Below are 115,343 nucleotides of genomic sequence, written 5' to 3' on the forward strand. Positions count from 1 at the left end.
TTTGCCTGGCGGCTTTAGCGCGGTGGTCCCACCTGACCCCATGCCGAACTCAGAAGTGAAACGCCGTAGCGCCGATGGTAGTGTGGGGTCTCCCCATGTGAGAGTAGGGAACTGCCAGGCATCAAATAAGAAGAACCCCGTACCGGAAGGTGCGGGGTTTTTTGCTTTGCGTGTTTTAAAATGCCCGGCGGCGGTTGCACCTGACCCAGGCTACAGAATACCCCCACAAACTAATCACCCCAACTTCCTGCTTATACGGTAAACTAACTGCGTTTTTGCATCAGGATAGCGTCTATGAACCACTCCCTTAAGCCCTGGAATACCTTTGGTATTCAACGGAATGCTAATCAAATTGTACGTGCCGATACTGCTCAGCAACTGCTGAATGCATGGCAAAGCGCAACAGAAAACGACGAACCCGTACTGATTCTGGGCGAAGGAAGTAATGTCCTGTTTCTTGATGATTTTGCGGGGACGGTGATCGTTAACCGCATCATGGGAATTGATGTTGAAGAGAGTGCCGATAGCTGGCATCTGCGCGTGGGTGCCGGAGAAAACTGGCACAATCTGGTGCAATATACCCTCGAAAAAGGAATGCCGGGCCTGGAAAACCTTGCCCTCATTCCGGGCTGCGCTGGATCATCACCTATTCAAAATATCGGTGCTTATGGCATCGAACTAAAACACGTCTGTGAATATGTCGACTGTATTGAGCTGGCGACCGGAACAGCTCTGCGCTTAACGGCAGAACAGTGTCGTTTCGGCTACCGTGACAGTATTTTCAAACATGAGTATCAGGATCGCTACGTGATTGTGGCCGTGGGTTTATGTCTGTCAAAAAGCTGGAAACCTGTTCTGACCTACGGCGATTTAACGCGCTTTGATCCGACAACAGTTACTGCCCGTGAGGTTTTTGACTCGGTTTGCCATATGCGAATGACTAAACTTCCTGATCCGAAAGTGAACGGAAATGCAGGAAGTTTCTTCAAAAACCCGGTGATCAGCAGCGAAAATGCGGAAAAACTTCTCGCAGGTTGGCCAACAGCACCTCATTACCCTCAGGCCGATGGCAGCGTGAAGCTGGCCGCAGGCTGGCTTATCGATCAATGCCAGTTAAAAGGTACCTCAGTAGGTGGTGCAGCCGTTCATCGTCAGCAGGCACTGGTGCTGATTAACCAAAGCAATGCAACCAGCGATGATGTGGTACAGCTGGCACATCACGTGCGTCAGCGCGTGGGCGAAAAATTTAACGTATGGCTGGAGCCAGAAGTCCGCTTTATTGGCCGTACGGGTGAAGTTAATGCCGTGGAGACCATCGCGTGAAGGACAATACCATCCCCTTAACCCTGATCGGTATCCTGGCTGATGGTGAGTTTCACTCTGGTGAACAGCTGGGTGAGCAACTGGGCATGAGCCGTGCCGCCATCAATAAGCATATTCATACTCTCCGCGACTGGGGGGTTGATGTATTCACGGTTCCCGGAAAAGGCTACAGCCTGCCGGAGCCGATTCAGTTACTGAACGAAGAGGTGATCCGCCGTCAGGTAGGAGGAAACGTTGCCGTACTGCCAGTGATTGACTCGACGAACCAGTATCTTCTGGATCGACTGAGTGATCTGGTGTCGGGCGATGCCTGCGTTGCCGAGTATCAACAGGCCGGGCGTGGTCGTCGTGGCCGCAAGTGGTTCTCGCCGTTTGGTGCCAACCTCTATCTTTCCATGTTCTGGCGTCTTGAGCAGGGGCCAGCTGCCGCCATTGGCCTGAGCCTGGTGATCGGCATTGTGATGGCGGAAGTCCTGCATGACCTGGGGGCTGATAACGTACGCGTGAAATGGCCAAACGATCTGTATCTGAACGACCGTAAGCTTGCCGGTATTCTCGTCGAACTGACAGGAAAAACAGGCGATGCTGCGCAGATCGTAATTGGTGCTGGCCTTAATATGGTTATGCGTAATGTACAGAACGACGTCGTGAATCAGGCCTGGACTAACCTGCAGGAAGCGGGGATCACCATCGATCGTAATACCCTTGCCGTGCGTATGATTAAAGAACTACGCAGCTCTCTGTCTCTCTTTGAACAGGAAGGGCTGGCACCGTTCCTGTCGCGTTGGGAAAGGCTGGACAACTTTATCAACCGGCCGGTGAAATTACTGATTGGTGATAAAGAAATCTACGGTACCTCCCGTGGCATTGATGCACAGGGCGCATTGCTCCTGGAGCAGGATGGCGTGATCAAACCGTGGGTAGGTGGTGAAATTTCACTGCGAAGTGCTGAATAACCGGATTGAGTTAATTATGCGAAAACCCATATGTGCCACGCTGGCTGTGATGATGAGTTTGCTGTTCTCTCCTCTCTCTCAGGCGGGTCAGGCCTGGGAAAGTTATAAAACACGCTTTTTCAAACCGGAAGGCCGGATTGTCGATACCGGCAATGGTGACGTTTCGCATACGGAAGGTCAGGGGTTCGCCATGCTGATGGCGGTGGCAAACAACGATAAAGCCACGTTCGATAAGCTCTGGCAGTGGACTGATAGCACGCTGAAGAACAAAGAGAACGGTCTGTTTTACTGGCGTTATAACCCCGGAGAGTCGAACCCGGTTGCCGACAAAAACAACGCTTCTGACGGCGATGTGTTGATTGCATGGGCGCTGTTAAAAGCGGATACACGCTGGCATGACAAGCGCTACAGTACTGCATCGGATGCCATCACGAAATCGTTGATTGCTCACAATATGATCCGCTATGCGGGTTACCGTGTGATGCTACCCGGTGTGCAGGGATTTAACCTGGACAGCGAAGTGGTGCTTAACCCTTCCTATTTCGTGTTCCCGGCCTGGCAGGCATTTGCAGACCGTAGCCATCAGAAGGTCTGGCGCGAATTGATTCTGGATGGGCAACGGCTGCTGGGGAAAATGGGTTCGGGTAAAGCTAACCTGCCGACTGACTGGGTCTCTCTGGAAGCGGGTGGCAAGCTGGAACCCGCCAAAACCTGGCCACCGCGCATGAGCTACGATGCCATTAGAATCCCGCTGTATGTCGCCTGGTCGGATAAACACAGTCAGCTGTTAACCCCATGGCGTACCTGGTTTAATCAATTTTCCCGGGAGCAAACCCCGGCATGGGTCAATGTCACAACGAATGAGTATGCCCCTTACATGATGGAAGGGGGGCTGCTGGCAGTACGTGATTTAACGATGGGGCAGTCATCCGGAGAACCCGAAATCACCGCCAAAGATGACTATTACTCCGCGAGTCTTAAGATGCTTGTCTGGCTCGCAGAGCAATAATACTGGCACCCGTTATACCCTCTCCCCTATGGGAGAGGGTAAGTGAGTTACTGCGGATACGGTACCCAGTCTCCACCATTCAGACGAACATACGGTTTGTTCTGGTACTGAATCACCACCGCGTTGGCGTTCTCTGAAACCTCTGCGGTTTCCGGCAGGCCACTGGTGAGCTGATTCCAGTTCACGTTATCTTCCACAAACAACTTACCGTCTACCGCTCGGGCAACCAGCTCTGAAATCGCCAGGTAGCTACCTGGTTTAGTGATCTCAATTGGCGCGCCCTGATGCGGAGCCTTCATGCCAAAGAATTTAACCCCGGCAGGTACGTTGGTGATGGACGGGCTTGGAATGTCACGCAGGCCAGAAACCTGCATTCTGTCACCTTTCAGCGCGCCACCGTGTTCCGGCACCACAATCACCATCACTTTACGGCCTGATTTTTCCAGCTCAGTGAAGAATGCATCCAGCTCATCAAAGAACTTCTGCGCACGAATCTTGTAATCGGCCGTTTTGCTCACGCCAGGATAATGGTTACCGTCGTGAAGTAGCAGAGTGTTATAGAACGTCGCGCTGCGCGGATTGCTGTCTTTTTCAATGGTCTGCAACCAGCGTTGCAGCACGGCGGTATCGTCATAAACTGGCGAACCGTCGAAGCCCAGCAGCGCCACCGGCAGACCGGTTTGATCCATCAGCGGTGCTTGCATTCCACCTTCTGCACGTACTTCTTTCAGGAAGTCACCGAACTGGCCGTTATGACCCAGCATCAGGTGCTGCGTGAAGCCCAGTCTGGACAGGTTATCAAAGAGATAACACTGGTTGCCGGCTGGCTGATACAGGTTCTTATGCGATGGCTGGCCGCAGCTGGCGCGCATCAGACGGATCGCCGCCGGGCCGCTGTACGACGTGGCGGAGTTGAAATCTTTAAACTGAATATCGAAGCGTGACCACAGTGGGTGCGACATTAAACCGGCGGCATCCACGTCTGCCCATGAGAGAGAACAGATGTTGATCACCAGCAGTTCAAACGGCTGGGCATCTGCAGGCAGCGCATCCGGGAACTTGGTCTGGCGCTTATCTTCTGCGGTATAGAAGCTGGAGAGCCAGGCGTTCAGGTTGGCAGAGGTGGGTGGGGCGGTCTGCGTTGGGATATCTCCCACCACAGGTGTATCACCTGCTGTCGCAATGGTTGCTGCCGCAGCGCCACCCGTGGCGGCGACCGTCGTGGTCGGCTGGCCAACGGGCCACAGGGAGAAGCTCGACCCTGCCAGCGTCAGCACGTTAAGCCAGACCATAATGGCGACGACAAACACTGTGACGCGAAGCCACTGCGCCAGGAACAGCCAGGCAACCAGCAGCACAAACACCGCGCCAATCATCTGCCAGTTAATGAAACGCTCGGTCAGGTCGACGATATAGCCGGAACTAAAGCTCGCAACCTGTGAGCCCTGGCTCATGATGCTGTCCGGCCCCGGTAGCCAGGTGTCATGCCAGAACAACGCAAAGCCCACCGGGATGGCAACCCAGTGGCGCAGGCGATGCAGCCTGATATTTGGCAGAGGCATCAGCAGGAAGGCCATAAACACTAGGTTGAGCAGCGGATGGAAGTTCAGGTACCCTGCCCACAGCAGGCCAAACTTCACCAGAAAGTAGAAGTTCCAGCCGGAAAGGCCGCGCCAGTATTGCCAGAGCGGCGAAGGTGCCGAAGCGGTATAGGTAGAATTAGTCATGTTTTCGATTTGCCCTGGAGTGTGAATTCCGTGTCAGTGTACCGGCTGGTTTAACGTAGCGTGGTCTTACAAACAGCACTCTGGCCGTATTACAAATACGGTGCAGTGAATGGCGCGCATAGTAACCAAGCGGGAAAAAGATCAGCGCACAAAATACGACCAGTTGAATGATATCGCTGATATTCATGATGATGCGTTCTCCCCGTTCTCTGGTAATAAGCGAAGTGGTTCTGGCACCCGACGCCAGACATGTCCGTCATGCTTAGCATTGAGAACCGGTTTGAAATTGCTGGTCATAGGGAGCGGTTTAACCCAGTGCTCAGGTTCGAGGGTGCGCATCTGCACAAGCTCTGCAGCGATCAGGTTATCTTCGAACCAGGTCATACGGTTCGAGAATATATCTCCGGTTGGCAGAGGGAAGATATGATTCAGCGCGGTGTCGAGATCGTTGATTCGACAGAATGACAAAAACAGAACCAGACGGTTGCCGCCAATCGTCATGATATCCCCGGTGCGGTTCGGGCGGCACAAGGTCAGTGCCTGCTCAACGCGGATACCCGGTACCGGACGAAGAGCCACCATTACCCCTTTCCCGTCTGCCGGAAGCAACGTGTTGTTCATCATGTTGCCGACGGCATCGCAGAAGGTATCCCACTTCTGGTATCCGCGCAGTTTCATCGGTTGGGTCATAGAGAGCAACGTGGAGATGTCTTCCGGCACATGGCGGTTAAACTGCTGACCCTGAATACTTTCGAGAAGCGTCAGGCAGCGTGACAGCGGGGCATTCCACGGTATGACCATATTCGCACCGCAGCCCAGCAGCAGGCGCTCGTCTGTGGCACGCAGGCTGGTATTATTTTCGCGCACCACAATTTTTAGCGCACTGCCGCGCTGGCGGCGTAAGGTGTGAATTTGTCTTGCCAGTGTTTCTATCTGGTTATTCTGCGTTAATGAGAAAACAATGGTTGCTGCCTGGGTGGTACGGGCTTCATGAAACAGGGCTTCGTTGGTTTCAAACAGTGACCAGTTTTCAGAAAGCGCGGGTGCGCCTTCTAATACTGCAAGATGGCTCAGAATGCGTTTTTCATCGCTGCGCGGTTGAACCACGGTTTCTTCAAGGCGTGCGAGATGCCACTCGCCCTCAATAAGTTTGAGCGTCAGTTGCTGTCTGGCACTCACCCCTTTTTCATTACACCAGAATGCAACGTCGTAGAGATAACTGTCCGCCTGGTCATGGATACTTGCCAGCCCGGAGAGGGAGCGATATTGACTCATTAAAAGCGAGACGAGCTTGTCGTTATTACTGCCAGGGTTGATGACCAATAGTGTGCAATTTTGAAATTTTGCCCATTTATTGATTTTTTCCAGCCAGTGCAGCAGTTTTTCAACAGGGATATTTTGCAGAGCGTTATTAGAACATTTGAGGATAAGTAGATAGTGATCAGGGTCAATAGAGCACTGGACGTCGCGAGTCATAAAGTATAGACCATCGGTTTTCGCGGGCATGGTAAATAATTTTACGGTCTGCGGTCCACGATCGCTTTCAAGCTCGATGATGTTTTTAGGCTCTTCGCCCATGCTAATGACTGCCACGCGAGCATCCTTGTCCTGTGCAGCAATTGTCTGGTTTACCAGACGGATAGCATCTTCATTGCGATCCGTATTCACCCACCAGACTCCTCCGACTGGCATGTGGCGCAATTCGTCCCATAATGACTGGATGCCAATAGAAAATATGGAGTTCACGGTGTCCCTCTTTTCGTTTAATTTATCTGTATCTCAGTTTACTAGCGAAAGCGTAGAAATAAACCTAACATTGAAATTAAAGAACATCAGATTTAGCATGTAAACGAAAATTCATAGGGCAGGAAGCCTCGTGACATCTGATCTTGCGGCTTTACTCAAAGGGATGAAAAAAAATGCATAATAACGAACCTGGAACACCCGTTGACTCAAGTCTGGGTTACACATTCCAAAATGATTTTCTGGCGCTGACGCAGGCTTTTTCATTGCCTGAAATAGATTACACCGATATTTCCCAGCGGGAACAGTTGGCCGCGGCTATTAAACGCTGGCCGTTATTAGCTGAATTAGCCCAACAACAATAAGGGAGCCATTGATGGCCATACTCGGATTACAGGGCGTCCGTGGGGGAGTGGGTACAACATCCATTACCGCGGCGCTGGCGTGGTCATTACAGCTGTTAGGCGAGTCGGTGCTGGTTATTGATGCCTGCCCGAATAATTTGCTGCGTATGTCTTTCAACGTTGACTTCGCTCATCAGGGAGGCTGGGCACGTGCGTTGCTGGATGGTAAAGACTGGCGAGATGCCGGGTTGCGCTATACCTCTCAGCTCGACCTGCTGCCTTTCGGGCAACTGACCATCGATGAGCGTGAGAATTACTACGCAAACCAGCCCACACTGGAGGCATTTATCCACGCCCTGCAGCGCCTTAAAGAAAAAGGCCATTACCAGTGGATTTTACTGGATCTGCCGCATGGCTACGCTCCGCTCACGCGTCAGCTTATCGCGCAATGTGACCATATCCTGTCCATTGTGAACGTTGATGCAAATTGCCATATCCGTTTGCACCAGCAAGTGCTGCCCAAAAACCCCCATCTGCTGATTAACGATTTACGCGTTGGCAGCCAGGTGCAGGACGACCTGTACCAGGTTTGGCTGCAAAGCCAGCGCCACCTGCTGCCGATGGTGATTCACCGTGATGAGGGGATGGCCGAATGCCTCGCTTCCAAACAGCCACTCGGCGAATACCGTAGCGATTCACTGGCGGCAGAAGAAGTTCTGACGCTGGCGAACTGGTGTCTGCTGCACTTCGCCACCGGGGCGGAGCCAGCCGGGAGTTCCGTATGAGCCGTCTGTCCACCTGGTTACTCATCCCGCCGGTCAGTTCGCGTTTAAGCGAACGCTACCGGCATTACCGTCGGCATGGTGCTTCATGGTTTAGCGCCACGCTCGGCTGTTTCTGGATGATCCTGGCCTGGATGTTCATTCCGCTCGAACACCCTCGCTGGCAGCGTATTCGTGCGCGGCACAGTGAGCTTTATCCGCATATTAACCCTGACAGACCGCGGCCATTAGATCCGGCGCGTTATCTTATTCAGGCTATCTGGCTGGTGGCGACCACGCCCCAGTCGGACAACAAGTCCACACGCTGGCGCAGCTTCGAACGTGCCCATCAATTACGTGAACGCTACCACCAGTGGCTGGATAAATTGCCCGACCGTGTCGGCGATCGCACCAGTCACCTGGATAACCACAAAGAACTCGGACACCTGCATCCGGGATTGCGGCGTTTTATCCTCGGCGTGATCGTGGTGTTCTCGCTCATTCTGGCTCTGGTCTGTATTACTCAGCCCTTTAACCCTCTGGCGCAGTTCACCTTCCTGATCCTGCTGTGGGGTGTGGCGCTGCTGGTGCGACGTATCCCGGGGCGCTTCTCCGCTCTGATGCTGATCGTGCTGTCGCTGACCGTCTCCTGTCGCTACATCTGGTGGCGTTATACCTCGACGCTGAACTGGGATGATCCGGTAAGCCTGGTGTGTGGTTTGGTGCTGTTGTTTGCAGAAACCTACGCCTGGATTGTACTGGTGCTGGGCTATTTCCAGGTGGTCTGGCCGCTCAATCGCCAGCCTGTGCCGTTGCCAAAAGATACGTCGCTGTGGCCGACTGTCGATCTCTTTGTGCCGACCTACAACGAAGACTTGACCGTCGTGAAGAACACGATTTACGCGGCGTTGGGCATCGACTGGCCGAAGGATAAACTCAAAATCTGGGTGCTTGATGACGGTGGCCGTGAAGAGTTCCGCCAGTTTGCGAAAGAGGTGGGCGTGGAGTATGTCGCCCGAACCACCCACGAACACGCGAAAGCCGGGAACATCAACAACGCGCTGAAATATGCCACAGGGGAGTTTGTCGCCATCTTTGACTGCGACCACGTGCCGACGCGCTCGTTCCTGCAAATGACGATGGGCTGGTTCCTCAAAGAGAAACCGCTGGCGATGATGCAGACACCACACCATTTCTTCTCGCCGGATCCGTTTGAACGTAACCTTGGCCGTTTCCGTAAAACACCAAACGAAGGCACGCTGTTCTACGGTCTGGTACAGGACGGGAACGACATGTGGGATGCGACCTTCTTCTGTGGTTCGTGTGCCGTCATTCGCCGCAAACCGCTGGATGAAATTGGTGGCATTGCCGTCGAAACCGTCACCGAAGATGCCCACACTTCACTGCGTCTGCACCGTCGCGGTTATACCTCTGCCTACATGCGGATCCCGCAGGCAGCAGGTCTGGCAACGGAGTCACTTTCGGCGCATATCGGCCAGCGTATTCGCTGGGCTCGCGGGATGGTACAGATTTTCCGTCTCGATAACCCGCTGCTTGGGAAAGGGTTAAAGCTGGCGCAGCGGCTGTGCTACGTCAACGCCATGTTCCACTTCTTATCCGGTATTCCGCGGCTGATCTTCCTGACCGCGCCGCTGGCGTTCCTGCTTCTTCATGCTTACATCATCTACGCGCCTGCGCTGATGATTGCGCTGTTTGTCTTGCCGCACATGATCCACGCGAGCCTGACGAACTCGAAGATTCAGGGCAAATATCGCCACTCGTTCTGGAGTGAAATCTACGAAACAGTGCTGGCCTGGTATATCGCACCGCCAACGATGGTGGCGCTGATTAATCCACATAAAGGCAAATTCAACGTCACCGCGAAAGGTGGCCTGGTGAAAGAAGAGTATGTCGACTGGGTGATCTCCCGTCCGTACATCTTCCTCGTACTGCTCAATATCGTTGGCGTCATTGCCGGCGTCTGGCGTTACTTCTACGGCCCTGAAAACGAGATCCTGACGGTATTCGTGAGTATGGCATGGGTGTTCTACAACCTGATTATCCTCGGCGGCGCGGTGGCGGTGTCGGTGGAAAGCAAACAGGTACGTCGCGCGCATCGTGTTGAAATCAGCATGCCTGCGGCGATAGCCCGTGAAGATGGCCATCTCTTCTCCTGTACCGTGCATGACTTCTCGGACGGTGGTCTGGGTATCAAAATCAACGGTCAGGCGAAGGTGCTGGAGGGGCAGAAAGTTAACCTGCTGCTCAAGCGTGGTCAGCAAGAGTATGTCTTCCCGACGCAGGTTGTGCGTGTGTTAGGCAATGAAGTCGGTCTGCAGCTGATGCCGCTGACCAAGAAGCAACATATTGATTTTGTGCAGTGTACGTTTGCCCGCGCGGACACGTGGGCTCTCTGGCAGGACAGCTTCCCGGAAGATAAACCTCTGGAAAGCCTGCTGGATATTCTGAAGCTGGGGTTCCGTGGCTATCGTCACCTTGCAGAATTTGCCCCGTCATCGGTGAAATTAATTTTCCGGACACTTACTTCGCTGGTTTCCTGGGTCGTGTCGTTCATTCCTCGTCGTCCTGAGCGGGATGAGGCGAAGCAGGCGGACCCGGTTATGGCTCAACAATGATGATAACGCGATGAAAACAAAACTTTCCTGGTTATGTGCAGTGGCAATGGGGATGAGTGCGCTCCCCGCAACAATGGCTAACGCAGCGCCTGAAAACGCAGCAGCCACGGCTGCCTCAACGGTTCCTGTGGTTGCGGTCACAGCAGCATCCGGTCAAACGGAGAACGTTGCTGCGAACTTGTCTGCGGAGGGGAACACGCTGTCGGCAGACCAGAGCGTCGTCGGGCAGGTTATGCCGGGAGTCCGTGGTGCTAACGCGCCCGTTGTCGCGGAAAATGCCCCGTCGCGGGACGTGAAGCTGACCTTTGCCCAGATTGCCCCACCTCCGGGCAGCATGGTGCTGCGTGGCATCAACCCTGATGGTGGCATTGAGTTTGGCATGCGCAGCGATGAAGTCGTATCGAAGGCGATGCTGAATCTCGAGTACACGCCATCTCCGGCGCTTCTGCCAGTACAATCGCAGCTCAAGGTTTACCTGAATGACGAGCTGATGGACGTACTGCCTGTCACGAAAGAACAGCTGGGTAAAAAAACGCTGGCACAGGTGCCAATCAACCCGCTGTTTATCACCGACTTTAACCGCGTCCGGCTGGAGTTCGTGGGTCACTACCGTGACGTGTGTGAAAACCCGGCCAGCAGCACGCTGTGGGTGGACGTGGGTCGTAACTCATCGTTGCAGATGACCTACCAGTCGCTGTCGCTGAAAAACGATCTCTCGTCGTTCCCGATCCCGTTCTTTGATCCTCGCGATAACCGTCAGTTAACGCTGCCGGTGGTGTTCGCGGCATCCCCGGACGTGACCCAACAGCTGGCGGCCACCATTGTGGCATCCTGGTTTGGCTCCCGTTCCGCCTGGCGCGGACAGAACTTCCCGGTGATGTTCGATCAACTGCCGGATCGTAATGCCGTGGTCTTTGCGACCAATGACAAACGTCCATCTTTCCTGCGTGATCATCCGGACGTGAAAGCCCCTACGGTTGAAATCATGAGCCACCCTGACAACCCGTACGTAAAACTGCTGGTGGTGTTTGGTCGTGATGATAAAGATCTGGTGCAGGCAGCAAAAGGGATTGCGCAGGGTAATGTCCTGTTCCGTGGTACCAGCGTGGTTGTCGATGATGTGAAGCCACTGCTGGCGCGTAAACCTTACGATGCGCCAAATTGGGTGCGTACCGATCGTGCCATTACCTTTGGTGAGCTGAAAACCTATGAAGAACAACTTCAGTCGACGGGGCTTGAGCCTGCACCTGTCAACCTGTCACTGAATCTACCGCCCGATCTGTATCTGCTGCACACGAACGGGATCGATATCAATCTGAAGTACCGCTATACCGCGCCAGCCACCAAAGATAGCTCGCGTATGGATATCAGCCTGAACAACCAGTTCCTGCAATCCTTCAGTCTGATCAGTACTCAGGACAACAACCAGCTGATGCTGCGTCTGCCGGTGCTGCAGGGGCTGCTGGATGGTAAAACCGATGTCTCTATTCCGGCGCTGAAACTGGGTGCGGTGAACCAGCTGCGCTTTGACTTCCAGTACATGAACCCGATGCCTGGCGGTTCGGCGGACAACTGCATCACCTTCCAGCCGGTGCAGAACCACGTCGTGATTGGTGACGAGTCGACCATCGACTTCTCGAAGTTCTATCACTTCCTTGCGATGCCGGATCTGCGTGCGTTTGCTAATGCCAGCTTCCCGTTCAGCCGCATGGCTGACCTGTCTGAATCCATTGTTGTGATGCCAAAAGCGCCAAACGAAGCTCAGGTTACCACCCTGCTGGACACAATGGCGTCGATGGGGGCGCAAACGGGCTTACCGGCGATTAACGTCACGTTGACCGACGATGGTAGCCAGATCCAGAACAAAGATGCCGACATCATGCTGATCGGGAGCATCCCGGATAAGCTGAAGGATGAAAAACGCGTCGACTTGCTGGTGAAGGCGACCCAGTCCTGGGTTAACACACCGCTGCGTCAGACTGAATTCCCGAGCATCATGCCGGATTCCAACGATCGTCAGGCCAGCGTACAAACGACGGTAACCTCTCAGGGGGCGATGGCTGCGGTTGTTGGCTTCCAGTCACCTTACAACGACCAGCGTAGCGTGGTAGCACTGCTGGCGGATAGCCCACGCGGTTATACGTTGCTTAACAATGCAATGAATGACAGTGGTAAGCGTGCGTCTATGTTTGGTTCGGTCGCGATCATTCGTGAATCGGGGGTCAACAGCCTGCGCGTAGGCGATGTCTACTATGTGGGTCATCTGCCGTGGTTCGAGCGTCTGTGGTATGCCCTGGCTAACCATCCGGTGCTGCTGGCTATTCTGGCTGCAGTGAGCGTGGTGTTGCTGGCATGGGTGCTGTGGCGTCTGCTGCGAATCATCAGTCGTCGTCGCCTGAACCCGGATCGTGAGTAAGATGTGATGAAAGCCTTTCACTGGTGTGTGTTAGCCGCGTTGATGCTGGCGACGACGAGTCTTCGCGCCGCCTGCACCTGGCCTGCCTGGGAGCAGTTTAAACAGGACTACATCAGTGAAAGCGGGCGTGTCATTGATCCCAGTGACACGCGCAAAATTAGTACATCTGAAGGGCAAAGCTATGCGCTGTTCTTTGCGCTGGCAGCGAATGACCGTAAGACGTTTGACCTGCTGTTGACATGGACGCGCGACAATCTTGCCCAGGGGAATTTACACGACCATCTGCCGGCCTGGTTATGGGGGCAGAAAGACAAAGGAAACTGGGCGATTATTGATACAAACTCCGCGTCGGATGCTGATATCTGGATTGCCTGGTCACTGCTCGAAGCGGGTCGGTTATGGAAACATCCGGACTACACCCGCACAGGCAAGGCATTACTTAAACGCATTGTCAGCGAGGAAGTGGTGAAAGTGCCAGGGCTTGGCTCGATGCTGCTGCCGGGTAAAGTCGGCTTTGCCGAGGCACATGTCTGGCGCTTTAACCCCAGCTATCTTCCCCCTCAGCTGGCGAGCTATTTCACGCGTTTTGGTGCCCCGTGGACCACGCTTCGTGAAACGAACCTGCGCTTACTGCTGGAGACTGCGCCGAAAGGTTTTTCCCCGGACTGGGTGCAATATCAGAAAAACAGAGGCTGGCAGTTAAAGCAGAATAAATCGCTGGTGGGTAGCTACGACGCCATCCGTGTCTACCTCTGGGTGGGCATGATGAGCGATCAGGACCCACAGAAGGCCAGGTTGCTGGCGCGTTTACAGCCGATGGCCGCAATGACAACGAAACAAGGTGTGCCGCCGGAGAAAGTGGATGTGGCAAGCGGGAAACATACGGGCAAAGGCCCGGTTGGTTTTTCCGCCTCACTGCTGCCTTTTTTACAAAAGCGTGACGCGCAGGCGGCACAACGCCAGCGTGTTGCAGACCATTTTCCCGATAAAAATGCCTATTACAGCTACGTGCTGACCCTCTTTGGACAAGGATGGGATCAGCATCGTTTTCGCTTCACCGCAAAAGGTGAATTAATACCGGATTGGGGCCAGGAATGCGCAAGTTCACATTAAATCTACTCAGTTTATCGCTTGGCCTGGCTTTGATGCCGTTGGCTCAGGCCGCGAATTCCCCGCAACAGCAACAGCTGCTGGAACAGGTACGTCTGGGAGAATCGACGCAGCGCGAGGATTTGGTTCGTCAGTCGCTCTATCGTCTTGAACTGATTGACCCGAACAACCCTGACGTCATTGCCGCACGCTTCCGTTACCTGCTGCGTCAGGGGGATACTGCCGGTGCGCAAAAAGAGCTGGATCGTCTGAAAGGGATTGCGCCGAGCTCCGGTGCCTACCAGTCGTCGCGCAATACGATGCTGCTTTCCACCCCTGATGGTCGTCAGGCGCTACAGCAGGCGCGTTTACTGGCCACGACAGGTCACACCCAGGAAGCGATTGCCGCGTATGACAAGCTCTTTGCCGGAAACCCGCCTGGCGGCGATCTGGCGACAGAATACTGGAACGTGGTGGCGAAAGACCCGGCTCGCCGCAGTTCGGCCATTAACCAGCTGAAGAAAATCAATGCCAGTAGCCCCGGCAATACGCAGCTGCAGGCGACGCTGGCGCAACTACTGTTCCAGAGCGGACGCAGTGATGAAGGCTTTGCTGTGCTGCGGGAGATGGCTAAATCCAACGGTGGCCGTAGCCAGGCGTCTGATATGTGGTATCAGCAGATCAAAGACCAGCCAGCCAGCAGCGCCAGCGTTAGCGCGTTGCAAAAATACCTGAGCGTGTTTAGTGACGGTGATAGCGTGGCGGCGGCGCGTTCACAGCTTGAAGCGCAGCAAAAACAGCTCGCCGATCCAGCGTTCCGTGCAAAAGCGGAAGGATTAGCAGCCGTCGATGCCGGGCAGGGCGGTAAGGCGGTGGCAGAGCTGCAAAAAGCGGTCAGCGCGAATCATGCCGACAGTGAAGCCGTTGGCGCGCTGGGCCAGGCGTATTCGCAGAAAGGCGATCGTGCCCGCGCGGTCGCTCAGTTCGAAAAGGCGATCGCCCTCGATCCGCAGAGTGATAACCGGGGTAAATGGGATAGTCTGCTGAAGGTTAACCGCTACTGGCTGCTTATCCAGCAGGGTGACGCCGCGCTCAAGGCGAATAACCCTGCACAGGCGGAGCGTGACTATCAGCAGGCGCGTAACATCGACAATACCGACAGCTACGCGGTGCTGGGGTTGGGCGATGTCGCGGTGGCGCGCAAAGATAATGCGGCTGCCGAGCGCTATTATCGTCAGGCGTTGCGTATGGACAGCGGTAACAGCAATGCGGTACGCGGCCTTGCCAATATCTATCGCGCGCAGTCCCCGGAGAAAGCCTCACAGTTTATTCAGTCGCTGTCTGCCAGCCAGCGTCGCAGTATTGATGATATTGAACGTAGTCTGACCAACGAGCAGCTCTCTTCCCAGGCAGAACAGCTGGAAAACCAGGGAAAATACGCTCAGGCCGCAGAAATTCAGCGCCGTCGTCTGGCGCTCTCTCCCGGAGATGTGTGGATAACCTACCGTCTGTCGCGCGATCTCTATAGCGCAGGCCAGCGCAGCCAGGCGGATAACCTGATGCGTCAGCTTGCCAGCCAAAAACCGTCCGACCCGGATCAGGTCTATGCAAACGGGCTTTACCTGTCGGGTAACGATCAGGACAGAGCCGCGCTCGCACATCTGGACAAGCTGCCGCGTAGCCAGTGGAACAGCAATATTCAGGAGTTGGCCGATCGCCTGCAAAGTAATCAGGTGCTGGAAACGGCGAACCGTCTGCGGGATAGCGGTAAGGAGCAGGAGGCGGAGAATATGCTCCGTCAGCAACCGGCTTCCACCCGTATTGATTTAACGCTTGCGGACTGGGCACAGCAGCGTGGCGATCGCGAGGCCGCGAAAACCGCCTACGGCACCGTTTTACAGCGTGAGCCGCAAAACGAAGATGCGATCCTCGGTCTGACCGAAGTGTATATTGCTGAAGGCAATAAAGACGCTGCGCGTGCAGAGCTGGCGAAACTGCCTGCCGCACAGCATGGCCAGCCGTTGTCACTCAACATGCAGCGCCGGGTGGCGATGGCGCAGGCGGGTCTTGGCGATTCTGCCGCCGCAGAACAAACGTTCAGCAAAATCATCCCTCAGGCCAAATCGCAGCCCGCTTCTATGGAAAATGCGCTGGTGTTACGTGATGCGGCGCGTTTCCAGGCGCAAAACGGCCAGCCTCAACAGGCGCTGGAAACGTATAAAGATGCGATGGTGTCGTCCGGTATCACAACCACGCGTCCGGTTGACAATGACAGCTTTACCCGCCTGACACGAAATGATGAGAAAGATGACTGGCTGAAGCGCGGCGTACGCAGCGATGCCGGTGATCTGTACCGTCAGCAGGATGTTAACGTCACGCTGCAACACGATTACTGGGGTTCAAGCGGCACGGGCGGATATTCCGACCTCAAAGCGCATACCACTATGCTGCAGGCAGATGCACCGCTGGCGGATGGGCGTATGTTCTTCCGCAGTGACCTGGTCAATATGGATGCCGGTTCGTTTGCCACCAAAAACGGGGAATACGATCCTAAATGGGGTACCTGTGCGGAAACGCCTTGTCATGGCAATACTAATCAGTCGGCAAATGGCGCGAGCATCGCCGTAGGCTGGAAGAACAAAACCTGGGCGATGGACATCGGTACGACGCCGATGGGCTTTGATGTGGTGGATGTTGTTGGCAGCCTGAGCTATAGCAATGACCTGGGCCCAATTGGCTATACCGTTAATGCCCATCGTCGCCCAATTTCCAGCTCCGTGCTGGCTTTTGCCGGTCAGCATGACTCCAATACGGACACCACATGGGGCGGCGTACGTGCAACCGGTGGTGGCGTGAGCATAAGCTATGACAAAGGTGAGGCGAATGGTATCTGGTCAAGCCTGAGCGCGGACAGCCTGACGGGTAAAAATGTGGAAGATAACTGGCGCGTCCGCTGGATGACCGGTTACTACTACAAGATCATTAATCAAAATAATGAGCGCCTGACAGCCGGCCTGACTAACATGCTCTGGCATTATGACAAAGATCTGAGCGGCTATACCCTGGGACAGGGCGGCTATTATAGCCCGCAGGAGTATGTCTCCTTTGCATTACCGGTGACCTGGCGGAAACGCACTGAGAACTGGTCGTGGGAACTGGGTGGCTCCGTGTCGTGGTCGCATTCAAAAACTGACGATGTGCTGCGCTATCCGCTTCAGGGGCTAATCCCAACCGATGAGCCTGGTCGTTACACCGACAGGGGTGTGATGGAAACGGGCAGCAGTTCTTCAGGAACCGGTTATACCGCAAGAGCCATCATTGAACGCCGTGTGACCTCCAACTGGTTTGTCGGTCTCGGTGTTGATATTCAGGAAGCGAAAGATTACACCCCGAGCCATGCGCTGCTCTATGTGCGTTACTCCGCAGCGGGCTGGCAGGGCGATATGGACTTACCGCCGCAACCGCTCATACCGTACGCAGACTGGTAATCAGATTTAGCTTAATCCATGTGTAAGGCTCTCTAAAAAGTGTAGCAATCGGGTATACTCAGGCGCACCAGGTTTACCCCCTGGTGCGCCTTGCGCTTCGAGTTTTGTGGAGAGTCATTTTGCGTGTCAGCCGTTCTTTAACGATCAAACAGATGGCGATGGTTTCTGCCGTCACGATGCTGTTTGTATTCCTCTTCTGCGTTATTTTGCTGTTTCATTCCGTACAGCAGAATCGCTATAACACGGCTTCGCAATTAGAAAGTATTGCGCGCTCGGTGCGCGGCCCACTCTCAGCTTCTATCCTGAAAGGGGATATCCCCGAAGCGGAAAGTATTTTAAAACGCATTCAGCCTGCCGGTATTGTCAGCCGGGCGGATGTGGTGTTACCTAACCAGTTCCAGGCACTGCGGATGAGTTTTATCCCTGAACGGCCCGTCCCAATGATGGTTATGCGCCTGTTTGAGCTGCCGGTACAAATCTCGCTACCCGTTTATTCGCTCGAACGACCAGCCAACCCCCAGCCGTTAGCTTATCTGGTGCTGCAGGCGGACTCATACCGCATGTATAAGTTCGTGATGAACTGGGTGGCTACGTTAGTAACTACTTACTTACTTTTGACGCTCATTCTGAGCGTGGCGCTCACCTGGTGTATTAACCGGTTGATTGTTCACCCCTTGCGTCACATCGCCAGGGAGCTGAATAACCTTTCGCCACAGAATCAGGTGGGACACCAGCTTGAGCTGCCACGCCTTCATCATGACGATGAGATAGGCATGCTGGTGCGCAGCTACAATATCAACCAACAGCGCATCCTGCGTCAGCAGGACGAGTTAAACAGCAGCGCCACGCGATTTCCGGTGTCGGAGTTACCCAACAAAGCGTTTCTGATGGCGCTGCTGGAGCAGACTGTTGCCCGCCAGCAGACAACGGCGCTGATGGTGGTTGCCTGTGAAACTCTGCAGGATACGGCGGGTGTGCTTAAAGAGAGCCAGCGCGAAGTGTTGTTGCTGACGCTGGTGGAAAAAGTGAAATCCGTCCTGGCACCGCGCATGGTACTGACCCAGGTGAGTGGTTATGACCTGGTGATTATTGCTCATGGTGTGAAAGAGCCGTGGCATGCCGTCACATTAGGTCAGCAAGTGCTCACTGTCATTAATGAGCGGCTGCCGGTTCAGGGTATCCAGCTTCGTCCGAGCGCCAGCATCGGGATTGCGATGTTTTACGGCGACCTGACGGCAGAACAGCTTTACCGTCGCGCGTTCTCGGCGGCCCAGACTGCCCGCCGCAAAGGGAAAAACCAGATCCAGTTCTTCGACCCGGAGCAAATGGAAAATGCGCAGCAGCGCCTGACCGAAGAGAGCGATATTCTCACCGCGCTGGATAACCACCAGTTTGCCATCTGGATGCAGCCGCAGGTGAATTTGCTGACGGGCGAGGTTAAAAGTGCCGAAGCGTTGCTGCGTATGCAGCAGCCGGATGGCTCGTGGGAGCTACCTGAAGGGTTTATCGAGCGTATCGAGTCCTGCGGCCTGATGGTTACCGTAGGCTACTGGGTGCTTGAGGAGTCGTGCCGCCAGCTTGCCGCCTGGCAGGCGCGTGGCGTGACCCTGCCGCTGTCGGTGAATCTGTCAGCCCTGCAGCTTATGCACCCGACGATGGTTTCTGAGATGCTGGAGTTGATTCATCGTTACCGGATCCAGCCCGATACGCTGATTCTGGAAGTGACGGAAAGCCGTCGCATTGACGATCCGAATGAGGCGGTCGCGATCCTGAAACCGCTGCGAAATGCCGGTATTCGTATTGCGCTGGACGATTTTGGCATGGGCTACGCCGGGTTGCGTCAGCTCCAGCACATGAAAACACTGCCGGTGGATGTCCTGAAAATTGACAAAGCCTTTGTTGACGGGCTGCCGGATGACAGCAGCCTGGTGCAGGCCATTATCCATATGGCACGCAGTCTCAACCTGCATGTGATTGCAGAGGGCATCGAGACGGAAGCTCAGCGCGACTGGCTGGCTGAAGCGGGTGTGGAAAGTGGACAAGGCTTTTTGTTTGCTCGCGCCGTCCCGTCGGATGTCTTTGAGCAACGGTATATTTCCAGCGCTGGCAATAACGCAAAAGTGTAATTTTGTTGCTGGCTTGTGCGAGTCAGCTCAAAGTTTTTAACATTTGTGTTTCAAAGTTGATGTTGGTTTATTTCTGTCATGTTTTACGGGTGTTATTTTAAAGCCGCAGGCTAACCATAACTTTATAAAGCCTGTGGTTTTTCTTCCCAAGGACACCCTATGAAAACCTCTCTCTTCAAAAGCCTTTACTTTCAGGTCCTGACAGCCATCGCAATCGGTATTCTGCTTGGCCACTACTACCCTGAACTGGGCGCACAAATGAAACCGCTTGGCGACGCGTTCGTTAAGCTCATCAAAATGGTTATCGCTCCGGTGATCTTCTGTACGGTGGTGACCGGCATCGCTGGCATGGAAAGCATGAAAGCGGTGGGTCGTACCGGTGCAGTTGCGCTTCTTTATTTCGAAGTGGTCAGTACCATTGCCCTGATTATTGGTCTGATTATCGTTAACGTGGTGCAGCCAGGTGCGGGCATGAACGTTGACCCGTCGACGCTGGACGCCAAAGCGGTCGCGGTTTATGCCGACCAGGCGAAGGATCAGGGCGTTGTGGCCTTCCTGCTGGACATTATTCCGGGTAGCGTCATCGGCGCATTCGCCAGCGGAAACATCCTGCAGGTGCTGATGTTTGCCGTGCTGTTTGGCTTTGCTCTGCACCGTCTGGGCAGCAAAGGCCAGCTCATCTTTAACGTGATTGAAAGCTTCTCGCAGGTCATCTTCGGCATCATCAATATGATCATGCGTCTGGCTCCGATTGGTGCCTTCGGTGCAATGGCGTTCACCATCGGTAAATACGGTGTGGGTACGCTGGTGCAGCTGGGTCAGCTGATTATCTGCTTCTATATCACCTGTATTCTGTTCGTGGTGGTGGTGCTGGGGTCAATCGCCCGCGCGGCGGGTTTCAGCATTTTCAAATTTATCCGCTACATCCGCGAAGAGTTGCTGATTGTTCTGGGCACGTCGTCCTCTGAATCTGCACTGCCGCGTATGCTCGATAAGATGGAAAAACTGGGCTGTCGTAAGTCGGTGGTGGGGCTGGTTATTCCAACGGGCTACTCATTTAACCTGGATGGCACGTCGATCTACCTCACGATGGCCGCGGTGTTTATCGCTCAGGCAACAAACAGCCATATGGATATTTTCCATCAGGTTACCCTGCTGGTGGTGCTCCTGCTCTCATCTAAAGGGGCGGCAGGTGTAACAGGCAGTGGCTTTATCGTGCTGGCGGCGACCATTTCGGCGGTGGGGCACCTGCCGGTGGCCGGCCTGGCGTTAATTCTCGGTATTGACCGCTTTATGTCTGAAGCCCGTGCGTTAACCAACCTGGTCGGTAACGGTGTGGCAACGGTGGTGGTGGCGAAATGGGTGAAAGAGCTGGATCACAAAAAGCTCAATGACACGTTAAATAATCGTCCGGCTGACGGCAAAACCACAGGTTTATCCTCTTAATCTCCTGATAAATGCCCGTATTCCCTTGTCGGGATGCGGGCTCCTGCGCATAATAACTGCTCATACCTGTCATAATTCGACAAGATTTTTTTTGGGTATATTTCACTTCTGACCGTGACGTTTTGTCGAACACGCGGTCTAATCGACGTGTTTTCATCGTCATCTTTTAGAGTGAAGCGCGTCGCGAGACACTCTTTTTAACCAGGAATGTTGATCAGGGGTTCACATGCAGGGCACAAAAATTCGACTCTTAACCGGCGGTTTGCTGATGATGGTAGCAGCCAGTTATGTGCAGGCAGATGCGCTCCAGCCAGACCCGGCCTGGCAACAAGGGACTCTGGCAAATGGTTTTCAGTGGCAGGTGTTAGCCACTCCCCAGCGTCCCAGTGACCGTATTGAAATCCGTCTGTCTGTGAATACGGGCTCCCTCACCGAAAGCTCTCTGCAGACCGGTTTTAGCCATTTTATTCCTCGGCTGGCGCTCACCCAAAGCGGCAGTTTGCAGGCAGTTCAGGTGCGTTCATTATGGCAACAGGCCATAGACCCAAAGCGCCCGCTGCCACCGGCGGTGGTCTCGTATGACTACACCATGTTTAACCTGAGCCTGCCGAATAACCGTAACGATCTGCTAAAAGAAGCACTGACGTATCTCTCTGATGCAACTGGCAATCTGGCGATTACGCCGGAAAGTATCAGCTATGCGCTGAGCAACAGCGACATGGTTGCAACCTGGCCTGTGGACACAAAAGAAGGCTGGTGGCGCTACCGCCTGAAAGGCTCAACGCTGCTCGGTCATGACCCGGCAGAACCGCTGAAACAGCCGGTCGATAGTGAACAGGTAAAAGCCTTCCACCAGAAATGGTACACCCCGGACGCGATGACCCTGATTGTGGTCGGAAATGTTGATAGTCGTGCGGTGGTTGAGCAGATCAACAAAGCGTTTGGCGATCTGAAAGGGAAACGTGAAACGCCTGCCCCTGTGCCGACGCTCTCTCCGCTGCGTGCAGAGCCTGTCAGCATCATGACAGATACCGTGCGCCAGGATCGTCTCTCCGTGATGTGGGACTCGGCCTGGCAACCTATCCGCGAGTCAGCCGCACTGTTGCGCTACTGGCGTGCCGACCTGGCACGTGAAGCGTTGTTCTGGCATGTTCAACAGACACTCAGTAAGAACAACGTGAAGAACATCGGTCTGGGCTTTGACTGTCGCGTGCTGTTCCAGCGTGCGCAGTGCGCCATTAACGTCGAATCGCCAGGCGATAAGCTGAATGCAAATCTGGGCGTGGTGGCCAAAGAGCTGGCAAAAGTGCATAAAGAGGGTCTGTCTGAAGACGAGTTCAACGCGCTGGTGGCGCAGAAAAAACTGGAGCTGCAGAAGCTGTTTGCAACCTATGCCCGTGCTGATACCGACATTCTGATCAGCCAGCGCATTCGCTCATTGCAAAATCAGGTTGTGGACATTGCGCCAGAGCAGTATCAGAAGCTGCGTCAGGACTTCCTGAACGGTTTGACCGTCGATATGTTGAATCAGGATTTACGCCAGCAGTTGTCGCAGGATATGGCGTTGATTCTGCTGCAGCCGAAAGGCGAGCCGGAATATGACATGAAGGAATTGCAGTCAACCTGGGATGGGATTATGACGCCGCTATCGAAGGCAACACAGCCTGCCGCGGTGGATGATTTACACCCGGATGCGACGGATATTCCGCAGGGGCAGTAACGTCCTTCTAACCCTCTCCCTGTGGGAGAGGGAAAGAGTGCGGGCATCAGCCCGCACCTTCGTTAAGCAGGCATCGCCTCACGCGGAATAATCGCCCCGCGATACTGAATCACCGTACTGGCCGTCAGGTGTCCACGCTGTGCCGCCGCCTCGGGCGTGCCACCCGTCAGGCGTACCGCCAGGTAACCCGCGCTGAATGAATCCCCCGCTGCGGTGGTATCAACCACTTTTTCTTTGGCCAGTTTCACCGCCGGAACCTCAATCACAGCATCACCCGCAATGGCGACCAGGCACGAATTCGCGCCGCGCTTAATCACCACTTCACTGACGCCCGCTGCCTGAGTCCGTGCGATAACCTCATCAACCGGTTTCTCGCCCCACAGGGCATCTTCATCATCGAGCGTTAAGAACGCGATATCAGTGCACTGCAGCATCTGCTGATAAACCTGCTGTGTCTCTTCGCGACTCGCCCACAGGCGCGGACGGTAGTTATTATCGAAAATCACCTTGCCACCATTGGCGCGGCATTGACGCAGTAACGACAACAGCTTTTCGCGGCTGGCCGGGCTGAGGATGGCCAGGCTAATCCCGCTCAGATAGAGATAGTCAAAGGTCGCCAGCTCTTCGCAGATGGCGGCTGCGGCGTCGCTCTCCAGCCAGTATTTGGCCGCTGCTTCGTTACGCCAGTAGTAGAACGTGCGCTCACCGGTGCTGTCGGTTTCAATGTAGTACAGACCCGGCAGACGGTTTTCCATGCGCTGAATCAGCGAGGTCTGAACATTTTCACTCTGCCATGACCCCAGCATCTGCTGGCTGAAACTGTCCGTTCCCAGCGCGGTAACGTAGTTCACGCTCAGTGCATCGGGGTTAACCTGGCGGGCAATATAAACGGAGGTGTTTAAGGTATCGCCACCAAAACCGCGGCTGACTTCCGTGCCCTTTTGGGACAGCTCAATCATACATTCGCCAATCACGGCAATTTTTTTAGACATAATCGTGAACCTGAACAGAGTAATTCGCAGTAGTCTGCGCTGAGTGAATTATGTGGTCAACTATATTAAAACAACGTTCCATTATTTTTTTTGAGCCAGCGCGTGTTCCAGGTCATTTCTGTCATCTTAATTTCGTTTTCCCGGTGAATTGAACATAAAGTTCTCAATTATCGCGCCGATAACCCAGTGACGAGTCCAGAAAGGCTATCCCAACAACAGGACATCTGAAATGAAGTCAGAGCAGGTTATCCAGCGGCTGAGCACTACGCCTGAGGCAAGTATTGAGAACTTGCAGGAGCATCGCTACTGGCTGCAATGTGAGCGAACGTACACCTATCAGCCGATCTACCGCACAGACGGTCGACTGATGGCGATTGAAATTCTGACGGTCGTTACGCACCCTTCGAACCCTTCGCAGCGTATCGCGCCAGATCGCTATTTTGCCGAAGTTGCCGTTCGCCAGCGTCTGGATGTGCTGGAAGAGCAGTTACGCATGCTGCTGACGAAACAAGCCTTTTTCGAGCGACACGATATCCTTGCCTCGGTGAACGTGGATGGCCCGACCCTGATGGCATTACGCCAGAATGCGAAATTACAGGAACTGATCGCCACCCTGCCGTGGATGCGTTTTGAGCTGGTGGAGCATGTCCGCCTGCCGCAGGATTCGTCGTTTGCCTCGATGTGTGAATTTGGCCCGCTGTGGCTGGATGATTTTGGCACCGGCATGGCGAACTTCTCTGCCCTCAGCGAAGTGCGTTACGACTACATCAAGGTGGCCCGCGATCTGTTTATCATGCTGCGCCAGACCCCGGAAGGACGAAATCTGTTCATGCTGTTATTACAGTTGATGAACCGCTATTGTCAGGGCGTCATTGTAGAAGGTGTTGAAACGCTGGAAGAGTGGCGTGATGTGCAAAACTCGCCCGCAGCCGCTGCGCAAGGCTATTTCCTCTCGCGTCCGGTTCCAATGGATACCCTGGATAGCGTGACCGTCATGTTGTAAAACAAGCTGTTTCCCATAATAGTTCGTGGTTTCTACGCGCTATTACCGGACACAGCGCCTCGTTTACCTGAATCACGGGTAATCCGGGAAGAAAAAAACGGCAACTCAGAAGTTGCCGTTTTGCGTTTATAACGACTGATGCCGTGTTTCATGTGTCAGAAGCAGAGCAATCAACGTCAGCGCGGCCATTGCTGCCAGATACACACCCACGTAGAACAGACCGTAGTTCGCCTGTAACCAGGTCGCGATGTAGGGCGCAACGGATGCACCCAGAATAGAAGAGACGTTATACGAGAAAGAGGCACCGGTATAACGTACTTCAGTCGGGAACAGCTCCGGCAGCAGCGCGCCCATTGGGCCAAAAGTCAGGCCCATCAGGCTCAGACCAATCAGCAGATATGCCATCACCAGCGCAGGGCTACCTGAGCCCAGCAGCGGCGGGAAGACGAACAGGGCGAACAGAATGATGAGCGTGGTGATCACAATCATGCTTGAGCGACGGCCAAATTTATCCGCCAGCAGGCCGGCAATCGGCACCATCACACCAAAACCGACAACCGCCATCATCAACATCCACAGTACTTCGTTACGCGGCAGACCCAGCCCAACTGGCGCAGCGGCGGTACTGAACGTCATTGAGTAGACGGTCATGATGTAGAACAGTGTATAGGTTGCCAGCATGATAAACGTGCCCAGCACGGTCACGCGGACGTGTTGGGTCAGCAGAGTACCCAGCGGCACTTTTACCTGTTTCTTCGCCGCAGCCACTTTGGCGAAAACCGGCGTTTCGTGCAGAGAAACACGCACATACAGACCAATCAGTACCAGAACGGCAGAGAAAATAAACGGAATACGCCAGCCCCAGTTCAAGAACTGTTCATCCGTCAGCAGCCAGGAGAGCAGCAGGAAAGTCCCGTTCGCAAAGAAGAAGCCAATCGGCGCACCCAACTGCGGGAATGAACCGTAAAGCGCACGTTTGCGCGCTGGGGCGTTCTCGGTTGCCAGCAGCGCTGCACCACCCCATTCACCGCCCAGTCCCAGCCCCTGACCAAAACGCGCCAGCGCCAGCAGTACGGGAGCCAGAATGCCGATGGCTTCGTAGGTTGGCAGCAGGCCGATCGCTACGGTGGAGATCCCCATCGTCAGCAGCGACGCCACCAGAGTGACTTTACGCCCAATGCGATCGCCAAAGTGACCAAACAGCGCAGAGCCAATGGGACGTGCAACAAAAGCGATAGCAAAGGTTGCCAGAGACTGTAGCGTGGCCGCCGTCGGATCGCCCTGCGGGAAGAAGATATGCGGGAAGACGATAACCGCTGCGGTGGCATAAATGTAAAAGTCGAAGAACTCAATGGCGGTGCCAATCAGCGATGCGACGACGACTTTATTGCGCGAGTTTACCGGAACGTGTTCCGCTCCGGCGTCGAGTGTAGTGGCTGTTGCTTGCATAATATTTTCTTATTTTTTGACGAACGAAAGCCATATTACGCACAGCAAAAGCGACATTTCAATCTGTAACAAAGTCGTGAATTGACGATAAAAGCAACAAAAAGCGGATAATGTTCAGGTCAGCAAAAACACTTCCATGAAATGCTTCACGATTTTTAAATATTAGATAATAAAACTGGTTTTTGGTTAAATAAAAGTTACGAGCTGGATTTATATGCTGAAATAGCGAATTGGGCTGAAGTTTTCAGCCCAGTGGCCCCATTACCGGTGCGTTTTTCCCGGCATACGAGGGTCATTTTTGTACTGTGCTGTCGCAATCCATGCTGCACAGAACAGCGTCAGGCGGGCGAAGAAGTAGAAGAATGCCATTAGCCCAAGCACCGAGCCAAAGGCTGCACCGGAAGGGGATTTAATCAGCAATGGCAGGGTATAGGTCATCACGATTTTAATGACTTCAAAACCGATTGCTGCAATTAACGTTCCGCGGATCAGGGCCTTCCTGTGCGGGCGATGGTGGGGCAAACGCCAGAAGATCCAGAAGAACAGAAGGTAGTTAGCGAAGATGGAAATCGCCAGTCCAATACCGTGCCAGGCAGGCTTCAGCCATTTGATGTCATCGAGCCAGAGCGCGGAGATAATCAACTGTTGTGCAGCGCCGGCGACAGAGGTAATCGAAAGCGTCACGATCAACGCGATGAGCAGACCAATCAGCGAAACAAAGTCGCGAAAATACTTAACCCAAATTTTCTCCTGATCCTGCGGCGTACGCTCCCACACATCGCGCGACTGGGCGCGAATGGCCTCGCGCAGGTTGCCCATCCAGTTAATACCGGAATAGAGCGCAATCAGCAGCCCCACCAGGCCAACGGTGGTGCGTTGTTGAATGGCGGTATTGATGGTGCTTTTGAGCGTGCCGGCGAGCGTTGGATCGCTGACGCTCATCAGGATTTTATCGAAGATGTCCTGAAGCAGCGTCGGGTGCCAGGCGAGAATAAAACCGGCGGCTGCAAATGACACCATCAGGATGGGGATCATGGAGAGAAATGAAAAGTAGGTGATAGCGGCTCCAAACTGATTACCCATGCGGTCGTTAAAACGTTCCGTCGCGCGTATCAGATGCGCAATCATGGGACGACGCTGAATTTTCTGCGCCGTACGGGTGACCGTTTTAAGCGCTTTTCCGGCTTTACCTGGGGCCATTTCCTGAGGGGGACGTTGCTGGTTGTTTTCCGACGTCACACGCGTTTCCTTATTCATCTGGTGAGGACTTTTTGAAATTATAACCTGCACCTAATCAACATAGGCTTTCATTAACACCGTTAGCCACTCCATAAACAGATGCACGCGGCGGGAGAGGTTACGACGATGGGGATAAATTAGCGAGACGGGCATCGGCTCTGCGCGATATTGCGGCAAGATCTCCTGTAGTTTTTTTGCCCGCAGGGAATCACGCACGCCAACGCGCGGTACCTGGATAATGCCCAGCCCGGCGATGCAGGCTGCGTGGTACGTTTCCGTGCTGTTGACCGTCAATACCCCGCCGGTTTTAATCCACTGCGTTGAGCTGCCATTATAATATTCAAAGCCTTGCGGGCGGGTACCCAGCGTGGCGGCGTAATGGATGACAGCGTGTGAACCGAGATCGCCCAGCGTTTCAGGATAACCAAAACGCGTCAGATAATCCGGGCTGGCGCAGTTAATCACCGACAGTTTACCCAGCGGGCGGGCGATAAGCCCCGAATCCTTCAGCGTACCCACGCGCACCACGCAGTCAAAACCTTCGCGAATGACATCCACCAGACGATCGCTGCTGCTGAGTTCCAGCTCAATCCCGGGATACTGCTGTAAAAACGCAGGCAGTTTTGGGATGACTAAATTTCGCGCAACGCCGACGGGCATATCAACGCGTAACCGTCCGCTGATGCTGGAGGGATCATGCTGGAACATACCGTCCAGTTCGTCGAGGTTTGCCAGAAGATCTTTTGCCCGTTCGTAATAGACCATACCATCCTGCGTCAGGCTGACACGGCGCGTGGTGCGGTGCAATAGCTGGGTGCCCAGCCGGTTTTCCAGCGCCTGAACCTGACGTGACACACTCCCTTTTGGCAGGCTCAGCGTCTCCGCCGCACGGGAAAAACTCTCCAGTTCCGCGACCCGAACAAACAACTGCATTGCGTGAATTTTATCCATAGGAAAAGCTCATTGTTGTTCAAGATGAAACAGTGAAGCGTTTATGGCTATCTTTATTGATTTTCTATCACCTAATAAGCTCTTTCTCAATCTCCATAACAGCCAAATTGAGGTTTCTTATGACTGAACGTATTGCATTAGTGACAGGTGGTAGCCGTGGTCTGGGTAAAAATGCGGCCTTAAAGCTGGCGGCGGACGGCACGGGAATTATCCTGACGTATAACAATAGTCAGCAGGAAGCGCTGGATGTTGTGCATGAAATTCAGGGAAAAGGTGTTAAAGCTGCGGCATTGCAACTTAACGTCGGTGATATTTCATGTTTCGATGTTTTCGCCCAACAGGTACAGGACACCCTGAAGGCCCTGTGGCAGCGTGATACGTTTGATTATTTATTGAACAATGCAGGAACGGGTTTATACGCGCCATATACCGGAACAACGGAAGCCCAGTTTGATGACGCGCTGAACATCCATTTCAAAGGACCATTTTTCCTGACGCAGTGTCTGTTGCCGCTGTTGCGCGACGGTGGACGGATCCTGAACGTTTCCAGCGGTCTGACCCGCTTTACTCAGCCAGGCTCTGGTACCTATGCGGCGATGAAAGGGGCGATGGAAGTGCTGACCCGCTATCAGGCAAAAGAGCTGGGTGCGCGCGGGATCGCCGTCAATATTATTGCCCCTGGGGCGATTGAAACCGATTTTGGCGGTGGACGCGTGCGTGACAATGCGGATCTCAACCAGCTTCTGGCCTCACAAACGGCTCTGGGCCGTGTGGGGTTGCCGGACGATATTGGTGATGCCATTGCCGCGCTGCTCAGCGATAAACTGGGCTGGATGAATGCACAACGTATTGAAGTGTCAGGCGGCATGTTCCTGTGATATCGGGTCTGAAGGGGAGGGAGCCTCTTCAGAATATACTCAAATCAGGTATGTCGAAATCCTTCCAGATTTAAATAACACCCGGTTAATTGTAACGTACCCATTCTTTGAGTTTTTTCTTAAATAGTACCTCTGTAGAATTTTCTCGCTATTCTCAGAGGAAAGAACCATGCGAGTAATCATGTTTGACAGGCAGTCAATATTTATTCATGGAACGATCGGTAGCCTTCAAAAATGTATTCCGGAAATAAATATTACGGGCACAAGTCAGACTGAAGAATTGTGGGAGCAGCTATCCGCATCGCCTTCCGCTATTGTCATGATTGACGGACGCTTTATTCAGGATGACGGCATGGCTCTGCTGGAAGCGCTCCTGTATCGCTTTCCGGCCACGCGCGTGGTGATGATGCTGGTGAAAAAAGAGGTCAGATGGGTAGAGCAGCTCATGCAGCGTAACGTGAGGGCAATCGTCCACCGCAACGCGGTTCCGGAGATGTTCTCCGCCGTGTTGGGCTCTGTATCAAAGGGGATGGTCTGTTTCCCCTGCGAATGGTTAAGTGTGTCTCAGCCATATCAGCATGAACTCTCCTTGTTGAGCGATCGCCAGCGTGAGGTACTGAAGTTGCTGGCGGCTGGGGAGTCGAATAAAGAGATCGGGCGCATTCTGAACATCAGTGCCGCAACGGTAAAAGCGCACCTGGAAGCCCTTTTCCGCCGCCTGGATGTTAAGAACAGAACGCAGGCCGCGATGTACTATACCCGGGCGATGGCCTGAAGAAGCTCTGGTGGCAGACGGGAGATGCCGCCAAAGCTGAATATCGTCGATACCAGTGAGTCATATTGCTGTTGGGTGAGGGGTTGCGGAAAATTTTCACCGATCAGCGCCTCACATAATTGAATATCGTCGTGCAACAAGTGTTCAGCCTGGGCAGGTGTGATAAGCCCACGAAAAATTTCCCCTTCGCGGATGACATGGCCGTATCCGATTACCCATACCCCCCGTTCATCACGATATTTTTCCTGGGAGAGTCCTTGTTGTTTTTTAATTAATGCAATGGCAGCAGAAGATATCTTCAGCATATGACCAGTCATATTCATTTCCTCTTAATAACGTTACTGTAGAGGAAACGAAGTCTGAGAAATATCCGCCAAATGGCCGTTGATCAGCGAATATTTATCCGGTATTCGTGCTTCAACAAACCAAACAGCCAGTCATTATGCCAGCGCCCGGCAAGGTAATAGTTTTCCCGCAGCTCGCCTTCAGGTTGAAAACCCGCTTTTTCCAGCAACCGTCTGGAGGCGATATTGCCTGCCGTTACGGTGGCGGTCAGCCGTCGGATGTTGCCTTGAGTGAATGCGAAATCACATAGTGCCTGGAGCGATTCAAAACCATAACCTTTCCCCTGTGCTACCGGGGCGAAGAGGAAACCGACTTCAGCGCAGTCCTGTTCCCGGTGAATATAGCCGGTTACACCTAGCGGCGTCTGGCTCGCCGTATCACGTACCACCAGGCAGAGCCAGTGCGCGCAGCCTGGTGTCCACGGCATCAGACGAGAATCGAACGCTTCACGGATTTCGGCCAGGGGGCGGTCTTGTGCGACAAAGCGCATAACGTCCGGGTCTTGCTGTAAGGCCAGAAAAAAGGGCCAGTCTTGTTCCTGCAGCGGTGAGCAGGTGAGGCGTGTGGTCGTGAAGGCAGGCATTCAGATTCTCCTGAGACATTTTCAATGATTATAGAGCTGTCACTTTATTTCAACAGAAAGTCAGGTATGTTTAACTGCGTATAAATAAAAGAAAAACGGCTGCTGCGTGCCGGGCCCGGATGTCTTCGTTGTCTCTGAAGGAAAATAATGACTCTCAGCGCATCACATCATATTCGCGAACAGTTCGAACACTGTCTGGCCGTCATTCGCCAGGCGTCTGTAGAGATACTGCTTCTTCTGAATGTACATGCTTCTGAAGGAAAAGATCCACGCTGGTTTCTGGAACAGCTGGACAGTGCCCGTCTGGGGCCGGGCGGATGGACTGCCGTTGCGAAGCAACTTAACCTGAATGATGCTGAGATGTCGGAGTTTACCCTGCAGTTACGCCTGTTGCAGCAGCGGGTTCCTCAGTATGAAAGCGGGCAGGATGTCAGTGAAAATCAGCTCATTGCGGCGATGCGCTTTGTGAACGCACTGGAACACCTGCGTTTGCAGCAACCCCTCCTGACCTACAGCACCGAACTGGCTCCCGGTAATGAGATCCAACAACAGCAGGCACATAAGCAGGTGCGTGCGATTGAACTGATGATCAAAGGGCTTATCCAGCAGGCATGGCCCGATCAGGTGCGGCTGAATAACCATCTCAAGACTTTGTTTAACGCTGACCGCGTACGTCGCTGGCTTAAGCTTGGCGAAATCAACGATGTCCTGAGCGGCATGATGTTCAGTGAGCTGGCGCAGATGCTGGTGGATAAAAAGGAGTTTAGCCGGTATTACGCCTCACTGTTTAGCGACCCGTCAATGCTGACATTACTGGTTGAACCGCGTAAGACATTGCAAACGTTCCTTGATGATATCCGGCAAATCCGCAACAGTATTACCGTACAGCAGGCGTTAAGTTCGGCGCAGATCCTGCTGCTGGATAACTACTATGCGCAGATCACCCGCCCCGTGCAGCGTGCTTTTGAAGAGGGGAGGACGCGCATTAACCCGGCGGGATTAATGGCGGTGGATGCCAGCGAGCTGCATGCTTTCTGGGAAAAGGCGCAGAAGATGGACCGGGTTACCGGCGGCGATCTGTTTGAAGTCCGCGACACGATTGAAAAGCCAACCCAGCGCGCGCCCCGAACGCCTGAACAACGTGAGCAGCTTATTTCCGGCATGTTATGGGGAGCAGTTGGGGTGATGATCATCGCGATTGCCGTGGGGGGATTCTGGCTGGTGACCGGCAGCAGTAAACCTCAGCCAGCGCTCGTGAATGCGGCAGAAACCTCTCAGCCTCAGGAGATGCGCGAAACACCTTCCTCGCGTGAGACGCTGACGCGCATGGGGGTGACCTGGGACGAGAATAATTTCCGTTCAGCCATCAACCGCAACGATACCCGCATAACGCAGCTATTTTTACAGGGCGGGATGGACTGGAAGCTGTCCTGGACAGAAGAGGCGATGTCGGCAGAGCATGACGACGTGCTTGAACTGATGCTGCACTATCGGCAAAACATGGTGGAGGAAAAGCCGTGCCGTCGCTTTATCAATACGCTTGGCCACGCCATGTCTGATGGTGAATCTCTGACTGCAATACGTAAAGAGTATCTGAAAGCGTTTTGTACCGTGCCTGCCGTGGTGAAGCGCCAGCAGCATGATGCCGATATGGCAACGCGCCGTGCGCAGTCACAACCGGATGCCACCACGAAAAAATGGCAGTCCATTCAGACTGCCATTTATGAGGTGATTCGCTAATATACCCCTCTCCCCGGTTCTGACCCTCTGGGAGAGGGTCAGGGTCGAGGCTCCCCGTACAACCCAATCAACCGTCGAACCACACCATTGGTCCAGCCGAAACCATCCTGTAGCGGATACTCACCCCCACCGCCTTCACGTGGTGTACTGCTGGCGATGTGGTACTTCTCAATCAGCTTGTGGTGCGTTTTATAGAAGAGGTTCACCGTCTGGAGCCAGCTCCAGGCGATCTCATCACCCAGTGTGTCGTTGCCATACTGTTTGAACCCCTGAATCGCCATCCACTGCAGCGGTGCCCAGCCATTGGGTTTATCCCACTGTTCGCCGGTTTCGTACTCGGTTGCCATAATACCGCCTGGTGTCAGCAGACGCGCTTTAACGGCATCAGATAGCCGTTCTGCCTGCTCATGCGTGGCCATACCGACATACAGTGTCACAATGCTGGCCGCAGAGAATAACGCCATCTCTTCGCGTCGCCAGTCGTAATCACGGTAGCAGCCATGCTCCTCATCCCACAGATAGCGGTTCACCGCCGCACGTCGATCGGCTGCTTTCTGGCGGAACTGTTCAGCGGTCTCTTTATCCCCTTTTGACGCCGAAATATTGGCGATCGCGCTTTCCAGCTTGAACAGGAATGCATTCAAATCAATGGGGATAAACTGCGTCGTGCGGATGCTGGCAAGCCGACCGGGATCGCGCAGCCAGCGGGAAGAGTAATCCCAGCCGGAAGCCGCGCCAGCTCGCAGATCGCGGTAGACTTCATTCGGTGGACGACCGGAATGGCGGGCCGTCTCTACGTCCTCAATCCAGGATTCATCGCGCGGTGTGTCACGATCATCCCAGTAGCGGTTGAGCATTGAGCCGTCTGGCATACGTACCACATGGCGATAGGCCTGGTTCAGCAGCAGCGACTCCGCGCCATCCATCCAGAAGGCGTACTCCATTTTCAGGTGTTCCAGATAGCGTTTCGCGCCACGCACGCCGTCCTCCTCGAACAGCTCGACCATCAGGGCAAAGACCGGGGGCTGAGAACGGCTGAGATAATAGGTTCGGTTACCGTTGGGGATGTGTCCGTAGCGCTCAATCATCCACGCGAAGTTATCCGCCATACACTTCAGCAGATCGTCCCGACCACTTTCCGCCAGCCCCAGCATGGTGAAGTAGGAGTCCCAGTAGTAGGTTTCGCTGAAGCGCCCGCCGGGGACGATATAGGACTGTGGCAGCGGTAACAGGGATGACCAGGGAATATGGTCCTGCGGCTCACGCGTCAGTACCGGCCACAGGCTATCAATATGCTCCCTGAGCGACAGCCCTGGGTCAGAGACGTATTCGGTCGAGAGTGATTCCGGCATCCAGAAGTGGTTCTCCACGAACTGGCGCAGGTCAAAATCCCGGTGGCGTTTCACCTTGCGGTAGCGGATCAGGATATCCAGAGGATCCTTCTTCGGTGCACAGTCGGGGAAGGTTTTGCTATCCGTAAAAAGCCGCGAGGACTGCACATGTTCGAACAACTCAAGATAGCGATCGGCAGGGGTCAGGGCATCCGAGGCGGGCAACCCCTCAATCATTTCGGGTTCCGGCTCCGCCTCAATCATTTCATCCAGTTTCAACTCGCAGGGATCGGTTTCGTAACGCAGCTCTTCTGCAACCCCGAATTCGATGTTTTCGGCAGCGTGGAGTTTCTGGCTGAACATAGTGATAAAGACCTCCGGTTGTGTGTTCGTATAGACAGGTTGTTCCGGGTGTCTGTTAAGCGTAGACATTCGCTTCGGTGTCTGGGGAGTGAAACGTGCGCTTGATCACATTTCGCTGTGGCGGCGTGGTGAACGTTATTTTTTATAGTTCATTGATATGCAAAAACAAATGGGAATTGAGGCTCACTATCCGGGAGAAAAAATTCAGACCATTCGTTTTGCAACGAGTGATGTATGTTCACGATGCCTTCCGGTACAGCGGCATCGTGAACATCGCGTCTAAAGGCTTTGTTTTAGACGCCTGCTGATAGGTTCAAACTCCTCAGTGGAGTGGCGTTCAAGCGTATCAGGGGTGTTATCGTCGATGGCTTTCCAGTAGGACCACGGAACCGGTTTTTTGCCTAGCTCATAGTCCATCGCATCCCAGGCATCTTCCCTGAAGGAATAAAAAGCCCAGTGCGCATTATGCTTGTCGAGAACGGTCAGGACATCGCTCAGCCACTGCTTACAGCCCTGCAACGTGCGTACGCAGCCAAACTCACCGGCGACAACCCGGTTTGCCGGAACGCCGTGTTGTTTAGCCCAGACGAAGGGGGCGCTCATCCAGCGATCTATTGCTGCTGCATCCCATTTCACCTGTTTGCCACCAAATGTGACCATGCCGGGGTACTCATACGGCACTTTGCGGCGCGCATTCGGGGCGCTGGTAAATTCATACGGCTCATACATGTGGAAGCTGTACAGAACCCGTTTGTCATTAAGCGCTGCAGGCCAGCCAGAAAAGCCGCGCGCGGAGCCGTACCAGCCTCCGTCGACCATGATCGGCGTGGTCGCGTCGACCTGACGGATGGCGGCAATAATCTGATTGTAGAGTTCAGGAAGGTTGCGTGCCGTGTTTGCCTGCTGTTGATACCAGGTTTTCAGCGCCTCCGCGGAGGCTTGCTCGCTAATTTTGCCTTGCTTTTCCGGTGCGGGTTCATTGACCAGGTTCCAGGCGACAATGCCGGGTTCGTCCTTCAGCGCCAGCGCTAAATCGCGCCAGAACAGTGCCGCCTCCTGCCAGTATTTTTTGTCCTGCCAGATGCGGTCATCGAACTGGTTATGATTATTTTGCGACCAGCGCATACCGGGTAAGGAAAGCGGGGCAATGACGACCTTGAGCCCGGCGGCATGCGCCCGCCTGATGGACGCTTTCAGGGTGGCGAGATCGGCGGCTTGCAGCGTGCGGTAGCCGTCTGCATTGCCCATGAGAAAATCACGATCGGCTGGCTTCCATTTGTCGTAGGACAGACGAACCCATGTCGCGCCGTAGCCGCGCAGCGCCTCATAATACGCCTGTGTCGGTGGCAGGCGGTTAAAACTGTTTCCACCGTGCTGGGGGGTATCCCAGAAGGTGATGTCATTGGATGATGAGGCTGAAAAAGTGAAAAGAAGCAGGGTGATACCGATAAGCGCTTTCATCTCAATCCCTTTTAAGCGTGGCGATAATTTTATATTCATCAGAATGATGAAGTGTTGTATTTAAATTATCGAGTCCTATAAAAAAACTGGCCTGTTACGGCCAGTTTTTTTTGAGTGAAGCGCCAGACAACGAAAAGCGGTTAACGCATGGTCACAAACTCTTCCGCCGCAGTCGGGTGGATCGCCACGGTGTTGTCGAAATCTTTCTTGGTTGCGCCCATCTTCAGTGCTACGGCAAAGCCCTGCAGGATCTCGTCCATGCCGAAGCCAATACCGTGGATGCCGACAATCTTCTCTTCTGGCCCAACGCACACCAGCTTCATGCGGCATGGCTGACGGTGAGAGGTGACGGCGGTATACATCGCGGTGAACGCTGATTTGTACACTTTCACCTGGTCGTCGCCATACTGTTCGCGCGCCTGCGGTTCGGTTAAGCCGACAGTGCCGATGGGCGGATGACTGAAGACCACGGTCGGGATATTGCTGTAGTCCAGATGCTCGTTTGGCTTGTTGTTAAACAGGCGTTCAGAAAGACGACGGCCCGCTGCCACGGCAACCGGGGTCAGTTCAACGGCACCGGTGTTATCACCTACCGCGTAAATGCCCGGTACGCTGGTGTTCTGGAACTTATCGACAACGATATAGCCTTTGTCATTGGTTTTCACGCCCGTGACGGCCAGGTTGAAGTTGTCGTTGGCAGGCTCGCGACCAATCGCCCAGATCAGGCAATCGACGGTCTGACTACGGCCATCTTCCAGCTCCAGGGTCAGGCTACCGTCTGCATTTTTCACGACCGCTTTTGGCACGGCGTGAGTGTGCAGGGTTGGGCCTTCGGCATTCATCACTTCGACCAGCGTGTCGACGATCAGCGGGTCGAAACTGCGTAGTGGGGCGTGTTTACGTACGAACAGGTGCGCTTCTGCACCCAGACCGTTAATCACACCGGCCAGCTCCACGGCAATGTAACCCGCGCCAACCACAGCAACGCGTTTTGGTAGGGCAGGCAGCTCGAAGAAACCATCGGAGTCGATACCGTATTCCACGCCCGGAATATTCGGGTGGCTCGGACGGCCACCGGTAGCGATCAGGATGTGATCGGCGGTGATCGTCTCACCGTTCACTTCGACAGTCTTCGCGTCAACGAAACGGGCAAAGCCACGGATCACATCCACGTTATTTTTGCCCAGCACGTTGTCGTACGAGGTGTGAATACGGTCGATATAGGCGGTACGGCTGGCGATCAGCTTGTCCCAGTCGAAGTTATTGATGGTGGTGTCAAAGCCATAATCCGGGCCATACATATGAATAGCTTCACGGATTTGCGCGGCATGCCACATCACTTTTTTCGGTACACAACCCACGTTCACGCAGGTGCCGCCCAGCTCTTTGGCTTCAATCAGCGCACATTTCTGGCCATACATGGCCGCACGGTTGATGGAGGCGATGCCGCCGCTGCCGCCGCCGATTGCGATGTAGTCATAATGCTTAGTCATAGCTTTTATCCTTAATCGTGAATTGCCGCGATTGTATACCTGAAATCAATAGTTTCCACCGATGGCTGTGATTACTCTGGCACGATCCAACTGACGGTGGCATGACCGATACCCGTTGGTACCAGCTTTTTGTGCAGCCACGGCAGCACGCTGTTCATCTGCGCTTCAAGCTTCCACGGTGGGTTGATGACAATCATGCCGGAGGCGGTCATGCCGCGCTGGTCGCTGTCCGGACGTACGGCCAGTTCAATTTGCAGAATTTTGCGGATGCCGGTTGCTTCCAGGTCTTTGATCATGCGTTTGATTTGCGCGCGCAGCACGACCGGATACCACAGAGCATAGGTCCCGGTGGCAAAGCGTTTATAGCCTTCGTTGATGCCAGTCACGACGGCCTGATAGTCAGTTTTGATTTCGTACGGCGGGTCGATCAGCACCAGACCGCGACGGGAAACCGGCGGCAGCTTGGCTTTCAGCTGCTGGTAACCGTCGGCTTTGTCCACCCGGGCACGGCTGTCTTTCTGGAACTCAGAACGCAACAGTGGGAAATCACTCGGGTGCAGTTCGGTCAGTTGCAGGCTGTCCTGCTCGCGCAGCAGCTGGCGCGCAATCAGTGGGGAACCTGGGTAGTAGCGCAACTGGCCGCTGCGGTTGAAGTGTTCCACTACGCCGATATACGGTTCCAGCTCGGCTGGCAGGTCATCCTGTTGCCAGATACGGGCGATCCCTTCGAGATACTCACCGGTACGCTCGGCATGCTCGCCGCTCAGCTGATAACGACCCGCGCCCGCGTGGGTGTCCAGATAGAGAAACGGTTTATCTTTCTCTTTGAGCGCTTCAATGATCAGGCTCTGAACGGTGTGTTTGAGGACGTCGGCGTGGTTGCCTGCGTGAAAGCTGTGGCGATAACTGAGCATGGGTAATGATATTCCGCTGAAATGACGATTTGCCACAGTTTACAGCAGAACGGCACAGATTACCCGTAGGCCCGGTAAGCGCAGCGCCACCGGGCGCATTTCCGCCACGCTTAGCATTGAAATTCACTACACTTAACCCCATTCTAGAATCAATATGCCCAGCGCCGGATGCGCGCTTCATTCATCTTATTCAACAGGACTGCGTTTATGACCAATCCATTACTGACGCCTTTTTCGTTGCCGCCGTTTTCTAAAATCCTTCCTGAACATGTTGTCCCGGCCGTGACGCAATCGCTGGCCAGCTGTCGTGCGGCGGTAGAAAGCGTGGTGGAGCAGGGGGCTCCGTACACCTGGGAAAATCTGTGTCAGCCGCTGGCAGAAGTGGATGATGTGCTGGGGCGTATTTTCTCCCCGGTGAGCCACCTGAATTCGGTGAAAAATAGCCCGGAACTGCGCGAAGCCTACGAACAAACTCTGCCGCTGCTCTCTGAGTACAGCACCTGGGTCGGTCAACACGAAGGGTTATACAAAGCTTACCGCGACCTGCGCGATGGCGATCACTATGCATCGCTGAATACTGCGCAGAAAAAATCAGTTGATAATGCCCTGCGTGATTTTGAGCTGTCCGGGATTGGCCTGCCAAAAGAGAAGCAGGTCCGCTACGGTGAAATCGCGGCGCGCCTGTCTGAGCTGGGCAACCAGTACAGCAACAACGTGCTGGATGCCACGATGGGCTGGACGAAACTGATTACCAACGAAGCTGAGCTGGCCGGTATGCCGGAAAGTGCGCTGGCGGCGGCGAAAGCCCAGGCCGAGGCCAAAGAGCAGGAAGGTTTCCTGCTGACCCTGGATATCCCAAGCTATCTGCCGGTGATGACCTACTGCGACAACCAGGCGCTTCGCGAAGAGATGTACCGCGCCTACAGCACGCGTGCGTCAGATCAGGGGCCGAATGCGGGCAAATGGGACAACAGCCCGGTGATGGCAGAAATCCTCGCGCTGCGTCACGAGCTGGCACAACTGCTGGGCTTTGAAAGCTATGCCTTCAAATCCCTCGCCACCAAAATGGCCGAGAACCCACAACAGGTGCTCGATTTCTTAACCGACCTTGCCAAACGTGCCCGTCCGCAGGGTGAAAAAGAGCTGGCCCAGCTGCGTGCCTTCGCGAAAGCGGAGTGCGGTGTGGATGAGCTGCAGCCGTGGGATATCGCGTACTACAGCGAAAAACAGAAACAACACCTTTACAGCATCAGCGACGAGCAGCTGCGCCCGTACTTCCCGGAAAACAAAGCCGTTAACGGCCTGTTTGAAGTCGTGAAACGTATCTACGGCATCACGGCTAAAGAGCGTACTGATATCGACGTCTGGCATCCGGATGTGCGTTTCTTCGAGTTATATGACGAGAAAAACGAGCTGCGCGGCAGCTTCTATCTGGATCTTTATGCGCGTGAGAACAAGCGCGGCGGAGCGTGGATGGATGACTGTGTCGGCCAGATGCGTAAAGCCGACGGTTCATTGCAAAAGCCGGTTGCTTACCTGACCTGTAACTTCAACCGCCCGGTGAATGGCAAACCTGCACTGTTCACCCACGATGAAGTGATCACCCTGTTCCACGAGTTCGGTCACGGTCTGCACCATATGCTGACCCGTATCGAAACCGCAGGCGTGGCGGGTATCAGCGGTGTACCGTGGGATGCGGTCGAGCTGCCAAGCCAGTTTATGGAAAACTGGTGCTGGGAGCCGGACGCGCTGGCGTTTATCTCCGGTCACTTTGAAACGGGCGAACCGCTGCCGAAAGAACTGCTGGAGAAAATGCTGGAGGCGAAAAACTACCAGGCGGCGATGTTCATCCTGCGTCAACTGGAGTTCGGCCTGTTCGACTTCCGTCTGCATGCCGAGTTTAGCCCGGAGCAGGGGGCGAAAATCCTCGAAACCCTGGCTGAGATTAAAAAGCAGGTTGCCGTTATTCCAGGACCAACCTGGGGCCGTTTCCCGCACGCGTTCAGCCATATCTTCGCAGGTGGCTACGCGGCAGGTTATTACAGCTACCTGTGGGCCGACGTACTGGCGGCGGATGCCTTCTCTCGCTTCGAAGAAGAGGGGATTTTCAACCGCGAAACCGGTCAGTCGTTCCTCGACAACATCCTGACTCGCGGTGGTTCCGAAGAGCCTATGGTGCTGTTCAAACGCTTCCGCGGCCGTGAGCCACAGCTGGACGCGATGCTGGAGCATTACGGAATTAAAGGCTAATTGCTACGTGAAGATCTGCTTAGTCGATGAAACAGGCACCGGAGACGGTGCCTTATCTGTTCTGGCCACCCGCTGGGGACTGGAACATGATGAAGAAAACCTGATGGCGCTGGTGATGACACCGGGGCATCTGGAATTACGTAAACGCGATGAACCGAAGCTTGGCGGGATTTTTGTCGATTTTGTTGGCGGGGCAATGGCGCACCGGCGCAAATTCGGCGGTGGCCGCGGCGAAGCGGTCGCTAAAGCGGTTGGTATCAAGGGGAGCTATCTGCCGGACGTGGTCGATGCGACGGCGGGACTGGGGCGTGATGCGTTTGTGCTGGCGTCGGTGGGCTGCCGCGTGCGGATGCTGGAGCGCAATCCGGTGGTCGCGGCGCTGCTCGACGATGGGCTGACGCGTGGCTACGCTGACCCGGAAATCGGCTCCTGGCTACAGGAGCGTTTACAGTTGATCCACGCCTCCAGCCTGACGGCGCTGACGGATATCACCCCGCGCCCGCAGGTGGTCTACCTTGACCCGATGTTCCCGCATAAGCAGAAAAGCGCGCTGGTGAAGAAAGAGATGCGTGTGTTTCAGTCGCTGGTGGGGCCGGATTTGGACGCGGATGGTTTGCTGGAGCCTGCCTGCCGGTTAGCAACAAAACGGGTCGTCGTGAAACGCCCTGACTATGCGCCACCGCTGGCTGACGTCGCCACGACGAATGCGGTGGTGACCAAAGGACACCGGTTTGATATTTATTCCGGTACGCCGGAATAAAAAAAGCCGGGTGGCGGCTTCGCCTTACCCGGCCTACGTCTTCAAACGTGCCCTCTCCCTGGGGAGAGGGCACGTTTGACTTACTCGTCTTCTTCGTCACGCAGTGGAACAATCAGCATATCTACGTGAACGGTGTTGATCAGCTGACGCGCTGAGGACATCAGTTTGCTCCAGAAGTCCTGATGATGACCGCAAACCACCAGATCCATATCGTACTTCTTAATCGCATCAACCAGTACCTGGCCCAGGTCACCGCTGCCGCTTAAGGTTTCGGTGATGGGGTAGCCTGCGTTGGTGGACAACTCGCTCAGTGCGTGGTGTGTCTCTTCGGAGATGCGTTTTTGCATATCGCCAAGATTGACATCGATCAGACCGGTATAGAGGTCGGAGTAATTCACATCAACGTGAATAAGAGAAACTTTCGCGTTGTATGGGCGTGCCATGGATACTGCTTTATCAACCAGCACTTTGCTCTCCGGGGAGAGGTCTACCGCGATGAGAATGTGTTTGTAAGCCATAGTGTTACTCCTTCCTTAAGTTATCGATGACTAAAAGGGAAAGCCGTCGTCTGATGCTTAATTACGGCTCAGTTAAACAAAATTTTCAAGCTTTGGTGTTGATAACGATTAACCTTGTGGCAAAAAAATTAACGGATCTCCTACACTATTTAATGAGCCGTTCGGATATTAAAACGCGAACCGGATCGACTTTTGAGTCATTCTTTCACTGAACTGTCTGTCAGGGCATTGGGTGCGGTAGCTCAGAAGCCTTGCTTCGTGGGCGGACGCCGGGGAGGATGTATGATTAGCACCGTCGCATTGTTTTGGGCACTGTGCGTGGTTTGCATAGTGAATATGGCGCGCTACTTCTCATCGTTACGTGCGCTGTTAGTGGTACTTCGTGGTTGCGATCCGTTGCTTTATCAGTATGTGGACGGTGGAGGTTTCTTCACCTCGCATGGACAGCCCAGCAAACAGATGCGTCTGGTGGGGTATATCTATTACCAGCGCTACCGCGACCATCACGATGAAGAGTTTATCCGTCGTTGTGAGCGCTTGCGTCGTCAGTTCATTCTGACCAGTGCGCTGTGTGGCCTGGTCGTGGTCAGTATGATTGCATTGATGATTTGGCACTGAGCACAAAAAAAAAGCGGGTCAGTTTCCTGACCCGCTTTTTTGTCGCCTTCAGCCGATTAAATCAGCTTCAGTGCAATCCAGTACAACCCGCCAGACAGCAGGATGGAGGCCGGAAGGGTAAACACCCAGGCCATCAGGATATTGGTCACGGTTTTGCGCTGCAGACCGCCGCCGTCGACAATCATCGTACCCGCTACCGAAGAGGAGAGTACGTGGGTCGTGGAAACAGGCATACCGGTGTAGCTCGCCAGACCGATAGAGACCGCCGCCGTCATCTGCGCGGACATACCCTGCGCATAGGTCATGCCTTTCTTACCAATCTTCTCGCCGATGGTGGTCGCCACACGACGCCAGCCAATCATCGTACCGATACCCAGTGCCAGTGCGACAGCCATGATGATCCAGATTGGCGCGTACTCAATGGTATTGAGCATATCGCTTTTCAGTTTCTTCAGCAGTCGCTGGTCGTCTGCATTGACTTCCGGCAGCTTCGCGACTTTATCCGTTACATCAGAGATGCAAAGCATAATACGACGCAGCTGACCGCGCTGTTCAACGGAAAGTTTGTCATAACTTTCGATATCACCCAGTATGCCTTTCGCACGTTCCAGCGCGTTAATTGCATTCGCCGGGTGGCAGTGGAACTCCGTCGGTGTGGTCGTTGTGCCCGCGTCAGGAGACGGGATCAACTGGTCAACGCCGGTCGCTTTCTTCAGCAGTTCAGGGTGCTGCTGGAAGTAAATTTCGACGTTGTTCACCGCATCACGCGTACGGGTGATTTCGTAACCGGAGGCATTCATGTTGACCACGAAACCCGCCGGAGCGACACCAATCAGCACCAGCATGACCAGACCAATGCCTTTCTGACCGTCGTTCGCGCCGTGTGAGAACGACACGCCGATAGCGGAAAGGATCAGAGCAATCCGTGTCCAGAAAGGTGGCTTTTTCTTGCCATCTTTCTTTTCACGCTCAGCCGGCGTCAGGTGAATACGGGAGCGTTTTTTAGTATTGCTCCAGTAACGACGCAGAATGAAAATCAATCCACCTGCAACCACCAGACCCACGATAGGGGAAACGATGAGTGAGGCAAAGATCCCCAACACTTTCGGGATGTTTAACGCATCAACAACCGATGTACCGGTCATCAGGGCATTGGTTAACCCGATACCGATAATCGCGCCGATGAGGGTGTGAGAACTGGATGCAGGCAGGCCGAAATACCAGGTACCGAGGTTCCAGATAATTGCAGCAAGCAGCATTGAGAACACCATAGCAAGGCCATGGCCAGAACTAACGTTAAGTAGCAGATCCGTTGGCAGCATATGCACGATGGCATAAGCAACGCTCAGTCCGCCCAGGAGGACACCAAAAAAGTTAAATACCGCCGCCATAACGACCGCGACTTGCGATCGCATTGCGCGAGTGTAAATAACTGTTGCAACTGCGTTTGCAGTGTCGTGGAAGCCGTTGATCGCTTCGTAAAACAATACAAAAATCAGAGCAAGCAAGAGTAAAAGCCCGGTATGTAAATCCAGGCCAGCAAACAAATGTAGCATAGGACGTTACGCCATTTTGAGGACATGAACGCGGCGCATTATCCAGGACAAACGGGTAACGGGCAAAGTGAAATCTAGCTTTTTTTTGATATTCCTTCGGCTTTGTCAGGGGAAGGTAAAGAAATATATTTTATTTTTCAATAAAATGACTGAAATCCGGGTTATTTACGCTGGTGCGACCACAGAGGAAACTTTACAATCCGCGGCAACTAACAAAGAGGGTTTTGACGTGGAAAGGTTTGATGCCGTTGTAATAGGTGCCGGTGCGGCGGGTATGTTTTGTGCGGCGATGGCCGGGCAAGCGGGCCGTCGTGTGCTGTTGCTGGATAATGGTAAAAAACCGGGCCGCAAGATCCTGATGTCGGGCGGCGGGCGTTGCAACTTCACTAACCTTTATGTCGAACCCGCGGCCTATTTGAGCCAAAACCGTCATTTTTGCAAATCTGCGCTGGCGCGTTATACCCAGTGGGATTTTATCGACCTGGTGGGTAAGCACGGCATCGCATGGCATGAAAAGACGCTGGGTCAGCTGTTTTGTGACGACTCCGCGCAGCAGATTGTCGACATGCTGGTGGCCGAGTGTGAAAAGGGCGGTGTGGTAATGCGTCTGCGTACGGAAGTGCTGGACGTGACCCGCGACGATCAGGGTTACACGCTGCACCTGAACGGTGAAAGCGTCAGCGCCGATAACCTGGTGATTGCCAGTGGCGGTCTTTCCATGCCTGGGCTGGGTGCCTCGCCATTTGGTTACAAAATTGCTGAGCAGTTTGGTCTGAAGGTACTGCCAACACGCGCGGGTCTGGTGCCGTTCACGCTGCATAAACCGCTTCTGGAACAGCTCCAGACGCTTTCTGGCGTCTCGGTTCCGTCGGTGATTACCGCGGAAGACGGTACGGTGTTCCGTGAAAATCTTCTCTTCACTCATCGTGGCCTCTCTGGCCCTGCGGTGCTGCAAATCTCAAGCTACTGGCAGCCGGGTGAGTTTGTTGCGGTTAACCTGTTACCCGATTGCGATCTGGATGCATTCCTCAACGAACAACGTACCGTACACCCGAATCAAAGCCTGAAAAACACCCTGGCGATGCAGTTACCGAAACGGCTGGTGGAGTGTTTGCAGGTTTTGGGGCAGATCCCGGATGTCTCGCTCAAACAGCTCAATAGCCGTGAACAGCAGAGCCTGGTCGAAACGCTGACCCACTGGCGCGTCCAGCCAAACGGTACTGAAGGCTATCGCACAGCAGAAGTGACGCTCGGCGGGGTCGACACGCATGAGCTTTCTTCGCGCACGATGGAGGCCCGCAACGTGCCAGGTCTCTATTTCATTGGTGAAGTGATGGACGTCACCGGCTGGCTCGGTGGGTATAACTTCCAGTGGGCATGGGCAAGTGCCTGGGCGTGTGCGCAGGCGCTGGCAGAAAAATAATAACCTTGAGCAATTATTGCACCAACTTTATCCCCCGGTTCCACTAAGCTTCGACTCAGCGAAACAATTTCAGATGCCCCGATGCGTTCGCGGGGCAATCCTCTTTTCCGGTCAGAGCACTCCCCATGATATTACTCAGCATCACTATTTTGCTTACCCTTACCGTGGTTATCCATTCGCTGTGGATGTTTTGTGTTTTAAAATTCATCAACCTGGAGGTGGGTTCTGCCATACGCGTTGTATTACGCAATGTCGGCATTGTCATTTCAATGATCTTCGCCCATCTTCTTGAAGCCGGGCTTTTCGCCGCGTTTTACTTTGTGGTTGAGGCATTTAACGACTGGAACACCAGCTTCTATTTTTCTCTGGTGAGCTACGCGACGGTAGGATATGGCGATGTCACCTTACCCTTGCACTGGCGGGTTATTGGTGGCCTGGAAGGGCTGGTGGGAGCGTTGATGGTGGGATGGTCTGTGGCGGTGCTGGTCGGGGTCCTTCAGCGTTTACGTGGGATGAGTACCTAAACGACAGATGCGCTACCCCCGGGTAGTAAGGTAAAGTACATCTCCTTGCGCAGCCGATATGGCTGCGGATTTGAGGGTGAAGAGGCTGATAAACAGCCCGCCCTTTTCAATTACTGGCGTATGCCAGTCTGCATGGTGTTGTGTTTTGTCTTCCAAAAGGGTTGTGTATGTCAGCTGCTCATCTCGGTTTCCCGACTGAAACCGTTGTTGTCTTTGTTGTGATGGCCGTTGGGGCGATGTTTATCGACCTCTTCATGCATCGTCATGACAAACCTGTCTCACTGAAAAGCGCCGCGATGTGGTCCATTTTTTGGTTCACGATGGCAATGGCGTTTGCCGGGTTCCTGTATGTTCACCACGGTGCAGAGATGGCAAGCCTGTTCCTCACCGGTTACGCGCTGGAGGAAGTGCTCTCCGTCGATAACCTGTTTGTGATGATGGCGATTTTTGCCTGGTTTGGTGTGCCGGATAAATACCGTCACCGCGTCCTCTACTGGGGCGTTCTGGGGGCGATTGTCTTCCGCGGTATCTTTGTTGCCATTGGCACCAGTCTGTTGAGCCTGGGCCCTTACGTTGAGGTGGTTTTCGCGCTGATCGTTGGCTGGACGGCCGTGATGATGCTCAAACGCAATGAAGAGAGTGATGAAGTTGAAGATTACTCCGGTCATCTGGCCTATCGGCTGGTGAAGCGCTTCTATCCTGTCTGGCCGAAAATCAGCAGTCATGCCTTTATTCTGACCCAGAAAGAGGTTGATGCGGAGCTTGAAAAGCCAGAGAACCAGGATGTGATGGTCGGGCGCATGAAGAAGGCGAAGCGCTACGCAACGCCGCTGTTGCTCTGTGTGGCAGTAGTGGAACTGTCTGACGTGATGTTTGCGTTTGACTCAGTACCGGCCATTATTGCCGTCAGCCGTGAACCGCTCATTATCTATAGTGCAATGATGTTCGCCATTCTTGGCCTGCGAACCCTCTACTTCGTGCTGGAAGCGCTGAAGCAGTATCTGGTGCATCTGGAGAAAGCGGTGGTGGCGCTGTTGTTCTTCGTGGCCTTCAAGCTGGGACTCAATGCGACCGATCACTTCTGGCATCACGGTTACAGCATTGATGCCACGGCAAGCCTGTTTGTGGTACTTGGCGTGCTGGCACTGGGAATTATTGCGAGTGTCATGTTCCCGGGAAGGGAAGAGGCCTGAGGTAAGTTGCCCTCTCCCCGTGGGAGAGGGCAGCAGACCGCACCGGATTAACCCTTGAGCGGCGAATTCTTGCGCTTGCGCGGAGGGTGGAAATGCCGCCAGTGTGGATCCTGTGCGGCCGCCAGCAGTTCGTGGTCGCCACGGGTATCCCCCCAGGCGCGCAGGTGGTAATCGTTCAGATTGCCGTACACCTTTTCCAGCCTGGCCACCTTCTGAGCACAGCGGCAGTTGTTACCCGTGATACGCCCGGTCAGCTTACCGTTTTTGACTTCCAGCTGTGTCCCAATCAACTTAATACCAAGCTTATCGGCCCACGGCTGGAGCACCAGCGCCGGGGAAGCGGAACAGATAGTCACTTCCGCACCGGAATTAACCTCCGCTGCAACGGCCAGCACGCCCGCAGGGCGCATCAGCTTATCCCAGTATTTTTCGCAAAACGCTTCAGCCTGCTGACGTAACCAGTGTTCATCCACGCCCGTCAGGAACGTTTTAATCAGCACTTCTTTCAGCTCATCGCGCGTCAGTTTGCGGCGTACACAATGGAGCGTCGGTAACGCCATGCGCACCAGTCGGCCCGCGAAGTAACGTTTACCAAAGGCAAAGCGCAGGAAAGGGATAAAGCTGTCGTGGTGCGTCAATGTGCCATCAAAGTCGAAGACAGAGAGCACGTTGGACTTCGCTACTGCCTCGTCGGCAATCATATTGGTCATAAATACGTCTTAGCTGAAATACACATTCTGCTTAATAGTTTACCTGTTTTACCCCGACAGTCCTTCGATCACGTGCATTTTTTTATCAATCTTGCGACCCCGGAATGAGTCCAGTTTTGGTCTCGATAAAGATTGGGTGAAAAATGAGCTGCCCATATTATAACCACATCGAAAGATATTTCGGGGGAACATTGGCCTCCACAGGTAAGGAAAAATTCACTCACTGTTTCTTTTGTTATGACCTTCAGACTTCTTATTTCAGTACTTTCGTTAAGTTTTGCATCGTTTTCTGCATTGAGTTTTCAACTGCCTGTGTCGATGTTATCAATGAACAGCGACCTGGCGATCTCTCCAGCGAAGGCCGCGCTGGTTCATCAGGGATCTGGCCCGCTTCGCTCGCGTTTGCTGGATCAATACCAGAAATGGAAAGGCACTCACTACCAGTGGGGGGGCACTACACGTCACGGTGTGGACTGCTCCGCGCTGATGCAGCATTTGTTCAGCGATGCGGCACATCTTGATTTGCCGCGCACGACGAGCGAACAGATCCACCGCGGTGTACAGGTGGCGCAATACCGCCTGAAGGCCGGAGATCTGGTGTTCTTCCAGACTGGCCCGAACCGTAAACATGTGGGCGTCTATATTGGCGACAGCCAGTTTATTCACGCGTCGAGCAGCCAGGGGGTAACGGTTTCAACCCTGACCGATAACTACTGGCAAGAGCGTTATATTACTGCTCGCCGGGTGGCAGGCAGTGCAGCCTGACGGAACTCATTGATGAATATACGACAATCACTTTTGTACGCGGCTGCGGTGCGAACAATGACAGCATTATCGCCTGCTCAGCCGGTGAACGGCCTGATAATTTTTCTGCTAATCTTAACGAAACGCGATAATTCACATTAATAAAAATTCCCGGGGTGACTTCTTTTAGTCAAAAACCTTCGGGATTTTTATATTGGTTGAGCATTCATTTACTTTTCTGGTTTTTCACGTAAACGGATTGAAATGTAAGCGTATTTGCCGTGAGCATATTCACAAAAAAATCAAAACATAGCGATTTGACCTATCCTGGTGTTGCTAAATGATTTTTTATCCTTCCTCTCATGTTAACCTCATTACACTTCAAGCATGTCTTAATTCTTTCCTAAGAAAAGGACGCTACTTTGCCTTAGTTGATGGTTTGTTGACATAAATGAAGCGGCGACTAAATTCTATTTGGTATTTATTTAATAACCATCTTGCAAGATCCCATTGAGCTGCCCATGACGACAGCGCAGTAAAAGATGATGCTTTTAATACAGCAAGGAAATGAATAATGAGTGATTTTCTGCCTTTTTCGCGACCGTCGATGGGCGCTGAGGAAATTGCGGCGCTTCAGGACGTTTTGATGTCAGGCTGGATCACCACTGGGCCGAAAAATCAGGAGCTTGAAGAGGCATTCTGTCAACTTACGGGAAATCATCATGCGATTGCCGTCAGCTCTGCAACCGCGGGGATGCATGTCACGCTGATGGCGATGGGCATTGGCCCTGGCGATGAAGTGATCACGCCATCCCTGACCTGGGTGTCGACGCTGAATATGATCGTTCTGCTGGGCGCAACGCCAGTGATGATCGATGTAGACAGAGATACGCTGATGGTCACTCCGGAAGCCGTCGAAGCTGCCATCACACCGCGTACCAAAGCGATTATACCTGTTCATTATGCAGGGGCTCCGTGTGATATCGACGCCATCCGTGCTATCGGTGAACGTCATGGTATTCCCGTCATTGAAGATGCAGCGCATGCAGCGGGAACGTACTACAAAGACCACCATGTGGGCTGGCAAGGCACCGCGATTTTCTCTTTCCACGCCATTAAAAATATGACCTGCGCCGAAGGCGGGTTAGTGGTGACGGATGATGCGCAACTGGCGCAGCGGATCCGCAGCCTGAAATTCCACGGACTGGGTGTGGATGCCTATGACCGCCAGACGCACGGTCGTGCGCCGCAGGCAGAGGTTATCTCCCCTGGCTTCAAATACAACCTGGCGGACATTAACGCTGCTCTGGCACTGGTGCAGTTAGGCAAACTGAAGAATGCCAACAAACGTCGTCAGGAAATTGCCGAACGCTACCTGCTGGAACTTGCAGATACGCCGTTCCAGCCACTGAGTATCCCGGCCTGGCCACATGTACACGCCTGGCATCTTTTTATCATTCGTGTTGATGAAGCCCGGTGTGGGATCTCACGCGATAACCTGATGGCTGCGCTGAAAGAGAAAGGCATTGGTACTGGCCTGCATTTCCGCGCCGCCCACACGCAAAAATACTACCGCGAGCGTTTTCCGGATGTATCGCTCCCGAACTCTGAATGGAATAGCGCGCGTATTTGTTCTCTCCCTCTTTTCCCGGATATGACTCATGACGACACCACCCGTGTCATTACCGCACTCCATCAGCTCGCAGGAAATTGATATGTTCAGTACACCGCCGGTACAAAAAGTTTCCGTGGTGATCCCGGTTTATAACGAGCAGGAGAGCCTGCCCGAACTGATCCGCCGCACGACGGCCGCCTGTGACACGATGGGCAAAGCTTACGAAATTCTGCTGGTGGATGACGGCAGTAGCGACAATTCCGCGCTGATGCTGACCGAAGCCGCACAGGTTGAAGGTAGCCACATTGTGGCCGTACTGCTTAACCGTAACTACGGCCAGCACTCGGCGATTATGGCCGGGTTCAGCCACGTGACGGGCGATCTGATCATCACCCTGGATGCCGATCTGCAAAACCCACCGGAAGAGATCCCGCGCCTGGTCGCCAAAGCCGATGAAGGCTATGACGTGGTGGGCACGGTGCGGCAAAACCGTCAGGACAGCCTGTTCCGCAAGCTGGCTTCTCGCACTATCAACCGTCTGATCCAGCGCACCACCGGTAAAGCGATGGGGGATTACGGCTGCATGCTGCGTGCCTATCGTCGCCACATTGTGGATGCCATGCTGCACTGCCACGAACGCAGTACGTTTATCCCTATTCTGGCGAATACCTTTGCCCGTAAAGCGACGGAAATCCCGGTGCTGCATGCCGAGCGTGAGCATGGGGAGTCAAAGTACAGCTTTATGCGTCTCATCAACCTGATGTATGACCTGATCACCTGCCTGACCACGACGCCGCTGCGTCTGCTGAGCGTTTTCGGCAGCATCATCGCAGTGGCCGGGTTTGCGATTTCCGTTCTGTTGGTTGCACTGCGACTGATCTTTGGCCCACAGTGGGCGGCGGAAGGGGTCTTTATGCTGTTTGCCGTTCTGTTCATGTTCATCGGTGCCCAGTTTGTTGGTATGGGCTTACTCGGTGAATACATCGGCCGTATCTATAACGATGTTCGCGCACGTCCGCGCTACTTTATTCAACGTGTTGTCCGTCAGGAACACAAAGCGTCTCAAGAGGAAATTCACCCATGAAAGCTGTTGTATTTGCCTATCACGATATGGGGTGCACGGGCACACTGGCCCTGCTGGAAGCGGGCTATGATATTGCTGCAATCTTTACCCATCCGGACGTTGCGGGAGAAAACAATTTCTTCGGTTCCGTGGCACGCATTGCTGCAGAGCGCGGCATTCCGGTTTACGCCCCGGACGATGTGAACCACCCGCTGTGGGTTGACCGCATTCAGAAGCTTTCTCCTGATGTGATCTTCTCTTTCTACTACCGCAATCTGATCTGCGACGACATCTTAAACGTGGCTGCCAAAGGTGCGTTTAACCTCCACGGCTCTCTGCTGCCAGCTTACCGTGGCCGCGCACCACTGAACTGGGTGCTGGTTAACGGTGAAACCGAAACCGGTGTAACCCTGCACCGCATGGTGCATCGTGCCGATGCGGGCGCTATCGTGGCGCAGCATAAAGTGGCTATCGATGCCGATGAAACGGCGCTGCAACTTCATCACAAACTCTGCGCGACGGCGCAAACCTTGCTGCGCGATGCGCTGCCAGCCATTCAGAATGGCTCTTTCAGCGAAACCGCCCAGGATGAGAGCAAAGCAAGCTGCTTTGGCCGCCGTAAGCCAGAAGATGGTCGTCTGGACTGGAACAAACCTGCTCGCCAGCTGCACAACCTGGTGCGTGCCGTTACCGATCCGTGGCCAGGCGCATACAGCTTTGCCGGGGTTAGCAAGTTTATCGTCTGGAAATCCCGCGTGCGTGACGACATTCCAGCGGCAAAACCGGGTACGGTTGTCTCTGTTTCTCCACTGGTTGTGAGCTGTGGCGAACAGGCGCTGGAGATCGTTACCGGACAAACCGACAACGGCCTGTACGTTCAGGGCACACAGCTGGCGCAGTCTCTGGGTCTGGTCACCGGGGCACTGATCACCAGCGCACCGGTTGTTGCCATCAAACGCCGCACACGCGTGCTGATCCTCGGTGTGAACGGCTTTATCGGTAACCACCTGACTGAGCGTCTGCTGAAGGACGATAACTACGAAATCTATGGCCTGGATATCGGCTCTGATGCCATCAGCCGCTTCCTGGACAACCCGCGCTTCCACTTCGTTGAAGGGGATATCAGCATCCATTCCGAATGGATTGAATATCACATTAAAAAATGTGACGTGGTGCTGCCGCTGGTTGCCATTGCCACACCAATTGAATATACCCGTAACCCGCTGCGCGTGTTCGAGCTGGACTTCGAAGAGAACCTGAAGATTATCCGCGACTGCGTGAAATACGATAAGCGCATCATCTTCCCGTCCACCTCTGAAGTGTACGGCATGTGTACCGACAAAAACTTCGACGAAGACACCTCTAACCTGGTGGTCGGGCCGATCAACAAACAGCGCTGGATTTACTCCGTCTCCAAACAGCTGCTGGATCGCGTGATTTGGGCATATGGCGAGAAAGAAGGCCTGCGCTTTACTCTGTTCCGTCCGTTTAACTGGATGGGTCCACGTCTGGATAACCTGAACGCAGCGCGTATCGGCAGCTCCCGTGCGATCACCCAGCTGATCCTGAACCTGGTGGAAGGTTCCCCGATCAAGCTTATCGAAGGCGGCAAACAAAAACGCTGCTTTACCGATATCAGCGACGGTATTGAAGCGCTGTTCCGCATCATCGAAAACAAAGATGGTCGTTGCAACGGTGAAATCATCAACATCGGTAACCCGGATAACGAAGCGAGCATTCGTGAACTGGCTGAGATGCTGCTGGCAAGCTTTGAACGCCACCCACTGCGCGATAAATTCCCACCGTTTGCGGGCTTCCGTGAAGTGGAAAGCAGCAGCTACTACGGTAAAGGCTATCAGGATGTTGAGCACCGTAAGCCAAGCATTCGCAATGCGAAGCGCTGCCTGAACTGGGCACCGGGCGTTAAGATGGAACAAACCATTGATGAAACGCTCGACTTCTTCCTGCGCACTGTGGAGCTGTCGGAACAGACATCATGAAGAAGGTCGGTTTACGCATTGATGTCGACACCTTCAGGGGTACGCGTGACGGCGTACCCAAACTTCTGGAGTTGCTGAGCAAACACGATGTGCGGGCCAGTATTTTCTTCAGCGTAGGGCCTGACAACATGGGACGCCATTTATGGCGTCTGATTAAACCGGCATTCCTGTTCAAAATGCTGCGCTCGCGCGCAGCATCCCTGTACGGCTGGGATATTTTACTGGCCGGAACCGCATGGCCTGGCAGGCGTATTGGCGCGGGTAATGAAGACATTATTCGCGAAGCAGCGCAGCGTCATGAGGTGGGTTTACATGCCTGGGATCACCATGCCTGGCAAGCCTGGGCTGGTGTCTGGGACATTTCGCGCCTGACGCGTGAAGTCGAGCGCGGCGTGATGGAGCTGGAAGCCATTATCTGCCAGCCTGTGCGTTGTTCCGCCGTCGCGGGATGGCGTGCGGATCAGCGCGTGGTGAAAGCCAAAGAACCCTTCGCGTTTCGCTACAATAGCGATTGTCGCGGTACTGGCCCGTTTTTACCGCAGTTAGGGGAAAACAAGGTGGGTACTGTGCAAATCCCGGTCACGCTTCCCACCTGGGATGAAGTGGTTGGGCGCGAGGTGAGCGCCGAGGGGTTTAACCGCTATATTCTGGACTGCATTCATCGCGACAACGGTACGCCGGTCTATACGATCCACGCTGAAGTGGAAGGGATCGCGTATCAGCATGATTTCGATGCACTGTTGACGATGGCCGCTCAGGAGGGCATTCAGTTCTGCCCGTTGAGCGAAATGCTGCCAGACGATCTCAGCACGTTGCCTGGTGGCAAAATTGTGCGTAATGAAATGGCTGGCCGGGAAGGCTGGCTTGGCTATCAACAAACCGTGAGTCCGGTACCATGAAAGCAGCCCGTTATGGCTTAGCGCTTCTCGCACTGTTTATCGTTTACTACCTCATTCCGGTCGATATCCGCCTGTTATGGCAACCTGATGAAACACGTTATGCGGAAATCAGCCGCGAAATGTTGGCATCAGGAGACTGGGTTGTACCGCATTTTCTGGGTCTGCGTTATTTTGAAAAGCCTATTGCCGGCTACTGGATTAACAGTATCGGGCAACTGCTGTTTGGTCACACTAACTTTGCCGTGCGCGCGGGCGTCATATTCTCGACCGGGTTAACGGTATTGCTGGTGATCTGGATGGCCTGGTATCTCTGGCGGGATAAGCGCGTTGCGCTTTTCTCCGGTCTTATCTTCTTAACCCTGTTCCTGGTGTATGGCATCGGCACGTATGCGGTGCTGGATCCCATCATTACCTTGTGGCTGGTGGCGGCGATGTGCAGCTTCTGGCTGGCTTCGCAGGCAAAAACGGTTACCGGAAAAGCGGGCGGCTACGTGCTGCTGGGGCTTGCCTGCGGCATGGGGGTCATGACCAAAGGCTTCCTGGCGCTGGCGGTACCGGTGATTGGCGTGTTGCCGTGGGTGATTGCCCAGAAGCGCTGGAAAGAGGTGCTGATTTTTGGTGGGCTGGCGATCCTGAGCTGCGTGCTAATCGTCCTCCCCTGGGGGCTGGCGATTGCCCATCGTGAACCTGATTTCTGGCGTTACTTCTTCTGGGTTGAACATATTCAGCGTTTTGCCCAGAGCGATGCGCAGCACAAGGCTCCATTCTGGTATTACCTGCCATTCCTGATTGCAGGAAGCCTGCCGTGGCTGGCACTGCTGCCTGGCGCACTGCGTCTGGGCTGGAGTGAAAGACAGCTGAATGCAGGCGGTGGGCTTTATCTGCTCGGATGGGTGGTGATGCCGCTGCTGTTCTTCAGCATTGCCAAAGGCAAACTGCCAACCTATATCCTGCCGTGCTTTGCCCCGCTGGCGATCCTGATGGCGCGCTATGCCTGCATCGCGGCGGAAAAAGGGGCCAAAGCGTTACGCATTAACGGTGGCATCAACCTCGCGTTTGGCGTCATCGGCGTGCTGGCGGCGCTGGTGGTTTCTCCGTGGGGATTGTCGAAGCACCCGGTCTGGACGTCTGTCGAGCTGTATAAGGTCTTCTGTGCGGTGGTGGCTTTCCTCATCTGGGCTGTCGTGGGCTGGTTTACCCTCAGACAGAGCCAACAGCGCTGGTGGCTGGCGGCGCTGTGTCCTGCCGGTATTGCATTGCTGATTGGCTTTGCCATCCCTAACCTGGTGGTCGATTCAAAGCAGCCGCAGTCGCTGGTGGATACCGTGCGTGACCCGCTTCAGGACAGCACCTTCGTCCTGGCCAACAACGTCGGGGTGGCTTCCGGACTGGCGTGGGAGCTGAAGCGTAATGACATCATTCTGTTTGGTCAGAGTGGCGAACTGCGATACGGCCTGGACTTCCCGGATGTGAAAGATCGTTTTGTGGGTCGTGAGGATTTCGCACAATGGCTGGCGGAGCATCGTCAGAAGGGGAAAATCTCGCTGGTGATCCTGATGTCGAAAAATGACGACCTCAAGCGGGTTAACCTGCCAAAACCGGACAGTCTGTACATTCAGGGCCGTCTGGCCTACCTGCAGTATCTGCCACAGTGATGACCTGGTTCTGGCTGATACTGGCAAGCCTGTTAAGCTGCGCAGGACAACTTTGCCAGAAACAAGCAACCCGTCCGGCGAAAGCCGGGCGGCGTGGCCTGCATATCATGCTGTGGATTGGGCTGGCTCTGCTGGCGCTGGGCACGGGTATGCTGGTCTGGCTGGTGGTGTTGCAGCGTCTTCCTGTCGGGATTGCCTACCCCATGCTGAGCCTTAATTTTGTCTGGGTAACGCTGGCGGCGAAGGTATTCTGGCATGAAAAGGTGGCTATGAATCACTGGCTGGGCGTCGGGTTCATTATTGTCGGGATTGTTTTACTGGGAGGAAGCCTGTGAAAGGTGCGTTCTGGGCCTTATGCAGCGTGGTGTTAGTCAGTGCGGCGCAGCTTTTACTGCGTCATGCCATGCTGGCGCTGCCGCCTGTCAGTGATATTTTCGCGTTTATCTCTGCCCTCTGGCATTTCTCATCTGGTACGGGCGCGCTGATGCTGGGGCTGATGGGTTATGTGGCGTCGATGGGCTGCTGGTATCTGGCCCTGCATCGCATGGCGCTCAGCAAAGCGTATGCCCTGCTGAGCCTCAGCTATATTCTGGTGTGGGGAGCGGCAATCTTACTGCCCGGCAGGGAGGAACAATTCTCCTGGCAAGGTCTGATGGGCGTCGGATTTATTATTCTGGGTGTGCTGGTGATTTTTATGCCTCAGACATGCCGTGGTGAAAAATAGACCCGGCAGTAAGGGTATAAGGGGTCGCCGTGCAGACGGCAAGGCTCAACGAACCAAACTGTAACTGACTGACCGAATGTGCCTGAGAGGTGCTGTCGATACTGACAATCTGCCAGGCACTACCACCTCGCTGTTTCACAATCGCCTCTTTACGCGTCCAGATCCCCCAGAAAGCAGAGAGCTTAGCCTCCGGATCCTCGCGCTCCAGTTCTGCATGTTCCGCCACACTGAAGACGGCATTCGCCAGCGCCTGCCAGTTTTCACGCGGGCGTATCACTTCAATATCGCAGCCCACTTCACCTTCATCGCTCAGCAGCAACGCAATATCGTCACCACTATGGCTCAAATTAAACCAGAGCGGGTGTGCGTCCACGAAGGCCGGTTTCCCCTGCTCACCGTAGACGATTTCGGGTAGTGGGGAAGGGGATAATGTTCTGGCGAGCAGCGTCCTGCCCGCCAGCCAGGAGGCATTTCGCGCACCCTGAGGTGCCATGTCTGCGAGCGTTGACGCCAGCGGGTCCGCGCAAAGGGTGGAGATTTTTCCCAGTACAAACTGGTACATAGTTACGCCCAGCGTTTGATGATTATCGAGGTATTGATTCCGCCGAATGCGAAGTTATTGCTTTGCAGATACTCGCAATCAATCTGACGGGCTTCCCCCATAATATAATCTAAAGCGCCACATTGCTCATCTGGTTGTCTTAAATTGAGTGTCGGGATAAACCAGCCTTCACGCATCATCTGCAGGCTTAGCCAGGCTTCCATTGCCCCACAGGCCCCCAGCGTGTGGCCAAAATAGCTCTTCAGCGATGAGATAGGTACGTTGTCGCCGTAAATCGCGGCGGTGGCCAGACTCTCGGCGATGTCACCGCGATCGGTCGCGGTACCGTGGGCAGAAATGTACCCCATGTCCAGCGCGCTTAAACCGGCCATCGCCAGTGATTGCTCCATGCAAATCTGCATTGTTTCGCGCTGTGGCTGGGTGATATGGGCCGCATCGCAGTTAGTGGCGAAACCCACAATCTCGCCATAAATAGTGGCACCGCGCGCTTTGGCGTGCTCCAGCTCTTCCAGAACGAGGGTACTTGCGCCTTCGCCAATCACCAGACCATCGCGCTGAGTATCAAATGGTGACGGCGTGGTTTTAGGCGTATCGTTGCGCTGGCTGGTGGCAAACAGGGTATCGAAAACCGCCGCTTCAGAAGGGCAAAGTTCTTCCGCTCCGCCGGCGACCATGACGGTTTGATAACCATGACGAATCGCTTCCCAGGCGTAGCCAATCGCCTGACTGCCGGACGTACAGGCGCTTGATGTCGGGATAACACGACCACGCAGGCCAAAGAACAGGCCCGTATTCACGGCGGTGGTGTGTGGCATCATCTGCACGTAGGTGGTGCCGGTGATGTTATTGGTGTGCCTTTCGGTGAGCATGGTCGCAAACTCGCTGACCGGCCCGGTACTGCCAGTGGAAGAACCATAGGCGATACCGGTTTGGCCGTTAGTGAGCACGGCTTCGCCAATCAAGCCCGCTTGTTCCAGAGCTAACTCAGTGGCGCGGGTCGACATCAACGACACGCGACCCATGGCACGGATACGCTTGCGGGTATAGTGTTCCGGTAGGGTAAAATCATCAATCGGCGCGCCCAGTAGGGTGTGCAGGCCATCATAAATCTGCCACTCTGGCATGGTGCGTACCGCATTTTCATACGCCAGCAGTCTGCTGGAAACGGATTGCCAGTTTTCGCCAAAGGCAGTGACCCCACCCATCCCTGTAATCACCACGCGACGCGTCATAGCATTCCTCCGTTAATGGAAATGACCTGGCGGGTGACGTAGCCCGCAATATCTGACATCAGATAACTGGCCAGCCCTGCGACTTCCTCGGCCTGGCCCATACGTTTCATTGGGATGATGGACATCGCTTCTTTTAGTGCGGCTTCTTCCATCTCGATCATCCCGGTATTAATTAGCCCGGGCGCAATGCAGTTCACCGTGATTTTTCGTTTAGCCAGCTCAATTGCCAGTGCTTTGGTGGCTCCGATGATGCCCGCTTTTGCCGCGCTGTAGTTCACCTGGCCACGGTTGCCCATTACGCCGGACACCGACGATAAGGTGATAATACGCCCCCCCTGACGGGTGCCGATCATCGGCATAATGCAAGGGTGAATGACATTATAAAAACTGTCGAGGTTAGTGTGGATCACGCTATCCCAGTCGTCTTCGCTGAGCGCTGGAAACGCGCCGTCACGTGTGATCCCGGCGTTACTGACCACGCCATACCATGCCCCGTGGGTGTCGATGTTCTGCTCAATCACCTCACGACATTGCTCGCGGTTACCCACATCGAAGGAGAGTAAACGACCCTTGCCGCCAGCCAGGGTGATGGCATCCAGTGTCTCCTGCGCGCCTGTGGCGTCACGATGGTAATGCACACCTACGGTGAACCCGTCAGCGGCAAGCTGGCGGGCGATGGCACGACCAATGCCTTTGCTGGCCCCGGTGACCAGTACGGAACGACTCATGCGTTTAATCCCTGATTAAAAAGCGATGTTAATTCTTCTGCACTCGGCTGGAAAGTGTTTACGCGGCCGGTGGCCAGTACCTTATCACCGGCAGTAATGGCGCATTCGAAACTGCCGAAACGCTCGTCCTGCATCAGCAGTTTGACGGTGATCTCCAGCGTCGCCCCCGCAGTAAAATAACCGCTGGCGCACACCAGCTCGCGCGCACCGAGCACCATACCCAGAGCAATATGATCCTGTCCTTGCTGCTGACGATGCCAGCCAGACCAAACGCCAACGGTCTGCGCCATGAGTTCGAGCGCATACCAGCCCGGCAGGTCACCCTCCGCATTCAGAAACGGTGCCAGTACGCTTTGCCTGTTGACCGCTACGCGGCACACGGCGGTGTCGTCAGTGACACGTTCAACGGACTCCAGCAACAGCATCGGCGCATCGTGTGGCAGATAGGTAACAGGTGGTAAGTAGCTCATGACACTCTCCCCAGCAGGATGCTGGCGTTGTTACCGCCAAATGCGAATGAGTTAGACAAAATGACCGGTTTTTTCAGGGCGATGCTCCTGTGCAACACTCCGCACGGTGGCAGCGTGTCGTCCGGCGCATAGCGGGTGAAATCCTGTGGCGGTAACGGCAGATTGTGCGTCAGGATAAGCCAGCTCAGCGCTGCTTCTGTGATACCGGCAGCCCCCAGCGTGTGGCCGGTAAGATGTTTGGTGGAACTGCAGGGCACGTTTTCCCCAAAGAGATCGTGTACCACCTGCGATTCAATTTGGTCGTTGAGTGGCGTGGCGGTGCCATGCAGGTTGATATAGCCGATATCACCAGCGTGTAGGCCCGCTTCGTTCAGCGCCTGGGTAATGGCGTGAATGGCTCCCTGGCCTTGCGGGTGCGGGGCGGAAATATGGTAAGCATCGCTTGATTCCCCTGTCCCCAGCAGTGCCACTTCCGCAGGCTCTCGGGTCAGCACCATTAACGCTGCGGCTTCACCAATGGTGATACCCCGACGGTCACGGCCAAATGGCTCGCAGAGCGTAGGGGAAAGTGATTCGAGGCTGTTAAAACCGTTCACTGGCATTCGGCTAAGCGTGTCTGCGCCGCCAACAATGGCGATATCAACCAGTCCGGCGTCGATCAGGCGACGACCGCTGATGATCGCCCGGGCGCTGGAAGAGCAGGCTGTCGAGATGGTATATGCCGGGCCTTCCAGCTGCAGCCAGTTGGCCAGGAAGCGGGACGGATCGCCCAGCTCCTGTTGTGGATACTGCCATTGGCTGCTGGCTTCACCGTTGAGGCTGCGACGCACATGCACATCACCTTCATCCAGCCCGGAGGTACTGGTGCCAAGCACAACCGCCACGCGGTCACGGCCAACGCGGGTGATCGCCTCATCAACGGTGGACTGAATTTGCGCCAGTGCGGCCAGTAATAACTGGTTATTGCGGGTACGGTGTGCGGACAAGGCTTCCGGGATGGGCGGCAGTTCACCTTCCACGCCACCCAGGACGGCCTCGGGTTGATCCTGCAGCCAGCCCGTTCGGCAGTGCATACCCGGAGCGATGCCCGCCGTCAGGTTAGCGGCAATCTCATCCAGCGAGTTGCCCAGCGCGTTGACCATGCCAACAGCGGAAATGTAGATCATCTCAGTCACCCAGATATTGAATGGTGATGTGGTATTTAAAAACGTGTTGCTCGATGCTGATCGGCTCGCGTTTGCCTTTACGTTGCAGGTAGACAATCTCGGTGATTAGCTTGCCGCTGGTATTACGCAACTCGCGCCGATCGCCATGATCTTTCAGCGTCCAGCCCTTCGGTAACTGTGGCTGCCAGGCGCTGAGCGGCCAGTGGCTGAGCATGACATCGGCCAGCACCTGGCTGGCCGGAGGCAATTGCGGCACGACGATCGACTGTTCGGTGTGGATACCGGTTTCATCATACGTCGCCAGGAACAGACGAATACCGACAGAAGAAAGCCCGGCAAGCGTCACTTTGTGCGCATCTGCGTTGAGCATCACCAGCAAAGACTGCGTTTGCCCGTTAAAGCTGCCGGTCAGCAACTGTTGCGAACTGACCGCGGGGGTAATGCCCGGCGGTGGCAGCGTCACTTTGGTGCCCGGCTGGAGCCAGGCCTGCGGACGCGATCCTTCAGTATTGGTCGAATGGCTACAGCCCGCCAGCAGCAGCGTCGCAGCCAGCGCGGCGGCGCGGTAAAAAGCGTTCATTTGCGTTTTCTCTCTTTCTTAACAGGCATCGCCAGCGGGGCCAGCAGGAAGGCGGTAAAAATGCCGCTCACCAGCACGATACCAAAGCTGCTGATGGCCTGCGTGGCGCTGAACACCAGCATGCCCAGCGTCAACAAGGTGGTCATCATCGCCAGGGTAATGGCCAGCATCGACGTCAGGGGCGTACCGCGCGGGTTGCTGAAAAACAGCGTGTAGTTGATGCCAATACCGAGCACCAGTACCAGCGCCAGTAGCGAAAACAGATTGACCGTATGGCCCGTCACGGCCAGGGTAGCCAGCCCACAGCTGAGCGACAGTACGGAAGGCACCAGACTGATAAGCCCTTTGCGCCAGCCGAGACGGACCATCGCCCCGCAGGCAATCACTGCCAGCGCCACAAACAGTAATCCTGTTAGTAGCGTGCGATAGAGGGCAAACAGGCTATCGAAACTGGCTTTGCGATCGACCCAGACGACACCCTCATGGCTGGCGGCCAGTTTACTGAGCGCAGCGCTGCTTTTCGCGCCGTCCACCGGGACCAGAACACCACTTTCACCGTCAGGCAGAGTCAGCCACAGCAGACGCCAGCCTTCGCTGGCCGGGCTTTTGAGCCATGCATCCACGCTAACAGGCATCGCGTCCAGATTAGGCGATACGGTAGTCAGCCCTGCGCTTTGCAGCACTTTTGTGACCGCCGGGGCGGCGTTTCGCAGCAGGGTGAGATCGCTGTTTTGCCGGGCCATCGAGTTCAGCGGCAGGGTGCGCCAGCGGGTAATTTCACCCGCTTTTTGTGCCTGAGCCAGCGCCGGAGTGAAAGCTTCCAGCCGCTCCAGCGTTTGCTGGGACGATGCGCCATACACCACAAACCATTTCTGATCGACGCTCTGTCCGGTCAGGGCGGTAATGGTTTTCTCCTGCGCCAGGATATCCTGCGGCAGCGCCTGCAACTGGGTGATATCGTCGTCCACTTTCAGGGTGGCGATCCCGGCAGCCGAAACCAGTGCCAGCAGGACAGGCAGACCCACGGAAAGCTTTTTATTGCGTCGCCAGGCCGCCAGCCAGCGTAACATCAACACCATCGCCGGAACCGGGCGCACCGGCAAACCCCGGCACAGCCACGGGTGCCAGAAAATAACCGTCAGGCAGGAGGCACTCAGGCCCACGGCGGCAAACACCGCCATCTGGCGGATCCCCGGGAAGGGGGCCAGCATCATGATCAGGTATGCTGCGACGGTTGTCAGTAGCGCCAGCAGCAGAGCGTTTCGCACCCTGGCCAGGCTTTGCCACGGTGAATGTTCTGCGCCGTGGACCATCCGTTCAGTCAGGTAGTAGAGCGTGTAATCTGCCGAAATGCCGATGATGCTCATGCTCATCACCAGCGTCATCAGATGCAGTTCGCCAAACAGCAGCAGCGTAACCACCGTACCCGCCAGCGCGCCGATAGCGATGGAGATCAAGCACAGCAGCAGCGGGCGCAGAGAGCGGAATACCGCCACAATCAACAGGATCACCCCCAGAATGGTGGCGATACCCAGCGTGGAGACATCCCGCTTCGCCTGCTGACTGGCGTAATCACTGTAGAACACGGTGCCGCGTGAAAGCAGCTGCGCCTGCGGGTAGTGCGCCTTCAGAGTCTTCTGCAGGGCGTTAAGGGTAGTGACCAGCTGGTGGGTTTGCTGCATATCGAAGGATGACCCCGACAGCTCGCCGTGCAGCAGATACCAATAGTTTCCGGCCTCATCCTGAGTGACCAGCCAACCGTCCATCAGCCGCAACTTCTGGCTGTTTTGCGCCAGCGCCAGCTGCGAGCCGCGCATCAGCATCAGCGGATCGTTTTGCAGCTCTTTGCCGCTTACGCCAGAAAAAGCGGAATAAAGCTGGGATAAAATCCACTGCGCCTGCGCTTCACCGCCGTTTTGCAGACGGGCGCGGGTGGCGGCGTCGATCAGGCCGTTGCGGTGCTGCCAGAAGAACTCACCCCAGGCTTTTTGCCCGTCGGCATCCATCGGGCCTTTTACGTCGTTGAGCGAACCGCTGCTTTGCAGTAGCGTCAGCCAGTACTTCGCCACGCGCGGATCGGGATCCTTACCGGGGCTGACCAGCCAGACCAGTTGACGATCGAGACGCTGCATAAACCCGTCGTTGAGCGCCGGCGGGATCGCCCCAAGCGCCTGTTTCGGCAACATGGCCAGCACGCTGCTGTTCAGGCGTGCGCCAGGCAGCAGCGACAGCAGCACGCCCAGCAGGATCAGGCATACCGTGGCCCACAGCAGTGCCGGGCGCAGGGATTTACGGTGCGGTAAAGCGTTGTCGTTCGTCATCGGTCAGGCTGGCGGGCGTCAGTTGGTGGCGGGAAAGGGCAATATCCGTGCGATCGCCCTGTTTGTCGTTCAGACGGATCGACTCCAGATAGGTTGCGCCGCCCAGGTCGAGGGTGGCGAAAATCTTGTCCAGCGGTGTGGTTGTTGGCGTTAACACCAGCGACCAGCGGCCTTCACCCAGGTCTTTAAAATCGATGCGGAAGTTCTCTTCCAGCACTTTACGGTCGGCCTGGAACAGCGCCCGCAGAAGGTGGTTGAACTGAAACATCTGCGGATTGTTTTCGGCAGTAATGGTCTGCGGCGGCTGGCCGTTGATCGTCTGCACCATCCGTTTGTCATCCAGCAGCAACGTCATCGGGAAAGGGGCCTTTTGATCCCACAGCAGGCCGTCATCGCGGGCGATCATCATCTCGCCCTGCGAGCGCAGCGGCTGCGGCATATCCTTGATGGTACGCACTTGCTCGAAGTGGGCGCGCACAACGGGCTGCCCGATAAACCGCTGCTGCAGTTCATCCAGGGTTACGGCGCTGACCAGCGGGCTTAGCATCAGCATCAGCAAAGGCAACCATTTCATGGTGTTACTCCCATACGTTCAAACAAGATAGCCGGGCTGACAAAACACATTTCGCGAGTGGCTTCTTCTACTGCCACCTGGATGGTGTAACCGGTGGTGGTGCGTTTACCGCTTTGCGCATCGAAAATTTGATAGGCGATACGCAGACGGTTTTCATACTCTTCAATATGCGCCCGCACGCGGATACGCTGCTCGAAGGTCACCGCATCACGGTATTTCACCCGGGTATCGACCACTGGCCAGACGTAGCCGGAGGCTTTCATCTGGCGGTAGCCATAATCAAACTGGTTGAGCAGCGCCTCGCGGGCGATCTCAAAGTAGCGGAAATAGTTGCCGTGCCAGACCACGCCCATCATATCGACGTCGTGGAACGGCACGGTGATCTCTACTTCCGTCGTAAAGCGGGGATCGGTCAGCACCCTTTACTCCTTCTCTTTGGCATCCGGCAGATGCCAGAAATCGAAAAAATTAAACCAGTCGAGCGGCGACATTAATGCGTAATGCTCAAGCCGCTGTGCATAGCGATCGACAGCCCGTTGTAGCGCCTGCTGACGCTCACCGCGTGGCAGCAGCAGCGGGTCGGCAAAGGGTTCGCAGTGGATGGTGAGTCGGTCCTGCTGGCACAGAGCATAAATCAACATCACCGGGCAGCGCAGAATGGAGGCCAGGATGAAGGGCCCCTGTGGGAACGGCGCGGGCTGGCCCATAAACTGGCTCCAGATCACGCGCCAGTCGCCGCCGCGTTGTGGAGTGACGGCAATGCGGTCACCCACAATCGCGACCCATTCACCGCGCTCCAGCTTCTCTTTGATAGCGATAGCCGTGTCCGGTCCAATGTCGGTCACCGGCATCAAATTCACGCCAGCCTGGGGAGCCATCTCGGTCATTATCTGCTTAAAGCGTTGGGCGTTATCGCTGAATACCAGGGCATTGATGACTTTACTGCCTTCAAGCTGGGCCAGCGCCCGACAGGCTTCAACATCGCCAAGATGCGAGGCCAGCAGCAGTTTGCCCTGCGGCGCATCCATATTGAGCGCTTCGCGCGCGCCAGCGGCAAAAACCACGTCACGATTAAGCTTCAGCTCACCGCGCCAACTGGCAACTTTGTTCAGCATGGCATTGCCGAAGCGCATAAAGTGGAAAAAGCTGTTGAGGCGAGGCGGAACCGGCAGGTTTCGTTGCGCCAGCGTCGTTTTCACTCTCTTTATCCACTGCTGCGAGGTCTGCCTCGCCGGGTGGGCGGTAAGCCAGTACATGCCGATAACCGGCCACAGCAGCAGAGTAAATGCCCGTCGGCCAAACAACTGCCAGACGCGCAACATCAGGCGCATTCCCCACAGCCCTTTGACCTCATTCTGCCGCGCCCAGTGTCGGGCGCGACGACGCAGCAGCAGCGCGGGAATGCGCGGCAGCATGCCGAAGAACAGACGGGTATGCATCAGGGAGATCCGCACGTTATCTTTCAGCGCATCGAAATGGGATAAACCGTCGAGCGGGTAGGTAACGCGGGTCGGCAGAAAATAGCTGGTATTGCCCTGCCAGTAGAGCCGGACCATCACCTCGGTGTCAAAGTCCATCCGCTTGCCGAGCGGGGTGCGTGCCGCCAGCTGCAGCGTGGGTGACACCGGGTAGACCCGAAAGCCGCACATGCTGTCTTTGAGCTGCAGGGACAGGGTTTCAATCCATACCCAGACGTGCGTTATCCAGCGTCCGTAGAGGCGCGAACGTGGAATGGAGTCATCGTAAATGGGCTGACCGGAAATCAGCGCCTCCGGATGGCGTTCAGCCAGCGCCAGCAACCTGGGAATATCTTCAATTGCATGCTGGCCGTCGGCATCTACCTGAACGGCGTGGGTATATCCCGCGCGGGCAGACTCTTCCAGGCCTCTTATCACCGCTGCACCTTTGCCAGCGTTTTCCGCCAGACGTATCAGCGTGATCTGCGGTTGTTCTGCCGCCAGACGTTCCAGCTCCAGGCGCGTGCTCTCCTCGCTGCCGTCATCGACGACCAGGCAGGGCAGGCCAAACGGGGTCAGACGCGACAGCACATTTGCCATCATCGCGCCGTGGTTGTAACACGGGATCAGCACGCACGGATGAAAGGTTACTGACATAGGCGAATTTTCCCGCTGCTGGCGGTATGGCGCTCGGCACCGGCATGGCGCTGATAGCTAAACGTCAGCATCTGGCGTTCGGCATTCCATTCAAGGGTCAGCGTTACGGTGGCCTCTGGCAGCAGAGGGGCCTGGAATTTCACATTTTGAATGCTGTGAAAATGGTAGCCCGGTGCCAGTAGCGTCGTGGCGTAGTGCATCACCCAGTCAAGCTGCGCCACACCCGGCAACAAAGGCTGCACAGCAAAATGACCCTGGAACCAGAACAGGGAAGGGTCAAGATGCAGGATGACTTCCAGTTTTTGCGGCTGTACCTGGTGGTGCTCAATTTCAGGAATCTTCATGAAATAACTCCTGTAGCTGCGCATAGACACGTTTATTCATACTGTTCACCGGTATTTCATCGATAATACGCCAGTAGCGGGGGATAGCGACGGGCTCAAGCCAGGGGCGCAGGGCACGACGCCAGGCAAATTCCTGCGCTTTTTTGCCCTGATGCTGCCAGCGCTGACGGGCATCATCATCAAGTACAAGCAGTACACCAATACCATGACGTCCCCCGCGTGCGACCGGTAAGGCAGCAGCTTCACAAATACCCTCCAGTTCCAGCAGACGACGTTCGACCTCGTTAAGTGAAATGCGTTTCTCTTCAATTTTAACGACCCGACCGCGACGCCCGACGATACTAAACAGCCCCTCTTTGTCGAAGTGCAGGATATCGTCAAGCTGTAGCCCTTCAGCCTCGTGAATGAGTGGTGATGTTACACGAGAGGTTTCACTTTCGTGATGGAACACGACGCCGGGGAATGATCGCCAGGGAACGCTGTCCTCCTGACGATGACGCCATGCGAGGATCCCGGTTTCAGTACTACCATAAATTTCATCCGGCCAGATATTCAGCCAGCCGTGGGTGGTGGATACATCACACCAGGGCAACATTCCACCCGCGGAGATCAGCATCCTGACGGGAGGTGCGGTGAGCGCGGTATCCAGTCTCTTCAGGAAAGCCGGGCTGCTGATAAAAAGGTAAGGCTTGTCGTGGGGGAGCGCTGCCAGTTGTTCTGCGTAATAGAGCATCGCGGCATGCAGCGGCAGGCCCATTGCCATTGGCAACACGATGCGAAACGTCAGGCCATACAGATGTTGTGGCACGACCGAGGCCACAACGCTGCAGCCTGTCAGGCACTGACCAAAACGGTCAGCCAGCAGACTGGCTTCACGATCCAGGCTGGCGATAGGTTTAATCACCCGGCGTGGGGTGCCCGTGGAGCCGGAGGTAAAGAGTTCGACAACGCGGGTGTCGTCAATTGTAGGCAGTGGTGCCCAGCTGTTTGCTGCCTGATGGGATGAGACCACCACAATCAGCTTCCCGTGGAAACTGAGCGTTTGATCGCTAAGGACACCGCTGAACAGCGACTGCTGTTCTTCAAGCAACGAGACGCGGCTATGACCAGGAATGACGGGCGTTTTACCCGCATGCAGTGATGCCAGCAATGCCACAATAAACAGGTAGCTGTTTTCAAAACATAGCGCCCAGCGCTCACCTTCCTGTTGACGTAATACCTGTACCAGTAATGTGACGTCGTGGCGCAACTGACCAAGCGTCCAGGTACGATCTTCAAGCCAGGCTACTGGCGTGTCATCAGGGCGTGGAGCATTTAACCACTGGTTCAGAGGAAGGGGTTTATTCATTGTGCTTCTATTTTTTTTATCACCCATTGACGTACCAGCCACTCTACCGCCATCAGCGTCCCCATCAGGATGTAGGCCACCATCCCGTTCCACAGCGTCCACAGATGCATGTCGCCGTGGATCACGGTAAACAGGGCCATCGCACCATTGCCGATGAAGAATCCGCACCATACTTTGGTCACCTTGCGGGTATAGCGCACACCGGTGGGGGGCAAATTCGGCTCACGCAGACGTGCCAGCCGTTCGACCAGCGGCATCGCTGTCCACAGCGAACCGCCGAACACGGCCAGCATCACGAGATTGACCACCACAGGATAGAGCAGCAGCCACTGGTGGGCTTTCAGCAGATAGCTTGCAGCGCAAAGCGCTATCCCTGCCAGCGCAACGCACTGCACCACATAACGCATTGGACCCGCGTTTTGCCGGGCCTGATGCAGGCGAAGCAGCAACAGCAGCACCATCAGCGGTAACAGCCAGTGCAGGCTGTTATGCGTTAGCCCAAATCCAATCAGGAAGGGCCATGCCAGCAGCATTAACCCCGTCAGCAGTGGGATTGCCGGAAACGTCCGTCCACCACGCACGGTGTCTTACTCTTCGTGCAGCAGCTGAGCGACGGCGTCTACCACATCCTGAACGGTACGGACCGATTTGAAGGTTTCCGGTTTGATTTTCTTACCCGTTTTCTTCTGCAGGTGAACAACCATGTCTACCGCATCGATGCTGTCCAGCTCCAGATCCTCATACAGGCGAGCCTCAGGGGTAATCTCCTGCGGGTCGATTTCAAACAGTTTGGCCAGAAGCCCGGAGACTTCCTGATAAATCGTTTCTTGTTCTGTCATAACGGATCACGTCTCAGGCGCGTTGGGTGTTGATAAAGGAAGCCAGCGTGGCGACGGAAAAGAAGTGCTGACGCATCTCTTCGCTTTCAGCAGAAAGCACCACGCCGTACTGGTTTTTCACGGCCAGGCCAAGTTCGAGAGCGTCGATGGAGTCGAGACCCAGACCATCGCCAAACAGCGCGGCATCGGTATCGATGTCCTCGGGGGTAAGCTCGTCCAGATTCAGCGTAGAGATGATGAGATTCTTAATTTCAAGATAAAGCGCTTGCATCATTAATTCCTGACAAAGATTGAAGGCCTGATGTTAATCGATGCTGCAGATGCCGGTTTAACTGCCTTGCCGCCAGTGCCGGTTCTTGTTGATTTGCATCGTAAAAATCGTTGATGTTCACGCGTTCGCGGACATCAACGGTGAAAACAGGTTTGTTTGCGGGTACGTCGTACCAGCGGCTTTTTTTATCCAGCAGATGTTCGCTGCAGTGGATCAGCACCACCCGCAGATCGCTGTTACAGCGCACAGCAATATTTGCCGCACCGCGCTGCAGGGAGATAGCCTCTCCGAATTGTGTTCGCGTACCTTCCGGGAAGATTAACAGCGTGTCGCCCTGTGCCAGGCGCTGCTGGCTGGCGTTGAGCAACGTCCCGGCTTCGCTATTAATCAGGTAATCCGCTGCACGAATGACGCCACTGACAAAGGGATTGTGCAACAACGCACTTTTCACCAGACAGTCGGTTTCGGGCATGACGGACGCCAGGATCACGTAATCAATCAGCGTGGGATGGTTGGCAATCACCAGACAGCCGCGATCGTTACGCAGGACATCAAGATTGTTAATGCGATAGTCCAGTACCCCTGTGCCACGGGCGATAGCTAAGAAGAAACGGAAGCTGGCGGCAATGCTGCGACGTGCCAGACGGCGGCGCTTGGCGCGGTCACGCTGGACAATCAGCAAAAGGTTGAACCACACCAGCGATAGCAGCAGTCCCCCCACGCCAAACAGCACGAAGCAGCAGCCGGTCATCATCAGACGCCATAACCAGTTGATACGGGCAGTCAGGCGGTTCATTCGCGTGTCCATTGCCACTGCAAACGTTCTCCAGAAACCACAAACTGCCGTTCATCGCTAAGGTAACGTTGCAGGAATATCAGGCTTTGCGGCAGTGCAGGTTCTTCACCTGTGCTGCCGCTGCGGGTTTCGCAGCTCAGTGCGCTACCGGCTTCAATAACCAGTGCCAGCGCGTACGGCCATGTCGGCATCTGCAACGGGAGACCTGGATGGTAAAAGTCGGGGAGTGCGCCATCAAAATCGACCAGCAAAACACGGGAATAGCCAGCGTGGAGTAGACTCAGCACTTCACATAACGCCTGCTGGAAGGTGTCCAGACCGGCAGAAACAGAGGAAGAGACTATCGGTTGACGTGCAGAGATCGTGAGATTACCCACTGCCGAGTTGTGCACAGACATGGCGAAATCGGTCGGCGAGACGGACTGCCCAGTCGCCAGGGCATGCAGAATACGGTAGTTACGCTCCAGTTCGCCATGACGGCTGGAATAGACAACGGCATCGACGGCGTGATGGCGAAGTATCGCAAGACCAATATCTACCGCCAGTTTGCTACCTGAGTTGAGGCGGCGTGCTGTCATCATCGGCAGTTCGACCAGCTTAGCCAGCGGTGCTGCCGGGTCGATGGTAAGTTGCTGGCGTGACCACGCCTGCCACTCAGCGGCATCACTTAGGCCTGGCGCTCTTGCCTGCCAGTCAATAATGTTCAGTGAAAATTTCATTTACGCGCGTCCGCGGAAAAACCGTAATCAAATAGCTAGCCTGTCCAGGCAGTTACGCTGATCTATTGTTCAATTTTTTGACAAACCAATAAGGTATGGCCAACCCCAAGGTTGTCCAGCCGCTTCTCTATGCGGAAACCGGCCATCTCCAGGTAGTGAGAAAACTTCTCTACGCTGTAAAATCGACTATTGCCGTTCGCCATACAGGTGAAATAAAGCGAGGTGGCATTCAGACTGAAAGATGCAGCCTCAAATTTCTGGGCGTCCCAGAACAACTCCATAATGCATAGCTGAGCACCTGGCTTCATTGCCTGTGCAACGCGAGTCAACATGGCGACAATCTGCTCCGGAGAGAAACAGTCCAGAAACTGGCTCATCCACCAGACGTCAGCATCACCCGGCAATGTCGAGTGACTAAGCATATCGACAGTGTGGAACCCAATGCGATGAGATAAACCTGCTTTTGCAATGTTATCTTGCGCCAGCGCTATCTGCTGCGGCAGGTCAAGGATCGTTACGGCAACTTTGTCGTCATAACGGCAGCAGCGTAACGCCCATTTACCCGTATTTCCGCCCACATCGTACAATTTTGTTGGCGAGCTTGCGAATATATATGGCAGAGCGGCGTCAAAAGCCGCGTCAGAATAGTAATGATCAAAGGCAAACCAGCTCTCTTTTGCCTGCTCTGGTAATTGCGATAATGCCGGATAGATTGTCGGCCAGTTACCAAACACGGATAACCCGGCTGGTTTTTCTTTTTGTAGAGCGTCAGCCAGGTAAAATAAGCCCTGGTAACAAACGTCCTGGGTGAAATCCATATTTATACGGGTCATTGGATCGTGCAGTAAAAAATGTCCCACTTTTGCCAGATAATAACGCCCTTCTTTGCAGGTAACGATCCGTCCACTTAACCCCATATCCAACAGTACGCTGACTCCATAGGCATTCAGGGGGCAGTTTTCGGTAATTTCCTCAAGGCTGGCACCTTGTGTGCTTTGTTTATCGAGCCAGGCCAGTACACCCAGGTTACGCAGACAAAGCGCGGTTTGAAACAGCATCGGAGCAAAAGCGATACGTTGTGCTTCGGTAATGGCATCCAGCGCGCCGAGAGTGTCCTTTTCGTACATTATTCCGTAACCTTCCTGGGGCGAGAAAAACAGGTTATCGGGCCATTTACGGCCCGACTTGAGAAAAATATTACAGTGCTGCGCCTGCCGCGAGATTCAGCTGAATATCATGGTCGAGGTTATGAACCCAGCGGTTGTAGTTCTTGTGGATTTTACCGCCGGATGCTTTCAGGTTCAGGCTGCTTTCGTAGTTAATTGAATAACTTGTTGCAGAGTAAGGAATGCGCACTTCGGCAGAGTGGTCACGTGCCTGCAGACGACCCTTAATAACGCCCGGGCCTGCTTCAGTCATGATCCATTCGCGTTTTTGACCTGCTTTCAGAATCGCGGTTTTCACCTGCTCAGCAGTATGGCCTGCACTTACAATAGAGTGAACCTGATCGACTGGAGCGGTACGGGCACAGCCTGCCAGTGCACCGGCAATTGCAAAAGCAGCAAACCATTTAACGATCTTTTTCATCAACAACTCCGTATCAATAATAACAATTAAAGACAGTGTTTTTTACAAATTATATTTCCACTCAGCCTGTTATCGGCACTGAATATATTTTTTTTAGATATTAATGTTGGCATTTATTTAACGTGGAGGGGTATATATACCATGTGGGTCAGGGGTAATAATGGCGTGGCGAAAATTTGCGTTAAATAAGCGTTAACGTTTTTGTTATCTCTTGCGGAAAGTATAATTTATGGGAAATATACATTAACGCAAATGAAAAAATGCACGTATTTACGGTGGCGGTAAGATGTCGCATATTATACAGGGATTAAACCTACATATATTAGTAGGTCAGTTATCCCGGTAAATGTGCTCTGCCACGGCTAAAAAAATGGCCCCCGGTTGCAAGCACCGGAGGCCACGTCATCATCGTGAGGATTACTGGATCACGATGGTGTTAATGATGTTTTCAGCGGCAGCCTGCGCTTTCTGCTGGTCTTCAGCTGGCAGGGTGATCTGCAGGGTCAGCAGTTTGTTATCAACCTTACCAAGCACCACAGAAGAGTAAGCGGTCTGGCCTTTTGCTGAGATGATGCTGTCGAGCTGTTGCAGCGTGTGGCCTTTCAGGTCGATGCTCTTATTGGTTACCACCTGCAGCTGCGGGTCGCGGCTACGCTGCTGATCTTCCAGACGTTTGGACAGTACGCTCAAATCTTCGCTGGTAGCGTCGCCCACAATCACAATGACCGCTTTCTGCCCGGTTGCGTCGGAATAGACGTGCATATTGTTCGCCTGAGTCCCCAGCTTACCGCTCTGGTCAGTCATATCGGCTGGCAGAGAGAAACTGAGTTTACCATCCAGCAGGTTTACCGGTTGCCCGGCCGCGTTGCTCTCTGCGGACGCGCCCTGAGCAGGCGTTTTCGTGTCGCTGTTATCACAGGCTGCAAGGCCTACAACCAGCAGGCCAATCCCGACATATTTAACCAGATTGCGCATTGACTTCTTCCTTTCGATAAACGGCCATAACGGCTCATTCGCCCATCTTATCACAACTGATAAAGCGAACCCTTAACCAGCCTGCAATGCCGTGATTTCAGATTTATCTGCCAGCCTTTTCAGCAGCATATTCAACAGTACGCCGTACATTGGCAGGAAGAACACGATACTGATTAACACCTTGAAGCAGTAGTCCACCAGCGCGATTTCCATCCAGTGTTCGGCCATAAACGCGTCCGGGCTGCGCCAGAAGGCGATGAAGAAGAACGCCAGCGTGTCGCTCACGTTGCCGAACAGCGTGGAGGCAGTCGGTGCCATCCACCAGCGATGATTCTGACGCAGGCGGTTAAACACATGAACATCAAGGATCTGCCCCAGCGCGTAGGCCATAAAGCTGGCGGTAGCGATACGGGCGACAAACAGGTTGAAGTGCGTGAGCGCCTCAAAGCCCTGCCAGCTTCCCATATAGAACAGGGAAGAGATCACGTACGAAATGAACAGCGCCGGGAGCATCACGGCAAAAATAATGCGACGAGCCAGCGGTGCACCAAAGATACGCACGGTCAAATCGGTGGCGAGGAAAATAAATGGAAAACTGAACGCGCCCCAGGTGGTGTGAAAACCAAAAATGGCGATCGGGAGCTGCACCAGATAGTTACTGGAAGTGATCACCAGCAGGTGGAAAAGCGAAAGCCAGAACAACGCTTTTACGCGCTGGGTTTGTGTAAAGGAGTTCATATTGTACCTTTTTGATGAACATTTGGGGTGAGGGAACCCAATAAAACCGCCGCATCATACTGCTTTGACTGGACTTTGCAATGGTTAATTTTCACGCAATCGTTAACCTGGTTTGCATTGATGGCAGTGCGGCGTAAACTACTGCCGTTTTTACCTGAATGAGAAGAACATGACCGACCTGTTTTCCAACCCAGACCACACTCTTGATGCCCAGGGCCTCCGCTGCCCGGAGCCGGTAATGATGGTGCGCAAAACCGTGCGCAATATGCAGGCGGGTGAAACGCTGCTGATTATCGCCGACGACCCGGCCACCACCCGCGATATCCCCGGTTTTTGTACCTTTATGGAACATGAGCTGGTGGCGCAGCAGACTGAGGCGCTGCCGTACCGGTATTTGATCCGAAAAGGTTCATAGCAGCCTGATGTCCTCACTCCGGCCCTCTCCCACGGGGAGAGGGAGCAAACACTAAAAAAGCAACTTGCGTTACCTTTTTGCTTTTACCTCCGGCGCAACAGCCTCAGCGCATTCGCCGTCACCAGTACCGTCGCCCCGGTATCCGCCAGCACCGCCAGCCACAGTCCGGTCATGCCGAGCAGTGTGGTCACCAGGAATATCCCCTTCAGGCCCAGTGCAATGGTGATGTTCTGGCGAATATTGGCACGTGTGGCACGTGCCAGACCGATCATTTGCGCCAGCCCGGTCAGGCGGTTATGCGTTAGCGCGGCGTCCGCAGTTTCCAGCGCCACGTCGGTGCCGCTTCCCATTGCAATACCAATGGTTGAGGCTTTCATTGCCGGAGCATCGTTGATGCCGTCCCCCACCATCGCCAGCGGAGCATGACCGTTCAGTTCTGTTACGGCACTGACCTTATCCGCAGGCAATAATCCGGCTTTAAACTCCAGCCCCAGTTCACCGGCAATCGCTGCCGCCGCGCGTGGGTTGTCACCGGTCAGGATCACACCCTGAACACCCAGCTGATGCAGCGCCGCTACGGCCTCTTTGGCATCGTCGCGCAAGGTATCACGCAGGGTCAGTATACCTTTCGTGATGCCGTCCTGCACAACGACCACGACCGTTTGCCCGGCCTGCTCCAGCATCTGGATCTGCTGGCTCAACTCTGCGGCAGGGGATTTATCCGCTGCGACGATCAGCACTTTTTTGCCTTCGACGTCGGCCTCAATGCCGGACCCGACCAGCGCACGCTGGGCGGTTGCCTCAGGGATGACCAGCTCGCGCGCCTGCGCTTCACGAACAATGGCTATCGCCAGCGGGTGGGTTGAACCCTGCTCTACAGCGGCGGCCAGCATAAGAAGCGCGTTTTCACTCATCTCCTGCGGATAAATACCGGTAACCTGCGGTTTACCTACGGTCAGCGTACCGGTTTTATCGAAGGCAATATGCTGAACCTGGCTCAGCTGTTCCAGCGCCGCACCGCCTTTAATCAATGCCCCGCGTCGTGCCGCAGCCGCCAGGCCAGACGTAATGGCCGCAGGAGTAGAGATCACCAGCGCACACGGACAGCCAATCAGCAGCAGCGTCAGACCTTTATAAATCCAGCCCTCCCACGGCGCAGCAAAGAACAACGGCGGGACGATAGTCACCAGCAGGGCGACCAGCATGATGGCGGGGGTGTAAATCCGGCTAAAGCGATCGATAAAACGTTCAACCGGTGCCCGGCGCTCTTCGGCTTCTTCAATCAGCTTCAGGATACGGTCAATAGCGCTGTCACCCGGTTCGGAAAGCACCGTCAGTTGTACCAGACGATCGACGCTGGTGGCTCCGGCAGGCACTTTTTCGCCTGCTGCCCGCTCAACAGGAATGGATTCCCCGGTCAGGGCGCTTTCGTCAAAACTTGCCGTGGCGGCGAGCAATGCGCCATCGGCTGGCAGACGTCCGCCCGCCGCGACTTCAATTACGTCGCCGGGGCGTAGCGTGTTGATCGCCACGGTCTCGCGGTTACCGTTCACTACCCGTGTGGCGGTTTCCGGTTTCAGCGCCATCAGCGCGCTGACCCCTTTACGTGCCCGGCTTGCCGCCCAGCCCTCAAGACGTTCGCCGATTAAGAACAGCAACAGCACCATTGCGGCTTCCGCTGTGGCACCAATGAACAACGCACCAATGGCCGCTACGCTCATCAGGGTTTCGATGGCAAACCAGCTACCTGTTTTCATCAGGCGCAACGCCTGACGGGCAATCGGGAAAAGACCAACCAGCGTGGTGGCGATAAACGCCAGATTGCCGAACGGATGGTTAATCTGTTCCAGGCTCCAGCTGAGGGCCATCATGATGATGAGTGTGATAAGTGGCAGATTTTCCCGCAATGGGGAGGTCTTCTCAACAGGAGCGCTTTCGCTACGCAGGGAGTAACCGGCCTTGCTGACGGCGGCTTCAACCTGTTTGCTCACATCATTATCCGCGCTGATCAGCAGCTTTTCGGTAGCAAATAGCACCTGAACATGGCTGACCCCAGGCACCTGTTTGACTGCATTTTCAACTTTACGGGCGCAGGCTGCGCAGTCCATGCCGTTGATTATCCAACTGTAGCGGCTCCCGCTTTCAGGCAGTGGCTGCACGTTTTGCGTTTCGCATGCGCCATCGCAGCAGCAGTCGTCTTTCGGCGGAGCCGGGCTCAGCTTAAGTGCCGAGAACTGGGGAACTTTTTTTGGTGTTTCTGGAGTCGACATGGCAGTCTCCGGTAATGATAATTTTCTCATTAACCGCAGCATACACTCTGGAGTCGACTCCAGAGTCAAGCGTTATTTAAATATACAGCGAACGGACAATCAGGAAATGCCCGGCAAAATAGCAAGCGGCGGCAATGGCGTTATCCGCACGGAAACGGCAGCGATAATGGCTGACCAGCCAGACGACATTACCGGCTAACAGCAGTGCTGCGCCGAAGAACGCGGACATCGCCGGAGACGTGGGACGGAAGAACCACAGCTCACCCGCCAGCCACACCATCACCAGCGTCATGGCGATGAACGTACAGACCGGCCAGCGCATCTCTTCCAGACGAGACCAAATCACCGCAACCAGCAGCGCGCCAATCACCAGTAGCACCAGCGGGAGCGGCCAGAAGAATGACAGCGTCATCTGGCTGGCAAAGTAGATGGTATAAAGCAGATGCGACAGGAAGAACGCACCCACGGCATACAGCAGACGCTGGCGCGGCAGCAGGGTTAAGGCATCGCCAATGAGAGAGGCGCACAATCCGGCGAGCACCAGATAACTGACGGCGTTAAACACCGGCGCTTGCCAGGCCAGTAGCAGAAGCAGCAACAGCGTGACGGGTTTAAATAACCAGCGCTGCCAGGCCGGGCCGCGATACGACGCATCGACGTAAAGCCATGCGGAAAAACAGACAGCGATAAATGACCAAAGCATATTAACTCCCTGTATCTGTTGAGGCTGAATAATCAGTTTCTGATCCAGTGTAGTGACGCGGACAGGCGTTTGGCAATGGTGGGGCAGGCAAGGTATCCTGAATTCCGCATAATCTGATGGGATTTTTGAATGAGCAAGATGCCGCTGTTTTTCATTATCGTGCTGGCGATTATCGTCATTGCCGCTTCGTTTCGTTTCGTGCAGCAGCGCCGTGAGAAAGCAGATAACGATGCCGCGCCGCTGATGCAAAAACGCGTGGTGGTGAGCAACAAACGCGAGAAAGCCCTTAACGACCGACGCTCGCGTCAGCAGCAGGTGACACCTGCGGGCGCGACCATGCGCTATGAAGCGAGTTTTAAGCCGGAAACCGGTGGGCTGGAGATGACCTTTCGCCTGGAGGCGCGGCAGTACCATCAACTGACGGTGGGTGAGAAAGGGACACTGAGTTATAAAGGGTCGCGGTTTGAAGGGTTTACGCCGGAGCCGTGATGTATTCCCTCTCCCCAATGGGGAGAGGGTGAGGGGCATCAGGGATCTTACTTCTTCACCTGCGCCTTAAATTTCTTCATCCACACCAGCAATTCAAACACGCCAAAAATAAACACGCGCAGTTGCTGCCAGCCGGTCATCTGTGGGCCATCCTTCGGCAGACCGTTTTTCAGCATTACCATCTGCAGGGCGTGCATAAAGGTGGTAAAGACAAACGCCACGTTCACGAAGATATTCATCGGGCGCGGGAACGGGTGCACCAGATTGAGGATCAAAAACGCCCAGACGCACAGCATCAGCAAACGTCCCATATTAATCAGTACTGGCATCGGATTCTCCTTGAGCCTGACGGTGATACAGACGATAAGCCACCTGACCTGCCACTTTTTCGCGGTGCAGATCCCAGTGAACGGGCACCGGCGGTAAACCGTTTTCCACTTCACTTTCTACATAAATCAGCGCGTCATCCGCCAGCCAGCCGTTGTTCTCCAGCAGGGATAACGTCTCTTCCAGCAACCCCTTACGGAACGGCGGGTCAACAAACACCACATTGTGCGGCGTGCCCTGTTGCGCGAGGAAACTCAGGGTGTTGGTGTTGACCACTTTGGCGTTGGTCGCTTTCAGCGTTGCCAGATTTTGCTGTAGCGTCTGCGCGACACCGCGCTCCATCTCCAGCAGCGTGGCGCTGGCAGCATAGCGCGACAACGCTTCCAGCCCTAATGCGCCGCTACCGGCGAAGCAGTCGAGGCAATGGGCATCCACCATAGAGGGGGCCAGCCAGTTGAACAGCGTCTCGCGAACGCGGTCGGTGGTGGGACGTAAACCGGGGCTATCCGGCACCGGTAATTTCCGGCCTCGCCACTGGCCGCCGATAATACGAATTTGACCGGCTGGGGCGCGGTTGGGTTTCTTCATCTCAGGAAAGCTCTGTTAACAATTGGCCTGCGATTGCGGGCGGTGATGTCAATTAAGTAAAGTGTTAGACTATTTCATCATTTTTTTAGCTTCCATGTATATAGCGCCGCGAGGAGTGTAGTCGCAGATGGCAAAACAAAAAAAACGTGGCTTCTTTTCCTGGCTGGGCTTCGGTGAAAAAGAGCAAGAAACAGAACAGAAAACCGAAGAGCAACAAGCTGTTGAAGAGCAGTCGCAACCTGAAACACCGGTAGAAACCGCTGCGGTTGTCGAAGCGGAAGAGCATGCGCACAGCAAAGAAGAGACTGAAGCCTTTGCTGAAGAAGTGGTTGACGTCACCGAACAGGTTCAGGAGAGTGAAAAACCAGAACCTGTTGTGGTTGAAGACGTTGCAGAGGTTATTGCAACGCCTCAGGCGGTCATTGAGCACGAAGAGTTGCCGCTGCCGGAAGAGGTGAAAGCCGAAGACGTTTCTGCCGAAGAGTGGCAGGCTGAAGCGGAAACCGTTGAAATTGTTGAGGCGGTGGAAGAGGAAGCGCAAAACGAACCAGAGCTGACTGACGAAGAGCTGGAAGCCCAGGCGCTGGCGGCACAAGCGACTGAAGACGACGTTACTGAACAGGCCGAAGAGAACGTCGTTCAGGAGCAGGAAAAACCGACCAAAGAAGGTTTCTTCGCCCGCCTGAAACGTAGCCTGCTTAAAACCAAAGAAAACTTAGGTTCCGGATTTATCAGTCTGTTCCGCGGCAAAAAGATCGACGACGATCTGTTTGAAGAGCTGGAAGAGCAACTGCTGATCGCCGATGTCGGCGTGGAAACCACCCGTAAGATCATCGCGAACCTGACGGAAGGGGCGAGTCGCAAACAGCTGCGCGACGCCGAAGCGCTGTACGGTCTGCTGAAAGACGAGATGGGTGAAATTCTCGCAAAAGTTGACGAACCGCTTAATATTGAAGGCAAAACACCATTTGTTATTCTGATGGTTGGCGTGAACGGTGTGGGTAAAACCACCACTATCGGCAAGCTGGCACGTCAGTTCGAGCAGCAGGGTAAATCGGTGATGCTGGCGGCGGGCGATACCTTCCGTGCAGCGGCGGTTGAGCAGCTGCAGGTCTGGGGCCAGCGCAACAACATTCCGGTGATTGCCCAGCATACAGGCGCAGATTCCGCGTCCGTTATTTTCGATGCTATCCAGGCGGCGAAGGCGCGTAATGTCGATGTGCTGATTGCCGATACCGCAGGGCGTTTGCAGAACAAATCGCACCTGATGGAAGAGTTGAAGAAAATCGTTCGCGTCATGAAGAAGCTGGACGAAGAAGCACCGCATGAAATTATGCTGACCATCGATGCCAGCACCGGGCAGAACGCCATTAGTCAGGCGAAACTGTTCCATGAAGCGGTAGGACTGACGGGGATCACGCTGACCAAGCTTGACGGTACCGCCAAAGGCGGGGTGATCTTCTCCGTGGCCGATCAGTTCGGCATTCCTATCCGTTACATCGGTGTGGGCGAGCGTATTGAGGATTTACGTCCGTTTAAAGCGGACGACTTTATTGAGGCATTATTTGCCCGAGAGGACTAACAATGATTCGCTTTGAACACGTCAGCAAGGCCTATCTCGGTGGGAGACAAGCGTTGCAGGGGGTGACATTCCACCTGCAGCCAGGCGAGATGGCATTCCTGACCGGCCATTCAGGCGCGGGGAAAAGTACCCTGCTCAAGCTTATCTGTGGGATCGAACGGCCCAGTGCCGGGAACATCTTTTTCAGCGGCCATGACATCAGCCGCCTGAAAAACCGTGAAGTGCCGTTCCTGCGTCGTCAGATCGGCATGATTTTCCAGGATCACCACCTGCTGATGGATCGCACGGTTTTCGATAACGTGGCGATCCCGCTGATCATTGCCGGTGCCAGCTATGATGATATCCGCCGTCGCGTGTCTGCGGCGCTGGATAAAGTCGGGCTACTGGACAAAGCGAAGAACTTCCCGATCCAGCTTTCCGGCGGTGAGCAGCAACGTGTGGGTATTGCCCGTGCGGTGGTGAACAAGCCTGCGGTATTGCTGGCGGATGAACCGACCGGTAACCTGGACGATGCCCTGTCCGAAGGGATTTTGCGTCTGTTTGAGGAATTTAACCGCGTTGGGGTAACGGTCTTGATGGCGACGCACGACATCAATCTTATCTCTCGTCGTTCGTACCGCATGCTGACCCTGAGCGACGGTCATTTGCACGGAGGCCACGGTGAATAAGCGTGATGCAATAAACCAGATTCGACAGTTCGGGAACCGGTTTGACCGTTTCCGTAAGTCGCAGGGCGGCGGTGACGGCAATCGTAATACACCCAAGCGCGCGAAAGCCGCACCGAAGCCGAACTCCCGCAAAACCAACGTCTTCAATGAGCAGGTGCGCTATGCCTTCCACGGCGCATTGCAGGATCTGAAAAGCAAGCCGCTGGCCACGTTCCTGACGGTGATGGTAATTGCCATCTCCCTGACCCTGCCAAGTGTTTGCTACATGGTGTATAAGAACGTCAACCAGGCGGCGTCACAGTATTATCCGTCGCCGCAGATCACGGTCTATCTGGATAAAGCGCTCGACGATAACGCGGCGGCGCAGGTGGTCGGGCAGATCCAGGCCGAACAGGGCGTTGAGAAGGTCAACTATCTCTCGCGTGATGAAGCGCTGGGTGAGTTCCGCAACTGGTCAGGGTTTGGTGGCGCGCTGGACATGCTCGAAGAAAACCCGCTGCCTGCCGTGGCAGTGGTGATCCCGAAGCTTGATTTTCAGGGCACGAATGCACTCAACACCCTGCGTGACCGCATCACCGGCATTAAAGGCATTGATGAAGTGCGTATGGATGACAGCTGGTTCGCGCGTCTCTCTGCCCTGACCGGGCTGGTAGGGCGTGTGGCGGCGATGATTGGTGTGCTGATGGTGGCAGCGGTATTCCTTGTCATCGGTAACAGTGTGCGTCTGAGCATCTTCGCCCGCCGTGATACCATCAACGTGCAAAAACTGATTGGTGCGACGGATGGTTTCATCCTCCGGCCATTCCTCTACGGCGGCGCATTGCTCGGTTTTTCCGGCGCATTTCTTTCATTAATATTGTCAGAAATTTTGGTGATGCGGCTCTCCTCTGCCGTCACCGAAGTGGCGCAGGTTTTCGGAACTAAGTTTGATATCAGTGGCTTAGGGTTCGATGAGTGTCTGTTGCTACTGCTGGTCTGCTCGATGATCGGCTGGGTGGCCGCATGGCTGGCGACGGTTCAACATTTACGTCACTTTACTCCCGATTAAGAAAAGCGTGATATAATCTTTCCCTGCACCGAGGTGTTCGCTCTGCAGGGAAAGAGTCCCTGTTGTCTCTTCCCCGTATTATCATCTCCATGTCACATTTTGTGCGTAATTTATTCACCGTTGCACCTGGAACTTGTGGATAAAATCACTGTCTGATAAAAGAGTGAATGCTAATCTCGTTGCTCAAACGCTTTGGCATGGTTGTTGCCTGACGGGGATAACCAGGGTCAGAAGAGAAACATTGAGAGGAATGAATGACCAAAGAAATGCAAACTTTAGCTTTAGCCCCTGTTGGTAACCTGGAGTCTTACATCCGGGCTGCGAACACCTGGCCGATGTTAACGGCCGAGGAAGAAAAGGAGCTTGCTGAAAAGCTGCATTACCAGGGCTGCCTGGAATCAGCTAAGAAGCTGATCCTGTCTCACCTGCGCTTTGTTGTTCACGTTGCTCGTAATTATGCGGGCTACGGCCTGCCGCAGGCAGACTTGATTCAGGAAGGTAACATCGGTCTGATGAAGGCTGTACGTCGCTTTAACCCGGAAGTGGGTGTGCGACTGGTCTCCTTCGCCGTACACTGGATCAAAGCTGAAATTCACGAATACGTTCTGCGTAACTGGCGTATCGTGAAGGTCGCCACGACAAAAGCGCAACGCAAACTGTTCTTCAATCTGCGTAAAACCAAGCAGCGTCTGGGCTGGTTCAATCAGGATGAAGTTGAAATGGTGGCGCGCGAGCTGGGCGTATCCAGCAAAGACGTGCGTGAGATGGAATCCCGTATGGCCGCGCAGGACATGACGTTTGACATGTCTTCCGACGATGATGCCTCTGACAGCCAGCCGATGGCACCGGTTCTGTATCTGCAGGATAAGACCTCTAACTTTGCCGACGGCATTGAAGAGGACAACTGGGAAGATCAGGCCGCGAACAAGCTGAGCTATGCGATGGAAGGCCTCGACGAACGTAGTCAGGATATTATCCGTGCCCGTTGGCTGGACGAAGACAACAAGTCCACGCTGCAGGAACTGGCCGACCGCTACGGCGTGTCCGCTGAACGTGTGCGTCAGCTTGAAAAGAACGCCATGAAAAAACTTCGCGCCGCTATCGAAGCGTAATTCCCGCGAAGTCCCCGATGACCCTCGAATGCAAATTCGGGGGTTTTGTTTTTTTATCTCCCGCTCTGGCGAATTCCGCCCCCCTGGCAAACACTTACAGATGCGCTAAGCAGGCAACTTTCTCAGGGGGACAGGGTGAAAAATAACGAACTGAATGACCGGCGTTTGCAGGCGACGCCGCGCGGTATTGGGGTGATGTGTAACTTCTATGCCGAAAAAGCCGAAAATGCCACGGTGTGGGACGTTGAAGGCAATGAGTACATTGATTTCGCCGCCGGGATCGCCGTGCTGAATACCGGGCACCGGCATCCAAAAGTTATCTCCGCTATCGAAAAACAACTCCACGCATTTACCCATACGGCATACCAGATTGTGCCGTACGAAGGCTATGTAGCCCTTGCCGAGCGTCTTAACGAACGTGTGCCCATTGACGGCCCGGCCAAAACGGCCTTCTTCTCGACGGGCGCAGAAGCCGTCGAAAACGCGGTGAAAATTGCCCGCGCGTATACCCGACGTCCCGGTCTTATCACTTTCGGCGGTGGCTTCCACGGCCGCACTTTTATGACAATGGCACTGACGGGGAAAGTCGCGCCGTACAAGCTGGGCTTTGGCCCGTTCCCTGGCTCGGTTTACCACGCGCAATACCCGAACGTGCTGCACGGCGTCAGTACGGCGGAGTCGCTGAAAAGCCTGGAGCGTATCTTTAAAGCAGACATCGCCCCGGATCAGGTGGCGGCCATTATCCTTGAGCCTGTTCAGGGTGAGGGGGGGTTCAACGTCGCCCCTGCTGATTTCATGCAGGCACTGCGTGCCCTGTGCGATACCCACGGTATTTTGCTGATTGCTGACGAAGTACAAACCGGCTTCGCGCGTACCGGCAAGCTCTTCTCGATGGAACATCACTGCGTGAAGGCTGACTTGATCACGATGGCGAAAAGCCTGGCGGGTGGAATGCCGCTCTCTGCGGTATCGGGCCGGGCAGAGGTGATGGATGCACCCGCACCAGGCGGGCTGGGCGGCACCTATGCGGGTAACCCGCTGGCGATTGCGGCGGCCCACGCCGTACTGGACGTGATTGAAGAAGAGGAACTCTGCACGCGGGCGGCGCATCTCGGCCACCATCTGGTGGAGGTGCTGAATAAAGCGAAAGCGGGCTGTCCGTTTATCGCCGACATTCGCGCGCAAGGTTCAATGGTAGCGGTAGAGTTTAACGACCCGCAGAGCGGGCATCCGTCACCGGAATTCACCCGTCTGGTGCAGGAGCGTGCGCTGAAGGAAGGTCTGCTGCTTCTGAGCTGTGGCGTGTATGGCAACGTCATCCGCTTCCTGTACCCGCTCACCATCCCCGAAGTGCAGTTCCGTAAAGCGCTGGATATTATTTCCGCGTCGCTGACACGTTAAAGCCACAAGCCCGGCTGAAATGACTGCCGGGCTTATCATATATTCATTTCAAATTAGCTATTCCAAAATCATAAAAATGGGGTATGTTTTAGCAGAGTATGCTGAAAAAGCGCGAGTGGTATACCTATAACTGAAATAAAGCGCTACGCAACAACATCACAACAATCGTAATAACCATAATAATGGGGAATCTCAGGATGAATATGAAGGGTAAAGCGTTACTGGCAGGATGTATCGCGTTGGCATTCAGTACGATGGCGCAGGCAGACATTAAAGTCGCCGTCGTTGGTGCGATGTCCGGTCCGGTAGCTCAGTATGGTGACCAGGAGTTTACTGGCGCAGAACAGGCTGTTGCAGACATTAATGCTAAGGGCGGAATCAAAGGCGAAAAACTGCAGATCGTAAAATATGATGATGCCTGTGATCCGAAACAAGCGGTAGCCGTAGCGAACAAAGTGGTGAACGACGGGATCAAATACGTTATCGGCCACCTGTGCTCCTCCTCTACACAGCCAGCGTCTGACATCTACGAAGACGAAGGTATTTTGATGATCACCCCGGCCGCAACTGCACCAGAGCTGACCGCACGTGGTTATAAGCTGACTCTGCGTACCACTGGCCTGGACTCCGATCAGGGCCCAACTGCCGCCAAATACATTGTTGAAAAAGTGAAACCGAAACGCATTGCGATCGTTCACGACAAACAGCAATACGGTGAAGGCCTGGCGCGCTCAGTGCAGGATAACCTTAAGAAAGCGAATGCCGACGTGGTGTTCTTCGACGGTATTACTGCCGGTGAAAAAGACTTCTCCACCCTGGTGGCGCGTCTGAAGAAAGAGAATATCGATTTCGTTTACTACGGCGGCTATCACCCGGAGATGGGTCAGATCCTGCGTCAGGCGCGTGCTGCGGGCCTGAAAACCCAGTTCATGGGGCCTGAAGGTGTGGCGAACGTGTCGCTGTCTAACATTGCCGGTGAATCTGCTGAAGGCCTGCTGGTCACCAAGCCGAAGAACTACGATCAGGTACCTGCGAACAAACCGATTGTAGATGCCATCAAGGCGAAGAAACAGGATCCAAGTGGTGCGTTCGTGTGGACGACTTACGCTGCGCTGCAGACCCTGCAGGCAGGTCTGAACCAGTCAACCGATCCGGCTAAGATTGCCACCTGGCTGAAAGCGAACTCCGTAGATACCGTTATGGGCCCGCTTTCCTGGGATGCGAAGGGCGACCTGAAGGGCTTTGAGTTCGGCGTGTTTAACTGGCATGCCAACGGTACGGCGACCGACGCAAAATAAACGCAAATGGCAACCTTGCGGTTGCCATTTTAGTGTTTGCACCCTCTCCCCGTGGGAGAGGGCCGGGGTGAGGGCATCAGGCCGCACACATCAGGCCGCACAGAACAAAACTAGCGCTTCTCCCACCCATTTGCCTGCGCCGTAAACCCTAATGCCTGCATAAATGCCGCCATCACGCTGCGGTCTTCCACGCCCACGTCGGCCATCCACCAGGAGGTCACACTCGGGTTTTCGCGGATAACCTCTTCAACCAGATACTGCCCTACACCGCGACGGCGGGTTACGTCACGCACGCGAAGTGAGTCCAGCGCCCCTTCCGTACCGCTCAGTGTGACGCGCACAGCCGCCAGCAGACGCTCGTTAAAACGCGCGGCATAAATGCGATGAGTCTCGTCGACGGTCAGCGACGAAGGGGAATATTCCGGCCAGATTTTGCCCAGGTCGATATGATCCTGGTCGCTAAAGGTCACCAGACGAACGATAGTCAGTTTCATTAGCTACTTGTCCAAATCAAATAGAGTGGGGGCAGTGTACTCAATTTATTCACTCAGCGGCTTCTTCTTTTTATTTCCATTAACCAGGTGATTAGTTTTTTGGCAACGCATTGTGCAGTTCGAAAACATATGGATCGAAAAATAAGCAGAATTTTAACCTAAATGGCAGTGATTTATTCGGCGCTTTATGCCGTTATTTTATGCTGCAAACTGCGCTTTTATTTGTTTATCTCTGTCTGATTTCAGAATATTATCTTTGCTTAATCGCCTGAAAAATAGAGATATTAGTCTGGTTTTTGTGAAAAAACTGCGCTAAACCATTAAAGGCACTGGTAAAAATAGCGTTGTTCATTAAAAGTACAGAATGCTTTTTAACCATAATAAAACAAAATATATACACAACATCACGAATGGGGATTCAGAGATGAAAAGGAACGCGAAGACGTTAATCGCGGGGATGGTCGCACTGGCGATTTCGCATGCAGCTATGGCGGAAGAGATTAAAGTTGCTGTCGTCGGTGCGATGTCCGGCCCTGTCGCCCAGTGGGGAGATATGGAGTTCAACGGCGCGCGCCAGGCAATCAAAGACATCAACGCCAAAGGCGGTATCAAAGGTGACAAGCTGGTAGGTGTGGAGTACGACGACGCCTGCGATCCAAAACAGGCCGTGGCAGTCGCCAACAAAATTGTGAACGATGGCATCCAGTACGTGATCGGCCACCTGTGCTCATCGTCCACTCAGCCTGCGTCTGATATCTACGAAGACGAAGGCATTCTGATGATTACCCCTGGTGCGACTAACCCGGAGCTGACCCAGCGCGGTTATCAGCACATCATGCGTACTGCCGGTCTGGACTCCTCTCAGGGGCCAACTGCCGCCAAATATATCCTCGAAAACGTCAAGCCGCAGCGTATCGCCATTATTCATGACAAGCAGCAGTATGGCGAAGGTCTGGCGCGTTCCGTTCAGGATGGCCTGAAAAAAGGCGGTGCGAATGTTGTCTTCTTCGACGGTATTACCGCGGGTGAGAAAGACTTCTCCGCGCTGATTGCCCGTCTGCAAAAAGAAAACATCGATTTCGTTTACTACGGTGGCTACTACCCGGAAATGGGCCAGATGCTGCGCCAGGCACGTTCAGTCGGTCTGAAAACCCAGTTTATGGGGCCGGAAGGTGTGGGCAATGCCTCACTGTCTAACATTGCGGGCGACGCTGCCGAAGGCATGCTGGTGACGATGCCAAAACGCTATGACCAGGATCCGGCGAACAAAACTATCGTTGATGCGCTCAAGGCGCAGAAGAAAGATCCGAGTGGTCCATACGTGTGGATCACTTACGCAGCGGTGCAGTCTCTGGCAACCGCACTGGATCGTAGCGGCAGCAAAGAACCGCTGGCGCTGGTGAAAGATTTAAAAGCACACGGGGTGAACACCGTGATTGGGCCGCTGAACTGGGATGAGAAAGGCGATCTGAAGGGATTTGAGTTTGGTGTCTTTAAGTGGCACGCCGATGGTTCGTCCTCGGTCGCCAAATAATTATCCCACCGCCCGAACCACCGGGCGGGTATAAAAAGGTTTGCATATGTCCGAGCAGTTTCTCTATTTCTTGCAGCAGATGTTTAACGGCGTCACGCTGGGAAGCACCTACGCGCTGATCGCCATCGGTTATACGATGGTTTACGGCATTATCGGCATGATCAACTTCGCCCACGGCGAGGTGTACATGATCGGTAGCTATGTCTCCTTTATGATCATTGCCGCCCTGATGATGATGGGTATCGACAGCAGCTGGTTGCTGGTTGCCGCCGGATTTGTCGGCGCGATTGTGATTGCCAGTGCCTACGGCTGGAGCATTGAGCGCGTGGCCTACCGGCCGGTGCGCAGCTCCAAGCGCCTGATTGCACTCATCTCCGCCATCGGGATGTCTATCTTCCTGCAAAACTACGTCAGCCTGACGGAAGGCTCACGCGATGTGGCGTTGCCAAGCCTGTTTAACGGCCAGTGGATTGTAGGAGCCAGCGACAACTTCTCTGCCTCTATCACCACCATGCAGCTGGTTATCTGGATTGTGACCTTCATTGCGATGCTCGCCCTGACGCTGTTCATCCGTTACTCCCGCATGGGACGCGCCTGCCGCGCCTGTGCAGAAGATCTGAAGATGGCGAGCCTGCTCGGCATCAACACCGACCGCGTGATTGCGCTTACCTTCGTGATTGGCGCAGCGATGGCGGCGGTGGCGGGCGTATTGCTCGGTCAGTTCTACGGCGTAATCAACCCGTACATCGGCTTTATGGCCGGGATGAAAGCTTTCACTGCGGCGGTGCTGGGCGGTATCGGCAGTATTCCTGGCGCGATGATTGGTGGCCTGATCCTGGGCGTGGCTGAAGCGCTCTCTTCGGCGTATCTGAGTACCGAATATAAAGATGTGGTGTCGTTTGCCCTGCTGATTCTGGTTCTGCTGGTGATGCCTACCGGTATTCTGGGTCGTCCGGAGGTAGAGAAAGTATGAAACCGATGCATTTTGCAATGGCGTTGCTCTCTGCTGCCATGTTCTTCGTGCTGGCGGGCGTCTTTATGGGCGTTCAGTTAGAGCTGGATGGCACTAAGCTGGTGGTCGATACCGCCGCCGACATCCGCTGGCAGTGGGTGTTTATTGGTACTGCGGTCGTGTTCCTGTTCCAGCTGCTGCGTCCGCTGTTCCAGAAGACGCTGAAAAACGTCTCTGGCCCGAAATTTGTGCTGCCCGCTATCGACGGTTCTACCGTTAAGCAGAAACTGTTCCTCGTGGCGCTGCTGGTGGCTGCTGTTGCGTGGCCGTTTGTGGTATCGCGCGGTACGGTGGATATCGCGACGCTGACCATGATCTACGTGATCCTCGGTCTCGGCCTCAACGTGGTGGTGGGCTTGTCCGGCCTGCTGGTGCTGGGCTACGGCGGCTTTTACGCCATCGGTGCCTACACCTTTGCGCTGCTGAACCACTATTACGGCCTCGGATTCTGGACGTGTCTGCCGCTGGCTGGGCTGGTTTCTGCCGCGGCGGGCTTCCTGCTGGGCTTCCCGGTGCTGCGTCTGCGTGGTGACTATTTAGCGATTGTGACCTTAGGCTTCGGTGAAATCGTCCGTATCCTGCTGCTCAACAATACTGAAGTGACCGGTGGCCCGAACGGTATCAGCCAGATCCCGAAACCGACCTTCTTCGGTCTGGAGTTCAGCCGTACCGCCCGCGAAGGTGGCTGGGATACTTTCAGCAACTTCTTTGGTATGAGGTATGACCCGTCCGACCGCGTTATCTGGCTTTACCTGGTCGCGCTGCTGCTGGTGGTGATTACGCTGTTCGTGATTAACCGTCTGCTGCGTATGCCGCTGGGCCGCGCCTGGGAAGCACTGCGTGAAGATGAGATTGCCTGTCGCTCGCTGGGCCTGAACCCAACCCGTATCAAGCTGACCGCGTTCACCATCAGTGCCGCATTTGCCGGTTTCGCCGGAACGCTGTTTGCCGCACGTCAGGGCTTCGTCAGCCCGGAATCGTTCACCTTTGCCGAATCCGCCTTTGTGCTGGCGATTGTGGTGCTCGGCGGGATGGGCTCGCAGTTCGCCGTTATTCTGGCGGCCATCCTGCTGGTGGTATCGCGTGAACTGATGCGTGACTTTAACGAATACAGCATGCTGATGCTGGGTGGTTTGATGGTGCTGATGATGATCTGGCGTCCGCAGGGCTTGCTGCCGATGACGCGTCCACAGCTGAAGCTGAAGAACGGACAAGCGAAAGGAGAGCAGGCATGAGTCAGCCATTATTATCCGTTAACGGCCTGATGATGCGTTTTGGCGGCCTGCTGGCGGTCAACAACGTCTCTCTGGATCTGCACAAGAAAGAGATTGTCTCCCTGATTGGCCCGAACGGCGCGGGGAAAACAACCGTGTTTAACTGCCTGACCGGTTTTTACAAGCCAACGGGCGGTACCATTATGCTGCGCGACCAACATCTGGAAGGATTGCCGGGCCAGCAAATTGCCCGTATGGGCGTGGTGCGTACCTTCCAGCACGTGCGTCTGTTCCGCGAGATGACGGTGATTGAGAACCTGCTGGTGGCACAACATCAGCAGCTCAAAACGGGCATCTTCTCTGGCCTGCTGAAAACCCCAGCTTTCCGTCGTGCGCAGAGCGAAGCGTTAGATCGCGCTGCGACCTGGCTCGACCGTATTGGTCTGCTCCAGCACGCTAACCGTCAGGCGAGCAACCTGGCCTACGGTGATCAGCGTCGCCTTGAGATTGTGCGCTGCATGGTGACCCAGCCGGAAATCCTGATGCTCGACGAACCGGCTGCGGGCCTCAACCCGAAAGAGACCAAAGAGCTGGACGAGTTGATTGCTGAGCTGCGCGATCATCACGACACCACTATTCTGTTGATTGAACATGATATGAAGCTGGTGATGGGCATCTCTGACCGTATCTACGTGGTGAACCAGGGTACACCGCTGGCGAATGGTACGCCGGATGAGATCCGCAACAACCCGGACGTGATCCGTGCTTACCTGGGTGAGGCATAAGATGGAAAAAGCGATGTTAACGTTTGATAAAGTAAATGCCCACTACGGTAAGATCCAGGCGTTGCATGACGTCAGCCTGCATATCAATCAGGGTGAAATCGTCACCTTGATCGGGGCCAACGGCGCGGGTAAAACCACGCTGCTGGGTACCCTGTGCGGTGATCCGCGTGCCACCAGCGGGCGGATTGTGTTTGATGGCAAAGACATTACCGACTGGCAGACCGCCAAAATCATGCGTGAAGCGGTGGCGATTGTCCCGGAAGGGCGTCGCGTGTTTTCTCGTATGACGGTGGAAGAGAATCTGGCAATGGGGGGCTTCTTTGCCGATCGTGACCAGTATCAGACCCGTATCAAGCGTGTGTATGAACTCTTCCCGCGGTTGTGGGAACGCCGCATTCAGCGTGCGGGCACCATGTCTGGCGGTGAACAGCAGATGCTGGCGATTGGCCGTGCGCTGATGAGCCAGCCGCGCCTGTTACTGCTTGATGAACCGTCGCTCGGTCTTGCGCCGATCATCATCCAGCAGATTTTCGACACCATCGAGCAACTGCGTAAGGAGGGGATGACCATCTTCCTCGTCGAGCAGAACGCCAACCAGGCGCTGAAGCTGGCTGACCGTGGTTACGTGCTGGAGAATGGCCGCGTGGTGCTGGAAGACACCGGTGACGCGCTGCTGGCGAACGAAGCAGTGCGGAGTGCGTATTTAGGCGGTTAGGTAAAAGCAAAAAGGCAACGCACGTTGCCTTTTTTAGTGTTTGTACCCTCTCCCGTGGGAGAGGGCCAGGGTGAGGGCACCAGACCGCACGAGGTAAAAGCAAAAAGGCAACGCACGTTGCCTTTTTTAGTGTTTGTACCCTCTCCCGTGGGAGAGGGCCAGGGTGAGGGCACCAGACCGCACGAGGTAAAAGCAAAAAGGCAACGTACGTTGCCTTTTTTAGTGTTTGTACCCTCTCCCGTGGGAGAGGGCCAGGGTGAGGGCACCAGACCGCACGAGGTAAAAGCAAAAAGGCAACGCACGTTGCCTTTTTTAATGTTTGTACCCTCTCCCTGTGGGAGAGGGCCAGGGTGAGGGCACCAGACCACACCCAACGCCTTCACATAACCATCATCCCCCTGACGCTTTGCTGTCACTTATCTGTAAACAAACAGTTATTTTTCTGTCATTCGAGCATGTCATGTTACCTCGCGAGCATAAAACGCGTGATATCGCGCATCCGGCACAATAAGAGAGATGACAATGACATCGTTACGACACACAGCTTTGGGTCTGGCACTGGGTCTGGCTTTTGCGACGAACGCAATGGCTGTCACCACCATTCCGTTCTGGCATTCTATGGAAGGGGAGTTGGGTAAAGAAGTCGACTCCCTGGCGCAACGCTTCAACGACACCCACCCGGATTACAAAATTGTGCCGGTGTACAAAGGTAACTACGAGCAGAGCCTGAGCGCGGGCATTGCCGCTTTCCGTACCGGTAACGCGCCTGCGTTGTTACAGGTTTATGAAGTGGGTACCGCCACCATGATGGCCTCTAAAGCCATCAAACCCGTGTACGAAGTCTTTAAAGATGCAGGCATCAACTTCGACGAATCTCAGTTCGTGCCGACGGTGGCGGGTTACTACACAGATTCTAAAACCGGTCACCTGCTGTCTCAGCCATTCAACAGCTCCACGCCGGTGCTGTACTACAACAAAGACGCCTTTAAGAAAGCCGGTTTAGACCCGGAGCAGCCACCAAAAACCTGGCAGGATCTGGCCGAGTACACCGCGAAGCTGAAAGCGGCGGGTATGAAGTGCGGTTACGCCAGCGGCTGGCAGGGCTGGATCCAGATTGAAAACTTCAGCGCCTGGCACGGTCTGCCAGTTGCCACCAAAAACAACGGTTTTGACGGCACTGACGCGGTACTGGAGTTCAACAAGCCAGAGCAGGTGAAACACATTGCACTGCTGGAGGCACTGAACAAGAAGGGCGATTTCAGCTACTTCGGTCGTAAAGACGAATCTACGGAGAAGTTCTACAACGGTGACTGTGCCATTACCACCGCGTCTTCTGGTTCGCTGGCGGATATCCGTCACTACGCCAAATTCAACTACGGCGTGGGCATGATGCCTTACGACGCTGATGTGAAAGGCGCGCCGCAGAACGCCATCATCGGCGGAGCGAGCCTGTGGGTGATGCAGGGTAAAGACAAAGGCACTTATAAAGGCGTGGCCGAGTTCCTCGACTTCCTGGCGAAGCCTGAGATTGCCGCAGAATGGCACCAGAAAACGGGCTACCTGCCAATCACCAAAGCCGCGTATGACCTGACCCGCGAGCAGGGCTTCTATGACAAGAACCCAGGGGCGGATATCGCCACGCGTCAGATGCTGAACAAGCCACCGTTGCCATTCACCAAAGGTCTGCGTCTGGGCAACATGCCGCAGATCCGCACCATCGTTGATGAAGAACTGGAAAGCGTGTGGACCGGTAAGAAAACCCCACAGCAGGCGCTGGACTCTGCGGTAGAGCGCGGAAATCAGCTGCTGCGCCGCTTTGAGCAGTCGACAAAGTCTTAATCCTTTTACCCTCACCCTCGCCCTCTCCCAAAGGGAGAGGGAACTCATACACCCTCTCCCTTTGGGAGAGGGCTGGGGTGAGGGGAAATCAACCTGAGCTAATTTATGTCCTCATCCCGTCCCGTGTTTCGTTCGCGCTGGCTGCCGTATTTGCTGGTCGCGCCGCAACTGGTCATCACCGTTATCTTCTTTATCTGGCCTGCGGGCGAAGCGCTGTGGTACTCGGTACAAAGTGTCGATCCGTTCGGGCTTTCCAGCCAGTTTGTCGGCCTGGATAACTTCGCGACCCTGTGGCACGACAGCTACTACATCGACGCCTTCTGGACGACGATCAAATTCAGCACGCTGGTTACCGTGAGCGGCCTTATCGCCTCGCTGTTTTTTGCCGCGCTGGTGGATTATGTGGTGCGCGGCAGCCGTCTCTATCAGACGCTGATGCTGTTACCTTACGCTGTGGCCCCTGCGGTTGCTGCCGTGCTGTGGATCTTCCTGTTTAACCCAGGGCGCGGGTTGATTACCCACTTCCTCGCGGAATTTGGTGTTGAGTGGAACCACGCACAGAACAGCGGTCAGGCCATGTTCCTGGTGGTGTTTGCCTCAGTATGGAAGCAGATCAGCTACAACTTCCTGTTCTTCTTTGCCGCGCTGCAATCCATTCCGCGTTCGCTGGTAGAAGCTGCGGCGATTGATGGTGCAGGCCCGGTTCGCCGCTTCTTCAGACTGTCGTTGCCGCTGATCGCCCCGGTGAGTTTCTTCCTGCTGGTGGTTAACCTTGTGTACGCCTTCTTCGATACCTTCCCGGTGATCGACGCTGCGACCGCTGGCGGCCCGGTACAGGCGACGACCACGCTGATCTACAAGATCTACCGCGAAGGTTTTGCCGGTCTGGATCTCTCAGCCTCCGCCGCGCAGTCGGTCGTGCTGATGTTCCTCGTCATCATCCTTACGGTGGTGCAGTTCCGTTATGTTGAAAGTAAGGTGCGCTACCAATGATTGAGAACCGTCGCGGGCTGACGATTTTCAGCCATACCATGCTGATTCTGGGCATTATCGTCATCCTGTTCCCGCTTTATGTGGCCTTTGTGGCCGCCACGCTGGACACCAAAGCGGTGTTTGATACGCCGATGACGCTGATCCCGGGCGGACATCTGTTCGAGAACATGGAAACCATCTGGACGCAGGGCGTGGGTGCCAACAGCGCACCATTCTGGCTGATGATGCTCAACAGCTTCATCATGGCGTTCGGTATTACGGTGGGCAAAATTACGGTGTCGATGCTGTCTGCTTTTGCCATCGTCTGGTTCCGTTTTCCCCTGCGTAACCTGTTCTTCTGGATGATTTTCATCACCCTGATGCTGCCAGTGGAAGTCCGTATCTTCCCGACGGTGGAAGTGATTGCCAACCTGAATATGCTGGACAGCTACGCGGGCTTAACCTTGCCGCTGATGGCCTCGGCGACCGCTACTTTCCTGTTCCGTCAGTTCTTTATGACCCTGCCGGACGAACTGATTGAAGCGGCGCGTATCGACGGTGCTTCGCCGATGCGCTTCTTCCGCGACATCGTGTTGCCGCTGTCGAAAACCAACCTCGCGGCGCTGTTTGTGATCACCTTTATCTACGGCTGGAACCAGTACCTGTGGCCGCTGCTGATTATCCAGGACGTCAACCTCGGCACCGCCGTGGCGGGCATCAAAGGCATGATCGCCACCGGTGAAGGCACCACCCTCTGGAACCAGGTCATGGCGGCGATGCTGCTCACCCTTATCCCCCCGGTCGTAATCGTTTTAGCCATGCAGCGTGCGTTTGTGCGTGGTTTAGTGGACAGTGAGAAATAAGATGGCAGGACTGAAACTTCAGGCAGTAACCAAAAGCTGGGACGGCAAAACCCAGGTCATTCAGCCGCTCACGCTCGATGTGGCGGACGGAGAGTTCATTGTGATGGTCGGCCCGTCTGGCTGTGGCAAATCGACGCTGTTGCGTATGGTGGCCGGGCTGGAACGCGTGACCTCCGGCGATATCTGGATTGACCGCCAGCGCGTCACCGAGATGGAGCCGAAAGACAGGGGCATCGCGATGGTGTTCCAGAACTATGCCCTTTACCCGCACATGAGCGTGGAAGAGAACATGGCCTGGGGGCTGAAAATTCGCGGTATGGGCAAAAGCCATATCGACGAGCGGGTGAAAGAAGCGGCACGCATTCTGGAGCTGGACGGTTTGCTGAAGCGCCGCCCACGTGAGCTTTCCGGCGGCCAGCGTCAGCGCGTGGCGATGGGACGTGCCATCGTGCGCGACCCGGCGGTATTCCTGTTCGACGAACCACTCTCCAACCTGGATGCCAAACTGCGCGTGCAGATGCGCCTTGAGCTGCAACAATTGCATCGCCGTCTGAAAACAACATCCCTGTACGTGACCCACGATCAGGTGGAGGCCATGACCCTCGCCCAGCGGGTGATGGTGATGAACAAAGGCATCGCCGAGCAGATTGGCACCCCGGTGGAAGTGTATGAGAAACCGGCCACCCGCTTTGTGGCGAGCTTTATCGGCAGCCCGGCGATGAACCTGCTGGAAGGCCATATCAGCAACGCGGGCACGCACTTTGAGCTGGAAAGCGGGATGGCCATCCCGATCAACTGGTACTATCGTGGCTACGCCGGGCGTAAAATGACGCTCGGTATCCGCCCGGAGCATATCGGTTTAACTTCTCAGGCGGAAGGCGGCGTGCCGTTGGTGATGGACACGCTGGAGATGCTGGGGGCAGATAACCTGGCGCACGGACGGTGGGGCGAGCAAAAACTGGTGGTGCGTCTGGCACACCAGGAACGCCCTAAAGCAGGCAGCACGCTGTGGCTGCATCTGCCGGAAAATCACCTGCACTTCTTTGACGGTGAAACAGGACAACGAGTATGAGCAACTGGCCTTATCCCCACATCGTCGCCCACCGTGGCGGCGGTAAACTGGCACCGGAAAATACCCTGGCGGCGATCGACATGGGGGCGCGTTACGGTCATACGATGATCGAGTTCGACGCCAAACTGTCGAAAGACGGCGAAATTTTCCTGCTGCACGATGACAACCTCGAACGCACCAGCAACGGCTGGGGCGTAGCAGGGGAGTTGCCGTGGCGTGACCTGCTGAACGTGGATGCCGGAAGCTGGTACAGCGGCGAATTCAAGGGCGAACCGCTGCCGCTGCTGGCGAACGTAGCAGACCGCTGTCGTCAACACGGGATGATGGCTAACATCGAAATCAAACCGACCACGGGCACCGGGCCACTGACGGGCAAAGTGGTTGCGCTGGCTGCTCGTGAGCTGTGGGAAGGAATGACCGCACCGCTGCTGTCGTCGTTTGAAATTGATGCACTGGAAGCGGCGCAGGCTGCTGTGCCGGAGCTGCCGCGCGGGCTGCTGCTGGACGAATGGCGTGAAGACTGGCGCGAGCTGACGTCCCGCTTAGCCTGTGTGTCTATCCACCTGAACCACTCGCTGCTGGATGAAGCACGGGTGAAGATGTTGAAAGCGGCGGGTCTGCATATTCTGGTTTACACCGTCAACAAACCCCAGCGTGCGGCTGAGCTGCTGCGCTGGGGAGTGGACTGCATCTGTACCGATGCAATTGATCTGATTGGCCCGAATTTTAGTTCTGTGGATTAAGCATACTGCCATTCGACTGCGGCGGCAGCATATGCTGCTGACCGCTACTTTGGGTTGTTCCCCCGCCTAACATGCCGCCGTTATGGTTTGGCAACGGCTGCTCACGTACCTGGCCCTGCTGAATGCGCTGGGTATTGGCATCCATCTGGTTTTGCAGGCCCTGCTGCTGCATCTGGGTCTGCATTTTCAGCTGCTGGTTCAGCATCCCTTTTTGCTGCTGCTGTTGGCTCATCATCTCCGTTTGCATACGCTGCTGGCTGGGAATGACATAACCCTGCTGGTTCGGGTTATTCAGGGTATTCAGGGGCTGTGCGAGCGCGGTAAAGGGTATCAGTGCTGCAATGATCAAAAGCTGTTTCACGGTTGTCTCCTCCTTCTGAGGCTTTTCTTAAGTTTACCCTGAATCCGGCATAACGATGATTTTTTAGGAGTTGTGAACCAGGCTTAACCGGGGAATATGGATCCCTTCACCTGGAGAACAATAATGATGAAACCAACGTTTTTGCGCTGGGTAGCGATCGCCGCACTGATGGCAGGCGGCACATTTAGCGTGGCGGCCAACCCGCCTGCGGCTCCACCAGTGTCCTACGGCGTGGAAGAAGATGTTTTTCATCCCGTGCGGGCGACACATGGCATGGTGGCGTCGGTGGACGCGCTGGCAACGAAAGTCGGTGTCGATATTCTTAAGCAGGGGGGTAACGCGGTAGATGCCGCCGTTGCGGTGGGATATGCGCTGGCGGTAACACACCCGCAGGCGGGTAACCTGGGCGGTGGTGGTTTTATGATGCTGCGCACCAAAGACGGGAAAACCGCGGCTATCGATTTCCGTGAAATGGCACCCAATCAGGCCTCCCGGGATATGTTCCTTGACGCTCAGGGCAACCCGGACAGTAAAAAATCCCTGACCTCGCATCTTGCCTCCGGTACGCCGGGCACCGTTGCGGGCTTCTCGCTGGCGCTGGAAAAATACGGCACGATGCCGCTGAACAAAGTGGTGCAGCCTGCAATTAAGCTGGCGCGCGACGGTTTTGTGGTGAATGATGCGCTGGCGGACGATCTTAAAACCTACGGCAGCGAAGTCATCCCTCAGCATGAAAACAGTAAAGCGATCTTCTGGAAAAACGGCGAGCCGCTGAAGAAGGGTGACCAACTGGTGCAAAAGAACCTCGCGAAAAGCCTTGAGCTGATAGCGGAGCACGGCCCGGATGCTTTCTACAAAGGGGCGATTGCCGACCAGATTGCCGACGAAATGAAAAAGAACGGCGGGCTTATCACCAAAGTGGATCTGGCGGAGTACAAGGCGGTAGAGCGCACCCCCATCAGCGGGGAGTATCGCGGGTATCAGGTTTACTCCATGCCGCCACCGTCCTCCGGGGGCATTCATATCGTGCAGATCCTCAACATCCTTGAAAACTTCGATATGCACAAGTTTGGCTTTGGCAGTGCGGATGCCATGCAGGTGATGGCGGAGGCGGAAAAGCATGCCTACGCTGACCGCTCGGAATACCTCGGTGACCCGGACTTTGTGAAGGTACCGTGGCAGGCGTTAACCAATAAAGCCTACGCCAAATCCATTGCCGATCAGATCGACATCAACAAGGCTAAACCGTCCAGTGAGATCCGCCCAGGCAAGCTGGCCCCGTACGAAAGCAACCAGACCACCCACTTCTCGGTGGTGGATAAAGACGGTAATGCGGTAGCGGTGACCTACACGCTCAACACTACCTTTGGTACCGGGATTGTGGCGGGCAACAGCGGCATTCTGATGAACAACGAGATGGACGACTTCTCCGCCAAACCGGGCGTGCCAAACGTCTACGGGCTGGTAGGCGGTGATGCTAACGCCGTCGGGCCGAAGAAACGGCCGCTGTCGTCGATGTCGCCAACCATCGTGGTGAAAGACGGTAAAACCTGGCTGGTGACCGGCAGCCCTGGCGGTAGCCGTATCATTACCACCGTGCTGCAGATGGTGGTGAACAGCATTGATTTTGGGATGAACGTCGCCGAAGCGACCAATGCTCCACGCTTCCACCATCAGTGGCTGCCGGATGAACTGCGCGTCGAGAAAGGCTTTAGCCCGGACACGATCAAACTGCTGGAGCAGCGCGGACAGAAAGTGGCAGTGAAAGAGGCGATGGGTAGTACCCAGAGCATTATGGTCGGGCCGGACGGTGCGCTGTTTGGCGCGTCTGACCCGCGTTCGGTGGATGATTTGACGGCGGGGTACTGATTGTTCCCCTCTCCCCATAGGGGAGAGGGGAAATGAACTACTTCATTCTCGCCATATAATACGCGTCCACATACTCGCCGTTGCGCAGCCCGTAGCGCTTGCCAGTGCCTTCAATCTCAAACCCGTGTTTCTTGTAGACCGCAATCGCCGGTTCGTTATCCACAAACACCGTCAGCTCAATACGGTCGACGCGCAGCCAGTTGTCGCACATATCAATCATGGTGCGTATCAGTGCGCTGGCGACGCCACGGTTTTGCCACTGTGCATCAACGCAGATACCGAAATCGGCGACGTGGCTACGGCGTGGGCGCTGGGCGACATCAATAGTGAGATGCCCGACCACGATATCGTCAATGCAGGCAACCAGCTGCTTAATACCCGGCTGGTCGCCTAGCCGCATTTGCCACATTTCCATTGAAGGATGAGGAACCTGTAGCGTGTTGTGGTACACCTCCGGCTGGGAATGGATCTGACGAATGGCATCGTAATCTTTTGGTTCAGCGTGGCGTATCACTATCTCACTCATTCCTTCATCCTCAGTCAGTTAAACGTCCCTTCCAACATCAATGACTTTAAAAATTGCGTCAACTGCTATTTTTTGCAAAAAAGATTGGACAAGTGCGAATGAGAATGATTATTATTGCTTCGCGTTCAGGAAGACCTCTACGGGAACCTGAAAGCACGACATTGCTCACATTGCTTCCAGTATTACTTTAGCCAGCTTCTAGCTGGCTTTTTTTTGCCTGTTTTTCTCCCTCTCCCTGTGGGAGAGGGGTGGGGTGAGGGCAAAACTTGCGCTACTGTATCTCACAGTAACCTTAAAAAGGACTGAGCCATGACCCTGAACTGTGCATTTATCGGATTTGGTAAAAGCACCATGCGTTACCATCTTCCGTATGTTCTCCACCGTAAAGACCGCTGGCACGTTGCCCACATTTACCGGCGCAGCGCGAAGCCAGAAGAGCAATCTCCGCAGTACTCTCATATTCATTTCACCAGCGATCTTGATGAGGTTTTAAACGATCCACAGGTACAGCTGATGATCGTTTGTACCCACGCCGACAGCCATTTTGACTACGCCAAACGTGCGCTCGAAGCAGGCAAAAACGTGCTGGTGGAAAAACCGTTTACCCCAACGCTTGCCGAAGCGAAAACCCTGTTTGCGCTGGCGAAAAGCAAAGGGCTGACCGTTACGCCATACCAGAATCGCCGTTTTGACAGCTGCTTCCTGACGGCGAAAAAGGCCATTGAGAGCGGTAAGCTCGGCGATATCGTTGAGATTGAAAGCCATTTCGATTACTTCCGCCCGGTGGCGGAAACCAAACCCGGCCTGCCGCAGGACGGTGCATTTTATGGTCTGGGTGTACACACCATGGATCAAATTATCTCTCTGTTTGGTCGCCCGGACCATGTGGCGTATGACATCCGCAGCCTGCGCGATAACGCTAACCCGGACGATACCTTTGAAGCACAGCTGTTTTACGGCGACCTGAAAGCTATCGTTAAAACCAGCCATCTGGTGAAAATCGACTACCCGAAATTTATCGTTCACGGTACCAGAGGCTCGTTTATCAGGTACGGCATCGACCAGCAGGAAACCAGCCTGAAGGCCAATATTATGCCAGGTGAACCGGGCTTTGCGGCGGATGATTCGGTGGGCGTGCTGGAGTATGTGAATGACGCAGGCGTGACGGTCAGGGAAGAGTTGAAACCTGAAACGGGTGACTATGGTCGCGTCTATGATGCACTGTTTGAGACGATCAGCAACGGTGCGCCGAATTACGTCAAGGAATCTGACGTTCTGACTAACCTCGAAATCCTCGAACGGGCCTTTGAACAGGCTTCTCCTGCCACGATAACCTTGGCGAAATAAGCAAAAATAGCTCCTCTGTACTTGTTCACAATTTTTGAACAGAGGAGTCAATTTTCACCCTCTATGATCCCTGGCGGTTTGCGTCCACACTTAGTCCATCGAAACGCACTGAGGGTGAAAACAATGATCTATTTACGCAAAGCAAACGAACGTGGTCACGCGAATCATGGCTGGCTGGACTCATGGCATTCATTCTCGTTTGCCGATTACTACGACCCAAACTTCATGGGTTTCTCCGCACTGCGCGTGATTAACGACGACGTGATTGATGCAGGCCAGGGCTTCGGTACCCACCCGCACAAAGACATGGAAATCCTGACTTATGTGCTGGAAGGGGCGGTTGAGCACCAGGACAGCATGGGCAACAAAGAGCAGGTTCCGGCGGGTGAGTTCCAGATTATGAGCGCAGGTACCGGGGTGCGTCACTCTGAGTACAACCCAAGCAAAACTGACCGTCTGCGTCTGTATCAAATCTGGATCATTCCAGAAGAAACCGGCATTACGCCGCGCTACGAGCAGCGTCGCTTCGACGCGAAGCAGGGCAAACAGCTGGTGCTGTCCCCGGATGCGCGTGAAGGTTCCCTGAAAGTGCATCAGGATATGGAGCTGTATCGCTGGGCACTGGCGAAAGACGAGCAGTCTGTGCATCAGATTGCCGCCAACCGCCGCGTGTGGATCCAGGTGGTGAAAGGTGAAGTGACCATTAACGGTACCAAAGCCACCACAGCTGATGGTCTGGCAATCTGGGATGAGCAGGCACTGTCTGTACATGCCGACAGCGAAAGCGAAATTCTGCTGTTTGATTTACCTCCGGTATAAATAATTGCTCAACCTTCCCTTTAAACGGGGAAGGTTGAGCTTTGTCCGTGATAAACTGAGCAAATCTCTCACTCAAGATTTCTCAGGACGATGAAAAAGAAACGCCCCGTACTTCAGGATGTCGCCGATCGCGTTGGTGTGACCAAAATGACGGTCAGCCGTTTTTTACGTAACCCGGAACAGGTTTCCGTGGCGTTGCGTGGCAAGATTGCTGCAGCCCTTGATGAACTGGGTTATATCCCCAACCGCGCACCCGATATACTCTCCAATGCGACCAGCCGTGCGGTGGGCGTCCTCCTGCCTTCCTTAACCAACCAGGTTTTCGCCGAAGTGTTACGCGGTATTGAAAGCGTGACGGATGCCTTTGGTTACCAGACCATGCTCGCTCACTACGGGTACAAGCCGGAACTGGAAGAAGAACGTCTTGAATCGATGCTTTCCTGGAACATCGACGGCCTGATTTTAACCGAACGTACTCACACCCCACGCACGCTGAAGATGATTGAAGTGGCAGGGATCCCGGTGGTGGAGCTGATGGACAGCCAGTCGCCGTGCCTCGATATTGCCGTTGGCTTTGATAACTTCGAAGCGGCGCGCCAGATGACGGCAGCGATCATTGCGCGCGGCCATCGCCATGTGGCTTACCTGGGGGCGCGTCTGGATGAGCGTACTATCATCAAACAGAAAGGATACGAGCAGGCGATGCTCGACGCGAATTTAACCCCGTACAGCGTAATGGTGGAGCAATCGTCCTCCTATACGTCGGGGATTGAACTGATGCGCCAGGCACGACGTGAGTACCCGCAACTGGACGGTATTTTCTGTACCAACGATGACCTTGCGGTTGGTGCGGCGTTCGAATGCCAGCGTCTGGGGCTGAAGATCCCGGACGATATGGCGATTGCCGGTTTCCACGGTCATGACATCGGCCAGGTGATGGAACCGCGTCTGGCGAGCGTCCTGACACCGCGTGAACGCATGGGCCGCATTGGTGCAGAACGCCTGCTGGCGCGCATTCGTGGTGAGGTGGTTACCCCCAAAATGTTAGATTTAGGTTTCACCTTGTCACCGGGTGGATCTATTTGAGCTGACAAATTTGAAGTAGCTCACAGTTATTCACTTCACGCACGTTTGGATATTGCTTCTCTTTTGCCCCGGCAGGACAATGTTACCGATAACTGTTACCCGTAACAATTGACTGAGGGACACCCTTTGAGCACGACTAATCATGATCACCACGTTTACGTCCTGATGGGCGTTTCCGGTAGCGGTAAATCTGCCGTAGCAAGCGAAGTGGCGCATCAACTCCATGCCGCGTTTCTTGATGGCGACTTCCTCCATCCACGCAGCAACATCATGAAAATGGCCGCAGGCGAGCCGCTGAACGACGACGACCGCAAACCGTGGTTGCAGGCGCTGAACGATGCTGCCTTTGCGATGCAGCGCACCAACGAAGTCTCTTTGATTGTGTGTTCCGCGCTGAAAAAAACCTACCGCGACCTGCTGCGTGACGGTAATCCGAACCTCTCTTTCATCTACCTGAAAGGGGATTTCGGGGTGATTGAAAGCCGCCTGAAGGCGCGTAAAGGGCACTTCTTCAAAACCCAGATGCTGGTGACGCAGTTCGACGCGCTGCAGGAGCCGGGTGCGGATGAGAAAGATGTTTTAGTGGTTGATATCGATCAGTCACTGGAAGGTGTTGTTGCCAGCACCATCGGGGTTATTACTAAAAGGCAGTAAGTTGTGAGTACATTAACGCTTGTTTTAACAGCAGTGGGTTCTGTGTTGCTGCTGCTGTTTTTAGTGATGAAGGCGCGTATGCATGCTTTCGTTGCTTTGATGGTGGTTTCTATTGGTGCAGGTCTCTTTTCCGGTATGCCGCTCGATAAAATCGCAGCGACGATGGAAAAAGGGATGGGCGGCACGCTGGGTTTCCTGGCGATTGTGGTCGCGCTGGGCGCGATGTTTGGCAAGATTTTGCATGAGACGGGCGCAGTCGATCAGATTGCCGTCAGGATGTTGAAATCGTTCGGGCACAGCCGCGCACACTACGCGATTGGCCTGGCCGGTCTGATTTGTGCGTTACCGCTGTTCTTTGAGGTGGCGGTGGTGCTGCTGATTAGCGTGGCGTTCTCAATGGCACGTCATACCGGTACCAACCTGGTGAAGCTGGTCATTCCGCTGTTTGCGGGTGTGGCCGCTGCCGCAGCGTTCCTGCTGCCGGGGCCTGCCCCGATGCTGCTGGCGTCGCAGATGCACGCTGACTTTGGCTGGATGATCCTGATTGGCCTGTGTGCGGCGATCCCGGGCATGATTATTGCCGGTCCGCTGTGGGGCAATTTTATCAGCCGCTACGTTGAGCTGCACATTCCGGATGACGTTACTGAGCCGCATCTGGGCGAAGGTAAAATGCCGTCCTTCGGTTTCAGCCTGTCGTTGATCCTGCTGCCGCTGGTGCTGGTGGGTCTGAAAACCATCGCCGCGCGTTTCGTGCCGGTAGGGTCTACCGCGTATGAATGGTTTGAGTTTATCGGCCATCCATTCACTGCGATCCTGGTGGCGTGTCTGGTCGCCATTTATGGCCTGGCGATGCGTCAGGGTATGCCGAAAGACAGGGTGATGGAGATCTGCGGTCACGCGCTGCAGCCTGCGGGCATCATTCTGCTGGTGATCGGTGCGGGTGGTGTGTTCAAGCAGGTGCTGGTGGATTCTGGCGTGGGCCCGGCTCTGGGCGAAGCGCTGACAGGTATGGGCCTGCCGATTGCAGTGACCTGCTTCGTGCTGGCGGCCGCGGTGCGTATCATTCAGGGTTCCGCAACCGTAGCCTGTTTAACCGCCGTGGGTCTGGTGATGCCGGTGATTGAACAGCTGAACTACTCCGGTGCGCAGATGGCGGCGCTGTCTATCTGTATTGCAGGTGGCTCGATTGTGGTGTCCCACGTGAACGACGCTGGTTTCTGGCTGTTCGGTAAATTTACCGGAGCCACCGAAGCGCAAACCCTGAAAACCTGGACGCTGATGGAAACCATCCTCGGCACTACGGGTGCGATTGTCGGGATGATTGCGTTTACGCTGCTGAGCTAACTACAGGGTAAAAGTAAAACGACAATCTTAGATTGTCGTTTTTAGTGTTTGCTCCCTCTCCCTGTGGGTGTACGGTCCGGGGTGAGGGCATCAGACCGCAGAGGTTGGATTTACAACTGCACGACACCCTCATTAGTTCGCAGCCAGCGTGGCGCTTTCAGCGTACCGCTGTAAAACGCCACAAGATCCTGCAATAAATCTCCCGCAATTCTCTCATCACGCGCCGACAAAGTACGGCTCAGCAGCAGCTGCGTTAACAGCTGGCAATATTGCCCAAGCTGATCGCTTTCCGGCTCGAAGAGTGGCACGTCAAGCGGCAGGTCATCCACCGTCAGGCTTGCTTTTACATGTTCAGGAACAGGCTCAAGCAGCGTTGGCTGGAGCAGGGCGAGGCAGGCGGAAAGCCGTCCGCATAGCGCCATCTTTTGTGCCGGATCTTCACATTCAACCAGCACGTCTACGAATCGCTCGCAGTTGTCCGCCAGTTCGGTGAAATCGGTAGTGTGATCGAATGGGGTAGTGAATAAAGAGTGAGAAAAGCCAGGGGTAGTAGTCATATGACCGCCTCCAAAGAGTAGTTTTTATCCACCACTGGAGAGGCTAATCTCGCTGGTGGCGGAACCGAGCAGGGTTAGCCTTACCGGCCTCTTCGGATACCGGTGCGTCTTGCGACGCCCCCGCTCGGCCCACCCTTGGAGTGTAGCTAAGCGCGCGACACAAAAATACTTGTGTCACCGAAGAAGTCTGGCAGGAGGCTAATCCTGACGCCTGATTTTGCAGGCGCGGCAAGAAGATACTGCTTTGCCGATCGGGTGGCAAGAGAGGCTCTGGAAGGCGGCTCGCAAAACGAAGGATTATTTTTGAGGAGTGCGGCCTGATTGCCCTCACCCCGGCCCTCTCCCACGGGGAGAGGGAGCAAACATTAAAAATGGTCACGCAGTGGCCATTTTGCTTTTACCTAGCCCTTCATCCACGCCCGAATGCCATCCAGGAACATCTGCGTTGCCATCATCACCAGAATCAACCCCATCAGGCGCTCCAGCGCGTTCACCCCTTTCTCACCCAGCAGACGCAGGAACAAAGACGACTGCAGCAGAATGATAAACGTCCCGCCCCAGGCGATGAGTAACGCAATCACCAGATGGCTCATCTGATTCGGGTATTGATGTGAAAGCAGCATCAGCGTCGCCAGGATCGTCGGCCCGGCCACCAGTGGGATTGCCAGCGGTACGATGAACGGCTCTTCACCCGCAGGCAGACCGCTACTGCCCCCTTCGGCACTCGGGAAAATCATCTTGATGGCAATCAGGAACAGAATAATCCCGCCGGAAATTGAAACCGTTTCAGCGCGCAAATTCAGGAATGCGAGGATTTTTTCGCCCGCAAACAGGAAGATAAACATCACCAGCAGAGCGATGAGCAGCTCGCGGATCATGATCGCCCGACGGCGCTTCGGCTCGGTGTGCTTCAGCACGGACATGAAGATAGGCAGGTTTCCGAGTGGATCCATAATCAGGATCAACAAAACCGCGGCGGAAATGATTTCACTCATCTTTAAATTATCCCTGATACTTAGTAGTGTTATTCCGATGATTAGCTCTTTTTCTGATTGCCGGGCAATCATCGATTAATTTTGCTTGCAGCTTTGGCAGCATTTTGTAATGTGAAGCATATCCCAGTTCAATACTGGCTTGCACAACAGCACACACCCTCTGCAGGAAAAAATGCTATGAAAAACGTTGGTTTTATCGGCTGGCGCGGTATGGTCGGCTCTGTACTCATGCAACGCATGGTTGAAGAGCGCGATTTCGACGCCATCCGCCCGGTCTTCTTCTCCACTTCCCAGCTTGGCCAGGCTGCGCCTTCCTTTGGCGGCACCACTGGTACGTTGCAGGATGCTTTCGATCTGGAAGCGCTGAAGGCACTCGACATTATTGTCACTTGCCAGGGCGGCGATTATACCAACGAAATCTATCCAAAGCTGCGTGAAAGCGGCTGGCAGGGTTACTGGATTGACGCAGCCTCTTCGCTGCGCATGAAAGACGATGCCATCATCATTCTCGACCCGGTTAACCAGGACGTGATCACCGACGGCCTGAACAAAGGGGTGAAAACCTTTGTTGGTGGTAACTGCACCGTCAGCCTGATGCTGATGTCTCTGGGCGGCCTGTTCGCGCAGGATCTGGTGGAGTGGGTGTCCGTGGCGACGTACCAGGCGGCTTCCGGTGGCGGTGCGCGCCATATGCGTGAGCTGCTGACCCAGATGGGCCAGTTGCACGACAGCGTCGCACACGAGCTGGCAAACCCGGCGTCCGCTATTCTCGATATCGAACGTAAAGTCACTCAACTGACCCGTAGCGGTGAGCTGCCAGTCGACAACTTCGGCGTACCGCTGGCCGGTGGTCTGATCCCGTGGATCGACAAACAGCTGGATAACGGCCAGACCCGCGAAGAGTGGAAGGGCCAGGCCGAGACCAACAAAATCCTCGCCACCGCGAACACCATTCCGGTTGACGGACTGTGCGTACGTATCGGTGCGCTGCGCTGCCACAGCCAGGCGTTCACCATCAAACTGAAAAAAGATGTGTCTATCCCGACCGTGGAAGAGCTGCTGGCTGCACACAACCCGTGGGCGAAAGTGGTACCAAACGATCGCGATATCACCATGCGTGAACTGACCCCGGCTGCCGTGACCGGCACGTTGACCACGCCGGTTGGTCGTCTGCGTAAGTTGAATATGGGGCCGGAGTTCTTGTCCGCCTTCACCGTTGGCGACCAGCTCTTGTGGGGTGCAGCCGAACCGTTGCGCCGCATGCTGCGCCAGCTGGCGTAATAATGTGTTAACTACCGGGGGTGATTTTCACCCCCTTTTTTTGCGTACTACATGGAGTAAAGCGTAGATGTCTTATTTTTTATCTGGAGGAGTAACGTCGTTGGCTATGCTTTAAGGAAGATTGATTTCTCACCTGAGGGTAGGGCGGAGCAGAGAGGATAGGCTGCACCGTTCAGGTCACATTAAAAGTCGTCCGGCGCGCTTAAAAAGGGCGACATAAAAACAGGATGAATACCATGTCTGATCGTGTGGATAGAGACGTGATTAATGCGCTTATTGCGGGTCATTTTGCCGACCCCTTTTCTGTGCTTGGGATGCACCGTACAGAGGTGGGACTGGAGGTTCGGGCACTGTTACCGGATGCTACAGAAGTCTGGGTGATTGAACCCAAAACCGGACGTAAAGTGGGCAACCTGGAGTGTATTGACTCGCGAGGCTTCTTTTCTGGCGTAATGCCCCGTCGTAAAAACCCATTTCGTTATCAGCTCGCCGTTATCTGGCACGGCCAGCAAAATCTGATTGATGATCCCTACAGCTTTGGCCCTCTCTTACAGGAGATGGACGCCTGGCTGTTGTCTGAAGGTACCCATCTGCGACCTTATGAAACGCTGGGTGCTCATGCTGATACGATGGATGGCATCACCGGCACGCGTTTTTCCGTGTGGGCCCCCAACGCCCGTCGCGTCTCCGTTGTCGGGCAGTTCAACTACTGGGATGGTCGTCGTCACCCGATGCGCCTGCGCCGCGAAACCGGCATCTGGGAACTGTTTATCCCCGGCGCACATAACGGCCAGCTCTATAAATTCGAGATGATTGACGCGCACGGCAAGCTGCGGATTAAAGCCGACCCTTACGCCTTCGAAGCGCAGATGCGCCCGGATACGGCCTCGCTGATTTGCGGGCTGCCGGAAAAGATTATCCAGAGCGAAGAGCGCAAGCAGGCCAACCGCTTTGATGCGCCAATCTCCGTCTATGAAGTGCATCTTGGTTCCTGGCGTCGCCACACCGATAACAACTTCTGGCTGAGCTACCGTGAACTGGCCGATCAGCTGGTGCCTTACGCTAAATGGATGGGCTTTACCCACCTGGAACTGTTGCCAGTTAACGAACACCCGTTCGACGGGAGCTGGGGCTATCAGCCTACCGGGCTGTATGCGCCGACACGCCGCTTCGGCACGCGCGATGACTTCCGCTACTTCATCAATGCTGCACATGCCGCCGGGCTGAATGTGATCCTCGACTGGGTGCCTGGCCATTTCCCGTCTGACGATTTTGGTCTGTCTGAGTTTGATGGCACCCGACTGTACGAACACAGCGACCCGCGTGAAGGTTATCACCAGGACTGGAACACGCTGATTTACAACTACGGTCGCCGCGAAGTGGCGAACTACCTTGTCGGGAATGCGCTGTACTGGATTGAGCGTTTTGGCATTGATGCCCTGCGCGTCGATGCGGTGGCGTCGATGATCTACCGCGACTACAGCCGTAAACAAGGGGAGTGGATCCCGAACGAGTTTGGTGGCCGTGAAAACCTGGAGGCGATTGAGTTTCTGCGCAACACGAACCGCATTATTGGTGAGCAGGTTGATGGTGCGGTGACGATGGCGGAAGAGTCGACGGACTTCGCCGGGGTATCCCGACCCGCGTCAATGGGCGGGCTGGGGTTCTGGTACAAATGGAACATGGGCTGGATGCACGACACGCTCGACTATATGAAGCTCGACCCGGTTCACCGTAAGTACCATCACGAGAAGCTCACCTTCGGGATGCTCTACAACTACACCGAAAACTTCATGCTGCCGCTGTCACACGACGAAGTCGTCCACGGTAAAAAATCCATTCTCGATCGCATGCCGGGCGATGCATGGCAGAAATTCGCCAACCTGCGCGCTTACTACGGCTGGATGTTTGCCTTCCCGGGCAAAAAGCTGCTGTTTATGGGCAATGAATTTGCTCAGGGACGCGAATGGAACCATGACGCCAGCCTCGACTGGCATCTGCTGGAAGGCGGAGACAACTGGCACCACGGTGTGCAGCGCCTGGTACGCGACCTGAACCTGACCTACCGCCATCATAAAGCGCTGCATGAACTCGACTTCGATCCCTACGGCTTTGAATGGCTGGTGGTGGACGATCACGAGCGCTCGGTATTTGTCTTCGTGCGCCGTGATAAAGCGGGCAATGAAATTATTGTCGCCAGCAACTTCACGCCGGTTACGCGCGAACATTACCGCTTCGGCGTTAACCAGACCGGTAAATGGCGCGAAATCGTGAATACGGATTCCATGCACTACCACGGCAGCAACGCGGGTAATGGCGGTCTGGTGCAGAGTGATGCCATTGAAAGCCACGGACGCCCGAACTCGATTAGCCTCACGCTGCCGCCGCTGAGTACTATCTGGCTGGTTCGGGAGGGGGAATGACACAACTTACGGCAGGTCAACCCGAACCGCTCGGGGCGCATTTTGATGGAAAGGGTGTGAACTTCACCCTCTTTTCTGCTCATGCGGAGCGGGTTGAACTTTGTGTGTTTGACGGCGAAGGCAACGAGCACCGTTACGACCTGCCGTCGCGTACCGGGGAGACCTGGCACGGCTACCTGGCCGGTGGACGGCCAGGGATGCATTACGGTTTTCGCGTTCACGGTCCGTGGGAGCCTTCACAGGGACACTGGTTTAACCCGGCGAAGTTGCTGCTCGATCCGTGCGCCCAACGTGTGGATGGTCATCTGATCGACGATCCAGTGTTACACATTGGCTACGGTGAACCCGATCACCGGGACAGCGCACCCCTCGCACCAAAAAGTGTGGTGGTCAATGAACTGTACGACTGGGAAGGAGATGAGCCTCCCCGAACGCCGTGGGACCGCACTGTCATTTATGAAGCTCATGTTAAAGGACTGACGAATCTTCACCCGTCGATCCCCAAAGAGATCCGCGGGACCTATAAGGCGCTCGCGCATCCGGTGATGATCGCTTACTTAAAGCATCTGGGGATCACCGCGCTGGAGCTGCTGCCCGTGGCACATTTTGTCAGTGAACCCCGCCTGCAACGACTTGGGCTGAGCAACTACTGGGGCTACAACCCGCTGGCGATGTTCGCACTTGAACCGCGCTATGCAGTGCATCCTGATAAGGCGCGGGATGAGTTTCGTGATGCGGTGAAAGCGCTGCATGAAGCGGGTATTGAGGTCATCCTGGATGTGGTGTTGAACCACAGCGCGGAAAGCGATCTTGATGGCCCCACGCTCTCCCTGCGCGGAATTGATAACCGTAGCTATTATTGGATCAGAGAAGATGGCAATTACTACAACTGGACCGGTTGCGGTAATACGCTGAATCTCAGCCACCCGGCGGTGACGCATTATGCGTATGAATGCCTGAAATATTGGGTAGAAACGTTCCACATCGACGGCTTTCGTTTCGATTTAGCCTCAGTCATGGGACGTACACCCGCCTTCAGCCAGCAGGCACCGCTGTTTGAGGCGATAAAAAACTGTCCGGTGCTCTCACAGGTGAAGCTGATTGCCGAGCCGTGGGACATTGGCGAAGGTGGTTATCAGGTGGGGAATTTCCCGCCGATGTTTGCCGAATGGAACGATCACTATCGCGATGCCTCGCGCCGCTTCTGGCTGGAGCGAAATTTACCGCTGGGTGAATTCGCCGGGCGCTTTGCCGCATCCAGTGACCTGTTTAAACGCGACGGTAAATTACCCTCCGCCACCATCAATCTGGTGACGGCGCACGATGGCTTCACGCTTCGCGACTGCGTTTGTTTCAATCAGAAACACAATGAGGCGAACGGTGAGGAGAATCGCGATGGCACTAACAATAACCATAGCTTTAATCATGGTATAGAAGGATTAGGTGGAAGCCTCGACGTCATTGAGCGACGGCGCGACAGCGTGCATGCACTGCTGACGACATTGCTGCTGTCGCAAGGTACGCCGATGCTACTGGCGGGCGATGAACACGGCCACAGTCAGCATGGTAACAACAATGCCTATTGTCAGGACAACAGCCTGACCTGGCTTGAATGGGAGCAGGCAAACAGCGGCCTGGTGCATTTTACGGCGGCGTTGATCCGCCTTCGTCAGTCCATTCCCGCATTGACGGCAAACCAGTGGTGGGAAGAGGGCGATGGCAGTGTTGTCTGGTTGAACAAAGAGGCTCAGCCGTTGAGCGCACAAGAGTGGCAAAGCGGCATGCCCTGTCTACAAATCCTGCTTTCGGAACGCTGGCTTATCACGTTAAACGCCACGCAGGATGTGGTTAATTTTGTATTACCTGGTGGGGCATGGCATGCCATCCCCCCATTTGCCGGAGAGGATAATCCGGTCGTCATGGCAGTCTGGCATGGGCCTGCGCACGGAGTTTGCGTATTCCAGAGATGATAAAAAAGGAGTTAGTCATGGTTAGATTAGATAAGAACGATCCGTTAATGTTGGCGCGCCAGCTACCATTAAAATCTGTTGCCCTCATACTTGCGGGTGGTCGCGGCACGCGTTTGAAAGATTTAACAATTAAGCGAGCCAAACCTGCCGTCCACTTCGGCGGTAAATTCCGTATTATCGATTTTGCACTGTCAAACTGTCTGAACTCGGGTATCCGCCGTATCGGTGTGATCACGCAGTATCAATCCCACACGCTGGTGCAACACATTCAACGTGGCTGGTCTTTCTTTAGCGAACAGATGAACGAGTTTGTCGATTTGCTCCCCGCGCAACAGCGTGTACACGGTGAAAACTGGTATCGCGGGACCGCGGATGCGGTGACACAAAACCTCGACATCATTCGCCGTTATCATGCGGAATACATCGTGATCCTGGCGGGGGACCATATCTATAAGCAGGATTACTCCCGCATGTTGATTGACCATGTCGAAAAAGGAGCGCGTTGCACCGTGGCCTGCATGCCTGTGCCTGTTGAGGAGGCAAAAGCGTTTGGCGTGATGGCGGTGGACGAGAACGATAAAATTATTGAGTTCGTTGAAAAACCCGCTAACCCACCGTCAATGCCGGGTGATGCCACCAAATCGCTTGCCAGTATGGGTATCTATGTCTTTGATGCCGATTACCTTTATGAATTGCTGGAAGCCGACGACGTGGACGAAAATTCCAGCCATGACTTCGGTAAGGATATCATCCCGAAAATCACCAAAGCTGGCATGGCATATGCACATCCTTTCCCGCTGTCCTGTGTGCAGTCCGATCCGAGTTCAGAACCGTACTGGCGCGATGTTGGAACGCTGGAAGCCTACTGGAAAGCGAACCTGGACCTGGCCTCCGTCACGCCTGAGCTGGATATGTACGACCAGGACTGGCCGATCCGCACGCATATGGAATCGTTGCCTCCGGCGAAGTTCGTCCAGGACCGCTCCGGTAGCCATGGCATGACGCTGAACTCGCTGGTTTCTGGCGGGTGCATTATCTCTGGCTCGGTGGTGGTGCAGTCCGTGCTATTCCCCCGCGTGCGTGTTAACTCATTTTGTAATATCGACTCGGCAGTATTGTTGCCGGATGTCTGGGTAGGGCGTTCATGTCGCCTGCGTCGTTGCGTTATTGACCGTGCCTGCGTCATTCCTGAAGGCATGGTGATTGGCGAAAACGCGGAAGAGGATGCACGTCGTTTCTACCGCTCAGAAGAGGGGATCGTGTTGGTGACACGAGAAATGCTGCGGAAACTGCAGGTCAAACAGGAGCGATAATGCAGGTTTTACATGTGTGCTCAGAGATGTTCCCGTTGTTAAAAACGGGCGGTCTGGCGGATGTCATCGGTGCGTTACCGGCGGCGCAAATTGCTGCCGGTATTGATGCTCGTGTGGTGTTACCCGCTTTTCCTGATATCCGACGTGGCATTCCTGATGCGCAGGTTGTTACCCGCCGCGAGACGTTCGCCGGGCGTATCACCCTGCTGTTTGGACATTACAATGGCGTAGGAATTTACCTGATTGACGCGCCGCACCTGTATGAGCGCCCAGGGAGTCCGTACCACGATACTAACCTGTTTGCTTACCCGGATAACGTGCTGCGCTTTGCGCTGCTCGGCTGGGTGGGCGCAGAAATGGCCAGCGGTCTGGATCCTTTCTGGCGTCCCGATGTGGTACACGCCCACGACTGGCACGCCGGGCTTGCTCCGGCGTATCTGGCGGCGCGCGGCCACCCGGCCAAATCGGTGTTCACGGTACACAACCTGGCGTATCAGGGCATGTATTATGCCCATCATATGAATGACATCGAATTGCCCTGGTCGTTCTATAACATACACGGGCTGGAGTTTAAGGGACAAATTTCCTTCCTGAAAGCGGGGTTGTACTACGCCGATCACATTACGGCGGTCAGTCCAACCTATGCCCGTGAAATCACGGAGGCGCAGTTTGGTTATGGTCTTGAAGGGCTGCTGAGCCAGCGACACCGTGAAGGACGCCTGTCAGGGATCCTGAACGGCGTCGATGAAAAAATCTGGAACCCGGAAACCGATCTTCTGCTGGCTTCACGCTATGGCCGTGATTCGGTCGAAGACAAAGCCGAAAACAAACGCCAGTTGCAAATTGCAATGGGCCTGAAGGTGAACGACAAAGTACCGTTGTTCGCCGTGGTCAGCCGCCTGACCAGCCAGAAAGGGCTGGATCTGGTGCTGGAAGCCCTGCCGGGGTTACTGGAGCAGGGAGGGCAACTCGCGCTGCTCGGTGCGGGTGACCCGGTGTTGCAGGAAGGTTTCCTTGCCGCCGCAGCGGAATATCCGGGGCAGGTTGGGGTTCAGATTGGCTATCACGAAGCGTTTTCGCACCGCATTATGGGTGGTGCAGACGTCATTCTGGTGCCAAGCCGCTTTGAACCTTGTGGCCTGACGCAGCTGTACGGTCTGAAATACGGCACGCTGCCGCTGGTTCGACGTACAGGGGGGCTGGCGGATACGGTTTCCGACAGTTCTCTGGAAAACCTGGCGGATGGTATCGCCAGTGGGTTTGTTTTTGAAGACAGTAATGCCTGGTCGTTGCTACGAGCGATTCGGCGTGCTTTCGTATTATGGTCCCGCCCTTCCTTATGGCGTTACGTTCAACGTCAGGCGATGGGTATGGACTTTAGCTGGCACGTTGCGGCGCAGTCATACCGCGATCTTTATCAACGCTTGATGTAACGAGGCGGAGTCACTGATATGAATGCACCTTTTAGCTACTCTTCACCAACACTCAGCGTTGAGGCGTTAAAGCACTCCATCGCCTACAAGCTGATGTTCACCATCGGGAAAGATCCGGTCATTGCTAACAAACATGAGTGGCTGAACGCCACTCTGTTTGCGGTGCGTGACCGTTTAGTCGAACGCTGGTTGCGCTCAAACCGCGCCCAGCTCTCACAAGAAACGCGTCAGGTTTATTACCTGTCGATGGAGTTTTTGATTGGCCGCACCCTTTCCAACGCGCTGTTGTCGCTCGGTATTTATG

Annotated in this window: 106 protein-coding genes, 1 rRNA gene and 1 pseudogene (1 of these 108 running past the window's edge); 62 read left to right on the forward strand and 46 right to left on the reverse strand. The window is 54.8% G+C overall.

Annotated features, from left to right (window positions below):
- Positions 1-4 precede the first annotated feature (4 nt).
- The 4 genes from rrf to ACHHZ6_RS09810 all read left to right on the forward strand — a co-directional run bounded on the left by rrf (position 5) and on the right by ACHHZ6_RS09810 (position 3,288).
- Positions 5-120 (forward strand): 5S ribosomal RNA (rrf, locus tag ACHHZ6_RS09795).
- 174 nt (positions 121-294) lie between these two features.
- Complete coding sequence (murB, locus tag ACHHZ6_RS09800) at positions 295-1,323, forward strand: UDP-N-acetylmuramate dehydrogenase (protein ID WP_182273008.1); 1,029 nt, start codon at positions 295-297, stop codon at positions 1,321-1,323.
- Positions 1,320-2,279, forward strand: coding sequence for a bifunctional biotin--[acetyl-CoA-carboxylase] ligase/biotin operon repressor BirA (birA, locus tag ACHHZ6_RS09805; RefSeq protein ID WP_182919099.1), 960 nt, complete (start codon positions 1,320-1,322; stop codon positions 2,277-2,279). Before murB ends, birA begins: the two co-directional genes overlap by 4 nt.
- 16 nt (positions 2,280-2,295) lie before the next feature.
- The gene (locus ACHHZ6_RS09810; protein ID WP_395122164.1) at positions 2,296-3,288 is read left to right on the forward strand and encodes a glycosyl hydrolase family 8; all 993 of its coding nucleotides are present in this window, start codon (positions 2,296-2,298) and stop codon (positions 3,286-3,288) included.
- A gap of 47 nt (positions 3,289-3,335) precedes the next feature.
- Here the strand turns inward: ACHHZ6_RS09810 and bcsG are convergent, their stop codons facing one another.
- The 3 genes from bcsG to bcsE are packed head-to-tail and all read right to left on the reverse strand — an operon-like array spanning position 3,336 to position 6,761.
- Positions 3,336-5,015: a cellulose biosynthesis protein BcsG gene (bcsG, locus tag ACHHZ6_RS09815; protein WP_182273005.1), complete on the reverse strand. Its 1,680-nt coding sequence runs from the start codon at positions 5,013-5,015 to the stop codon at positions 3,336-3,338.
- Complete coding sequence (gene bcsF, locus ACHHZ6_RS09820; RefSeq protein ID WP_182273004.1) at positions 5,008-5,202, reverse strand: cellulose biosynthesis protein BcsF; 195 nt, start codon at positions 5,200-5,202, stop codon at positions 5,008-5,010. Before bcsF ends, bcsG begins: the two co-directional genes overlap by 8 nt.
- Positions 5,199-6,761 carry a cellulose biosynthesis c-di-GMP-binding protein BcsE gene (gene bcsE, locus ACHHZ6_RS09825; protein ID WP_182919097.1) on the reverse strand — a complete coding sequence of 521 codons (1,563 nt, stop codon included), beginning with the start codon at positions 6,759-6,761 and terminating at the stop codon, positions 5,199-5,201. Before bcsE ends, bcsF begins: the two co-directional genes overlap by 4 nt.
- A gap of 173 nt (positions 6,762-6,934) precedes the next feature.
- Here bcsE and bcsR point away from each other — a divergent pair, with 173 nt between their 5' ends.
- The 9 genes from bcsR (at position 6,935) to ACHHZ6_RS09870 (ending at position 22,784) form a co-directional block, all read left to right on the forward strand.
- On the forward strand, positions 6,935-7,123 hold the full coding sequence (bcsR, locus tag ACHHZ6_RS09830; RefSeq protein ID WP_182273002.1) for a cellulose biosynthesis protein BcsR: 189 nt from the start codon (positions 6,935-6,937) through the stop codon (positions 7,121-7,123).
- An 11-nt stretch (positions 7,124-7,134) separates the two neighbouring features.
- Complete coding sequence (gene bcsQ, locus ACHHZ6_RS09835; RefSeq protein WP_182919096.1) at positions 7,135-7,887, forward strand: cellulose biosynthesis protein BcsQ; 753 nt, start codon at positions 7,135-7,137, stop codon at positions 7,885-7,887.
- On the forward strand, positions 7,884-10,499 hold the full coding sequence (gene bcsA, locus ACHHZ6_RS09840; protein WP_395122165.1) for a UDP-forming cellulose synthase catalytic subunit: 2,616 nt from the start codon (positions 7,884-7,886) through the stop codon (positions 10,497-10,499). The genes bcsQ and bcsA overlap by 4 nt, the downstream gene beginning before the upstream one ends.
- Positions 10,500-10,509: 10 nt before the next feature.
- Positions 10,510-12,915, forward strand: coding sequence for a cellulose biosynthesis cyclic di-GMP-binding regulatory protein BcsB (gene bcsB / locus ACHHZ6_RS09845; RefSeq protein WP_395122166.1), 2,406 nt, complete (start codon positions 10,510-10,512; stop codon positions 12,913-12,915).
- A 6-nt stretch (positions 12,916-12,921) separates the two neighbouring features.
- Complete coding sequence (gene bcsZ, locus ACHHZ6_RS09850; RefSeq protein ID WP_395122197.1) at positions 12,922-14,028, forward strand: cellulose synthase complex periplasmic endoglucanase BcsZ; 1,107 nt, start codon at positions 12,922-12,924, stop codon at positions 14,026-14,028.
- A complete protein-coding gene (bcsC, locus tag ACHHZ6_RS09855) occupies positions 14,010-17,492 on the forward strand; it encodes a cellulose synthase complex outer membrane protein BcsC (RefSeq protein ID WP_395122167.1) in 3,483 nt (1,160 codons plus the stop codon). The genes bcsZ and bcsC overlap by 19 nt, the downstream gene beginning before the upstream one ends.
- 119 nt (positions 17,493-17,611) lie before the next feature.
- Complete coding sequence (hmsP, locus tag ACHHZ6_RS09860) at positions 17,612-19,618, forward strand: biofilm formation regulator HmsP (protein WP_230857833.1); 2,007 nt, start codon at positions 17,612-17,614, stop codon at positions 19,616-19,618.
- Between the two features lie 159 nt (positions 19,619-19,777).
- Positions 19,778-21,064: a dicarboxylate/amino acid:cation symporter gene (locus ACHHZ6_RS09865; RefSeq protein ID WP_182272997.1), complete on the forward strand. Its 1,287-nt coding sequence runs from the start codon at positions 19,778-19,780 to the stop codon at positions 21,062-21,064.
- Between the two features lie 226 nt (positions 21,065-21,290).
- On the forward strand, positions 21,291-22,784 hold the full coding sequence (locus ACHHZ6_RS09870) for a pitrilysin family protein (protein ID WP_182919092.1): 1,494 nt from the start codon (positions 21,291-21,293) through the stop codon (positions 22,782-22,784).
- 62 nt (positions 22,785-22,846) lie between these two features.
- On the opposite strand, the gene ACHHZ6_RS09875 is transcribed toward ACHHZ6_RS09870, so the two are convergent.
- A complete protein-coding gene (locus ACHHZ6_RS09875) occupies positions 22,847-23,776 on the reverse strand; it encodes a sugar kinase (RefSeq protein ID WP_196390593.1) in 930 nt (309 codons plus the stop codon).
- 229 nt (positions 23,777-24,005) lie between these two features.
- Between ACHHZ6_RS09875 and pdeH the strand changes: the two genes are divergently transcribed.
- Entirely contained in the window at positions 24,006-24,779 is a 774-nt protein-coding gene (pdeH, locus tag ACHHZ6_RS09880) for a cyclic-guanylate-specific phosphodiesterase (RefSeq protein WP_182919090.1), read from the forward strand.
- A 126-nt stretch (positions 24,780-24,905) separates the two neighbouring features.
- Here pdeH and ACHHZ6_RS09885 read toward each other — a convergent pair whose 3' ends face one another.
- The 3 genes from ACHHZ6_RS09885 to ACHHZ6_RS09895 form a co-directional block, all read right to left on the reverse strand.
- Positions 24,906-26,228: an MFS transporter gene (locus ACHHZ6_RS09885; protein WP_395122168.1), complete on the reverse strand. Its 1,323-nt coding sequence runs from the start codon at positions 26,226-26,228 to the stop codon at positions 24,906-24,908.
- Positions 26,229-26,489: 261 nt separating this feature from the next.
- Positions 26,490-27,467 carry an inner membrane protein YhjD gene (yhjD, locus tag ACHHZ6_RS09890; RefSeq protein WP_269475511.1) on the reverse strand — a complete coding sequence of 326 codons (978 nt, stop codon included), beginning with the start codon at positions 27,465-27,467 and terminating at the stop codon, positions 26,490-26,492.
- A gap of 51 nt (positions 27,468-27,518) precedes the next feature.
- Entirely contained in the window at positions 27,519-28,418 is a 900-nt protein-coding gene (locus tag ACHHZ6_RS09895; protein WP_182272991.1) for a LysR family transcriptional regulator, read from the reverse strand.
- Positions 28,419-28,537: 119 nt separating this feature from the next.
- Between ACHHZ6_RS09895 and ACHHZ6_RS09900 the strand changes: the two genes are divergently transcribed.
- Together ACHHZ6_RS09900 and ACHHZ6_RS09905 are read left to right on the forward strand one after the other, a co-directional pair.
- Positions 28,538-29,296, forward strand: coding sequence for an SDR family NAD(P)-dependent oxidoreductase (locus ACHHZ6_RS09900; protein ID WP_182919088.1), 759 nt, complete (start codon positions 28,538-28,540; stop codon positions 29,294-29,296).
- Positions 29,297-29,465: 169 nt separating this feature from the next.
- Positions 29,466-30,071: a response regulator transcription factor gene (locus ACHHZ6_RS09905; RefSeq protein WP_182272989.1), complete on the forward strand. Its 606-nt coding sequence runs from the start codon at positions 29,466-29,468 to the stop codon at positions 30,069-30,071.
- Here ACHHZ6_RS09905 and ACHHZ6_RS09910 read toward each other — a convergent pair.
- Positions 30,050-30,388, reverse strand: coding sequence for a lysozyme (locus tag ACHHZ6_RS09910; RefSeq protein WP_182919086.1), 339 nt, complete (start codon positions 30,386-30,388; stop codon positions 30,050-30,052). The two genes, ACHHZ6_RS09905 and ACHHZ6_RS09910, sit on opposite strands and share 22 nt — an antisense overlap.
- A gap of 71 nt (positions 30,389-30,459) precedes the next feature.
- Positions 30,460-30,999: a GNAT family N-acetyltransferase gene (locus tag ACHHZ6_RS09915; protein WP_182272987.1), complete on the reverse strand. Its 540-nt coding sequence runs from the start codon at positions 30,997-30,999 to the stop codon at positions 30,460-30,462.
- Between the two features lie 147 nt (positions 31,000-31,146).
- Here ACHHZ6_RS09915 and ACHHZ6_RS09920 point away from each other — a divergent pair, with 147 nt between their 5' ends.
- Entirely contained in the window at positions 31,147-32,739 is a 1,593-nt protein-coding gene (locus ACHHZ6_RS09920; protein WP_395122169.1) for an STY4199 family HEPN domain-containing protein, read from the forward strand.
- Positions 32,740-32,777: 38 nt separating this feature from the next.
- Here ACHHZ6_RS09920 and ACHHZ6_RS09925 read toward each other — a convergent pair whose 3' ends face one another.
- The 4 genes from ACHHZ6_RS09925 to ACHHZ6_RS09940 all read right to left on the reverse strand — a co-directional run bounded on the left by ACHHZ6_RS09925 (position 32,778) and on the right by ACHHZ6_RS09940 (position 38,301).
- On the reverse strand, positions 32,778-34,433 hold the full coding sequence (locus tag ACHHZ6_RS09925) for an alpha,alpha-trehalase (RefSeq protein ID WP_395122198.1): 1,656 nt from the start codon (positions 34,431-34,433) through the stop codon (positions 32,778-32,780).
- Between the two features lie 279 nt (positions 34,434-34,712).
- Complete coding sequence (locus ACHHZ6_RS09930; protein WP_395122170.1) at positions 34,713-35,894, reverse strand: glycoside hydrolase family 5 protein; 1,182 nt, start codon at positions 35,892-35,894, stop codon at positions 34,713-34,715.
- Positions 35,895-36,034: 140 nt separating this feature from the next.
- Positions 36,035-37,387, reverse strand: coding sequence for a glutathione-disulfide reductase (gene gorA / locus ACHHZ6_RS09935; RefSeq protein ID WP_182272984.1), 1,353 nt, complete (start codon positions 37,385-37,387; stop codon positions 36,035-36,037).
- A gap of 71 nt (positions 37,388-37,458) precedes the next feature.
- Positions 37,459-38,301: a 23S rRNA (adenine(2030)-N(6))-methyltransferase RlmJ gene (locus ACHHZ6_RS09940; RefSeq protein ID WP_182272983.1), complete on the reverse strand. Its 843-nt coding sequence runs from the start codon at positions 38,299-38,301 to the stop codon at positions 37,459-37,461.
- Positions 38,302-38,508: 207 nt separating this feature from the next.
- Between ACHHZ6_RS09940 and prlC the strand changes: the two genes are divergently transcribed.
- Both prlC and rsmJ read left to right on the forward strand, forming a co-directional pair.
- Positions 38,509-40,551, forward strand: coding sequence for an oligopeptidase A (gene prlC, locus ACHHZ6_RS09945; protein ID WP_395122171.1), 2,043 nt, complete (start codon positions 38,509-38,511; stop codon positions 40,549-40,551).
- A gap of 7 nt (positions 40,552-40,558) precedes the next feature.
- A complete protein-coding gene (rsmJ, locus tag ACHHZ6_RS09950; protein WP_395122172.1) occupies positions 40,559-41,311 on the forward strand; it encodes a 16S rRNA (guanine(1516)-N(2))-methyltransferase RsmJ in 753 nt (250 codons plus the stop codon).
- Between the two features lie 80 nt (positions 41,312-41,391).
- On the opposite strand, the gene uspA is transcribed toward rsmJ, so the two are convergent.
- Positions 41,392-41,829 (reverse strand): universal stress protein UspA, encoded by a 438-nt coding sequence (uspA, locus tag ACHHZ6_RS09955; protein ID WP_003861223.1) that lies wholly within the window; start codon positions 41,827-41,829, stop codon positions 41,392-41,394.
- 282 nt (positions 41,830-42,111) lie between these two features.
- Between uspA and uspB the strand changes: the two genes are divergently transcribed.
- The gene (gene uspB / locus ACHHZ6_RS09960) at positions 42,112-42,447 is read left to right on the forward strand and encodes a universal stress protein UspB (protein ID WP_003861224.1); all 336 of its coding nucleotides are present in this window, start codon (positions 42,112-42,114) and stop codon (positions 42,445-42,447) included.
- A gap of 56 nt (positions 42,448-42,503) precedes the next feature.
- Here the strand turns inward: uspB and pitA are convergent, their stop codons facing one another.
- On the reverse strand, positions 42,504-44,003 hold the full coding sequence (gene pitA / locus ACHHZ6_RS09965; RefSeq protein WP_182919081.1) for an inorganic phosphate transporter PitA: 1,500 nt from the start codon (positions 44,001-44,003) through the stop codon (positions 42,504-42,506).
- A 229-nt stretch (positions 44,004-44,232) separates the two neighbouring features.
- On the opposite strand from pitA, the gene ACHHZ6_RS09970 reads away from it, so the two are divergent.
- From ACHHZ6_RS09970 to ACHHZ6_RS09980, 3 genes are all read left to right on the forward strand, one after another.
- Complete coding sequence (locus ACHHZ6_RS09970) at positions 44,233-45,426, forward strand: NAD(P)/FAD-dependent oxidoreductase (RefSeq protein ID WP_196390588.1); 1,194 nt, start codon at positions 44,233-44,235, stop codon at positions 45,424-45,426.
- 125 nt (positions 45,427-45,551) lie between these two features.
- A complete protein-coding gene (locus ACHHZ6_RS09975) occupies positions 45,552-45,950 on the forward strand; it encodes a potassium channel family protein (protein WP_182272978.1) in 399 nt (132 codons plus the stop codon).
- A gap of 167 nt (positions 45,951-46,117) precedes the next feature.
- Complete coding sequence (locus ACHHZ6_RS09980; protein ID WP_182272977.1) at positions 46,118-47,143, forward strand: TerC/Alx family metal homeostasis membrane protein; 1,026 nt, start codon at positions 46,118-46,120, stop codon at positions 47,141-47,143.
- Between the two features lie 47 nt (positions 47,144-47,190).
- Here ACHHZ6_RS09980 and ACHHZ6_RS09985 read toward each other — a convergent pair whose 3' ends face one another.
- Positions 47,191-47,853: an HAD family hydrolase gene (locus tag ACHHZ6_RS09985; protein ID WP_182272976.1), complete on the reverse strand. Its 663-nt coding sequence runs from the start codon at positions 47,851-47,853 to the stop codon at positions 47,191-47,193.
- 237 nt (positions 47,854-48,090) lie between these two features.
- Between ACHHZ6_RS09985 and ACHHZ6_RS09990 the strand changes: the two genes are divergently transcribed.
- The 9 genes and pseudogenes from ACHHZ6_RS09990 (at position 48,091) to arnF (ending at position 56,553) form a co-directional block, all read left to right on the forward strand.
- On the forward strand, positions 48,091-48,618 hold the full coding sequence (locus ACHHZ6_RS09990; RefSeq protein WP_182919079.1) for an NlpC/P60 family protein: 528 nt from the start codon (positions 48,091-48,093) through the stop codon (positions 48,616-48,618).
- Positions 48,618-48,749: pseudogene (locus ACHHZ6_RS09995) on the forward strand (phenolic acid decarboxylase); the annotation flags it as partial. The gene ACHHZ6_RS09990 and the pseudogene ACHHZ6_RS09995, both read left to right, overlap by 1 nt.
- A 422-nt stretch (positions 48,750-49,171) precedes the next feature.
- Positions 49,172-50,311: a UDP-4-amino-4-deoxy-L-arabinose aminotransferase gene (gene arnB, locus ACHHZ6_RS10000; RefSeq protein WP_182272974.1), complete on the forward strand. Its 1,140-nt coding sequence runs from the start codon at positions 49,172-49,174 to the stop codon at positions 50,309-50,311.
- Between the two features lies 1 nt (position 50,312).
- Positions 50,313-51,296: an undecaprenyl-phosphate 4-deoxy-4-formamido-L-arabinose transferase gene (gene arnC / locus ACHHZ6_RS10005; protein WP_182274588.1), complete on the forward strand. Its 984-nt coding sequence runs from the start codon at positions 50,313-50,315 to the stop codon at positions 51,294-51,296.
- Complete coding sequence (arnA, locus tag ACHHZ6_RS10010; protein WP_182272973.1) at positions 51,293-53,275, forward strand: bifunctional UDP-4-amino-4-deoxy-L-arabinose formyltransferase/UDP-glucuronic acid oxidase ArnA; 1,983 nt, start codon at positions 51,293-51,295, stop codon at positions 53,273-53,275. Before arnC ends, arnA begins: the two co-directional genes overlap by 4 nt.
- Positions 53,272-54,174 (forward strand): 4-deoxy-4-formamido-L-arabinose-phosphoundecaprenol deformylase, encoded by a 903-nt coding sequence (gene arnD, locus ACHHZ6_RS10015; protein ID WP_182272972.1) that lies wholly within the window; start codon positions 53,272-53,274, stop codon positions 54,172-54,174. The genes arnA and arnD overlap by 4 nt, the downstream gene beginning before the upstream one ends.
- Positions 54,171-55,829, forward strand: coding sequence for a lipid IV(A) 4-amino-4-deoxy-L-arabinosyltransferase (arnT, locus tag ACHHZ6_RS10020; protein WP_182272971.1), 1,659 nt, complete (start codon positions 54,171-54,173; stop codon positions 55,827-55,829). The genes arnD and arnT overlap by 4 nt, the downstream gene beginning before the upstream one ends.
- Complete coding sequence (gene arnE / locus ACHHZ6_RS10025) at positions 55,829-56,164, forward strand: 4-amino-4-deoxy-L-arabinose-phosphoundecaprenol flippase subunit ArnE (RefSeq protein ID WP_182272970.1); 336 nt, start codon at positions 55,829-55,831, stop codon at positions 56,162-56,164. Before arnT ends, arnE begins: the two co-directional genes overlap by 1 nt.
- Positions 56,161-56,553, forward strand: a complete 393-nt coding sequence (gene arnF / locus ACHHZ6_RS10030) for a 4-amino-4-deoxy-L-arabinose-phosphoundecaprenol flippase subunit ArnF (RefSeq protein ID WP_182272969.1) — start codon at positions 56,161-56,163, stop codon at positions 56,551-56,553. Before arnE ends, arnF begins: the two co-directional genes overlap by 4 nt.
- Here the strand turns inward: arnF and acpT are convergent.
- The 21 genes from acpT to ACHHZ6_RS10135 all read right to left on the reverse strand — a co-directional run bounded on the left by acpT (position 56,522) and on the right by ACHHZ6_RS10135 (position 73,917).
- Positions 56,522-57,115 carry a 4'-phosphopantetheinyl transferase AcpT gene (gene acpT, locus ACHHZ6_RS10035; RefSeq protein WP_182272968.1) on the reverse strand — a complete coding sequence of 198 codons (594 nt, stop codon included), beginning with the start codon at positions 57,113-57,115 and terminating at the stop codon, positions 56,522-56,524. The two genes, arnF and acpT, sit on opposite strands and share 32 nt — an antisense overlap.
- 2 nt (positions 57,116-57,117) lie before the next feature.
- Positions 57,118-58,347, reverse strand: coding sequence for a beta-ketoacyl-ACP synthase (locus tag ACHHZ6_RS10040; RefSeq protein ID WP_395122174.1), 1,230 nt, complete (start codon positions 58,345-58,347; stop codon positions 57,118-57,120).
- Positions 58,344-59,075 carry a 3-ketoacyl-ACP reductase FabG2 gene (locus tag ACHHZ6_RS10045; RefSeq protein ID WP_182272966.1) on the reverse strand — a complete coding sequence of 244 codons (732 nt, stop codon included), beginning with the start codon at positions 59,073-59,075 and terminating at the stop codon, positions 58,344-58,346. The genes ACHHZ6_RS10040 and ACHHZ6_RS10045 overlap by 4 nt, the downstream gene beginning before the upstream one ends.
- Complete coding sequence (locus ACHHZ6_RS10050) at positions 59,072-59,545, reverse strand: 3-hydroxy-fatty acyl-ACP dehydratase (protein WP_182272965.1); 474 nt, start codon at positions 59,543-59,545, stop codon at positions 59,072-59,074. The genes ACHHZ6_RS10045 and ACHHZ6_RS10050 overlap by 4 nt, the downstream gene beginning before the upstream one ends.
- A complete protein-coding gene (locus tag ACHHZ6_RS10055) occupies positions 59,542-60,711 on the reverse strand; it encodes a beta-ketoacyl-[acyl-carrier-protein] synthase family protein (RefSeq protein ID WP_182272964.1) in 1,170 nt (389 codons plus the stop codon). The genes ACHHZ6_RS10050 and ACHHZ6_RS10055 overlap by 4 nt, the downstream gene beginning before the upstream one ends.
- Before the next feature lies 1 nt (position 60,712).
- Positions 60,713-61,291 carry a DUF3261 domain-containing protein gene (locus ACHHZ6_RS10060; protein ID WP_182272963.1) on the reverse strand — a complete coding sequence of 193 codons (579 nt, stop codon included), beginning with the start codon at positions 61,289-61,291 and terminating at the stop codon, positions 60,713-60,715.
- Positions 61,288-63,612 carry an MMPL family transporter gene (locus ACHHZ6_RS10065; RefSeq protein WP_395122175.1) on the reverse strand — a complete coding sequence of 775 codons (2,325 nt, stop codon included), beginning with the start codon at positions 63,610-63,612 and terminating at the stop codon, positions 61,288-61,290. Before ACHHZ6_RS10065 ends, ACHHZ6_RS10060 begins: the two co-directional genes overlap by 4 nt.
- The gene (locus ACHHZ6_RS10070) at positions 63,581-64,186 is read right to left on the reverse strand and encodes an outer membrane lipoprotein carrier protein LolA (protein ID WP_182272961.1); all 606 of its coding nucleotides are present in this window, start codon (positions 64,184-64,186) and stop codon (positions 63,581-63,583) included. Before ACHHZ6_RS10070 ends, ACHHZ6_RS10065 begins: the two co-directional genes overlap by 32 nt.
- Complete coding sequence (locus tag ACHHZ6_RS10075) at positions 64,183-64,605, reverse strand: thioesterase family protein (RefSeq protein WP_182272960.1); 423 nt, start codon at positions 64,603-64,605, stop codon at positions 64,183-64,185. Before ACHHZ6_RS10075 ends, ACHHZ6_RS10070 begins: the two co-directional genes overlap by 4 nt.
- A 3-nt stretch (positions 64,606-64,608) precedes the next feature.
- The gene (locus tag ACHHZ6_RS10080) at positions 64,609-66,300 is read right to left on the reverse strand and encodes a glycosyltransferase (RefSeq protein ID WP_395122176.1); all 1,692 of its coding nucleotides are present in this window, start codon (positions 66,298-66,300) and stop codon (positions 64,609-64,611) included.
- Entirely contained in the window at positions 66,291-66,644 is a 354-nt protein-coding gene (locus ACHHZ6_RS10085) for a hydroxymyristoyl-ACP dehydratase (protein ID WP_395122177.1), read from the reverse strand. Before ACHHZ6_RS10085 ends, ACHHZ6_RS10080 begins: the two co-directional genes overlap by 10 nt.
- Positions 66,631-67,992, reverse strand: a complete 1,362-nt coding sequence (locus ACHHZ6_RS10090) for an AMP-binding protein (protein WP_182919075.1) — start codon at positions 67,990-67,992, stop codon at positions 66,631-66,633. Before ACHHZ6_RS10090 ends, ACHHZ6_RS10085 begins: the two co-directional genes overlap by 14 nt.
- Positions 67,989-68,525, reverse strand: a complete 537-nt coding sequence (locus ACHHZ6_RS10095; RefSeq protein WP_395122199.1) for a hypothetical protein — start codon at positions 68,523-68,525, stop codon at positions 67,989-67,991. Before ACHHZ6_RS10095 ends, ACHHZ6_RS10090 begins: the two co-directional genes overlap by 4 nt.
- A 54-nt stretch (positions 68,526-68,579) precedes the next feature.
- Entirely contained in the window at positions 68,580-68,831 is a 252-nt protein-coding gene (locus ACHHZ6_RS10100) for an acyl carrier protein (protein WP_182272956.1), read from the reverse strand.
- Positions 68,832-68,844: 13 nt separating this feature from the next.
- Positions 68,845-69,102, reverse strand: coding sequence for a phosphopantetheine-binding protein (locus ACHHZ6_RS10105; RefSeq protein ID WP_182274587.1), 258 nt, complete (start codon positions 69,100-69,102; stop codon positions 68,845-68,847).
- The gene (locus ACHHZ6_RS10110; protein ID WP_395122178.1) at positions 69,083-69,898 is read right to left on the reverse strand and encodes a lysophospholipid acyltransferase family protein; all 816 of its coding nucleotides are present in this window, start codon (positions 69,896-69,898) and stop codon (positions 69,083-69,085) included. The genes ACHHZ6_RS10105 and ACHHZ6_RS10110 overlap by 20 nt, the downstream gene beginning before the upstream one ends.
- Positions 69,895-70,617 carry a beta-ketoacyl synthase chain length factor gene (locus tag ACHHZ6_RS10115; protein ID WP_182272954.1) on the reverse strand — a complete coding sequence of 241 codons (723 nt, stop codon included), beginning with the start codon at positions 70,615-70,617 and terminating at the stop codon, positions 69,895-69,897. The genes ACHHZ6_RS10110 and ACHHZ6_RS10115 overlap by 4 nt, the downstream gene beginning before the upstream one ends.
- A 62-nt stretch (positions 70,618-70,679) precedes the next feature.
- Positions 70,680-71,744, reverse strand: a complete 1,065-nt coding sequence (locus ACHHZ6_RS10120; protein ID WP_182272953.1) for a class I SAM-dependent methyltransferase — start codon at positions 71,742-71,744, stop codon at positions 70,680-70,682.
- Between the two features lie 70 nt (positions 71,745-71,814).
- On the reverse strand, positions 71,815-72,204 hold the full coding sequence (locus ACHHZ6_RS10125; protein ID WP_182272952.1) for a hypothetical protein: 390 nt from the start codon (positions 72,202-72,204) through the stop codon (positions 71,815-71,817).
- Positions 72,205-72,621: 417 nt separating this feature from the next.
- Positions 72,622-73,179 carry a DcrB family lipoprotein gene (locus tag ACHHZ6_RS10130; protein ID WP_182272951.1) on the reverse strand — a complete coding sequence of 186 codons (558 nt, stop codon included), beginning with the start codon at positions 73,177-73,179 and terminating at the stop codon, positions 72,622-72,624.
- Between the two features lie 72 nt (positions 73,180-73,251).
- Positions 73,252-73,917, reverse strand: a complete 666-nt coding sequence (locus tag ACHHZ6_RS10135; RefSeq protein WP_182272950.1) for a 7-cyano-7-deazaguanine/7-aminomethyl-7-deazaguanine transporter — start codon at positions 73,915-73,917, stop codon at positions 73,252-73,254.
- Between the two features lie 169 nt (positions 73,918-74,086).
- Between ACHHZ6_RS10135 and tusA the strand changes: the two genes are divergently transcribed.
- Positions 74,087-74,332 carry a sulfurtransferase TusA gene (gene tusA, locus ACHHZ6_RS10140; protein ID WP_182272949.1) on the forward strand — a complete coding sequence of 82 codons (246 nt, stop codon included), beginning with the start codon at positions 74,087-74,089 and terminating at the stop codon, positions 74,330-74,332.
- Positions 74,333-74,415: 83 nt separating this feature from the next.
- Here the strand turns inward: tusA and zntA are convergent, their stop codons facing one another.
- A complete protein-coding gene (gene zntA / locus ACHHZ6_RS10145; RefSeq protein ID WP_196390582.1) occupies positions 74,416-76,602 on the reverse strand; it encodes a Zn(II)/Cd(II)/Pb(II) translocating P-type ATPase ZntA in 2,187 nt (728 codons plus the stop codon).
- Positions 76,603-76,678: 76 nt separating this feature from the next.
- Positions 76,679-77,305, reverse strand: a complete 627-nt coding sequence (locus ACHHZ6_RS10150) for a lysoplasmalogenase (protein ID WP_182272947.1) — start codon at positions 77,303-77,305, stop codon at positions 76,679-76,681.
- Positions 77,306-77,434: 129 nt separating this feature from the next.
- Between ACHHZ6_RS10150 and ACHHZ6_RS10155 the strand changes: the two genes are divergently transcribed.
- A complete protein-coding gene (locus tag ACHHZ6_RS10155; protein ID WP_182272946.1) occupies positions 77,435-77,794 on the forward strand; it encodes a DUF2500 domain-containing protein in 360 nt (119 codons plus the stop codon).
- 47 nt (positions 77,795-77,841) lie between these two features.
- On the opposite strand, the gene ACHHZ6_RS10160 is transcribed toward ACHHZ6_RS10155, so the two are convergent.
- Complete coding sequence (locus ACHHZ6_RS10160; protein ID WP_182919072.1) at positions 77,842-78,123, reverse strand: DUF1145 family protein; 282 nt, start codon at positions 78,121-78,123, stop codon at positions 77,842-77,844.
- On the reverse strand, positions 78,107-78,709 hold the full coding sequence (gene rsmD / locus ACHHZ6_RS10165; protein ID WP_182272944.1) for a 16S rRNA (guanine(966)-N(2))-methyltransferase: 603 nt from the start codon (positions 78,707-78,709) through the stop codon (positions 78,107-78,109). Before rsmD ends, ACHHZ6_RS10160 begins: the two co-directional genes overlap by 17 nt.
- Positions 78,710-78,836: 127 nt before the next feature.
- On the opposite strand from rsmD, the gene ftsY reads away from it, so the two are divergent.
- From ftsY to livJ, 6 genes are all read left to right on the forward strand, one after another.
- Positions 78,837-80,291 carry a signal recognition particle-docking protein FtsY gene (gene ftsY, locus ACHHZ6_RS10170; protein WP_182272943.1) on the forward strand — a complete coding sequence of 485 codons (1,455 nt, stop codon included), beginning with the start codon at positions 78,837-78,839 and terminating at the stop codon, positions 80,289-80,291.
- A 2-nt stretch (positions 80,292-80,293) separates the two neighbouring features.
- A complete protein-coding gene (ftsE, locus tag ACHHZ6_RS10175; RefSeq protein WP_182272942.1) occupies positions 80,294-80,959 on the forward strand; it encodes a cell division ATP-binding protein FtsE in 666 nt (221 codons plus the stop codon).
- Positions 80,952-82,007 (forward strand): permease-like cell division protein FtsX, encoded by a 1,056-nt coding sequence (ftsX, locus tag ACHHZ6_RS10180; protein ID WP_182272941.1) that lies wholly within the window; start codon positions 80,952-80,954, stop codon positions 82,005-82,007. Before ftsE ends, ftsX begins: the two co-directional genes overlap by 8 nt.
- 254 nt (positions 82,008-82,261) lie before the next feature.
- The gene (gene rpoH, locus ACHHZ6_RS10185; RefSeq protein ID WP_182272940.1) at positions 82,262-83,119 is read left to right on the forward strand and encodes an RNA polymerase sigma factor RpoH; all 858 of its coding nucleotides are present in this window, start codon (positions 82,262-82,264) and stop codon (positions 83,117-83,119) included.
- A gap of 135 nt (positions 83,120-83,254) precedes the next feature.
- Positions 83,255-84,520: a 4-aminobutyrate--2-oxoglutarate transaminase gene (locus tag ACHHZ6_RS10190; protein ID WP_395122179.1), complete on the forward strand. Its 1,266-nt coding sequence runs from the start codon at positions 83,255-83,257 to the stop codon at positions 84,518-84,520.
- Positions 84,521-84,717: 197 nt separating this feature from the next.
- Positions 84,718-85,818, forward strand: coding sequence for a branched chain amino acid ABC transporter substrate-binding protein LivJ (gene livJ, locus ACHHZ6_RS10195; protein ID WP_182272938.1), 1,101 nt, complete (start codon positions 84,718-84,720; stop codon positions 85,816-85,818).
- Between the two features lie 110 nt (positions 85,819-85,928).
- Here livJ and panM read toward each other — a convergent pair whose 3' ends face one another.
- The gene (panM, locus tag ACHHZ6_RS10200; protein WP_182272937.1) at positions 85,929-86,312 is read right to left on the reverse strand and encodes an aspartate 1-decarboxylase autocleavage activator PanM; all 384 of its coding nucleotides are present in this window, start codon (positions 86,310-86,312) and stop codon (positions 85,929-85,931) included.
- 424 nt (positions 86,313-86,736) lie between these two features.
- Between panM and livK the strand changes: the two genes are divergently transcribed.
- The 10 genes from livK (at position 86,737) to ugpQ (ending at position 97,061) form a co-directional block, all read left to right on the forward strand.
- Positions 86,737-87,846 carry a high-affinity branched-chain amino acid ABC transporter substrate-binding protein LivK gene (gene livK, locus ACHHZ6_RS10205; RefSeq protein WP_182919069.1) on the forward strand — a complete coding sequence of 370 codons (1,110 nt, stop codon included), beginning with the start codon at positions 86,737-86,739 and terminating at the stop codon, positions 87,844-87,846.
- A gap of 46 nt (positions 87,847-87,892) precedes the next feature.
- On the forward strand, positions 87,893-88,819 hold the full coding sequence (gene livH, locus ACHHZ6_RS10210) for a high-affinity branched-chain amino acid ABC transporter permease LivH (RefSeq protein WP_182272935.1): 927 nt from the start codon (positions 87,893-87,895) through the stop codon (positions 88,817-88,819).
- The gene (gene livM, locus ACHHZ6_RS10215) at positions 88,816-90,093 is read left to right on the forward strand and encodes a branched chain amino acid ABC transporter permease LivM (RefSeq protein WP_182272934.1); all 1,278 of its coding nucleotides are present in this window, start codon (positions 88,816-88,818) and stop codon (positions 90,091-90,093) included. Before livH ends, livM begins: the two co-directional genes overlap by 4 nt.
- Entirely contained in the window at positions 90,090-90,857 is a 768-nt protein-coding gene (gene livG / locus ACHHZ6_RS10220; protein WP_182272933.1) for a high-affinity branched-chain amino acid ABC transporter ATP-binding protein LivG, read from the forward strand. The genes livM and livG overlap by 4 nt, the downstream gene beginning before the upstream one ends.
- 1 nt (position 90,858) lies before the next feature.
- Positions 90,859-91,572 carry a high-affinity branched-chain amino acid ABC transporter ATP-binding protein LivF gene (gene livF, locus ACHHZ6_RS10225; RefSeq protein ID WP_182272932.1) on the forward strand — a complete coding sequence of 238 codons (714 nt, stop codon included), beginning with the start codon at positions 90,859-90,861 and terminating at the stop codon, positions 91,570-91,572.
- A gap of 522 nt (positions 91,573-92,094) precedes the next feature.
- Complete coding sequence (ugpB, locus tag ACHHZ6_RS10230) at positions 92,095-93,411, forward strand: sn-glycerol-3-phosphate ABC transporter substrate-binding protein UgpB (protein ID WP_182919067.1); 1,317 nt, start codon at positions 92,095-92,097, stop codon at positions 93,409-93,411.
- Between the two features lie 105 nt (positions 93,412-93,516).
- Entirely contained in the window at positions 93,517-94,404 is an 888-nt protein-coding gene (gene ugpA / locus ACHHZ6_RS10235) for a sn-glycerol-3-phosphate ABC transporter permease UgpA (RefSeq protein WP_395122180.1), read from the forward strand.
- Positions 94,401-95,246: a sn-glycerol-3-phosphate ABC transporter permease UgpE gene (ugpE, locus tag ACHHZ6_RS10240; RefSeq protein WP_182272929.1), complete on the forward strand. Its 846-nt coding sequence runs from the start codon at positions 94,401-94,403 to the stop codon at positions 95,244-95,246. Before ugpA ends, ugpE begins: the two co-directional genes overlap by 4 nt.
- Position 95,247: 1 nt before the next feature.
- Positions 95,248-96,318, forward strand: coding sequence for a sn-glycerol-3-phosphate import ATP-binding protein UgpC (locus tag ACHHZ6_RS10245; protein WP_182272928.1), 1,071 nt, complete (start codon positions 95,248-95,250; stop codon positions 96,316-96,318).
- Positions 96,315-97,061, forward strand: a complete 747-nt coding sequence (ugpQ, locus tag ACHHZ6_RS10250; RefSeq protein WP_182272927.1) for a glycerophosphodiester phosphodiesterase — start codon at positions 96,315-96,317, stop codon at positions 97,059-97,061. The genes ACHHZ6_RS10245 and ugpQ overlap by 4 nt, the downstream gene beginning before the upstream one ends.
- On the opposite strand, the gene ACHHZ6_RS10255 is transcribed toward ugpQ, so the two are convergent.
- Complete coding sequence (locus ACHHZ6_RS10255; RefSeq protein ID WP_182272926.1) at positions 97,045-97,422, reverse strand: DUF2756 family protein; 378 nt, start codon at positions 97,420-97,422, stop codon at positions 97,045-97,047. The two genes, ugpQ and ACHHZ6_RS10255, sit on opposite strands and share 17 nt — an antisense overlap.
- Positions 97,423-97,545: 123 nt before the next feature.
- On the opposite strand from ACHHZ6_RS10255, the gene ggt reads away from it, so the two are divergent.
- Positions 97,546-99,291, forward strand: a complete 1,746-nt coding sequence (gene ggt, locus ACHHZ6_RS10260; RefSeq protein ID WP_395122181.1) for a gamma-glutamyltransferase — start codon at positions 97,546-97,548, stop codon at positions 99,289-99,291.
- Positions 99,292-99,328: 37 nt separating this feature from the next.
- On the opposite strand, the gene yhhY is transcribed toward ggt, so the two are convergent.
- Positions 99,329-99,817 carry an N-acetyltransferase gene (gene yhhY, locus ACHHZ6_RS10265; RefSeq protein WP_182272924.1) on the reverse strand — a complete coding sequence of 163 codons (489 nt, stop codon included), beginning with the start codon at positions 99,815-99,817 and terminating at the stop codon, positions 99,329-99,331.
- Positions 99,818-100,126: 309 nt separating this feature from the next.
- Between yhhY and ACHHZ6_RS10270 the strand changes: the two genes are divergently transcribed.
- From ACHHZ6_RS10270 to gntU, 5 genes are all read left to right on the forward strand, one after another.
- Positions 100,127-101,164 (forward strand): oxidoreductase, encoded by a 1,038-nt coding sequence (locus ACHHZ6_RS10270; RefSeq protein ID WP_395122182.1) that lies wholly within the window; start codon positions 100,127-100,129, stop codon positions 101,162-101,164.
- 123 nt (positions 101,165-101,287) lie between these two features.
- The gene (locus ACHHZ6_RS10275; protein WP_395122183.1) at positions 101,288-101,983 is read left to right on the forward strand and encodes a pirin family protein; all 696 of its coding nucleotides are present in this window, start codon (positions 101,288-101,290) and stop codon (positions 101,981-101,983) included.
- Positions 101,984-102,073: 90 nt separating this feature from the next.
- A complete protein-coding gene (gene gntR, locus ACHHZ6_RS10280; protein WP_152082572.1) occupies positions 102,074-103,069 on the forward strand; it encodes a gluconate operon transcriptional repressor GntR in 996 nt (331 codons plus the stop codon).
- 126 nt (positions 103,070-103,195) lie between these two features.
- Positions 103,196-103,723, forward strand: a complete 528-nt coding sequence (gene gntK / locus ACHHZ6_RS10285) for a gluconokinase (protein WP_182272921.1) — start codon at positions 103,196-103,198, stop codon at positions 103,721-103,723.
- A gap of 3 nt (positions 103,724-103,726) precedes the next feature.
- A complete protein-coding gene (gntU, locus tag ACHHZ6_RS10290; RefSeq protein WP_182272920.1) occupies positions 103,727-105,067 on the forward strand; it encodes a gluconate transporter in 1,341 nt (446 codons plus the stop codon).
- A gap of 110 nt (positions 105,068-105,177) precedes the next feature.
- Here gntU and ACHHZ6_RS10295 read toward each other — a convergent pair whose 3' ends face one another.
- On the reverse strand, positions 105,178-105,624 hold the full coding sequence (locus ACHHZ6_RS10295; protein ID WP_182272919.1) for a hypothetical protein: 447 nt from the start codon (positions 105,622-105,624) through the stop codon (positions 105,178-105,180).
- A gap of 401 nt (positions 105,625-106,025) precedes the next feature.
- Positions 106,026-106,619, reverse strand: a complete 594-nt coding sequence (yhgN, locus tag ACHHZ6_RS10300; RefSeq protein WP_014833576.1) for an NAAT family transporter YhgN — start codon at positions 106,617-106,619, stop codon at positions 106,026-106,028.
- 177 nt (positions 106,620-106,796) lie between these two features.
- Here yhgN and asd point away from each other — a divergent pair, with 177 nt between their 5' ends.
- From asd to glgP, 6 genes are all read left to right on the forward strand, one after another.
- Positions 106,797-107,900 (forward strand): aspartate-semialdehyde dehydrogenase, encoded by a 1,104-nt coding sequence (gene asd, locus ACHHZ6_RS10305; protein WP_182272918.1) that lies wholly within the window; start codon positions 106,797-106,799, stop codon positions 107,898-107,900.
- A 236-nt stretch (positions 107,901-108,136) separates the two neighbouring features.
- Positions 108,137-110,323: a 1,4-alpha-glucan branching enzyme gene (glgB, locus tag ACHHZ6_RS10310; RefSeq protein WP_182272917.1), complete on the forward strand. Its 2,187-nt coding sequence runs from the start codon at positions 108,137-108,139 to the stop codon at positions 110,321-110,323.
- Positions 110,320-112,293, forward strand: a complete 1,974-nt coding sequence (gene glgX / locus ACHHZ6_RS10315) for a glycogen debranching protein GlgX (protein ID WP_395122184.1) — start codon at positions 110,320-110,322, stop codon at positions 112,291-112,293. The genes glgB and glgX overlap by 4 nt, the downstream gene beginning before the upstream one ends.
- 17 nt (positions 112,294-112,310) lie before the next feature.
- Positions 112,311-113,606, forward strand: coding sequence for a glucose-1-phosphate adenylyltransferase (gene glgC, locus ACHHZ6_RS10320; RefSeq protein WP_182919062.1), 1,296 nt, complete (start codon positions 112,311-112,313; stop codon positions 113,604-113,606).
- Positions 113,606-115,039: a glycogen synthase GlgA gene (gene glgA / locus ACHHZ6_RS10325; protein WP_182272914.1), complete on the forward strand. Its 1,434-nt coding sequence runs from the start codon at positions 113,606-113,608 to the stop codon at positions 115,037-115,039. The genes glgC and glgA overlap by 1 nt, the downstream gene beginning before the upstream one ends.
- 18 nt (positions 115,040-115,057) lie before the next feature.
- Positions 115,058-115,343, forward strand: the 5' portion of a protein-coding gene (glgP, locus tag ACHHZ6_RS10330; protein ID WP_182272913.1) for a glycogen phosphorylase. 2,162 nt of this gene lie beyond the right edge of the window; 286 of the gene's 2,448 nt are visible here — the first part of the coding sequence; it begins with the start codon at positions 115,058-115,060; its stop codon lies beyond the right edge, outside the window.

Source organism: Enterobacter cloacae complex sp. 2024EL-00214, from assembly GCF_043945575.1.
GTDB classification, from domain to species: domain Bacteria; phylum Pseudomonadota; class Gammaproteobacteria; order Enterobacterales; family Enterobacteriaceae; genus Enterobacter; species Enterobacter cloacae_P.

Coding starts and splice junctions, on each gene's coding strand:
- murB (WP_182273008.1), top strand. CDS start 295: ATGAACCACTCCCTTAAGCCCTGGAATACCTTTGGTATTCAACGGAAT.
- ACHHZ6_RS09810 (WP_395122164.1), top strand. CDS start 2,296: ATGCGAAAACCCATATGTGCCACGCTGGCTGTGATGATGAGTTTGCTG.
- bcsG (WP_182273005.1), bottom strand. CDS start 5,015: ATGACTAATTCTACCTATACCGCTTCGGCACCTTCGCCGCTCTGGCAA.
- bcsF (WP_182273004.1), bottom strand. CDS start 5,202: ATGAATATCAGCGATATCATTCAACTGGTCGTATTTTGTGCGCTGATC.
- bcsR (WP_182273002.1), top strand. CDS start 6,935: ATGCATAATAACGAACCTGGAACACCCGTTGACTCAAGTCTGGGTTAC.
- bcsQ (WP_182919096.1), top strand. CDS start 7,135: ATGGCCATACTCGGATTACAGGGCGTCCGTGGGGGAGTGGGTACAACA.
- bcsA (WP_395122165.1), top strand. CDS start 7,884: ATGAGCCGTCTGTCCACCTGGTTACTCATCCCGCCGGTCAGTTCGCGT.
- bcsB (WP_395122166.1), top strand. CDS start 10,510: ATGAAAACAAAACTTTCCTGGTTATGTGCAGTGGCAATGGGGATGAGT.
- bcsZ (WP_395122197.1), top strand. CDS start 12,922: ATGAAAGCCTTTCACTGGTGTGTGTTAGCCGCGTTGATGCTGGCGACG.
- bcsC (WP_395122167.1), top strand. CDS start 14,010: ATGCGCAAGTTCACATTAAATCTACTCAGTTTATCGCTTGGCCTGGCT.
- ACHHZ6_RS09865 (WP_182272997.1), top strand. CDS start 19,778: ATGAAAACCTCTCTCTTCAAAAGCCTTTACTTTCAGGTCCTGACAGCC.
- ACHHZ6_RS09870 (WP_182919092.1), top strand. CDS start 21,291: ATGCAGGGCACAAAAATTCGACTCTTAACCGGCGGTTTGCTGATGATG.
- ACHHZ6_RS09875 (WP_196390593.1), bottom strand. CDS start 23,776: ATGTCTAAAAAAATTGCCGTGATTGGCGAATGTATGATTGAGCTGTCC.
- pdeH (WP_182919090.1), top strand. CDS start 24,006: ATGAAGTCAGAGCAGGTTATCCAGCGGCTGAGCACTACGCCTGAGGCA.
- ACHHZ6_RS09885 (WP_395122168.1), bottom strand. CDS start 26,228: ATGCAAGCAACAGCCACTACACTCGACGCCGGAGCGGAACACGTTCCG.
- ACHHZ6_RS09895 (WP_182272991.1), bottom strand. CDS start 28,418: ATGGATAAAATTCACGCAATGCAGTTGTTTGTTCGGGTCGCGGAACTG.
- ACHHZ6_RS09900 (WP_182919088.1), top strand. CDS start 28,538: ATGACTGAACGTATTGCATTAGTGACAGGTGGTAGCCGTGGTCTGGGT.
- ACHHZ6_RS09905 (WP_182272989.1), top strand. CDS start 29,466: ATGCGAGTAATCATGTTTGACAGGCAGTCAATATTTATTCATGGAACG.
- ACHHZ6_RS09910 (WP_182919086.1), bottom strand. CDS start 30,388: ATGACTGGTCATATGCTGAAGATATCTTCTGCTGCCATTGCATTAATT.
- ACHHZ6_RS09915 (WP_182272987.1), bottom strand. CDS start 30,999: ATGCCTGCCTTCACGACCACACGCCTCACCTGCTCACCGCTGCAGGAA.
- ACHHZ6_RS09920 (WP_395122169.1), top strand. CDS start 31,147: ATGACTCTCAGCGCATCACATCATATTCGCGAACAGTTCGAACACTGT.
- ACHHZ6_RS09925 (WP_395122198.1), bottom strand. CDS start 34,433: ATGTTCAGCCAGAAACTCCACGCTGCCGAAAACATCGAATTCGGGGTT.
- ACHHZ6_RS09930 (WP_395122170.1), bottom strand. CDS start 35,894: ATGAAAGCGCTTATCGGTATCACCCTGCTTCTTTTCACTTTTTCAGCC.
- gorA (WP_182272984.1), bottom strand. CDS start 37,387: ATGACTAAGCATTATGACTACATCGCAATCGGCGGCGGCAGCGGCGGC.
- ACHHZ6_RS09940 (WP_182272983.1), bottom strand. CDS start 38,301: ATGCTCAGTTATCGCCACAGCTTTCACGCAGGCAACCACGCCGACGTC.
- prlC (WP_395122171.1), top strand. CDS start 38,509: ATGACCAATCCATTACTGACGCCTTTTTCGTTGCCGCCGTTTTCTAAA.
- uspA (WP_003861223.1), bottom strand. CDS start 41,829: ATGGCTTACAAACACATTCTCATCGCGGTAGACCTCTCCCCGGAGAGC.
- uspB (WP_003861224.1), top strand. CDS start 42,112: ATGATTAGCACCGTCGCATTGTTTTGGGCACTGTGCGTGGTTTGCATA.
- pitA (WP_182919081.1), bottom strand. CDS start 44,003: ATGCTACATTTGTTTGCTGGCCTGGATTTACATACCGGGCTTTTACTC.
- ACHHZ6_RS09975 (WP_182272978.1), top strand. CDS start 45,552: ATGATATTACTCAGCATCACTATTTTGCTTACCCTTACCGTGGTTATC.
- ACHHZ6_RS09980 (WP_182272977.1), top strand. CDS start 46,118: ATGTCAGCTGCTCATCTCGGTTTCCCGACTGAAACCGTTGTTGTCTTT.
- ACHHZ6_RS09985 (WP_182272976.1), bottom strand. CDS start 47,853: ATGACCAATATGATTGCCGACGAGGCAGTAGCGAAGTCCAACGTGCTC.
- ACHHZ6_RS09990 (WP_182919079.1), top strand. CDS start 48,091: ATGACCTTCAGACTTCTTATTTCAGTACTTTCGTTAAGTTTTGCATCG.
- arnB (WP_182272974.1), top strand. CDS start 49,172: ATGAGTGATTTTCTGCCTTTTTCGCGACCGTCGATGGGCGCTGAGGAA.
- arnC (WP_182274588.1), top strand. CDS start 50,313: ATGTTCAGTACACCGCCGGTACAAAAAGTTTCCGTGGTGATCCCGGTT.
- arnA (WP_182272973.1), top strand. CDS start 51,293: ATGAAAGCTGTTGTATTTGCCTATCACGATATGGGGTGCACGGGCACA.
- arnD (WP_182272972.1), top strand. CDS start 53,272: ATGAAGAAGGTCGGTTTACGCATTGATGTCGACACCTTCAGGGGTACG.
- arnT (WP_182272971.1), top strand. CDS start 54,171: ATGAAAGCAGCCCGTTATGGCTTAGCGCTTCTCGCACTGTTTATCGTT.
- arnE (WP_182272970.1), top strand. CDS start 55,829: ATGACCTGGTTCTGGCTGATACTGGCAAGCCTGTTAAGCTGCGCAGGA.
- acpT (WP_182272968.1), bottom strand. CDS start 57,115: ATGTACCAGTTTGTACTGGGAAAAATCTCCACCCTTTGCGCGGACCCG.
- ACHHZ6_RS10040 (WP_395122174.1), bottom strand. CDS start 58,347: ATGACGCGTCGCGTGGTGATTACAGGGATGGGTGGGGTCACTGCCTTT.
- ACHHZ6_RS10045 (WP_182272966.1), bottom strand. CDS start 59,075: ATGAGTCGTTCCGTACTGGTCACCGGGGCCAGCAAAGGCATTGGTCGT.
- ACHHZ6_RS10050 (WP_182272965.1), bottom strand. CDS start 59,545: ATGAGCTACTTACCACCTGTTACCTATCTGCCACACGATGCGCCGATG.
- ACHHZ6_RS10055 (WP_182272964.1), bottom strand. CDS start 60,711: ATGATCTACATTTCCGCTGTTGGCATGGTCAACGCGCTGGGCAACTCG.
- ACHHZ6_RS10060 (WP_182272963.1), bottom strand. CDS start 61,291: ATGAACGCTTTTTACCGCGCCGCCGCGCTGGCTGCGACGCTGCTGCTG.
- ACHHZ6_RS10065 (WP_395122175.1), bottom strand. CDS start 63,612: ATGACGAACGACAACGCTTTACCGCACCGTAAATCCCTGCGCCCGGCA.
- ACHHZ6_RS10070 (WP_182272961.1), bottom strand. CDS start 64,186: ATGAAATGGTTGCCTTTGCTGATGCTGATGCTAAGCCCGCTGGTCAGC.
- ACHHZ6_RS10080 (WP_395122176.1), bottom strand. CDS start 66,300: ATGTCAGTAACCTTTCATCCGTGCGTGCTGATCCCGTGTTACAACCAC.
- ACHHZ6_RS10085 (WP_395122177.1), bottom strand. CDS start 66,644: ATGAAGATTCCTGAAATTGAGCACCACCAGGTACAGCCGCAAAAACTG.
- ACHHZ6_RS10090 (WP_182919075.1), bottom strand. CDS start 67,992: ATGAATAAACCCCTTCCTCTGAACCAGTGGTTAAATGCTCCACGCCCT.
- ACHHZ6_RS10095 (WP_395122199.1), bottom strand. CDS start 68,525: ATGCTGCTGGCATGGCCCTTCCTGATTGGATTTGGGCTAACGCATAAC.
- ACHHZ6_RS10100 (WP_182272956.1), bottom strand. CDS start 68,831: ATGACAGAACAAGAAACGATTTATCAGGAAGTCTCCGGGCTTCTGGCC.
- ACHHZ6_RS10105 (WP_182274587.1), bottom strand. CDS start 69,102: ATGCAAGCGCTTTATCTTGAAATTAAGAATCTCATCATCTCTACGCTG.
- ACHHZ6_RS10110 (WP_395122178.1), bottom strand. CDS start 69,898: ATGAACCGCCTGACTGCCCGTATCAACTGGTTATGGCGTCTGATGATG.
- ACHHZ6_RS10115 (WP_182272954.1), bottom strand. CDS start 70,617: ATGAAATTTTCACTGAACATTATTGACTGGCAGGCAAGAGCGCCAGGC.
- ACHHZ6_RS10120 (WP_182272953.1), bottom strand. CDS start 71,744: ATGTACGAAAAGGACACTCTCGGCGCGCTGGATGCCATTACCGAAGCA.
- ACHHZ6_RS10125 (WP_182272952.1), bottom strand. CDS start 72,204: ATGAAAAAGATCGTTAAATGGTTTGCTGCTTTTGCAATTGCCGGTGCA.
- ACHHZ6_RS10130 (WP_182272951.1), bottom strand. CDS start 73,179: ATGCGCAATCTGGTTAAATATGTCGGGATTGGCCTGCTGGTTGTAGGC.
- ACHHZ6_RS10135 (WP_182272950.1), bottom strand. CDS start 73,917: ATGAACTCCTTTACACAAACCCAGCGCGTAAAAGCGTTGTTCTGGCTT.
- tusA (WP_182272949.1), top strand. CDS start 74,087: ATGACCGACCTGTTTTCCAACCCAGACCACACTCTTGATGCCCAGGGC.
- zntA (WP_196390582.1), bottom strand. CDS start 76,602: ATGTCGACTCCAGAAACACCAAAAAAAGTTCCCCAGTTCTCGGCACTT.
- ACHHZ6_RS10150 (WP_182272947.1), bottom strand. CDS start 77,305: ATGCTTTGGTCATTTATCGCTGTCTGTTTTTCCGCATGGCTTTACGTC.
- ACHHZ6_RS10155 (WP_182272946.1), top strand. CDS start 77,435: ATGAGCAAGATGCCGCTGTTTTTCATTATCGTGCTGGCGATTATCGTC.
- ACHHZ6_RS10160 (WP_182919072.1), bottom strand. CDS start 78,123: ATGCCAGTACTGATTAATATGGGACGTTTGCTGATGCTGTGCGTCTGG.
- rsmD (WP_182272944.1), bottom strand. CDS start 78,709: ATGAAGAAACCCAACCGCGCCCCAGCCGGTCAAATTCGTATTATCGGC.
- ftsY (WP_182272943.1), top strand. CDS start 78,837: ATGGCAAAACAAAAAAAACGTGGCTTCTTTTCCTGGCTGGGCTTCGGT.
- ftsE (WP_182272942.1), top strand. CDS start 80,294: ATGATTCGCTTTGAACACGTCAGCAAGGCCTATCTCGGTGGGAGACAA.
- rpoH (WP_182272940.1), top strand. CDS start 82,262: ATGACCAAAGAAATGCAAACTTTAGCTTTAGCCCCTGTTGGTAACCTG.
- livJ (WP_182272938.1), top strand. CDS start 84,718: ATGAATATGAAGGGTAAAGCGTTACTGGCAGGATGTATCGCGTTGGCA.
- panM (WP_182272937.1), bottom strand. CDS start 86,312: ATGAAACTGACTATCGTTCGTCTGGTGACCTTTAGCGACCAGGATCAT.
- livK (WP_182919069.1), top strand. CDS start 86,737: ATGAAAAGGAACGCGAAGACGTTAATCGCGGGGATGGTCGCACTGGCG.
- livH (WP_182272935.1), top strand. CDS start 87,893: ATGTCCGAGCAGTTTCTCTATTTCTTGCAGCAGATGTTTAACGGCGTC.
- livM (WP_182272934.1), top strand. CDS start 88,816: ATGAAACCGATGCATTTTGCAATGGCGTTGCTCTCTGCTGCCATGTTC.
- livG (WP_182272933.1), top strand. CDS start 90,090: ATGAGTCAGCCATTATTATCCGTTAACGGCCTGATGATGCGTTTTGGC.
- livF (WP_182272932.1), top strand. CDS start 90,859: ATGGAAAAAGCGATGTTAACGTTTGATAAAGTAAATGCCCACTACGGT.
- ugpB (WP_182919067.1), top strand. CDS start 92,095: ATGACATCGTTACGACACACAGCTTTGGGTCTGGCACTGGGTCTGGCT.
- ugpA (WP_395122180.1), top strand. CDS start 93,517: ATGTCCTCATCCCGTCCCGTGTTTCGTTCGCGCTGGCTGCCGTATTTG.
- ugpE (WP_182272929.1), top strand. CDS start 94,401: ATGATTGAGAACCGTCGCGGGCTGACGATTTTCAGCCATACCATGCTG.
- ACHHZ6_RS10245 (WP_182272928.1), top strand. CDS start 95,248: ATGGCAGGACTGAAACTTCAGGCAGTAACCAAAAGCTGGGACGGCAAA.
- ugpQ (WP_182272927.1), top strand. CDS start 96,315: ATGAGCAACTGGCCTTATCCCCACATCGTCGCCCACCGTGGCGGCGGT.
- ggt (WP_395122181.1), top strand. CDS start 97,546: ATGATGAAACCAACGTTTTTGCGCTGGGTAGCGATCGCCGCACTGATG.
- yhhY (WP_182272924.1), bottom strand. CDS start 99,817: ATGAGTGAGATAGTGATACGCCACGCTGAACCAAAAGATTACGATGCC.
- ACHHZ6_RS10270 (WP_395122182.1), top strand. CDS start 100,127: ATGACCCTGAACTGTGCATTTATCGGATTTGGTAAAAGCACCATGCGT.
- ACHHZ6_RS10275 (WP_395122183.1), top strand. CDS start 101,288: ATGATCTATTTACGCAAAGCAAACGAACGTGGTCACGCGAATCATGGC.
- gntR (WP_152082572.1), top strand. CDS start 102,074: ATGAAAAAGAAACGCCCCGTACTTCAGGATGTCGCCGATCGCGTTGGT.
- ACHHZ6_RS10295 (WP_182272919.1), bottom strand. CDS start 105,624: ATGACTACTACCCCTGGCTTTTCTCACTCTTTATTCACTACCCCATTC.
- yhgN (WP_014833576.1), bottom strand. CDS start 106,619: ATGAGTGAAATCATTTCCGCCGCGGTTTTGTTGATCCTGATTATGGAT.
- asd (WP_182272918.1), top strand. CDS start 106,797: ATGAAAAACGTTGGTTTTATCGGCTGGCGCGGTATGGTCGGCTCTGTA.
- glgB (WP_182272917.1), top strand. CDS start 108,137: ATGTCTGATCGTGTGGATAGAGACGTGATTAATGCGCTTATTGCGGGT.
- glgX (WP_395122184.1), top strand. CDS start 110,320: ATGACACAACTTACGGCAGGTCAACCCGAACCGCTCGGGGCGCATTTT.
- glgC (WP_182919062.1), top strand. CDS start 112,311: ATGGTTAGATTAGATAAGAACGATCCGTTAATGTTGGCGCGCCAGCTA.
- glgA (WP_182272914.1), top strand. CDS start 113,606: ATGCAGGTTTTACATGTGTGCTCAGAGATGTTCCCGTTGTTAAAAACG.